This is a genomic window from Seminibacterium arietis (genome assembly GCF_042675725.1).
GTDB classification, from domain to species: domain Bacteria; phylum Pseudomonadota; class Gammaproteobacteria; order Enterobacterales; family Pasteurellaceae; genus Seminibacterium; species Seminibacterium arietis.
The window spans coordinates 1-115,343 of sequence record NZ_JBHTJN010000004.1 but is presented as its reverse complement, the minus strand read 5'-3'; the positions used below and the strand labels follow the sequence as shown (position 1 = coordinate 115,343).

Sequence of the window (115,343 nt, the reverse complement as noted above, 5' to 3'; positions counted from 1 at the left end):
ATCCCGATAATTGGGAATATTAAAAAATAAATCAATACACATATAAATCACATTACTGTCATTTAAGATATTGCTTCTATTAATCTAAAGAATCGTAAAGATCGATAATCTAATTATAACTATAAGATTTTAGCTATATAGCTAGTATCTTATAGTTATTATTACGAAACAGATTTAAGCTGTTCTGATTAAATACTGCGTTGGCTGATAGATTATAAATCTTATCGTTTTTTATCAAAAATCAAAAAATATGTTTAATATCAATTTGTTATTTATTCATTAAATATTCTCGTAATTTAGTAAAATCATTATCCATTTCATCAGATAATAATGGTAAACGATTATGTTTGTCTAAAGCTGTAGGTAAAGCTAATTCAATATTTAAAATGCGTTCAACACTTTCTTTAAATTTTGCAGGATGTGCTGTGCAAAGGAAAATTCCTGTTTCTCCTAGTTGTAAGTCTTGAGTTAGCGTGCGGTAAGCGATTGCACCATGTGGCTCACATAAATAACCCTTAGTATTCATTTCATTTAACGTTAGTTCAGTTTGAGCGTCACTTACTGCTGATGAATGTAGATCTGATAATGGCCAACCATTACGCTTGAATAGCTCTTCTACACGTGGCCAGTTATTTGGACGACTTACATCCATCGCATTAGAAAGAGTAGATACTGTTGCATTTGGTAACCAATTTCCAGTCGCTAAGTAACGAGGCACTGTATCGTTAGAATTAGTTGAAGCGATGAAACGCTTAATTGGCAAGCCAAGACTTTTAGCGATTAAGCCCGCTGTTAAGTTACCAAAATTACCACTTGGTACAGAAACTACGACCTCTCTGCGTTTTTCTACTAGCAGTTGTGCTATAGCTTCAAAATAATAACAAACTTGAGCTAATAACCGACTAATATTAATGGAGTTAGCAGAGTTTAAGCCAATAGTTTGACGTAATTCGGCATCATCAAAGGCTTTTTTTACAAGGGATTGACAAGCATCAAAATCGGCATTGATTGCTACTGTACGAATATTGCATCCTAAAGTACAGAACAATTTTTCTTGCAATGGACTAATTTTACCTTTTGGATATAGAATGACTACATTGATATTTTCTAATCCATAAAAGGCATGAGCCACAGCTGCTCCAGTATCCCCTGAAGTCGCGGTTAGAATAGTGATCTTATTATTGTCACGTACAGCAGCTAAAGTTTGAGCCATGAAACGACCGCCAAAATCTTTAAACGCTAGAGTTGGACCATGAAAAAGTTCGAGTGCATAGATATTATCCTCCACTTTGACTATTGGTGCAGGAAATGTAAACGCATTTTTTACTAGCTGATTCAGTTTACTTTGTTCCAATTCCTCACCAATAAGTGCGGTTAAAATTTGTTGACTTCTTTCTACTAAAGGTAATGCTAGAAGCTCATCAATATTGCTAAGTTGAGGAATTATTTGAGGGAAAAATAGTCCCTGATCTTTACCTAAACCTTGTCGTACTGCTTGGGCAAAATTAACTTGTTCTTCAGGATGTTTAATATTATATAAATTCATTGTTAACCTTTTGTTTTTAATCAGATTATTAAGAATATAGTGGAAACGGAAAATTACCGTGATTTTTGTTATGTAATCTGTCTAGCGCCTTGATTGTCTACTTTACAAATACGTACAAAGCCTTCATTATTTTGTAAATAATGATTTTCTAAATAGTTTGCTACTTTATTGGCGACGATCAGATCTGAGACAATAGCAAACATTGTTGGACCAGAACCAGATATACCCGAAGCTAATGCACCAAAATCACATACGGCTTGTTTTACTTCAGCAAAATGTGGTAACAGTGAAGCTCGATAAGGCTCAGCTATCACATCTTTCATCATATAAGCTGCTAAAGAATCCTGGTGAGTATGGCAAGCATGGACAAAGCTAGCTAAATGGCGACCGTGAGTGATTGTATCTTGTCTTGTATAACTTTTAGGTAAAATAGCACGAGCTTCCGCAGTAGAAACTTCAATGCCAGGGTAAGCTAAAATCCAGTACCAATTATCAAAAAATGGTAGCTGCTGACAAATATTACCTAGAGATTGCACCATTAATTGCACCCCGCCTAAATAACAAGGTGCAACATTGTCATAATGCACAGAACCAGAAATCCGCCCTTCTAGTTCTCCCATCATTTCTAGTAATTCCATTTTAGAAAAAGGTTCATCATGAAATTGGTTGAGAGCCACTAGCGTGGCGACAATAGAGCAAGCACTTGAACCCAAACCAGAGCCAATGGGCATATTTTTTTCTAACGTTAGACAAAGTAACCGCACTTTTTGTCCACGTAATTTTAACCGTTCACTAAATAACACATAGGCTTGATAGACAATATTTTTTTGCGGTTCTTTCGGTAATTTCCGCACAAAATAACCTGCATTTTCTAAACGGAATCCTTGTTTAGAGTCTTCAATCTGTACTACATCGCCCAATAAGGAACCATCAATTGGTGATACCGCTGCACCTAGACTATCAAAACCAACACTAATATTTGCACTAGATGCTGGGGCATAAATTCGCAACATATACTCTCCATTAATTATGTAAAGTTCTTAAAATATCAGCAAAAATTCCAGCCGCTGTGACAGCATTACCAGCTCCATAACCTCTTAACAATAATGGGATTGGGTGATAATAGCGAGTATAAAAAGTCAATGCATTTTCACCATTTTTTACTTTGTAAAGAGGGTTATCAGCATCAACCTCTATAATTGATACTTTGCATTTATTTTTTTCAATCTGTCCTACATAGCGTAGCACTTTGCCCTGTTCGTTAGCTTTTTTAGTACGGATAGAAAATTTTTGATCTAATTGAGGTAATATTTCCATAAATTGTTCTACAGATTTACCTTCTGAAAAATTTTCGGGTAAAACTGACTCAATTTCTACATCATCGAGTTCTAAACTTAAGCCTATTTCACGAGCTAGAATGAGTAATTTACGTGCAACATCTTTTCCTGAAAGATCATCTCTTGGATCAGGCTCAGTAAATCCTTTTTCTCGAGCAAGTGCGGTAGCTTGTGAAAAAGTTAATCCTTCTTCTAATTTTCCAAAAATAAAAGATAAAGAACCAGATAAAATTCCTTGAAAACAATTAACTTCATCTCCTGCTGCTAATAAATTTTGTAAATTTTCGATCACAGGTAACCCTGCACCTACATTAGTATCATATAAAAATTTACGTTGATTTTTGCGAGCATTCTCACGCAATAAATTATAATATGCCATGTCTCTTGTGTTAGCTTTTTTATTTGGAGTCACTACATGGAAACCTTCATTTAAAGCCCTCGCATACAAATCTGGTACACTTTGAGAAGAAGTGCAATCGACAAATACAGGATTAACTACATGATGTAGTTTTATAAAAGATAGCAATACATCAAAATCAGACGGTTGAGTTGCATTTTCAAGATCCTCTTGCCAATTATCTAAATTCAGCCCATTTTCGTTTAGTAACATTTTAGTCGAGTTTGCTAAAGCACAAATACGGATCTCAATGTCCTTTTTCTCCAAATATGCTTTTTGGCTTTTAACTTGTTCAATTAGCTGACCGCCAACACCTCCAACGCCGACTAAAAACATATCTACTATTTTTTTCTTATTAAACAGGGCTTGATGAGTAGCTTTCACTGCTTCAATAGCTTTATTTTGAGCGACTACCGCAGAAATAGACCGTTCGGACGAGCCTTGAGCAATTGCTACAATACTAATGTTTGCTTGAGCTAAAGCTGAAAAGAAACGTGCAGCAATTCCTTTAGCTTGTTGCATTCCATCACCAACTACAGAGATAATTGACAGATCTTTAATTACTCCTATTGGTTCTAAAGCTTGAGATTTCAGTTCTTGTTCGAATTCTGTTTCTAATGCCTTTTTTGCAGTCTCTATCGCTTTAACTGGGACACAAAAGCTGATACTGTATTCAGAAGAAGACTGTGTAATTAAAATCACTGATACTCCCGCTTTTGACATTGCTGAAAAGATGCGAGAAGCCATACCAACTACACCTTGCAATCCTGGACCCGATACATTAAACATTGCTAAATTATCTAAATTAGCGATACCTTTGACTTGTAGTTCTTTACTTTCAGATGCTTTATTGCCATCAATAATCGTGCCAAGTGCGGTCGGGTTTCCTGTATTTTTAATCAAGCAAGGAATGTTAGATTGCACTAAAGGACCGATAGTACGAGGATGAATGACTTTTGCTCCGAAATAAGAAAGCTCCATCGCCTCGCGATAAGATAAACTAGGTAATAGCACTGCATCGGGTACTAGACGAGGATCACAAGTGTAAACTCCATCTACATCAGTCCAGATTTCACAGACACTCGCTTTTAAACATGCGGCTAAACAGGCTGCAGAATAATCTGAACCATTACGCCCTAATAATACTAATTCACCTTTATCATTGCCCGCAGTAAAACCAGCCATTAATACTACATTTTTCTTTGGAATGGAATTTGCATCAATTCGTTTAGTAGATTCTTCAATATTAACAGAAGATTCTAAATAATTGCCTTGAGCCAATAATTTTTCTACAGGATTGATCTGAGTTACTGTATAACCACGAGCTTCAAACCAAGCTCTCATCATTGCGATAGAGAGTTTTTCACCACGTGAATCAATGGTCGCTTTGATTTTATCTTCCACTTTACCACTTTGACGAATATCTTCTAACAAACTTTGAATTTGAGCAAACTCTGTATCAATAAAGGTTTTTACACCATCAAAATCAAATTTATCATTTTCTTTATATAATCCATCAATAATATTATAGAAAATGTCAAGGGCTTCGTTGAAATGAGAGTCAGTTGGTTGATTTAAAGCTGCTTTTTCAGATAATGCGACTAAATGATTAGTAATTTTTGCAGGAGCAGATAGTACACCAGCAGCTTGTTCTTCCAAATGGGCTTGTTCTATTAATCTTGCAGCTTGAGAAAAGCGTTCTGGATTGGCAAGAGAAGTGCCTCCAAATTTTAATACTCTCATGATAATCTCCTGATGTTGTGAATTGTAGTGTTGTTTAAAAACATGTATAAAAAAACCCGCAATTTTGCGGGTTTTAAAAATTATTTTTACGCACTAACCCGCACTATTCGAACTAATAATGGTCATAATAATGGTGGTAATCATAGTTGTGCGTTTATTCATTTAATACTCATAGAATAACTAAAAATATTTGTCATAGAAATACCGAATTTTTATTTAATTGTCAAATTAAAATTATATAATTTATGAAATTTTTGGAAATGGTTATTAAATTCATAAAAATCCTGTAAAATAATTCGCAAGTTTGTCAATATTGAATACATATAGAGAATAAAATGACTGATATTCAAAATAATTTAGTGCAGGTAAAAAAGAAGATTTGTCAATGCTGCGAGAAATCGTTTCGTGGAGAAAATGAAGTAAGATTATTAGCAGTCAGTAAAACCAAACCTGTAGAGGATATTATTGTCGCCTATAATAGTGGACAGCTTGCATTTGGTGAAAATTACGTACAGGAAGGAATTGAGAAAATCCGTTATTTTGAAAATCAGCATATTCATTTAGAATGGCATTTTATTGGTCCTTTACAATCTAATAAAACGCGTTTAGTTGCAGAAAATTTTGATTGGATTCAGACAGTTGATCGTATTAAAATTGCGGATCGTTTAAATGAACAACGACCACACTTTAAATTACCTTTAAATGTTTTGATTCAAATAAACATTAGCAATGAACAAAGTAAATCAGGTATTCATCCAAGTGAAATGTTAGGGTTAGCAAAACACATAGGAAATCTACCGCACTTAAAATTACGTGGACTAATGGCGATACCTGAACCGACAGAAGATATTACGCAACAAGAACTAGCTTTTGCGAAAATGAACGATTTATTTACTCAGCTACGTGAAGCATTTCCGCAATTACAGATAGATACTCTTTCCATGGGTATGACGGACGATATGTCTTCAGCCATTAAGCATGGTTCAACTATGGTTAGAATTGGTACAGCAATATTTGGTAGAAGAGACTATTCTAACTAAAATAAAACGGTTTTAATTTGAAACCGCTTTATTTCTATGTAAAGACAAATATTAAATCATAAGTCATCAATCACAATATAAATTTTTGTGGTTGGTCCATGTACGCCAACGACTTTAACAAGTTCAATATCAGCAGTAGAGCTTGGACCTGATATGATGTTAATACAAGAAGGCATTCGTTCACCTGATTTCACTTTTTCGTGCAATATTTGTGCAAGTTGTGCTACTCTTGGGAGTATAGTACTTTTTCTGACAATTACGATAGATTTTTCAGGTAATAAACTTACAGAACGTCCTCTATTTTTGTCAGAATAGAGGACAATGCCCCCAGACTCGGCTAGACCATATTCGGCATAAACAATACCAATATTAGCTTTTTCTGCAAATTCTATGTTTTTGTTAGCTTTTTCTGTTGCCCAAATGTGACTATTAAAGCAATGTTGAATAGCTTTTGTAATACCTAGATCGTCAAGACGATAATCTTGATTCAGAATAATTTTATCTCCACCATATTTGTTACAGACATCAATTAATACATTTACTACCGCACTTTCATTCGTCTCTATTACATCAACCATCATTACTTTGGCAAAATCAACAAATTCTTGACAAAGTTGTTGCTGATTCAAATCTATTAATCTCGTTGTCGCATGATTATTAAGAGGAGTTGGTATTGGCTCTGGTATAAAACTACGTGGTCTCCCCATTTTTTCTGATAATTTATTTAGAAAATACTCTCGATTTTGTAAATACATTTTGTTCCTCTTATTTTACATTTTGTTTACTGTGGCGATTAAACCAGCTACGAAAACTCTCACCTTCTGGTTGCGGTAAATTGCGGGCTTTTGTCCACTCAGCTAATGCACCTATTTGAATTGGGGCTTTACCATTTTTAATGAATTTACTAGTAACTTTTGCCCCTAAATTTACTCCTATACGCCATAAATTAGGATGAGAGTTAGCAAAATTAAAGCCTAAAATAGAAAAGCGTTCTAAAGTTGGTGTCATGCCAGTTTGAGTCATATGTTCACGATGTTTTAAGATGAGTTGAGATAGTGGAATTTTTACGGGACAAACAGAATTACAGCCACTACATAACGAGCAAGCATAAGGTAAGTGTTTAAATTCTTTATAGCCACCTAATAATGGTGAAATTACTGAGCCAATAGGTCCTGGATAAATTGAACCGTATCCATGACCACCAATTTGACGATAAGCAGGACAAGTATTTAGACAAGCACCGCAGCGAATGCAACGTAATACTTCTTTAAATTCACTAGCAAGAATTTTTGAACGACCGTTATCTACAATAACTAAATGAAATTCTTCTGGACCATCAGTTTCACCACTTAGGCGAGGTCCTGTTAACCAAGTGTTATAGCCCGTTAGTTTTGCCCCTACAGCGCTCCTAGCAAGCATTGTAATTAATACATCAACTTCTTTAAACGTTGGTGCAATGCGTTCCATACCCATTACCGCAATATGCGTTTTAGGTACAGTAGTAGTTAATCGTAAATTTCCTTCATTAGTGACTAAGCATATACTACCTGTTTCAGCTACAGCAAAATTGCAACCACTGATTCCAATATCAGCTTCTAAGAAATCTGCTCTAATTTTTTCACGAATAAATAAAGTCATTTCTTCAGGGTTTTCTGTCCCTTGATAACCTAATTTTTCATGTAATACTTTGCGAATTTGATAACGGTCTTTGTGAATTGCTGGCACAACAATATGTGAGGGTTTATCATCTGCTAACTGTAGAATATATTCGCCGAGATCGGTTTCTATCACTTTAATACCTTCAGCTTCTAAACAGTGATTCATGCCAATTTCTTCAGTTACCATTGATTTAGATTTCACTATTTTTTTTGCATTTTTGGCTAAAGCAACTTGACGAATATAGTTTGTTGCCTCTTCTGCTGTTTCAGCAAAAAAAACTTTCCCACCATTTTCTATTACTTTCTCACTTAGTTGATATAAATAAGCATCTAAATTTGCTAGTACATGGTTACGAATTTGTTTCGCGTGATCACGCCATTCTTCCCAATTCCCCAATTCGTCAACCATTTTTTGACGATTTGCACCAATTCGTTCTTGAGCCATAATCACAGCATTACGCATAATGCTATTGTGAATCTGATTTTTCAACCGCACTTTAAATGTTAGATCACTAGTTTTTAAAGTCATTTAGTTTTCTCCTTGCATTAGTACTTCAGCAATGTGCATTACTTTGATTGGTTTTCCCTCACGATGTAAACGCCCACCAATATTCAGTAAGCAACTAACATCTGCACCAATTAAGTAATCAGGGTTAGACTCATTAATGTGCTTTACTTTTTCAATAACCATTTCCCCTGAGATTTCAGCCATTTTTACAGAAAATGTACCGCCAAACCCACAACAAGTTTGTTGATTATGAATAGGAAGTAATTTTAAACCTTTGACATTTTGCAACAATGTTAAAGGTTCATTGATGACACCTAATTTACGAGAAAGACTACAAGACGGGTGATAAACAGCTTTTCCTTGAAGAGTTGCACCAACATTGGTTATACCAAGTTTATTTACAATAAAATCGGTTAAATCATAAAAGCGATCTGCAACTTTTTTAGCACGATTTGCCCAATCTTTTTCATTGAAACGCTGAAAAATTTCTGCATAATTTTTAATTGCATAAACGCAAGAACCAGCAGGAGCAACAATAGGGTAATCATTAGCTTCAAAAGTGCGGATCAAATTTTGCATCCCATTCAGAGCTTGTTTTGTATAACCACTATTTAGTGCAGGTTGTCCACAACAACCTTGCTTTTCTAAAAATATGACGTTACAACCTAATTTTTCCAATAGTAACACTGTATTTTTCGCCACCCCAGCTTTTACTACATCAGCTATGCAAGTGACGTAAAAATTTACGTTCATAGATACTCCAACAATTTACTAAAATAACAAAAATTAATAATCAGGTAAGAAAATCCTACCTGATTTAAAAATAAAAAACTAAATGTTAAACATTAAAGAAAATAGGTATAATCAATACAGCAACTAGAGCGGCAATAACACCATATACAATCATAGGAACGACTGTTCTTTTGATAATAGTGCCTTCTTGATTTTGGATATTTAGTACTGAACTAACAGCTACAATGTTGTTAATACAAACCATATTACCCATTGCTCCACCAACAGATTGTAATGCAAGTACTAATGTTGCAGACAGCCCTGTGATTTCAGCAGTAGAAACTTGCACACTACCAAAAGTAAGGTTAGATACCGTATTTGAACCAGAGAAAAATGCACCTACAGCACCCAGATAAGAAGCAAAATATGTCCAATATTCACCAGTTGCGTGAGCAAAACTTTTACCGATAATTTTCACCATAGATTGATCTCCACCAACAAGCATTAAATTCACCATAATTAATGCACCTACTAAGGCTAAAAATGGGTTTTTAGTCTGCTTTAAACTTCCCATAAAAATATCTTTAGTTTTTGTTGTGGTTAATGCAAAAACAGGAATAGAAATTAAAACTGCTACTACAAATGGAATTAATGCTGGCACATAAAGTAATTTATAGCTTGCACTTACTGGCGTACCAAAAATATTTTTTAAGCTAAATATTAGTCCTTGGCTCACTTCAAATAAACCGAGTGAACCTAATTGAACATTAAACCAAGTTGTAGCATCGTTCATTAATGCTTTAAATGGTAATTGGTGAATGCGGGTAATGATTAATAAACCAATTAATAAACCTGTTGGGAATAGTGCTTTAACTAATTCCGATTTTGATACTCCGCTATTATCTAGAGTATTTTCCACTTTTGATAAACCAATGCCTTTATTTGCCGCTAGTACAGAAATTAACAAACCAATAGCACCACCAAGTAATGCAGGAAACTCATAGTTAACTTGTGCAAGTAATAGATAAGGTATAACGCAAGCAAATATACTAATATAAATAAATATTAAATTTTTACGGATTTCAGTCCAACTCACAATTAAACGCATTGCCATTAATGGGATTACTAAAGCTGCTATTGTATGGATTAAGGCAGTCATAGAACCTATTTCTAAAATTTGACTGTCAGATAAGTGCAATGGTCCAAAACCAAACCAAGTTGGTGTTCCTACCGCACCAAAAGATACGGGAACAGAGTTCATCACTAAGGCTAACATTGCAACTTTTAATGGTGGAAATCCTAGACCAACTAAAATAGGTGCCGCAATTGCTGCTGGAGTACCAAAACCACTTGCTCCTTCAATCATAAATGCAAATGCCCAACCAATTATCATAATTTGTGCTATAGGATTAGGATTAATACTGCCTAACCATCTACGTAACACGTCAGTTGCTCCAGACACTTCGGAAAAACGATTGAATAAAATTGCTCCAAAAATAACTGTAATAGGTGTTTGCACCGCAACTAATGCAGAAGTAACGTTTGCACTCACTATAGAAATATCGGTTCCAAAGAAAACAAATTGAATAATTAACACAACTACAGCAATCCAAGGTAGTGCCACATAAGATGGCAACGCATTACGTTTTACCATTAAATAAATCAGTAGGACGATGGGAAAAATACTAACAAAAAGAGCCATATAAAATACTCCGTAAAAATATAAAAATTAACGATTTCCTATTCCATTAAATAATACTTAAGGAGCGTGCATTTTATTATGTTTTTAGGTTTAATGTAAAATTAGAGTTAAAATTTTATGACATAGATCACAAAAATTATAAAAATTACGTTAACATTAGAAACAAAATAACTCATTTTTCATTGGTTATAAAATTCGATATAATAGGACTTTTAAAAATTTGTATTTTTTACCGCACTTTTTATTCATGCACATGCAAAGAGGTTTTTATGACAACGCCTGTAGTTGCCCTAGTAGGTCGCCCTAATGTAGGGAAATCGACACTTTTTAACCGTTTAACTCGAACTAGAGATGCCTTAGTCGCCGATTTCCCAGGGTTGACAAGAGATCGCAAATACGGTCAAGCTAACATATCAGGTTATGACTTTATTGTGATTGATACGGGTGGAATTGATGGTACAGAAGAAGGCGTAGAAGAAAAAATGGCGGAGCAATCTTTACTTGCGATTGAAGAAGCCGATATTGTGCTGTTTTTAGTAGATGCTAGAGCAGGGTTAACTTCAGCAGATATTGGCATTGCCCATTATTTACGTCAACGCCAAGAGAAGACCACTGTTTTGGTAGCAAATAAGACGGATGGTATTGATGCTGACTCTCATTGTGCTGAATTTTATCAACTTGGTTTAGGGGAAATTGTACAAATAGCCGCTTCACAAGGTCGTGGCGTTACTTTGTTAATGGAGCAAGTATTAGCTCCTTTTGCACAGCAAGTAAACAATATTAATGAAAATGGAATGATTCAGAATGTTGCAACTAACAACTCTGAAGCTGAAGCTGATGTTGTACAAAATACGAGTCAACAACGAGATGAGTGGGATACTGAATTTGATTTTTATAATGAAGAAGATACCGCACTTTTAGATGATGTTTTGGAAGATGAATTAGATAGTGAGCAAATTGCGAAAAAGAATATTAAAATTGCTATTGTTGGTCGTCCAAATGTGGGTAAATCTACGTTGACTAACCGTATTCTGGGAGAAGAGAGAGTAGTAGTATATGATTTACCTGGAACTACTCGTGATAGTATTTATATTCCTATGGAACGTGATGGTCAAGCATATACTATTATTGATACGGCAGGAGTACGAAAAAGAGGGAAAGTTAATTTAGCAGTAGAAAAATTTTCAGTTATCAAAACATTACAAGCGATTCAGGATGCCAATGTAGTTTTACTTACTATTGATGCAAGAGAAAATATTTCTGATCAAGACTTATCTTTACTTGGTTTTATTTTAAATGCAGGAAAATCACTAGTAATAGTAGTAAATAAATGGGATGGTTTAGATCAAGAAATAAAAGAGCAAGTGAAATCTGAGTTAGATCGCCGTTTAGATTTTATTGATTTTGCTCGTGTGCATTTTATTTCTGCCTTACATGGTTCTGGTGTTGGTAATTTATTCGAGTCAATTCAAGAGGCTTATGCTTGTGCTACACAAAAAATGACCACATCAATACTCACACGCATTTTACAAATGGCAACAGATGAACATCAACCACCAATGATGAGTGGACGGCGAATTAAATTAAAATATGCTCATCCAGGTGGTTATAACCCACCAATTATTGTAGTCCACGGTAATCAAATTGAACGACTACCAGATAGTTATAAACGATATTTATCTAATTATTATCGCCGTAGTTTAAAAATTGTGGGGACACCAATTCGCTTACAATTTCAAGAAGGTAGTAATCCTTTTGCAGGTAAGCGTAATAAACTTACACCTAACCAACTACGTAAACGTAAGCGTTTAATCAAATTTATTAAAAAATCAAAACGTTAGCTATTAATTTTGCAAATTGATATTCCCACTTAAAATAGTGGGAAGTTGTAGCATAGCGGAATAAACCTGTATCTAAATATAGCATATCAACAGATATTCAGGTAAAATCTGGCGACTAAATATTGCTAAAAATTAATAATAAATTTATTTCTATAATATGAAGAATATCCGAAACTTTTCAATTATTGCTCATATCGATCATGGTAAATCAACCTTATCAGATCGCTTAATTCAAACTTGTGGTGGCTTGTCTGATCGTGAAATGGCAGAACAAGTATTAGATTCGATGGAATTAGAACGTGAGCGTGGAATCACCATTAAAGCTCAGAGTGTTACTTTAAATTATAAAGCTAAAGATGGCGAAACATATCAATTAAATTTTATTGACACACCAGGTCATGTGGATTTTTCCTATGAAGTATCTCGTTCACTTGCGGCTTGTGAAGGCGCTCTATTAGTTGTGGATGCAGGTCAAGGCGTAGAAGCACAGACTCTAGCAAATTGTTACACAGCGATTGAAATGAACTTAGAAGTTGTACCAATTCTCAATAAAATTGACTTACCAGCAGCAGAACCAGAACGTGTTGCAGAAGAAATTGAAGATATTGTCGGTATTGATGCTATAGATGCTGTTCGTTGCTCTGCGAAGACAGGCGTTGGAATTGAAGACGTTTTAGAAGATATTGTGCAGAAGATCCCTGCTCCAGAGGGTGATCCTCAGGCTCCGCTACAGGCGTTGATTATTGATTCATGGTTTGATAATTATCTTGGGGTAGTTTCCTTAGTGCGAATTAAAAATGGTACGCTACGTAAAGGAGACAAAATTAAAGTGATGTCTACAGGGCAGTCTTATAACGTAGATCGTCTAGGAATTTTCACTCCAAAACAATTAGATACTGCAGTATTAAATTGTGGCGAGGTTGGTTGGGTAGTTTGTGCTATTAAAGATATTTTAGGGGCTCCTGTTGGAGATACCTTAACTTTGCATAATAACCCTGCCGCTTCTGTGTTACCTGGATTTAAGAAAGTTAAGCCTCAAGTTTACGCGGGGTTGTTTCCTATTAGCTCTGACGATTATGAAAGTTTTCGTGATGCTTTGGGTAAATTAAGTTTGAATGATGCCTCTTTGTTCTATGAACCTGAAAATTCTACCGCACTTGGTTTTGGATTCCGCTGTGGATTCTTGGGCTTGTTACATATGGAAATTATTCAAGAGCGATTAGAACGAGAATATGATTTAGATTTAATAACAACTGCACCAACAGTAGTTTATGAAGTGGAACAAACTAACGGTGAAGTTGTCTATGTAGATAGTCCATCGAAATTACCGCCATTAAATAATATTGCTGAAATTCGTGAACCTATTGCAGAATGCAATATGCTGTTACCACAAGCTTATTTAGGCAACGTAATTACGCTTTGCGTAGAAAAACGAGGAGTTCAAACTAACATGGTATATCATGGCAATCAAGTTGCTTTGACTTACGAAATACCAATGGGGGAAGTAGTGTTAGACTTCTTTGATCGTTTGAAATCAACTTCTAGAGGTTATGCTTCTCTAGATTATGGATTTAAGCGTTTTCAAGCTGCGGATATGGTTCGTGTAGATATAATGATTAACGGTGAACGAGTTGATGCGTTAGCTTTAATTGTACACAAAGATAATGCACCTTATCGTGGGCGTGAACTAGTAGAAAAAATGCGAGAGTTGATTCCACGTCAACAATTTGACATTGCGATTCAAGCTGCCATAGGTAATCATGTTATCGCTCGTTCAACAGTGAAACAATTGAGAAAAAATGTATTAGCAAAATGTTATGGTGGTGATGTTAGCCGTAAGAAAAAATTATTGCAGAAACAGAAAGAAGGGAAGAAACGAATGAAATCGTTAGGTAATGTTGAAGTGCCTCAGGAAGCATTTTTAGCAATTTTACATGTAGGTAAAGATAAATAAGGAAAATTATGTCTAAGTTAAATATCTTTTTTATTATTTTAATTGTAGTAGCTTATGCTGTTTGGAAATTACTTGATTATTGGGCGTTACCAAATACGTTTACTATTTTACTGATTTTATTGACCGCACTTTGTGGGGCATTATGGTGTTATTATCGCTTTGCTGTTTTTCCGAAGCGGAAAAGACAAATTGCACGACTAGAACAACGAAGCGGTAAAACTTTAAGCGATGAAGAGAAAGCTAAAATTGAGCCGATTTCGGAAAGTGGAGAGTTCTTATCTTCTCTTTTCCCTGTGCTTGCTTTTATTTTGATTCTACGTTCTTTTATTTTTGAACCATTTCAAATTCCATCTGGTTCGATGGAACCTACTTTACGAGTGGGAGATTTTCTATTAGTAGAAAAATATGCCTATGGTATTAAAGATCCCGTGTTTCAAAATACGATTATTGAAACAGGTAAACCACAGCGGGGTGATATTATTGTATTCAAAGCACCGCTAGAGCCAAATGTTGATTACATTAAGCGAGTTGTTGGTTTGCCAGGCGACAAAATTCAGTATAACGAAGCAAATCGCCATATTACAATTACTTATGCTAAAGATGGCAGAGAATGCACAGAAAATTGTTTAACTAAAGAATTTGATTATGGAACACCGCAAGAGGATCTTGAGTTTAATATCATCGTTGGGCAAGATCGTAACGGAATGCCTGTGTATAGCAGTGATCATCCATTAAAATTAGTAGAAAAAGGTGATGTAGAACATCAAATTCATTGGGATCCTCAGCCACCAAATGCGACTTATATGTACAATAATTATCGTTTACAAGATAATTATGTAACAGAATGGGTTGTACCTGAAGGTGAATATTTTGTGATGGGAGATAACCGAAATCATAGTGCTGATAGTCGTTTTTGGGGATTTGTACCTGAGAAAAATATTGTAGGTAAAGCCTCTTATATCTGGCTTAGCTTAGATAAAAAACAAAATGAATTTCCAACGGGAATTAGATTTAACCGTATGTTCAGTAAAATTCAATAACACTATGCAAGATTTACAACGATTGCAACGTAAAATAGGTTATAAATTTGATGATGTTTCATTGCTGATACAAGCATTGACTCATCGGAGTGCAGATAAAAAGCATAATGAACGTCTAGAATTTTTAGGCGATTCAATTTTAAATCATTGCATAGCTGAGGCGTTATATCATCAATTCCCCCAATGCAATGAGGGGGAATTAAGTCGAATGCGTGCGACCCTAGTAAGAGAGCCAACCCTTGCAGAGTTAGCACGTAAATTTGAGTTAGGTGATTATCTTGCGTTAGGTGCTGGTGAATTAAAGAGCGGTGGTTTTCGTCGGGAATCCATTCTGTCGGATTGTGTTGAAGCTATTATTGGTGCGATTTCTCTAGATAAAGATTTAATGACGGCGATTTCAACTATTCAAGTTTGGTATCAATCTTACTTAGCAAATATCACTCCAGGAGAAAATCAAAAAGATCCCAAAACAAGATTGCAGGAGTTTTTGCAAGGCAATCGTCAGCCGTTACCTGAATATAAAGTCATCAAAACGGAAGGTGAACAACATCGTCAAGTATTTACTGTAGAATGTAAAGTGAAAAATATTGACCGCACTTTTATTGGTAAAGGATCAAGTCGTCGTAGAGCAGAACAGTCTGCAGCTGAACAAATTTTACATGAATTGGAAATAAAAAATGGATAGTCAACCAAATTTTACTAATCAAAACACAGAAACTTATTGCGGATTTATTGCTATTGTTGGACGTCCAAATGTAGGAAAGTCAACATTGCTCAATAAAATTTTAGGGCAAAAAATATCCATTACTTCACGTAAAGCACAAACTACACGTCATCGTATAGTAGGTATCCATACAGAGGGACCGTACCAAGCAGTATATGTCGATACGCCAGGTTTACACATTGAAGAAAAAAGAGCGATCAACCGCTTGATGAATCGGGCTGCAAGTAGCTCTATTGGTGATGTGGATTTAATTATTTTTGTTGTTGATGGAACGCATTGGAATCAAGATGATGAAATGGTGCTGAATAAATTACGACAAGCTAAAGCACCTGTAGTATTAGCTATCAACAAAATTGATAATGTAAAAAATAAAGATGAACTTTTACCTTTTATTGCCGAGCTTAGTAGCAAGTTGAATTTTAAAGAAATTATTCCTATTTCTGCTGAAAAGGGTGATAATCTGCAGAATTTACAAAAAATTGTCCGCACTTCTTTACGCAAAGGAGTACATCATTTCCCCGAAGATTATGTGACTGACCGTTCTCAACGTTTTATGGCTTCAGAAATTATTCGAGAAAAACTTATGCGGTTTACAGGTGAAGAATTGCCTTATTCTGTCACTGTAGAAATTGAGCAATTTAAAGTGAATGAGCGTGGCATTTATGAAGTAAATGGCTTGATTTTAGTGGAACGTGAAGGTCAGAAAAAAATGGTGATAGGTAATAAAGGGCAAAAAATTAAAGTTATTGGGACTGAAGCTAGAGCCGATATGGAAAGATTATTTGATAACAAAGTTCACCTTGAACTTTGGGTTAAAGTGAAATCGGGGTGGGCTGATGATGAACGAGCACTACGTAGCTTTGGTTATATAGATGACTAATTCTGAGCTATTGACTTTATTAAAAGAGCGGTTAGTTTTTAATTTTTTATAAAAACCGCTCTGCTACTCTACGAATAAACATATCATTTCATTAGAAAATAAAATCATTTCTATTTAAAAATAAGTGAAAAATTTAAAATAAATTTTACTTTTTTGTTTATCAATTATTGTTATTTTTAATAAGTTTTAAATTTCTTTTATTTTTATTTAGTTTTGATTTTACCTAGTACCTAAAATGTGGTATATATTCACAACTATTTTAATTGATTCATTCAATTGATTTAATTCAATAAACTAATTGATAATTTTAAACACTATTTAACTATTTAAAGTAGCAAACTTACATCTTATTATTTTGGAGCAAAAGTATGTCGATAAAGAGACTCTCCTTTAGGGAAAAACTATCTTATGGTATGGGTGATCTAGGAAACGGTTTTATGTTTGATATGGGGCAACTCTATCTTTTATTTTTTTACACTAACTATATGAAAATTTCTCCTGTTATTGCTGGTTCTGTTTTCTTAGTAGCAAAAATCGCTGATGCCTTTATTGATACAGCTGTAGGTGCATTTGTAGATACTCGTGTACCAGGCAAATTAGGCAAATTTAGACCCTTTATTTTATTTGGTAGCTTTCCTTTAGCTATTTTAACTACTATTTGCTTTGTGGTACCAAATTTTGGAGAAACAGGGCGAGTTGTTTGGGCTTTTGCAACTTATATTTTATTTAATGCAGCTTATTCTATTGTTAATATTCCTTATGGCTCAATGTCTGCTGTAATGACTGTTGATGGTGTAGAAAGAACAAAATTAGCAAATTTCCGTTCTTTAGGCTCACAGGCAGCTCTATTTTTTTCTGGTATTTTCGTTTATCCTGTAGTGGATTTTATTCATCATCATTCAAAAAATGATAATTTATCTTGGGCAGTTGCTATTGGTTCAATGACTCTATTAGGCATGATTTTTCACTTCTTATGTTTTAAAGGCTGTAAAGAAAGATACGTTGCTAAACCTAAACCGAAAACAGAAATAATTAGTCGTAAGGATTCAGAATTAAATGCTTTCATGTTTTTATGTAAAAATAAGCCTTTTATTGTATTTGTATTATTCACATTATTAACAATAGCAACGACTTATATTATACAACAATCCCAATTATACTATTTTGAATATCAGTTTAATGCTGGAAAAGAAATGATGAAAACTATTTCTACTTTAAATATGATCGCATTTTTTCCTATATTTTTTACTATAGCAGTGATTGTAAAAAAAATTGGGAAAAAAGCAGCAATGGCAATAGGTGCTATTGGATTTGGTATTGTTCAAACTTTAAACTATTTTTTATTTGCTGAAAATCAAATTGCATTTTTAACTTGTATGTTCCTATCACAAATACTTATTATGATTCCAAATAGTGTTTGTTGGGCGATTGTGGCAGATATTGTAGAGTGGGGCGAGTTTATTTCAGGGAAAAGAACGGAAGGTATTATTTATTCTTCCTATTCTTTTACTCGCAAGGTATGTCAAGCTATCGCAGGATTTATTCCAGGCTTAATTTTAAGTATTGTTGGTTTTGATCCTGATTTAGCTACTCAGCCTGAAGGAGTTTTAGCGGGAATTAAATTTACTTATATCGCTTTGCCCGCTATGCTAACTATCATTGCAGGTATTATGTTTATTTTCTTCTATCCATTAACGGAGGCTAAACATAGAGAAATTGTGGAGCATCTAGGATTAGAGAAATTAAATACTCAAAATTCTTAATTTAATAAAATTTAATGTAGGACACTTTATTTAGTGTCCTCTTTTGATCTTTAGCTAATTGATTGCATTAAAAGTTGTTCTAGTTTTTTTGCGAATTCAAAAGAATTTTCTTGATGAGAATTATGACCAGCGTTAGAAATTAACGAAAGATGTAGTTTTTCGTCAGTTGCTATTTGACGAAATTTGTAATCTAATTCACCACAGAAGTAATAAATAGGATAGCGAGTTGATTGCATTTTTGCTCGCAGATCTGGTTGTTTTGCTAGTGATGTAGCACGTATCATGTTCGCTATATTTTCCCCAACATTATTTTTTCTCAATTGAATCAGATCGTTACGTTGTTTTTCTGTTAAGCTAGAAAATACAGCTTGTTGATACCAATCAATTAAAACGTGTTCTAATTTTTCCTCAGTAAAACGATCAATCCAATATTCATCTTGTTGCCAGCGTTGTATTCTTTCGATTTTTTTTGATAATCCAAGATTAGCTCCCTCTAATATTAAACCTTGTAAATTGTATTTCTCACAATTAGATTGTAACGCATAGTACAGACTGAGGCGACCGCCGAGAGAATAACCAATTAAAAAATAAGGTTTATCCTTTACTTTATTTTTAATTTGGCTAGATAAATATTGTGCTGTTTGCTCAAAATTTTTTACAACAACTTGCTTTGCTTTTCCATGAAAAGGTAAATCAAGAGCGATACATTGAAAGTGCGGTAGTTTTTTAATAACTTTTTGCCAATCAGATTTTGAACCTAATAGTCCATGTAAAAAAACAAGCACAGGTTTGATATTATTATGTGCTGATAACTGCATGACTGATTTGTTCAACTAAACGTTTATAAATATTGCTAGCGTCTGTTGCTCCCACTTTGATTTCTATTAATGTTGTTTCACGACGTGAATAAGCTTGTTTTAGTACAGAACTTAAATCAGCCCAAGTGTAAGGTCTAGCATACTTGAGTTCAAACATTGACGCTATTTGAGAAAATTCTGTATGGTGTGGCATACGATAAAATTGGTCTTTCACTTCATTGTCCACTGGCAACATATCAAAGATAGCCCCGCCGTTGTTATTGATCACAAAAATAATAGTTGGTTGAGTAACTTTCTTAAATAACGCTAATGAATTGAGATCATACAGTGCCGATATATCGCCAATCATCGCAATTAAAGGTTGATTTGAACCCACAGAAATTCCCGCAGCAGTAGCGAATAAGCCATCAATCCCGCTTGCACCTCGATTAGTGTAAATAGGATAGCCTTCTGGTAATTTAGTCAATGCATCAATCAAACGCACTAATAAGCTATTACCTAAAAATAAAATGCCATTATTTGGTAAAACACGCTCAAGATGATGAGCGAGAGAAGCCTCGTTTAGATTTCCCCCTACTTGTTGTTCAATAAAAGAAGCACAGAATTTTGCTAATGCTAAAGGTTCTAATAACCAAGGTTTTTGTCGTAGTGGTGGATGAGCTCGTAGCCAATGATGAATTTTTGCATGAAATCGAGTATGGCAATGATGATAAGGATCGACTGCATTATCTGTATTCTCTACAATCCAATATTCACCTTTAAATTCAGTCAAAAATTGATTAATTCTTTTACTAATAAAACGATGACCTAGCTGAATAACAATATCTGCTTCTAATAATTTTTGTTTAACTGTTTGATTAGAAAGCCAAATATCAGCATAAGGCAAAGCTGCCTCGACGCCAGATTGAATATCCGTTAATAAAATCCAGCCCATTGTATCTGCCCATGAACGAATCCCCATAGACTGTTCTAATGGCATACTACCAGCAACAATAACGCCTCGTTTTGTTCTCCATTGATCCCAGTGTTTATGCATTAGCACATCTTGCTGTAGGGGTTGATGATCTCCCCATGATTTATAGTGGGAAAACCATTTTTGTATATTAACTAACCAAGGATGTAAATCAATTTCATCATCTTGTGCATCATAGAGCGGTTCTGAAAAAGGAATATTGATGTGTACAACACCTTTATTTTGTTTTTGTCGGTAACAAGCTTGCTCTAATACAGAAATCAGCCAATCAGCAGAATAATCTTGTGTAGGGCGGGGTAAATTGATTTGAGCTACAGGATAATCTGCAAACATATTTTGTTGTAGAATCGCTTGATTTGCACCACATTCTAACAATTCAGGCGGACGATCCGCTGTTAGAACGATCAAATCGACTCCACTCTGACGAGCTTCAATAATCGCAGGGTATAAATTGGCGGCAGCAGTTCCTGAAGTCACAATAATAGCAACAGCCGTGTTAGTTACTTTTGCCAACCCGAGTGCAAAAAAACCTAATCCTCTTTCATCAAAATGAGTGTGGCAATTTACACGGTTGTTTTGCTGTAATCTTGCCGCTTCTAAAGTTAAAGGTGTCGAACGAGAACCTGGTGCGATACAAAAAGCAGTAACACCTTGACGAACAAGAGTTTCTAGTATTACTCTCGCCCAACAACGATTAAAAACACTTACTGACATATTTGGTTCTCCTCTTTTTATTGTTCTTCTTGTAGTAACGAAATTAAGCCCAACGCTTTACGTTCAATCTCCTGCCATTCTAGCAGGGGGATTGACCCCTCAACAATACCCGCACCAGCAAAAACGCGAATTTTATTATTTTCAATAAATGCACAGCGAATAGTAACACAAAATTCTGCTTGAGATTTCTCCATTATTCCTAGTGTTCCAGCATAATGGCAACGATCAAAATTCTCTGTTTTTTGTAAAAATTCTACCGCACTTTGCTTTGGTAAGCCTGCAACCGCTGCAGTTGGATGAATTGTTTGTAAACAAAGATCATCACGACAGTCTGGTACTAGTTGAACAAAAATATTCCGCTTTAAATGTTGGACTAAACGCAAGGGTTTAAGTTCAGGTTCTGACAATCTAATGCTAGTAGCATAAGGTGCTAAGCTTTGTTTGAGTCCTTCTGCTACTAACTGATTTTCATATGTATTTTTTTCATCATGCAGTAGCCAATCTGACTGTGAACGGTTGAAATGCTCATCTTCAGATCTCAATGCAGTACCAGCTAAGGCCTCGGTATGAAGCTGTTGCCCTTGTCGATGATATAAGCGTTCTGGCGTTGAACCAACAAATATTTTCTGTTGGTCTTCAGCAAATAAAAAATGATAGCACCCAAAATTAGCATGTTCACTTTCTGCTAAAAAATCTACAGCGTTTAAATTTTTTTCTGCTTCAAATAATGTTTCATTAGCAAGCACTACTTTACTCAAAATACCTTGTCGAATTGCTACTAATGCTGACTCAACCCAATCACACCACTGCTGTTGGTCTGCTTTTTTCCCTAGTAAGCGAATCGATTGATTAATTGGCTCAAGTGCGGTAGTTTTTGTAAAAGTATTTAATATATTTAATAATTGACAGATTTCTTCTGATAATGAATTAGCTTGATCGACAAACAATTGTATTGTTAATTTATTGGCTTGTTCAGTCAACAAGATACGAGGAAGAAAGAACTCTGCTTGTGAATAAAAAGTTAAACCACCAAGTAGGGGAACATTTGAATGTTGTAAGAAATTTTGAGCAGCAGTTAACGACGAAAAGGTTCGCACTTTGCCTAGTGCGACAATTTTTTGCATTTTATCACGAAAATTCAAATAAAATTGTGGATAGCTTTGCTGTGCCTTTAGCCAAGCTAGTAGTTCAAACGATTTTTCAGTGTGATAAGTTAGAACGATAATTTCCGTTTGATTTGTGGAATGACTTTCAATACCTTGAATAAGTTCAAGAAGTTGATTTTTAATTAATTGCAAAGTATCCATTTAAAAAATAATTGTTTTTATCAAAAAAATAAGTTAAAAAGGAGCGTTAATTTTACCGCACTTTAAGGGAATTTATTACAAAATCTTTTTGTCTTATGAAAATAAACGCAAAGTGCAAATTTATCAAAATAAATTTATGATGATACTGTCTTCAGTTCTCCATTAAAACAAGGATAAAAAATGACTGTTTTCCCAAAATCAGATAAGTTAGAACACGTTTGTTACGATATTCGTGGTCCAGTTCATAAAGAGGCAATTCGTCTCGAAGAAGAAGGTAATAAAATTTTAAAACTCAATATTGGTAATCCTGCACCTTTTGGGTTTGAAGCTCCAGATGAAATTTTAGTCGATATTTTACGTAATATGCATTCCGCACAAGGGTATTGTGATTCAAAAGGTTTATATTCGGCACGTAAAGCAATTGTACAATATTACCAATCGAAAGGAATTCATGGAGCAACAGTTAACGATGTGTATATTGGTAATGGTGTTTCTGAACTGATTTTAATGTCAATGCAAGCATTGCTAAATAATAATGATGAAGTTTTAATCCCAATGCCTGATTACCCTCTCTGGACTGCGGCAGCTACTCTTGCAGGTGGTAAACCAGTACATTATTTTTGTGATGAAGAAGCCAGCTGGTTTCCTGATATTGCAGATATTAAAAGCAAAATTACTTCTCGTACGAAAGCTATTGTAATCATTAATCCGAATAATCCAACAGGTGCGGTATATAGTGAAAATTTATTAAAAGAAATAGTAGAATTAGCTCGCCGTCATAATTTAATCATCTTTGCAGATGAAATTTACGATAAAATTTTATACGATGATGCGGTTCATCATCATATAGCCGCCCTTGCTCCTGATTTGTTGACGGTGACGTTTAACGGTTTATCGAAAGCCTATCGTGTAGCTGGGTTTCGTCAAGGCTGGATGATGTTCAATGGTCCAAAAGAGAATGCAAAAGGCTACATTGAAGGAATTGAGATGCTTGCTTCAATGCGTTTATGTGCTAATCATCCAATGCAGCATGCCATTCAAACAGCACTTGGTGGTTATCAAAGTATTAACGAATTTATTTTACCTGGTGGACGATTACTTGAACAACGTAATAAAGCTTACGAATTACTTAACCAGATACCAGGAATTAGCTGTGTTAAGGCACAAGGTGCCTTGTACATGTTCCCTAAAATTGATGTCAAAAAATTCAATATTTATGATGATGAAAAAATGGTGTTAGATTTATTAAAGCAGGAAAAAGTGTTACTAGTACATGGTCGAGGATTTAATTGGCATAAACCCGATCACTTCCGTATTGTGACTCTGCCTTATGTTAATCAGCTTGAAGATGCAATTACTCGTCTTGCAAAATTCTTAGATCATTATCGGCAATAAGCATTACATTAAAATTAAAAAGCTCCGCTTAGATTACTATTGCGGAGCTTTTATGTTGGGTTTAATTTTCGATTTTATTTCGTAAAATAATTTTTAGCTAAAGTCTTCTGGTAAATGGTGCAAAATAGCTTTCCAAATATTACCACTGTGTTCACGATTTTGGTTTAAACATTCTATCGCATTTTTTACATCACCTAACTTACAACTCTCATACAGGTTTTGATAAAACGTTAATGTGATTTTTCGAGATTCTTCTTCCGAAAAAAACAGTGAGGCAACTTGGTGATAGAGTTTTTTGAAACTATTTAAAATTAAAGCATAAACAGGTTTATTTGCAATGAAGGTAAAGTTGCGATACAAATTATAATCAAATTCCGCATAAGCTTGTGGCGTTTCATCTAAGTGCGGTAGGTTTTCAAATAATTTTGCCGAAGCTTGTGAGTCAATATGGATTGCTTCAGGAATATAATGTTCTCCCATTTTTGTTCTTAATGATACAACATTTGTGATAATAGTGGGCAAAATAGATTTATCCAATTGGATAAGGGTGCTAATAATATTTGGACCAGCAGTTTGCCAAATATCATTAACTTTTGTAGGTTTGCCGTGCTGAATATTTAACCAGCCATCGCGAGCTAGTCGCTGCAATACTTCACGTAAAGTTGTGCGAGTGACGCCTATTTTATCTGCTAATTCACGCTCAGCAGGAAGATCAGAACCAGCAGGAAAATAATTACTATAAATGCTTTTAACAATGTATTCTTCTGCTAAACCAGCAGGGCTTTGGGCTTTTAAAATATAATTGTTACTCATACAAATATTCTATAAATATTGCTATTCTCCATAGCATAGATGACAAAATTAATATTTGCTATTATCCTTGAAACTCATATATATTACAATTGCAAACATATTTTAAATTTTAAAATTAAACTCTAAGGAAAATCTCTTATGAATTACTCTCAAGCATTCCTAAAAAACTTTCTTGGGACAAGCCCAGATTGGTATAAGTTATCGATTATCGGATTTCTAATCATTAATCCCATTTTATTTTTTTTAATCAGCCCTTTTATTGCTGGTTGGGTGTTAGTCGCTGAATTTATTTTTACGCTAGCAATGGCACTAAAATGCTATCCATTACAACCAGGTGGATTACTTGCTATTGAGGCTATTATCATAGGAATGACTCACCCTGAACATGTTAAAGCTGAAATAATGGCAAATTTTGAAGTGATATTGTTGCTAGTTTTTATGGTTGCTGGTATTTATTTTATGAAGCAACTTCTTTTATTTGTATTCACTAAACTACTTTTGCAAATTCGCTCTAAAATTGTTTTATCGCTTGCTTTTTGTTTAAGTGCGGCTTTTTTATCCGCTTTTTTGGACGCTTTAACAGTTGTTGCTGTAATTATTAGCGTTGGAGTTGGATTTTATGGCGTGTACCATAAAGTTGCATCAGGCAAACATTTTGAAGATTCTGATGACATTAGTGATGATAAGTACGTTAGTCAACATAAAAAAACCTTAGAAGAATTTCGTTCTTTTTTGCGTAGCTTAATGATGCATTCAGGTGTGGGAACTGCTCTAGGTGGTGTATTAACAATGGTAGGAGAACCACAGAATTTGATTATTGCAGAGCAAGCTCAATGGGGATTTGGTGAATTCTTTATTAGAATGAGTCCAGTTACAATTCCTACTCTGATTTTTGGTATATTAACTTGTGTTATCGTAGAAAAATTCCATATTTTCGGCTATGGGGCAAAATTACCACGTAAGGTATGGTGTGTACTTGCAAAATATGATGCTAACCGTGAAATGAAAATGACTAAACAAGACCGTATTAAGCTAGGTATTCAAGCGTTAATTGGTGTTTGGTTAGTTTTTGGTTTAGCATTCCATTTAGCTGCTGTAGGTATTATTGGATTAAGTGTAATAATTTTATGTACTTCTTTTTGTGGCATTACTGATGAACATGCAATTGGCAAAGCGTTCCAAGAATCTTTACCTTTTACTGCACTTTTAGTCGTGTTTTTTTCTATTGTTGCGGTTATTATTGACCAACAACTCTTTGCACCAATTATTCACTATGTGCTATCAGCCTCAGAAAGCTCCCAATTAGTGCTGTTCTATATTTTTAATGGATTATTATCCGCTATTTCAGACAATGTGTTTGTTGCAACCGTTTATATTAATGAAGCAAAAGCCGCATTACAAGCGGGTATTATTACGCTCAATCAGTTTGAATTGTTAGCAGTAGCGATTAATACAGGTACTAATTTACCTTCTGTAGCGACTCCGAATGGTCAAGCAGCATTTTTATTTTTATTGACTTCATCTCTAGCACCTTTAATTCGTTTATCTTATGGTAAAATGGTTTATATGGCATTGCCTTATACAATTGTTTTGTCAGTAACTGGATTAATTGCAGTGAAGTATATACTTCCAATTGGCACGATGATTCTCACTCAATTTGGTCTAATCACGTTACCGCACTAATAAAAATTAAAAGGAAAAATAATGCTAAATTACTTCAAAGGATTATCAACACATAGGGGTGGCTGGATACTGCTACTAATCTCAGGATTAGTTTTAGAGAGTGTTGCACTTTTCTTCCAATATGGCATGAACTTGTCACCTTGTGTCATGTGTGTTTATGAACGTGTTGCATTATTTGGCATTATTTTATCTGCTATTGTTGGTTTGATAGAACCGAAGTGCTTTATTACTCGTACACTAGCATTAATTATTGGCATAATTAGTGCTGTCAAAGGAGTATTATTATCAGTTAAGCATGTCGACTATCAGCTAAATCCTGCACCATGGAATCAGTGTTCTTATATGGCAGAGTTTCCACAAGTCTTACCTCTAGATAAATGGTTTCCATTAATATTTAAGCCATACGGCATTTGTTCTGAAATAAGTTGGACATTTTTAGGATTTTCCATGCCTCAGTGGCTTATTATTGTTTTTACCTCATACTGTTTAGTGTTTATTTTGCTAATTATTAGTCAGTTTAAACATAAAAAAATAGATCGTTTGATTTTGACAACAGGGCTATAGGGAAAATGCGGTATTTCTCTAAAGTTCTGTTAATTTAGCCTATTTTACTGTATTCTATATTGCGTTTTTTCAATTAAACTTTCAGCCGACTTTTAAGTTATCGAAGTAAAAAGTGCGGTGTTTTTTGAACAATTTTTTTAATTAAAGGTACTATTATGCAACAGCAATATCGCCCTGATCTTATTGAAGCGGAAGTGCAAAAATATTGGCATGAAAATAAAACATTTAAAGCTATTAAAGATAATTCCAAAGAAAAATATTATTGTCTTTCAATGTTACCGTATCCATCTGGGCGTTTGCATATGGGACACGTTCGTAACTACACTATTGGTGATGTAATTTCTCGTTACCAACGTATGATTGGAAAAAACGTATTACAGCCAATGGGATGGGACGCTTTTGGGTTGCCTGCTGAAGGAGCTGCCGTAAAAAACAACACAGCACCTGCTAAATGGACTTATGAAAATATTGAATATATGAAAAACCAATTGAAAATATTGGGTTTTTCTTATGATTGGGATCGTGAAGTCACGACTTGCCGACCTGAATACTATAAGTGGGAACAATGGTTTTTTACAGAATTGTATAAAAAAGGTTTAGTGTATAAAAAAACCTCAACAGTAAACTGGTGTCCTAACGATGAAACGGTATTAGCAAATGAACAAGTTCATGAAGGCTGTTGTTGGCGATGTGATAGCCCTGTAGAGCAACGTGAGATCCCACAATGGTTTATTAAAATTACTGATTATGCAGAACAATTACTAGGTGGGTTGGATCAGCTACCACAATGGCCAGATACTGTAAAAACAATGCAAAAAAACTGGATTGGTCGTTCAGAAGGCGTTGAAATTACTTTTAATATTGAGAATTCCAATGAAACTGTAAGCGTTTATACGACTCGCCCTGACACTTTTTACGGTGTTTCCTATATGGCAGTGGCAGCAGGGCATCCATTAGCAGAGTATGCTGCAAAAAGTAATCCTGACTTAGCGAAATTTATTCAAGAGTGCAAAAATACTAAAGTTGCTGAAGCAGAGTTGGCAACTATGGAGAAAAAAGGCATGCCAACGGGTATTAATGCCGTTCATCCGATCACAGGTAAATTGATTCCTATTTGGGTTGCTAATTTTGTGTTGATGCATTACGGAACGGGTGCAGTAATGGCTGTGCCTGCTCATGACCAACGTGATTATGAATTTGCTACTAAATATGGACTTCCGATCAATCCTGTGATCACGCCAGCGGATGGCTCGTCTTTAGATATTTCAGAAAAAGCTTATACCGAATATGGACTGAATATTAATTCAGATGAATTCAATGGCTTAGATTTTACAGCAGCTTTTAACGGCATTGCCGATAAATTAGAAAAGATGGGAGTAGGAAAACGCCAAGTAAATTACCGTTTGCGTGATTGGGGCGTTTCTCGTCAACGTTACTGGGGAGCACCAATTCCAATGCTGACCCTTGAAAATGGAGATGTTGTACCTGTTCCAATGGAAGATTTACCTGTTGTATTACCTGAAAATGTTGTGATGGATGGTGTCAAAAGCCCGATTAAAGCAGATCCAAACTGGGCAAAAACTCTTTACAAGGGTGAGCCTGCCTTAAAAGAAACAGATACTTTTGATACCTTTATGGAATCTTCTTGGTATTATGCTCGTTATACTTGTCCACAATATCAAGATGGCATGTTAGATAGCGATGAAGCGAATTATTGGTTACCTGTAGATCAATATATTGGTGGTATTGAACATGCTACGATGCACTTATTATATTTCCGTTTCTTCCATAAATTATTGCGTGATGCAGGCATTTTGAATTCTGATGAGCCAGCTACTAGATTACTTTGTCAAGGTATGGTGCTAGCCGATGCATTTTATTACACCAGCCCAAGCAATGAACGCATTTGGGTTTCTCCAACAAAGGTCACATTAGAACGTGATGAAAAAGGTCGTATCATAAAAGCCGTTGACGATCAAGGAAATGAGCTAGTGCATAGCGGCATGACTAAAATGTCAAAATCGAAAAATAACGGTATTGATCCGCAAGAAATGGTACAAAAATATGGTGCAGATACTGTGCGATTATTCATGATGTTTGCATCTCCAGCAGAAATGACTTTGGAATGGCAAGAATCAGGCGTTGAAGGTGCTAATCGTTTCTTAAGACGTTTATGGAATTTAGTATTTGAATATGTACAAAATCCAGCTCAAAGTGCGGTAGATCCTACTTCACTTTCTACCAATCAAAAATCGTTACGCCGTGATATACACAAAACCATAGCAAAAGTAACTGATGATATTGGGCGTCGCCAAACTTTTAACACCGCTATCGCTGCAATAATGGAATTAATGAATAAGCTAACTAAAGCACCATTAGCGGAAGAGCAAGATCGTGCTGTTATGGCTGAGGCACTAAGTGCGGTAGTCAGAATGCTTTATCCAATCACACCACATATTTGTTTTAAATTATGGCAAGTATTAGGTAACGATAACATTATTGATTTTGCTCCTTGGGTAGAAGCCGATGAAAAAGCAATGATTGATGATGAAAAATTAGTCGTAATACAAGTAAATGGAAAAGTCAGAGCGAAAATTACTGTACCAGCAAATATGACAGAAGAGCAAATTAAACAAGTTGCTTTAGCTGATAACAACGTAGCGAAGTTTTTAGAAAACTTAACGGTGCAGAAAGTGATTTATGTACCAGGTAAATTGTTGAGTTTTGTCGCTAAATAACGAAATCAACGCAGATGTAAACTATCTGCGTTGATTTTTACTATATTTTCAGATCGTTGGGAGATTTTATGCTAAATACAATAAAAATGATCTTAATTTCTACCGCACTTTTTTTAGTGGTAGGCTGTGGTTTTCATTTTCAACATGGAGAATTGATCCCGTCTCAACTAAAAAGGTTACATTTAGAAAGCCAAGATACTTACAGTCCAATAGTGACGGCGATGCGTAAACAATTGCAAGAAAATGGCGTGAAGTTAGTTGAAGATAGTCAAACTATACCAGTGTTGCGTATCAATAAAACTATAACAAATGATCAAGTAGCTTCTATTTTTAAAAGTGGAAGGGAAGCTGAAAAAATATTAATTATCGAAGTTGAAGCTACACTCAAGCTATCTGATCAAAAAGTATACCCAATTAAAGCAGCGGTAAACCGCACTTTTTTTGATAACTCTCGAGCAGCATTAGCAAAATCGACAGAAAAAGAGGTCATTTGGCATGACATGTATGAACAAGCCGCTCGTCAACTAATCACGAAAATGATTAGTTTTAATCGTGAGTTGGTTAAATAATGAACCGTATTTTTACGGAGCAATTGCCTCAATCCCTTAGTAATAGCTTAGCAAAACTCTATTATTTGCTGGGAGGCGACCACTTATTACTGATTGAAAGTAAAGATCTGATTTGCCATACGGCTATGCGACAGGGATTTGATGAAAAATTCGAAATCGATATTGATAATTCAACTAACTGGAATGATTTATTTGAGAGATTACAGTCTTTCGGACTCTTTTCTCGTCGCCAAATCATTATTTTAAATTTACCCGAAAATCTCACCGCACTTATACAAAAAAGTCTATGTGAACTTATTAAATACTTACATGATGATATTCTATTGATTTTACAAATTCCTAAATTGACTAAAACAATAGAAAACCAAGATTGGTTTATTGAAGCAAAATATTATGAGCCAAGATTAGTTAGTGTAAATTGCCAAACGCCTACAATTGAACAATTGCCTCGATGGATTTTGAATCGAGCAAAATCGATGAATTTAAATATTGAAGAAGATGCAGTCAAGCTACTTTGTTATAACTATGAAAATAATTTACTTGCGTTGAAACAGACTTTACAGCAGCTTTCATTACTGTATCCTGATAATAAATTAACATTTAATCGAGTTAAAAAAAATATTGAACAGTCTTCAATATTTACCGTATTTCAATGGATTGATGCAATATTAGAGGGAAAAACGCACCGAGTACAACACATTATAAATGGCTTGCGAGCGGACGAAATACAACCGATTATTTTGTTACGAACTCTACAACGTGAGTTATTGATTATATTAAAATTGACTCAGCCACAACGAATCACAAACATTGATTCTTTATTATTGACAACGGATCTTCGCCAGCGGTTTGATCAATTAAAGATCTGGCAAAATCGTCGTAGTTTGTATACTCAGGCTATCCGACGCATGAGTTTTCGTCAACTTTACCAATATATTCAACAAATGGCGGAAATTGAACGCCTCATCAAACAAGAATTTATCACTGATATTTGGCAACATCTCACGGAACTATCAGTTAAAATTAGTGAGCAATCGATAGAACCCAATAGATAAAAGTGTGTCAAGTTTTACACTGTTTGGGGTTATAAACTGAAAAATAAAATCTATAAAATACTATGTAATATTTGCTTCAAACCTCATATCCCCAAATAATTAATAATTTTTTTACCGCACTTTCTAATTCTGTTTCAGTTAAATCGCCAAAGCCTAATACAAATAAATGTCGGCTTGAATATTCTATAGGGTAAACTTGAATGTCATTTTGTAATGCGATTTGACTTAATTCTGTAGAAGTTCGATGTTCATCTAAGAGTTCAATTAATAAATAAACGCCCGAATGTTCACCATAGTAACTAATCTCATTTTTATAGGGGTGTAGTAAACTACAAAGTAGCTCCATTTTTCGCCGATAAGCGGTACGCATTCGGTGAATGTGCCTTTCAAATTCCCCTTGTTGCATAAAATTAGCTAATCGTTGTTGCTCAAAGCGGGAAACCGTTGAATGAGAAAAATTGCAGTATTTTTCATATTGTTGCAATAAATTTTCAGGTAAGACCATAAAACTTGTCCTTAAAACAGGCATAATTAATTTAGAAAAAGAACCAAAATAAATGACACGTTCATGGAAATCTAAACTTTGTAGTGAGGGAATTGGCTTACCTTTGTAGCGAAATTCACTATCATAATCATCTTCTATAATATATCGATTTGGAGCTGCGTTTGCCCATTCGAGTAATTGGTGACGTTGGCTAATTGACATTACTTGCCCAAATGGATATAAATGTGAGGGTGTTAGATAGGCAACATTCACTCGTTGTTGTTCTAAAAAAGCTAAATTTATTCCTTGCTCAGAGGAATTGATTGGAAGTTTTACTACGGGTTTATCATGTAAATGTAATAACTTTTCTACTTTTTCATAACCTAAACTTTCCATTGCATAGATAAAATGCTGTTTAGGATCAATTTGATTAAATAGTAAAATCAACTGCTGTAAGCAACTTTCTACTCCTGCTGCAATAATAATTTGTTCAGCGACACAATTGACCCCTCTAGAGGCGGAGAGATAATTTGCAATTTCAAGACGCAAATTTAAATCTCCTTTTGGATCACCTAAATGTAATAGTTCTCGCTTTGAAGAATTATAGCAAAGCCGACCGCACTTTTTCCAAGCTTGAAAAGGAAATCGACGGCTATCTATTTTGTGAGGATTTAAATCAAATTTAATAGATTTATTAGAAAGTAAGTGCGGTAGTTTTTTTACTTTTTTATGTAATTGAATATGCTGATCAATTTTAAAACAGACAAAAAAACCTTTTCGAGGCTTAGATTGAATGTATCCTTCAGCACTTAGTTGATTATAAGCACCTTCTACCGTATTGCGACTAATTTTTAAGTAATCTTTTAATTTATTTTTTGATGGTAGAGCCTCACCATAGATTAGTTTTTGTTGACAAATTGCTAGTTTAATTTGCTGATAGAGTTGTAGATAAAGAGGAGTTTGTATGTTTTTATCTAAATGATAATTCAATTTCTTCATTCTGACCCCATTAATATTATCAATTTTGACACTTTTAATCATGCTTAAAATAGCACAAAATGACCGCCGAATAAATAATTGACCAACAAAGGAGGAAAAAATGAGTAAATTATTGGGTTCAGATGTGGTAAAACGTGGTATGGCTCAAATGCAAAAAGGCGGAGTTATTATGGATGTTGTTAATGCAGAGCAGGCTCGTGTTGCTGAAGCAGCAGGTGCTGTTGCAGTGATGGCATTAGAGCGTGTTCCATCAGATATTCGAGCAGCTGGTGGCGTTGCTCGAATGGCAAATCCTAAATTAGTCAAAGAGATAATGAATGCAGTATCCATTCCTGTAATGGGTAAAGTACGCATTGGTCATATTACGGAAGCTCGAGTATTGGAATCAATGGGAGTAGATTATATAGATGAAAGTGAGGTGTTAACTCCTGCCGATGAAGAATTTCATTTATTAAAAAGTGATTTCACCGTTCCTTTTGTTTGTGGTTGTCGAGATTTAGGTGAAGCATTACGTCGTATTGGCGAAGGGGCATCAATGTTACGTACTAAAGGTGAGCCTGGTACTGGTAATATTGTAGAAGCGGTTCGACATATGCGGAAAGTAAATGCTCAATTACGTAAAATTGTTGCAATGACAAATGATGAATTAATGACTGAAGCTAAAAATCTTGCCGCACCTTTTGAACTATTGAGACAAATTAAATTATTAGGCAAATTACCTGTAGTAAATTTTGCCGCTGGTGGCGTTGCAACACCTGCGGATGCTGCATTAATGATGGAACTTGGGGCTGATGGTGTGTTTGTTGGTTCAGGTATTTTTAAAGCGGAGAATCCAGAAAAATTTGCTAAAGCTATTGTGCAAGCTACTACTCATTATCAAGATTATGATCTTATTGCTCGTTTATCAGAAGAGCTAGGAGAACCAATGAAAGGGTTGGACATTAATTTATTAACTCCAGCAGATAGAATGCAAGAGCGTGGTTGGTAATATGCAAGATTATTCTTCTTATAAAATAGGCGTATTAGCTCTACAAGGTGCTGTAACTGAACATTTGCAACAAATTGCACAGTTAGGAGCGAGGGGAGTTGCTGTAAAGAAAACTTCCCAATTGTCTGAATTAGATGCTTTAATTTTACCAGGAGGGGAAAGTACAGCAATAGGTCATTTAATGCGACAATGTGGTTTTATTGAAGCAATTCGTGATTTTTCTTCTCAGCAAAAACCTATTTTGGGTACTTGTGCAGGTATGATTTTATTAGCAAAAGAGTTAGCTGGAGCAGAACAACCTCATTTACAACTAATGGATATTCGCGTGCAACGTAATGCTTTTGGGCGACAAGTTGAAAGTTTTCAGGTCGATTTGAAAATTAAGGGATTGATTGATTCTTTCCCTGCGATATTTATTCGAGCACCTATAATTGAAAAGGTTAATTTAAGTACAGAGCAGAAAAGCGAAGTGGAGGTATTAGCTGAATTTAATGGAAATGTAGTATTAGCAAAACAAAAAAATTTAGTTGCTTGTTCATTTCATCCTGAATTGACCGATAATACAGCAGTGATGAGGTTATTTTTGGATTTAATTAAAAAATCTAACTAATCTTTTATTTTTAAGGGTTGGCTATGTGTTTTCGTTCCGTTATTATGCGGTTTTTCATAAATTTATTTTTAATAAATTCAATATGTTAAAAAATGGTTTCGGAACGAAAACGTGATGTTATTTCTTTGAATTTCCCTATAATTTCAAACCGCACTTTTCCCCTGTTATCAATGACTATATTACAACAATGGCCACCAAAGAACAGATAGATATTTCACTACCATGATTAAGATACCAAGTAGAAGAGAAGATTTTAATGTGATTTTTAATTTCTTTTCGAACAGGAAAAAGTACGCAATCGCTCCGTAAACAAGAGTGAATCCTATAGCCTCAACTAAACGAAAAGCAAAATAAAATGACATTAGATACTCCTTAAGTAAGGTATAACCGAAATAAGAAAGCAAATAATATGAGTATATTTGGTATTATAAGTACCGCACCAGCAAGGAAAGATGATAAAAGAGTCATTTCGAAATTCTTTCTAAAAAGGAAAAAATAAGCAACTAATGCATAGATCATCACCGTGCTTATTATTTCTATAAAATGAATAATAAAAAATAAACTCATGTATGTCTCATATAGTTACAATTTTCTTGTTTTTATCATTTTTTAATTAAATTGTCTAACTATTTATAAGTAATAACGCTTAGTTTTTTTGGTGAATTAAATTTTTTATTTCAACTCTACATATTTTTATTTCCTAACTGTATGGTTTATTTTCTTTTTCTTGCGGAAAAAAAGGTTTTACACTATCATCAATCAGGTTTTGATTAATTAAGAAAATAATAATTATTAAATCGTTATTTAGATTTTGGGTGTAAATATTGATGGAGAATGCTATGGCGAGAGAATTTAAACGTGCAGATCGTGTCGCACAAGAATTACAAAAAGAAATAGCAATCATTTTGCAGCGAGAAGTGAAAGACCCTCGCATTGGTATGGTGACTGTGTCTGATGTAGAAGTATCAAAAGATTTAGCTTATGCTAAAGTGTTTGTCACATTTTTGTTCGATCATGATGAAAGTGCTGTTAAAAGTGGTATGGAAGGACTACATAAAGCTTCCCCTTATATTCGTTCTTTGTTGGCAAAAAGTATGCGATTGCGTATCGTTCCTGAATTGCGTTTTATTTATGATCAATCTTTGATTGAAGGAATGCGTATGTCAAATCTAGTTACTAACGTTGTACGTGAAGATGAAAAACATCACATAGAAGATTAACTATGAGTAAACCACGTAAAAAAGGTCGAGACATTCACGGTGTATTTTTGTTGGATAAACCGCAAGGGGTTAGTTCTAACGCAGTAATGCAACAAGTTAAACGTATATTTCAAGCAAATAAAGCAGGGCATACAGGAGCATTAGACCCTCTTGCTACAGGAATGCTACCGATATGTTTGGGAGAGGCAACGAAATTTTCACAATTTTTGTTAGATTCTGATAAGCGATATTTAGTAACAGCTAAATTAGGGGAAAGAACGGACACATCAGATGCTGATGGACAAGTAGTCGATGAACGAGACGTAAAAGTAGAAATTCCGCAAATTATGACCGCACTTGAGTCTTTTCGTGGCGATATTCTACAAGTGCCAACCATGTTTTCCGCATTAAAATATCAAGGTAAACCCCTTTACGAATACGCTCGAGCAGGTATTGTAGTCGAGCGACAAGCTCGTCCTATTTCTATTTATGAATTAAAATTTATTCATTATCAAGCTCCTTACTTAACGCTTGAAGTTCATTGTTCAAAAGGAACATATATTCGTACATTAATTGATGATTTAGGTGAAATATTAGGCTGTGGGGGACATGTTACTATGCTACGAAGAATAGCCGTAGCAAATTATCCGACTACAGCAATGGTAAGTCTTGCTGATTTGCAACAATTGGCGGAACAAAATGATCTAGAACTGCTAGATAACTTACTGTTACCTATAGATAGTGCGGTCAAAATTTTACCTAAATTGCAGCTAACTTCTGCACAGACTAAAGCAGTAGGATTTGGACAGCGAGTTAAATTTGAAAATATGACTGCACTACAAGGACAAGTTAGATTGTTTTCTGAACAAAATTTATTTCTTGGCGTAGCGATAATTGAACAAAATCTTATTCGTCCTCAAAGAATGGTTGTTTATTAATCTGTTATAGATAAGTTGAGTTTCTTTAAGCTGAATTTAAAAGGAAAAACGTAATGATCACAGTTTATGGGATTAAAAATTGCGATAGTGTTAAAAAAGCATTGAAATGGTTAGAAGATCATCGAATTTGTTGTCAGTTACATGATTTTCGCATCGATAGTTTAGATGATTGCTGGTTATTATTAGCTGAATCTGTTTTTGGCTGGGAAAAGTTGGTCAACAAACGTAGTACTACTTGGCGTAATTTAGATATTGAAACAAAAGAAAATTTATCAAAATCTACCGCACTTTCACTACTTAAAACTCACCCAACACTAATTAAACGACCAATTATTTTACAAGACAATATAGCATTGATTGGTTTTGATGAGGAAGATTATAAAAAAGTATTTGTCAAGTAACATCTTTTGTTTATAAGTAGAATGATAAAGAGCATACAATTTTTTCAGAGTGTACACTCTGTGTTATTTCCCTTGACAGGGAAATAACAATCCTATCTGATAATTAAAATAACATATTTCTAGGAGAAAATTGTGCGTAGATCGAGATTAAATTATTTTGGTTATAGCTTATTAACGTTTTTTTTAATGAACATTTCTTTGACAATGATAAGTAAGGCAATTGAAAGTAGCACTCATTATTATTATGATGATGGATATTATACTGCAATAACGTTATTTACATTTACAATAGTCTTCTTAGTTTTACACGTTTCTATCATGATGTATCTTACTCGTGGTCGTTTAAGAGATATAGGTAAAAGTCCTAATTGGTGTTGGACTGTTCTAATTCCTTTTGCATGGCTTTATTTTGTGTTTGCTAAACCAACAGAAGGTGATAATCAATATGGTAAATCACCTAAAGACATTAAAGCAGAAGAAAAAGCTAAAATAACTGAGCAGAAAGCACGAGCTAATCCAAAGATTGATTTGGTTTTACAATATATAAAGCAATATAGCACGCCCAATGTAGGACGAGTTAAAAGTATCGATTTTCGACTAAATGAAGAAAATGAACGCTATTTTTATGCAATTTCGCCTGTAGAAGTAGAGCAATTGCGTCGGTGTTTAGAAATCTTAGCTAAAAAATTGGAAGATGATGAAAATTGTTATGGTTATTTGTATGCTAAAAGATGTTTTTATATAGGGGATAGATTGATATTTTCTTGGTCATCTTAATGAAATCATGGTATAAAAAAAGAAGCACTGTAAACAGTGCTTCTTTTTTTATACGATTTTATCAGTCGATATATTATTTCTCTGGTTCAATAATCTCAATTTTTGCTTGACTATGTAAACCCCTTGGTAATGTTGTACCTTTACGTCCTCGTTCTGCTCGGAATTTTTGTAAATTTTCAGGTTTTAGCGTGATTTTTCGCTTGCCTACATGGAATACTAAACTAGCATTTTCACTAATTAGCATTAATTTTGTTAATAATTCCAACCGCTCTTTAGCATTTGTTGTAGGAATATTAATAATTTTATTACCTTTACCTTTAGAAAGTTCTGGTAGATCTTGTACTGGAAATATGAGCATTCGTCCTGCAGAAGTTAAGGCAACTAAAAGTTTAGATGTTTCAATTACTAATGGCGGTAGTACTTGAGCATTTTCAGGTAATGAGATTAATGTTTTACCTGCTTTGTTGCGAGTAATCAAATCACTAAATTTGCAAATAAATCCGTATCCTGCATCTGATGCCATTAGTAAAAGTTGATCTTCTGTTTGCATTAACAGTTGTGTTATTGTGGCACCTGCTGGTAAAGTCAATTTCCCTGTAAGTGGTTCACCTTGCGAACGAGCTGATGGTAAAGAAGTTGGGTCAAGGGCATAACTCCGTCCCGTGCTATCGATAAATACCGCTGGTTGATTACTTTTTCCACAAGCATGAGTTAGATATTTATCTCCCGATTTGTAATTTAGCCCTTTTGGATCAATATCATGTCCTTTAGCACAGCGTACCCAACCCATCTCTGATAAAATTACTGTAACAGGCTCAACTGGGATCATTTCGCTTTCAGAAATTGCTTTAGCTTCGCTACGTTCAATAATCGGTGATAAGCGTGGTGAACTATAAGTTTTAGCATCTTGTTGAATTTCTTTTTTAATTAGATTATTTAAACGGCGATCAGAGTTAAGTAAATTTTCAAGTTGTTGGCGTTCTTGTTCTAATTGATTTTGTTCTGCTTGTAATTCATGCTCTTCTAATTTTGCTAGTTGACGTAAACGTAAATTCAAGATGGTTTCAGCTTGTTCGTCTGTTAAGTTAAAACGAGAAATCAGCTCAGCTTTTGGTTTATCTTCATGGCGAATGATCATGATGACTTCGTCAATATTTAAAAAAGCGATCATCAAGCCTTGTAAAATATGCAATCGGTTTAATACCTTATCTAAACGATAACGCAAACGGCGAATGACAGTATTTCGACGGAAAGTCAGCCATTCTGTCAAAATCTGTATTAAACCTTTAACTGCTGGTTTGTTATCTAAGCCAATCATATTCATATTCACTCGATAACTTTTTTCTAAATCAGTTGTGGCGAATAAATGCCCCATTAAAGTATCAATATCAACTCGATTAGAACGAGGAGTGATGACAATTCGTACAGGGTTTTGATGATCTGCCTCATCACGTACATCGTCTACTATAGGTAGTTTTTTAGCAGTCATTTGATCTGCAATTTGCTGCACGATTTTAGATGGTGAAGATTGATGAGGTACAGCAGTAATGATAATTTCGCCATCTTCTTTTTTCCATGCGGCTCGCATCTTGATTGAGCCACGTCCTTGCTGATAAATTTTTTGAATATCAGTTTTTGATGAAATGATCTCTGCTTCTGTTGGATAGTCAGGTCCTTGCACGACAGTCATTAACTCATCAAGAGTTGCTTGAGGGTTATCCAATAGCATTATTGCAGCTTGAGCAACTTCATTTAAATTATGTGGAGGAATATCAGTAGCCATTCCAACGGCAATTCCCGTTGTACCATTGAGCAAAATATGTGGTAATCGAGCTGGCAAATATTGAGGCTCTGATAATGTACCATCGAAATTTGGTTGGAAATTTACTGTACCTGCCCCTAGTTCTGCTAGTAAAAGTTCAGAAAATTTTGACAAGCGTGATTCTGTATAACGCATTGCCGCAAAAGATTTTGGATCATCTGTTGCCCCCCAGTTTCCTTGACCATCGATCAATGGATAACGGTAAGAAAAAGGTTGAGCCATTAGTACCATAGCCTCATAGCACGCAGTATCTCCATGAGGGTGAAATTTCCCCAATACATCTCCAACAGTACGAGCAGATTTTTTGTATTTTGCTGTTGCATTTAAACCTAATTCAGACATTGAATAAATAATTCGTCTTTGTACAGGTTTTAAGCCATCACCAATAAAAGGCAAGGCACGATCCATGATGACATACATGGAATAATTTAAGTAGGCATTTTCTGTAAATTGTCGCAGTGGCATTTGTTCAATGCCTTCATAATTAATTCGATTATTCATGTTATGTTAATTTATTTTTTATTGATTTTATGAAGTAAAATTTTAAAAAAATTGACCGCACTTTTAGTATATCTATACTGCAAGATTTGCGTGATTACCATTTGCTTGTAACCAATTTTTACGATCTTCTGAACGTTTTTTTGCTAATAACATATCCATTAATTCTAATGTATTTTGATTGTCTTCATCACTAGAGCGATAAGTTAATTGCACTAAACGGCGAGTATTGGGATCCATTGTCGTTTCTCGCAACTGACTTGGATTCATTTCACCTAATCCTTTAAAACGTTGAACGTTGATTTTGCCTTTTTTATTTTTTAATCGATCTAAAATGCCTTGCTTTTCACCTTCATCAAGAGCATAAAATACATCATTACCTAGATCAATACGATAGAGCGGAGGCATAGCCACATACACATGTCCTTTTTGTACCAATATTGGAAAATGACGTAAAAATAAAGCACATAGTAAAGTTGCGATATGCAAGCCGTCTGAATCTGCATCGGCAAGAATACATACTTTACCGTAACGCAGTTGGGATAAATCATTGCTATCAGGATCGATGCCTAACGCAACGGCTATATTATGTACTTCTTCTGAGGCTAATACTTGATCAGAAGATACTTCCCAGGTGTTTAAAATTTTTCCCCGTAGAGGTAGAATGGCTTGGTATTCTCGATCTCTAGCTTGTTTAGCAGAGCCTCCAGCAGAGTCCCCTTCTACTAGGAATAGTTCAGTTCGCGTTAGATCTTGTTGGCTGCAATCGGCTAATTTACCAGGTAAAGCTGGACCGTTGACTAATTTTTTTCTAACGACTTTCTTTGCAGCTCGTAAACGGCGTTCTGCAGAACTGATAGCTAACTTTGCTAAATCCTCAGCTTCTTGTATGTTGTGGTTAAGCCATAAGCTGAAGGCATCTTTGATTACTCCTCCTACAAATACCGCACTTTGTCGTGAAGATAAACGTTCTTTAGTTTGTCCTGCAAATTGAGGATCCTGCATTTTTATCGAAAGAACATAAGCACAATGATCCCAAATATCTTCCGCTGCTAGTTTTATTCCACGAGGTAATAAATTGCGAAATTCACAAAATTCTCGCATAGCATCTAATAGCCCTTGCCGTAAGCCATTAACGTGTGTACCACCTTGTATAGTTGGAATTAAATTTACGTAACTCTCACCGAGTAATTCACCTCCTTCTGGTAGCCACAAAATTGCCCAACTAGCGGTTTCTTTTTCTGTTTTAATATCACCAACAAATGGTTTTGTTGGTAAAGTTGTGTAGCCTTGTACTGCTTCTGTTAAATAATCAGATAAACCGTCTTGATATAACCAAGTTTCTTCATTATTGTTAATTTTATCAATGAACTTAATTTCTAATCCTGAACATAATACAGCTTTAGCTCGTAATAAATGACGTAAACGACTGATAGAAAAATTGCTACTATCAAAATATTTTTTATTTGGTTTAAAACGAACTGTTGTCCCCGTATTACGTCGTCCACATGTACCAATTACTTCGAGTTCCTTTACTTTTATTCCATTTTCAAAAGCTATATAATGAATTTCACCATTGCGTTTAATTGTGACATCAACCCGTTCAGATAAGGCATTTACTACGGAGATTCCTACACCATGTAGTCCACCTGCAAATTCATAATTTTTGTTAGAAAATTTACCTCCAGCATGGAGTTTAGTTAAGATGACTTCTACACCTGAAATTTTTTCTATTGGATGAATATCTACAGGCATACCTCGTCCATCATCAATGACTTCTAAGGATTGATCTTGATGTAAAATCACTTGAATTTTATTAGCAAATCCTGCGAGAGCTTCATCTACACTATTATCGATCACTTCTTGTCCTAAATGGTTTGGGCGAGTTGTATCAGTGTACATGCCAGGGCGTAGTTGAACAGGTTCTAAATCTTTTAAAACAGTTATTTCATGAGCAGAATAATTATTGGTCATAATGTAAAGTGATTGATTATTTAAGTAAAATTTTTGCTCAAGTTTAGCAAAAAAAACAAGAAATTGCACATGACAACAATTTAATTTTATATTACCTAACTAGACAGACGGGCTATCTATTTTAAGTTAGGTAATATAAAGAGCGGTCTATTTTTTATAATTTTTTGCTTTCAGTTGCATTATTTAGCACACCAGAATTCCAACTCTCAGCTTCATTAGGACGCTTTATTTGCAGTAGGAAGCGTTGGTGTGCTTTTGCTATAGGTTGGATTACTTTACTTGATGGAGTTGAAAAACTAATCCCTCCTTTTAGTAGTTGTTGCATTGTCCCTGTATTAATAGATACGCCACTAAATCCTACTTCCATACCATAGCCTGAAGAAATCCAGAATTCGGAATTTTGTCGAACAAGATTTTTGTATTGTTGGTCTATTAAAATATGGATAAGAACACGATCACCTAATTTGTTTAATTCTAATTTTTTAATTGTACCCACTTCTAGACCTCGATATAACACAGGAGCATTCTCACTGATATTCATCGCATTAGTGGCTTCCAATATTAATGGAAAACCATCGGCATATCGAGTAGCTGTTGCAAGCTGTTGTTCAAGTTTGAAATTATGCGTAGGCTTTCCATTACCAATGTTAATGTCAATATAGGGTTGTAGTAGAGTATCTAAATGTTCAATACTTCCCGCAGAGACTTGTGGCGAGATCACGGAGAATTTGCTCCCTTCTCTAGCAATTGTCGTGATATATTTAGGATCAATGATAGCTTTAATGCTAATTCCATTTTTATTTGAAAGTTTGATGTTACTTACTTCACCTATTTTTAGTCCCTTGTATCTAAGTGGCATTCCTTCACTTAAATTGACCGCACTTTTAGCTTCTAACATAATGACTTGTTTAGCAGATTTGGCTAAAAATTGATTAGGATACAGATTATGATCATTACCTGAGCCACTATTATCAAAACTGATTGCACCTTTTAGTACTCTTGAAAGTGGCGATGCTTCGAGATTCACACCTTGTGAATTGATGTTAACTTTAGTGGCACTCTCTAACCAAAACAAACTTTTATTAGTTAACAGATGACGGTATTTAGGGTAGACAAATACGTCAACTTCAAAAATATTATGTTTTGGACGAATATCTAAAATCTTACCAACCTCATATTGGTGATAAAGCAAGGTTGAATTTTTACTAATACCACTTAGTTGCGTTGCTTTTAGAGTAATACTAGGTATGTTTTGAACTTGGGTTATACCCGCTTCCGCATTACTTAAATTACTATAAAGAGGATAACTCGTTAATGGTTTTCCTGATCTGTAGCCAGAAATTACACGAATTCCGCCTAATAGCCATTTTTCAGGCGTAGCAGCTTCAAAATTTAATCCTTCAGCAGTAAGGTTTACTTCGAAATTAGAGGCTGCGATGAAAAGCGTATCAGGACGAATTAAGTGACGAAAAGGAGCAGCAATAGCAATTTTAAATCGCACGTCATTTGGTTCTTCTATTTTAGTAATAATATCGCCAATAACTAAATTGTTGTAATAGATTTGTTGTCCCTCAGTAATACCATAACTTTCAGGTGCGGTTAATTCTAACACCATAGTATTAGGCTGTTTGAGCAATATTTCATTTTCTTTAATCACGTTAAAATGATTCGTTTTATCCCCTGTTCCTGGTAATATATCAAAATATTTTCCTCGCAAGATTTTTTGAATATCAGAGAGATCGCCTAAATTAGGTTTTTTATTGCGTAATACTATATTCGTATTAGCTTTAAACAGCTCAGCTGCATCAGAATTTACTAACAAAGTACCTTGAAATAGATTTTCTTTATTTTGTACAGGTTTTAAAGATGACAAGACGCCAATCTGATTATCATGGACATAAACGGCAGTTTTTCCTGCATTAAGCCCCGTTATATCAGTAAGTGTGATAGCAATTTCTGTGTTTCGTTTTGCTGAGTCTAAATCAGCATAAAGTTTATAACGAGCTTTTTCTTCGGCAGGTAAACTGTTTTCTGGTGAATCAAAAGCGACAGCTCCTTGTACAATTGCACCTAAACTAGCAATATCAACATTTATGCCAGATAATCCAATGTCTGCACTAATACCACTAATATTCCAAAAGCGACTATCTTGTTTAACAAATTGAGCGTAGGCTTTATCTATCACTACATCAATTTCGATTTTATTTTTTTCATTGCTGAGATGATAATCATAGATTTTTCCAACGGGGATTTCTTTAAAATAAATAGAAGAACCGATCACAATTGAACCAAGTTCATCAGCAACTAAATGAATTAGTAAATCACCTTCATTAACTTTAGTGATTGGACTTTTATCTTCTCCGACAAATGTGTCCTCTATTTCTCCATCACCAGGTTGTAATGTAATATAATTACCTGACACCAGCGTATCAAGTCCAGAAATACCTGCGATAGAGGCACTTGGACGAACGATCCAAAATTTTGTATTTTTATGTAATATTTTTTTTGCTTCAGGATAAATATTTGCTTCTACATTAACTTTTTTTAAATCGTCAGTGAAACTCACTTTTTTTACAACGCCAATTTGTAGACCTTGGTAACGAATTTGAGTTTTCCCAGCAACTAAGCCGTCACCGTTATTAAATGTGATTTTAATATTAGTACCTTGCTCTTGTATAATTTGAAAAAACAATACCGCACTAATGCAAAGTGAAATAAAAGGTAACAGCCAAAAAGGTGAAATCTTCTTATTGAGGCGAGTTATTGCAGTTATATTTTGGTATTTTTTCTTAATAGAATTATTGTTAGTGTTTGTCATAAATTTTCCAAAGTAAACGACTATCAAATAGTGATGTTGAAATCATGCTTAAAAATACAGCTGCACCAAAGTAAAAAGCGGCAGGACCTACAGAAAAATCAATAAGTTGTCCTCTTGTTACTAAAGACATCATTAAGGCAAGAACAAAAAGATCTAACATAGACCATCGACCAACAAAATGAATGAAATGTAATAATTTCATTTGTCTCTTAATTGAATGTGTCCATTTGAAATGGATGCAACATAGTAAATACAGTAGCACTGCAATCTTACAGATCGGGATAAAAATGCTCGCCATAAACACAATAAAGGCGATAGCATAACTTTTCGCATCTATAAAGGCAAGTACGCCAGACATTAATGTATCGGCAGTAGCAACGCCGTTAAAATAAACTATTGACATTGGTAGTATATTTGCAGGGATAAGCATGAACATAGCAGTAATTAATGTAGCCCAAGTACGCTGAAGACTTATTTTAGAAGAAGTAACTCGACTATAACAGCGAGGGCAATAGATATATCCTTTATTATCTTGTATTGGTTCAGAAAAACTATATTGGCACGCAGTGCATACTTGTAGTTGTACTTTCGACGATATTGGAAAAAATGAAGTATGTTCAGGATAGAAATCTTCCCATAATGCATCTACGTTTATTTTGATAAACAGTAGCGTAGTCAAAAGTGCGGTAAAGATAAAAGCAATTAAATAAATATCTAATTGTAAAGAGGCATATTCTCTAATCTTAAACATAGTTACAGCAAGAGCAACTAAGTATACGTCAAACATTACCCACGGTTTGATGTAGCTAAGTGAAAGTAAGAGATTGCCTGGTTTTATATTTAATATTTGAGAAAAATGTAGCAAGATCACCAAAATAGAGAAAGCAATCGGCATAAATACAGCACACAGAAAAATTAAAAATGCAGTATAGGAGTAGCCTTGAGTTGCCATCTTCCATATGCCTTGCCAAACAGAAGCATTGATTTCTACACCCAATAAATTAATACTTAATAAAGGATAATTTAAAGCAAACGGTAGTAAGATCAAAATAGAATATGCAATCATAGCACATCGATGTAGTTCCCATCGTTCACTAGAAGCAAGTGTATGGTTGCAACGAGGGCAGTCAGCATGTTGATTATTGTTTAAGTAAGGAATAATTACCTTTGCATTACAAGAAACACAACAAGTCATTTTACTGTGGGCTGGCGAACAGCATTTTTTTTTGACATATTTATTATTAGATGATTTAAAGATATATTGTGAGTGGATAATTTGTTTTTTAACACTCTAATTATAATAAAGTATTTTGTTGTAAATAGCGAAAAAATTTTAAACTTACAAGCTTGTTATCATGATTAAACGATTGTCATTTTTAGCCGATTTGATATAGAATACCAGTCATTTTTATTATTTAACTATCTTTTTATCTTTGAATGATGTTCATATAGGATTAATGATGACAGCAGAATCTCAAAAATTAACAAATAATAAGGACGTAATTGCCTATTTAGTTGAAAAGTTTCCTCTTTGTTTTTCTTTAGAAGGAGAAGCAAAACCTTTGAAAATAGGTTTATTTCAGGAGCTAGCAGACGCTTTATCAGGTGATGAAAAAGTTAGCAAAACTCAATTACGTCAAGCATTACGTCAATACACTTTGAGTTGGCGTTATTTACGTTGCTGTAAAGCGGGCGTGCAACGAGTAGATTTACAAGGTAATCCTTGCGGAGAATTAACAGAAGAACATGCTCAGCATGCACTTACTCAACTATCCGAAGCAAAAGCTAAACTTGCAGAACGTAAGGCTATAGAAAAAAAGCAAAAAGAGAAACGAAGTAAAGATGCTTCACACCATTCAAAAGATAAATCTCTAAAAGATAGTAATAGTAAACAGCATGATAAATCTTATAAGAATAACCGAAAAAAAGGTGGACACGGTACGAAACTGCGTTTAAAACCTCTTGATCTTTCTACATTACAAAGAGGAAATAAAGTTAATGTAAGAATGGGAGGGGCAGCAAAAAATGCTGTGGTATTAGAAGTGCAAAAAGAAACTGTTCGTGTTGAATTAGAAAATGGGTTAGTTGTTTCTGTAGCTGCAGAACATTTATTTGCATAACTTATGTTTATATATTGATGCAGTTTTGGTAACTGAATTTATATTGTTGATGACGGTATTTTCTTTTAGTCAGGAAATTTTTACATGAAATTTTATAAAATAAAAAGCTATTTGATTAGTTTTATATTGATAGCATTGGTTTTTGCATCAAATGCTATTGCTGTTTCACCTAAATTAAAGCTAGTGGACATTGTCATTCCTCAACCAACAGAAGCACATAAGTTAGCAACAAAACGGGTGACCACTCGACTGACTCAATCTCATTACCGTAAATTTCAATTAGACGATGCATTTTCAGAAAAGATATTTGATCGATATTTAAAAGGATTGGATTTTAGCCGTAATCTATTTTTACAGTCTGATATTGATGATATGAGAATGAAATATGCTCATGATATTGATGATCAACTTAATGAAGGTAAGTTAGACATTGCATTTGCCATGTATGAATTGATGATGAAAAAACGTTATCAACGGTATCAATATGCTTTATCCCTATTAGATAAAGAACCCGATTTAACTGGTGATGATCAAATTGAAATTGATCGTGAAAAATCGCCTTGGGCTACTACTGAGGACGAAGTTGCCAAATTGTGGCAACAGCGAGTAAAAAATGACGTTATCAATCTGAAGTTAAAAGGGAAAAAGTGGAGTGAAATCAAAAAGAAATTAACTAAACGTTATAACTTAGTTATTCGACGTCTAACTCAAACTAGAGCAGATGATATTGTTCAAATGTATTTAAATGCTTTTGCACGTGAGATTGATCCTCATACTAGTTATTTAGCACCTAGAACAGCAAAGGGCTTTAACGAAAGTATGAATTTATCATTGGAAGGAATTGGAGCAACTCTGCAATCGGAAGATGATGAAATTATAATTAAGTCCTTAGTTCCTGGTGCTCCAGCAGAACGCAGTAAAAAGATTAAAGCTGGAGATAAAATCATTGGTGTTGGGCAGGCAACGGGCGAAATAGAAGATGTTATTGGTTGGCGTTTAGAAGATGCTGTTGATAAGATTAAAGGGAAAAAAGGCACAAAAGTTCGTTTAGAAATTGAACCCGCTAATGGTGGTAAATCTCGTATTATCACATTAAAACGAGATAAAGTGCGGTTAGAAGATCAGGCTGCTAAATTAACCGTAGAAAAAATAAATGGTGAGCAAGTTGCAGTAATTAAAATCCCTAGTTTTTATTTAGGGCTGACAGAAGATGTTAAAAAACTAATCACCGAGATGAAGCAGAAAAAAGTCGGTGCATTAATTATTGATTTACGTGAGAATGGTGGTGGAGCGTTAACGGAAGCTGTTGATTTAAGTGGCTTATTTATTACTGATGGTCCGATTGTCCAAGTGCGAGATGCTTATCAGAGAATTAGAGTTCATGAGGATACTGAAACTGAGCAAGTATATAGTGGTCATTTATTAGTAATGATCGATCGTTTCAGTGCTTCTGCATCAGAAATTTTTGCAGCAGCTATGCAAGATTACAATCGAGGAATTATTATTGGTCAAAATACTTTTGGTAAAGGAACTGTTCAACAAAGTCGCTCATTGAATTTTGTTTATGATTCAGATCAAACCCCGATGGGGTTGATTCAATACACGATTCAGAAATTTTATCGTATTAATGGCGGAAGTACTCAATTGAAAGGCGTTGCTCCAGATATTCATTTTCCTGAGATCATAGATGCCAAAGAATATGGTGAAGAAAAAGAAGATAATGCACTTCCATGGGATAAAATTGTACCTGCAGCTTATGTTGAAGTAGGAAATGCGAGAAAATCAGTAGATTTTCTAACAGAAAAACATCTGGCTCGCATTACTAAAGATCCTGAATTTATTGTATTGAATGAAGATCTAAAAATCCGAGAGGCACGTAGAGAGCGGAAGTATTTATCCCTTAACTTTGCTAAACGTAAAGCAGAAAACGATAAAGATGATGAAAAAAAATTAAAAGATCTTAATGCTCGTTTTAAACGTGAGGGTAAAAAGCCATTGAAAGATTTAGATAAGTTGCCTAAAGATTATGAAGGACCAGATTTTTATCTAAAAGAAGCAGAGAAAATGGCAGCAGATTTGATTAAATTTGAAAAAAAGCAAGAGATGCAAGCTAAAACAGAATCTAACTGATAATTTTTACCGCACTTTTTCAAAAGTGCGGTCTTTTTTGTTTATATTAATGAGGAGCTGAATCATGTTGAAGATAATTTCATCTAAGTTAGCTATGATAGTTTTGTTGGTTTATTTCACAGGAATTAGTGTCGCTATTGCAGATCAGAACATGGTGCAATCAAACCTACCAACTATGATAGAAAATGAAATTACTTTAACAGATCAACAACTTAACCTTGAGCAAAAAATTATAGATGAACAGCTCGCAGTAGAATATCGTGAAAAAGAGCAACAGTTAGTTGAAGAATTGCAACGACAGGCTGAACAACGGTTATCAGAAATAGTTGGTGATGAGTCTTTGCAGTTTAAGTCAATAGTAGCAACTATTTATGCACAAAGAGATTATTTGTTACTATGGGAAAATCCAAAATTTAAAAGCATATTTTTACGACAATATGCTGCATTAGTAGCAAGCGGTATCAATAAGAAATTTTCAAAAATATTAGCAGAAATCGACCGCACTTCAGAAAATGGTGGGTTGCTACATGATATTTTATTAACAGACGCTTTTTTAGAGTATGTGTATTATGTGGATAATGTAGCTAAATTTGCTCAAAAATGGCTTTATTTTCCAAACACATATAAAATGGGCTCACCTTCACAACATTATATTGATGATTGGTTAACTGCAGTAAAAAACAATAATATTTTATTTTTCATTGATAGTTTATCTGCTAAAAATTTATTACATGAACAAACAATTCAACAATTAGAAAAGCTAATTTCTACAGAACAAATCAATAAAGCGACACTTAATCAAATTTATAAATTGGCAATAAATGCTCAAAGATTACGCATTATTCCAGCCTTTAATAATGGTATATTTGTTAATATACCAAGTTATCGTTTGCAGTATTATCGTGATGGGCAACTAGTTCTAGATTCTAAAGTTATTGTAGGGAGAAAAGAACGCAAGACACCAGTTATGTATAGCAAGTTGAGTAATGTTGTTGTCAATCCACCTTGGATCCCTACTGCACGCTTAATTAATGAGGATATTGTGCCTAAAATCAAACGTGATCCAGATTATGTTGCTCGTCATGGCTATAGTATATTGGATAACAGAGGAGCGGTAGTTGATCCTTACCTTATTGATTGGGAGAATATAGGAGCGAAGTTTCCTTATCGGATTAAACAAGCACCAGGAGATAGTGCGTTAGGGAGCTATAAATTTAATATGCCTAGCTCTGATGCTATTTACTTGCATGATACTCCTAATCGAAGTTTATTTAATAAAAAAAATAGAGCCTTGAGTTCTGGTTGTATAAGGATAGAGAAATCTGATCAATTAGCTACTATCTTGTTAAAAGAAGCTGGTTGGTCTGAGGAAAAAAAACGTAGAGTACTAGACAGCAAGAAAACTGCATCAGCAATGATCCAATCAGATAATCCAGTTTATCTATATTATGTGACAGCATGGGCAGATGAAGGGCAAATTCATAGTTTACCTGATATTTATGGTTATGATATTATGCCTAACTTTAATGATATTAATTGGGCTGTTGTAAAAAAATATTTAGTAGATCATTAAATTAATGAATAAATTCTAAGCTTTGTCGAAATAATAGTAAAAGATTAGTTAATATTTTGTTCTTTTATTGAACTTATGATAACAATGTGTGTCAGAAAATAGAAATTAGTTATTTGTAGAATAAAAAATAAACATTATGAGTGAAGTTAATCAGCAAAAACGTAAGTGGTTATCACTTGGGGGTGCTATTTTAGGTATTTCTTTATTACCTAATTCGGTATTAGCCGCAATTTCAACCCCTAAGCCACGAATTTTAAGTTTCAGAAATATTAATACTGGTGATAAGCTAAGTTCTGAATTTCATTTTGGAAAAGGAATTTCTACGACAAATTTAAAGAAGTTGGATTATTTATTGCGTGATAGACGCAGTAATCAAATTCACCCTATGGATCCGAAATTGTTCACTAAATTTTATCAAATTCAAAATAGTTTAGGAATTCGGAATGCGGAGATTCAGATTATTTGTGGGTATCGTTCACCAGCTACTAATGCTGCAATGCGTCGTCGTAGCCGTGGAGTGGCAACTAACAGTTATCATATGCGTGGGCAAGCCATAGATTTTCGTATTGATGGAGTACCTTTGGCTAAAATTAGACAAGCTGCAGAAAATTTAAAAAGTGGTGGAGTAGGCTATTATCCGAAAAGTAATTTTATACATGTAGACACAGGACCTATCCGAACATGGCGAGGCAGTTGATCGCTATTTAAAACAAAGTTGTTTAAGTAAGTTTTCTAGTAGAAAAAATCTAAAGATAATACAGATACAATTCATTTTATTGAGTTGTATCTTTTTCTATTAAAAATAAGGCATTCTTAATATTCAAAGAAGCAAGTATGAAATAATTGTGTAGGAAAAATAAAATGAACATTGAAATTATACCAGTGACTTCTTTTCGACAAAATTGTTCTTTAGTGTGGGATGATAATAAAAGTGCGGTTGCTATTGATCCTGGTGGAGATAGTCAGAAATTAATTCGTCGTATTGAAGAGCTAGGTTTGGATTTAAAATTAATTTTACTTACGCATGGACATTTAGATCATGTGGGAGCAGCACCGCAATTAAAGCAATATTTTGATGTGAAAGTTTGGGGTAGCAATCAAGCAGATCAATATTGGTTTGAGGCATTGCCAGAACAATCGAAGAAATTTGGATTATTCGAAATTCCTGCATTTTTACCTGATCGTTGGCTAAATGAAAATGGCGAAAAAATCCGAATTGGTGAATTAGAGTTTGAAGTTCTTCAATTACCAGGACACACTCCAGGTCATGTTGGATTTATTGATCATAAAAACAAAGTTGCTTTTACTGGAGATGTACTTTTTAAACAATGTATAGGGCGGACTGACTTTATTGGTGGCGATCATCAAACCCTATTAAATTCTATTAAAGAAAGGATGTATGTTTTACCTGATGATACGATTGTAATTGCAGGTCATGGATCTTATACAACTATCGGACAAGAAAAACGCACCAACCCTTTTGTGAAAGTAGAATCATAATGTTGAACGTGATTTTTGTTGAATTGAATAATTTATTTATGAAGAACGAGAACAGTATAAATTAAGTTTTAGTCTTTGTTATCTATGTATAAAAGATCCCTACAATATCATTCACAGTTGTAGGGATTTATATTGCACATATCACTTGAGGTAAAGCTAATTCTTTGTTTGATTAACTATTTTAGAATTAATATAGGCTTGTTACCATAGCGAGCAACTTTTACTGTATTGCTACTTAATCCTTTGGCATCAGGTTTGCTACTAGCTAACATAACAATTAGGTCTACACTCTTTTCATCAGCGATGCGATTAATTTCTTCATATATAGTGCCATACATTACAATATGTTGTACTTTAGCATCAACTGGAAAATGAGTTTTAGTAAATTCATGTAAAGCTATGTTCGCTTCTTCTAGCACTGATTTATCGAAGTTTTTTGGCAAGAAAGCAGAAATAAAACTATCGTCAATAGGTTCAATAATAGTCACTACTCGATAAACTGCATTAGGATTATTATTAGTGATTTGCAATGCTGTATCGACAACATATTTCGCACTTTCTAAATTATTTAAATCAATAGCAATTAACAATTTGTTATACATAGTATTTCCTTTTTTTTAAATTACCGCACTTTTGTTATGAATCTAATTAAAGTGCGGTAGTTTTCTTTATAATTTTTTTACTCTGCGACGTTGATTCAAGCCGATTGTAAAAATTAATAATAAAGCAGGGATAAATAACCATTCTTTATTGAGCGATTGCACTGGAACCTTAACTTCTAGAATAGTTTGATCCCAGTTTAATCCTACTTTAGCAGCTGGAGAGTCAGGTTCAACTAAATCAATAATGATTTTGTTAGTCATTCTATTGTTAAGTTGTATTTGATCACCAGTGTCTAATAAGGTTAAACCTAAAGCTTTTAATCGCTCCTCGCCTGTATTTCCAGCAGGCAAAGCTAACTGAGCATAAAACTCAATTTGTTTACCATAAGGATTAATTCCTGATACTTTTAACATGAATTTTTTACCGACAGTACCTTTTTCCATATCTTGTACTAAGTTGACAGGTTCGATATATCTATAACTTGGAGAAAGATATTCCATAAAGAAGCCTGGTCTGAAAATGATGAAGGCCGCGACAATCAGTACGACAGTTTCCCACCATTTATTTTTAGTTATAAAGAAGTTCATTGTTGCCGCAGTAAAAGCAAGTATAGCAATCGTAGATACAATAGCAACTAGTATACCCTTGGCTAAACTAACGTCGATTAGTAATAAATCTGTATTAAAGATAAACAGGAAAGGTAAAATGACTGTTCTTAAACTATAGAAAAATGCCACAATTCCCGTTTTTATAGGATTACCGCCAGATATAGCAGCTGCTGCGAAAGAAGCTAGCCCCACGGGCGGAGTGACATCAGCCATAATACCGAAATAGAACACAAATAAATGCACGGCAATTAGAGGAACGATTAAACCATTTTGTTTACCTACTTCTACAATCACTAATGCCATTAGAGATGATACAACAATATAATTAGCTGTAGTTGGCAATCCCATACCCAAAATCAAGCTAAAAATAGCGACTAAAATGAGCATTAAGAAAATATTACCCATAGAAAGCGATTCAATAATGCCAGATAATTGTACACCGAAGCCTGTAAGGGAAACGACACCGACAATAATTCCTGCAGTAGCTGTAGCAATACCAATACCTATCATATTTTTTGCACCAGTTTCTAGTCCATTGATAAGATTTTTAATGCTCGCAGTAAAAAGTTGCTTATTAATAGGTTGGTTGCGGAAATAATTTAACAATGGTTGCTGTGTCAATAAAATAACAACTAGAGTTACTGTTCCCCAAAATGCTGATAAGCCAGGTGAAAACATTTCAACCATTAAGCACCAAATTAAAATCACTACAGGAATAAGATAGTGCAATCCTGCATTTACAGTTGGTTTTGCTGAAGGAAGTTTTAACACTGGTGAATTGGGATCATCAACTTCTAAATCAGGAAATTGAGCAACACGGCGGATTAAAACAATATAAATTAAGGCAAGTACAGCACAAATGATGAAGAAAGCGAAATCACCCGAAACATTTTTTATCCAGCCTAATCCATATTTTATGGCAAATGCTAAGATAATTATAGTTAAAAGACTGCTTATAATTTTTAAGAAGAAAACTAGCAGTTTGCTCGGGGGATCTGTTCTTGGCAAACCTTGTAAGTTCATTTTCATTGCTTCTAAGTGTACAATATACACTAGAGCAATATAGGACATTAATGCAGGCATAGCAGCATGAGTAATCAGTTGGCTGTAAGGCATGTTAACATATTCGATCATTAAAAATGCTGCGGCTCCCATAACAGGAGGCATAATTTGTCCATTTACTGAAGAAGTGACTTCCACAGCACCTGCTTTTTCTGATGAGAAACCGACTCGTTTCATCATTGGAATAGTGAATGTGCCTGTAGTTACAACATTAGCAATAGATGATCCTGAGATTAATCCAGTTAAACCAGATGATACTACGGCAGCTTTTGCTGGTCCTCCACGCAAATGCCCTAGGTACGCAAAAGCAGTTTTAATGAAATAATTTCCAGCTCCAGCTTTGTCTAGTAATGCACCAAATAATACAAATAAAAATACATATTTTGTAGATACTCCTAATGCCACACCAAATACGCCTTCAGTCGTCACCCATTGTTGATTAATAATTTGTGAAAGTGAACCAGAACGATGACTGATAATCCAATCTGCAGGTAAAAATTGACCAAAAAAATTATAAAGTAAGAATACAGCAGCAATGATTACTAATGGTAAACCAAGACAGCGACGACAAGCTTCGAGTAGTAATAGAATACCCAAACATCCAGCTATAATATCAGCAGTGTTAGGTGCACCAAAACGTGTAATTAGACTCTCGTAAAAAAAAATGTAATATGCTCCCAAAAATGCACCGATAACCGCAAAGAACCAGTCTTGGTAAGGAATATGGTGTTTTGGTGATGATGCAAAAGCAGGAAAAGATAAAAATGCTAGAAATAATGCAAACGCTAAATGAATTGAACGTGCCTTAGTGTCATCAACAACAACATTAAGATCCCAGTTCCAGTTACGGAGTATTTCTTGTAACCAAAAAGGTACTGGTGACGTATAATAAAGTTGAAATAACGACCATAAAACTGCGGTACAAATTATTAATTTTTTTGAAAAACCATAAGGATTTCGTCCGCCAGAATCATTAGAAGCGATCATATCCTGTAAGTCATCATAATCAACAGTATTAGGACTCGACATATAAACTCCCAAAAAACAACAAAATATTGTATTGGCTAAAGGTGAAAAGGCAGGAATTATCCTGCCTAAATGAAATAAGTTAATTTATTTTATCCAACCGCGTTCTTTATAATAACGCACTGCACCTTCGTGTAATGGTGCTGAAAGTGCATTTGTAATCATATCTTGTTCTTTTAGATTCGCAAATGCAGGATGTAAACGCTTGAAGCGTTCAAAATTATCGAATACAGCTTTCACTACAGTATAAACTCTGTCTGCATCAACATCAGCAGAACTTACTAGGGTGGCATAAACACCAAAAGTATCTATAGGATTATCTGAACCTTTATACAAACCACCTGGAATGGTTGCTTTTGCATAGTAAGCATTATCAGCAACTAGCTTATCAATTGCAGGACCTGTGATAGGAACCAAATGAGCATTACAAGATGCTGCTGCTTCTTTTAAAACTCCGTTAGGATGTCCTACATTATAAGTGATCGCATCTAAGTTATTGTCACACATAACAGACGCCATTTCAGCAGGTTTTAGTTCAGAAGCTACTTTAAATTCTTTATCTGTCCAGCCTTTTGCTTGTAAAATGACATTCAAAGTTGCTCGTGTACCAGAACCAGGATCGCCGACATTTACTCGTTTTCCTTTAAGATCATCAAAAGTATTAATACCAGAATCATCACGAGCCATTAAAGTAAAAGGTTCAGGGTGAATAGAAAATACAGCACGTAATTTATCATTTTTTTTATCTTTAAACGTACTTGTTCCATTATAAGAGTGATATTGCCAGTCAGATTGAACAATACCCATTTCCATTTCTTGAGCCGCAATAGCATTCAAATTTGCAACAGATGCTCCCGTTGATGGGGCATTACATTTTATATGCGTTTTTGCCGTATCACGATTAACTAATTGACAGATAGATTGTCCTACAACGTAATAAACCCCTGTTTGTCCACCCGTTCCAATCGTTACAAATCTATCTTCTACCGCCTGAACAGAAAATGTTGCAACTGCGAGACCTGTAGCGATAGAAAGCTTTAATAATTTTTTCATAGTAGCTCCTTATATAGTTAAGAAATAATAAATAATGATGCTGTTTCGGCATTGCACCGATGCTTAAAGCTTAAAGATATATAAGATTTAGTCCTGTTTCAATCTCTTTTTTACAGAAAAAGTGAGAGAACTCCCAAAATACGATAAAGTTCACTAGATTTATAAGAAATTGTAAAAAAATTACCGCACTTATTTAAAAAGTGCGGTGATTTTTATCATTATTTCTTTTTATCCATTGGCATAAATGGACGCTCAGTTTGACCAATGTAGAGTTGACGAGGTCTCACGATCTTCATATTCCCAGGCTTAAACATTTCTCTCCAGTGAGAAATCCATCCGACTGTTCTTGCTAGAGCAAACATTACAGTGAACATCGAAGTTGGGATACCAATCGCTTTTAGGATAATTCCAGAATAGAAATCCACGTTTGGATAAAGTTTATGATCAATAAAATACTGATCACTTAAAGCAATACGCTCTAATTCCATCGCAACTTCAAATAGTGGATGATCAATATTTAGCTCTTTTAATACTTCATGACAAGTTTGACGCATGACTTTTGCTCGAGGATCATAGTTTTTATACACACGATGACCAAATCCCATAAGACGGAATGGATCGTTGCGGTCTTTAGCTTTGGCGATATATTCTGGAATGCGATCTACTGTGCCGATTTCCTCTAACATATTGATACAGGCTTCATTCGCTCCTCCGTGAGCAGGTCCCCAGAGTGAAGCAATACCAGCAGCAATACAAGCAAATGGATTGGCTCCTGATGACGCAGCAGTACGTACTGTAGATGTTGAAGCATTTTGTTCGTGATCTGCATGCAAAATGAAAATTTTATCTATTGCCCGTTCTAATACTGGATTTACTATATAAGGTTCGCAAGGTGTCGCAAACATCATATGTAAGAAATTACCAGAATAGGAAAGGTGATTTTGTGGAAACATGAAAGGCTGACCAATAGAATATTTATAACACATTGCTGCTAGTGTTGGCATTTTAGCTAATAAACGGACCGCGGTCATGTCTCTATGTTCTTCATCACTAATATCTAAAGAATCATGATAGAAAGCCGCTAATGCACCGCTTACGCCGCACATGATTGCCATTGGGTGAGAGTCACGGCGGAAACCGTGAAAGAAACGTGAAATTTGTTCATGTACTAAAGTGTGACGTTTTACTAATTGGATAAAATCTGTATATTGTTCAAGAGTGGGGCGTTCACCAAATAGCAGTAAGTAGGACACTTCAAGATAATCTGCATGTTTTGCAAGATCAGCAATAGGATATCCTCGATGCAATAAAATTCCGTTATCACCATCGATATAGGTAATTTCAGAGACACATGAGGCAGTAGACATAAATCCAGGATCGAAAGTAAATAATTTATTTTTTACCAAAGATTGCACATCAACAGTATCATAACCTAATGTACCTTGACAAATAGGCAGTTTATATTCACGCCCATCGCTGATAGAAAGTTTTGCTGTTAATTCAGCCATAAGATACTCCTTGTGTTAAGCTTGTGTTTGGGTATTATATTTTGCACTTTTTTACTACATTCACAACATAACACGTAATTTTTGTTTTGTCTTTATAAAATTATGAAAATAAAATGTTAAAAATTTGTTTAATTTTAAAAGTGTGATATAGATCAAAAAAATAAAAATTGTTAAGCTATTGTTAATTGTTTGTGTTGATTATTAATTTGATTTGTTTTTTAATTAAAAGATGATTGCTGAATTTAAAACGTAGCCGTTTTATAATTTGGACTATCTGATGGATTAATATAATCTTTCCATCAAAGTAGAATGAAATTAGGTGGTATCGATGAAACAAAACAGCACTATTAGTGAATGGCTAGCCTCCAGTTCTTTAGGCGGTAGCAATCAATCTTATATTGAAGAAATTTACGAAAATTTTCTCAAAGATCCGACTTCAGTTGATGAAAGTTGGCAACAAATTTTCGATTCTTTGCCAAAATCTACCGCAGTTGAACAATCTCACTCTCAAGTCAGAAATTATTTTAAACGTTTAGCGAAGGATAAATCAAAAAATGCAGCCTGTGTAAGTGTCGTCGATCCGAATGTAAGTGCAAAATTAGTAAACGCATTGCAATGGATTAATGCTCATCGTAATCGTGGACATTTACACGCAGATCTTGACCCATTAAAGTTGTGGCAACGTATGGATGCTCCTACGCTAGATCATAAATTTTATGGTTTCAGTGATAGTGATTTGGATACCGAATTTGATGTTAGTAGCTATGTGCTAAATAGACAAAAAGCAAGCTTACGTGATTTAAAAAATACATTAAAACAAACCTATTGCAGTACTATTGGTTTGGAGTTCATGCACGTTAATGACTTAGAAGCTCGTAGTTGGTTACAAAGCAAGATGGAAGATCGCTTAAATGCACCGCTCTTTAATAAAGCAGAAAAGCTTAAATTTCTTGAAGAGCTAACTGCAGCAGATGGTCTTGAACGTTATCTTGGTGCAAAATTTCCTGGTGCAAAACGTTTTTCTCTAGAGGGAAGTGATGCCTTTATTTTATTAATGAAAGAAATTATTCGGCACAGTGGGCGAAATGGCGTTCAAGATATTTTTATGGGGATGGCTCATCGAGGGCGTTTGAATTTATTAGTTAATGTATTGGGTAAAAAGCCCGCAGAATTATTTGATGAGTTTGCTGGTAAACATTATGGCAATGGTACTGGTGATGTTAAATATCACCAAGGATTTTCCTCAAATTTTGCCGTTGATAATAAATTAGTACATTTGTCTTTAGCATTTAATCCATCACACTTAGAAATTGTTAATCCTGTCGTGTTAGGATCAGTGCGAGCGAAACAAGCTAAATTAAAAGATAAAACAGGCACTAAAGTATTACCGATAACCGTACATGGAGATTCTGCATTAGCTGGGCAAGGAGTTGTACAAGAGACACTAAATATGTCAGCTACTCGAGGTTATTCTGTTGGTGGCACAATTCGTATTGTAATTAACAATCAAATTGGTTTTACTACATCAAATAAACATGATACTCGTTCCACAGAGTATTGTACTGATATTGCAAAAATGATAGAGTCCCCTGTAATTCATGTTAATGGTGATGATGCAGAAGCCGTAGCTTACGCTGCACGTATGGCGGTGGAATATCGTACTAAATTTAAACGTGATATTTTTATTGATTTAGTTTCTTATCGGCGTCATGGACATAATGAAGCGGACGAACCGTCAGTCACGCAGCCGTTAATGTATGATCGCATTAAACGACATCCAACACCTAGAAAAGTGTATGCTGATAAATTAGTAGCAGAACAGGTTATTGATGAAAGTACAGCGACAGAATTAATTAATCAATACCGCGATGCTTTAGACAATGGTGATTGTGTTGTAAATGAATGGAGAGAAATGGATCCAGAAGCTATGGATTGGCGATCATTTTTGACTCAAGAATGGTCAGAATATGAAAGTAAGTTTGATGCACAGCGATTCACAGACTTAGCAGAAAAAGTTACTCATTATCCAGTAGGACACAAGTTGCATAATCGCGTAAAAAAAATTTATGATGACCGCACTTTAATGGCACAAGGTCAAAAGTTATTCGATTGGGGAATGGCGGAAACGATGGCATATGCAACTTTGCTTGATGAAGGTTACAATGTTCGTTTATCGGGTGAAGATGCAGGGCGTGGTACATTTTTTCATCGTCATTCAGTATTACATAGCCAAAATGATGCAACTTTATATATTCCACTGACTCAATTGCATAGCTGTCAAGGAGAGTTTGAAGTATGGGACTCTGTACTTTCAGAGGAAGCCGTTTTGGCTTATGAATATGGATATGCAACCACAACGCCAAGAACATTGACAATTTGGGAAGCTCAATTTGGTGATTTTGCTAACGTGGCACAAGTGGTAGTTGATCAATTTATCAGCTCAGGTGAACAAAAATGGGGGAGAATGTGTGGATTAGTTATGTTACTGCCACACGGATATGAAGGACAAGGTCCAGAACACTCTTCTGCTCGTTTAGAAAGGTATTTACAACTTTGTGCCCAACAGAATATGCAGGTATGTGTTCCGTCAACACCCGCTCAAATTTATCATTTGTTGCGTCGTCAAATGTTACGTAAAGTACGACGACCTTTAATAGTAATAACGCCGAAATCTTTACTGCGTCATCCATTAGCAGTATCTAATAAAGATGAATTAATCAATGGTAAATATCAAAATGTGATTGGTGAAATTGATAATCTTGAATCCCAAAAAATCAGACGAGTTGTGCTTTGTGCGGGTAAGGTATATTACGATTTACTTGAGCAACGTCGGAAAAATAATCAAACTGATGTGGCTATTATTCGCATAGAGCAACTCTATCCTTACCCACATGAAGAAATGAAGCTAATACTAGCCCCTTACAGTCATGTGACGGATTATGTATGGTGTCAGGAAGAACCTCTAAATCAAGGAGCCTGGTATTGTAGTCAACATAATTTTGTTACATCTTTACCTGAAAATGTTAAATTACGCTATGTAGGTCGACCAGCATCAGCATCACCTGCAGTAGGTTATATGTCACTACATAATGAGCAACAACGAGCTTTGGTAACAGAAGCTTTAGCATAGTGATAGCAAAGTGCGGTCAATTTTTACCGCACTTCGTTACAATTAAAATGATAAGAAGGAAGAAAAAATGAGTGATTTTGAGATTATTACCCCTGATTTACCAGAATCTGTTGCTGATGCGACTGTAGTAACTTGGCATAAAAAAGTAGGTGATACCGTTACACGTGATGAAGTGTTAGTAGAAATTGAAACTGATAAAGTAGTATTAGAAGTCCCCGCTTTGAATGATGGCGTATTAGCATCTATCTTGGAAGTAGAAGGATCGACAGTTGTAAGCAAACAATTGCTTGGAAAAGTAACAGCATTTGCTACAGCTGGGACCGTTACTAAAGCGACACTGCAAGTAGTAGAGCAAACACCAGCGGATCGCCAATCGGCAAATTTGAATCCAGAAGCAAACACTAATGATGCGATTAGTCCTGGTGTTCGTCGTTTGCTTGCAGAAAAAGATATTAAAGCGGAAGATGTTCAAGGTACTGGAGTAGGAGGGCGTATTACGCGTGAGGATGTTGAACGTGTAGTTGCTCAAAAAGTGTTTACTACTGTGGCAGAACCTAATTCAAAAGCACCGTTTACAGTAGCAGAAAGGGGAGAAAAACGAGTACCTATGACTCGTTTGCGTAAGCGTATTGCAGAACGTTTGCTTGAAGCCAAAAATACCACAGCAATGTTGACAACTTTCAATGAAGTTGATATGCAACCGATCATGCAATTGCGTAAAACTTATAGTGAAAAATTTGAAAAACAGCATGGTGTTCGTTTAGGTTTTATGTCGTTTTATATCAAGGCTGTAGTCGAAGCCCTAAAACGCTATCCAGAAATTAACGCTTCTATTGATGGAGATGATATAGTTTATCATAACTACTTTGATATTAGCATTGCAGTATCTACACCGAGAGGCTTAGTTACACCCGTCTTACGTAATTGTGATACGTTGAGTATGGCAGATATTGAGAAAGAAATTAAAGTACTAGCGGAAAAAGGACGCGATGGTAAATTAACGGTTGAAGATCTTACAGGTGGGAATTTTACTATAACAAATGGAGGTGTATTTGGTTCATTAATGTCCACTCCAATTATTAATCCGCCACAAAGTGCAATTTTAGGTATGCATGCGATTAAAGATCGTCCAGTAGCACTGAATGGTCAGGTAGTAATTCGCCCAATGATGTATTTGGCATTATCTTACGATCATAGATTAATTGATGGTCGTGAAAGTGTAGGTTTTTTAGTGACTATTAAGGAATTATTAGAAGATCCTACACGTTTGTTGTTAGAAATTTAAATAGTCATTAACTTTGCATCGCACTTTTCACTTTTAGTGCTAATTTAATAAGCAAAAAAGAGTAAAGTGCGGTATCCAATTAATTCAGAATATTATTTTAAATAAATTTTATGTTGCAATAGCATAATTATGGGAGACAAAAATCAAGATGAACTTACATGAATATCAGAGTAAACAACTTTTTGCTCAATATGGTTTGCCTGTGAGTGAAGGCTATGCTTGTGAAAATGTAGAACAAGCACTAAGTGCGGTAGGAAAATTGGGAGGTTCTCAATGGGTAGCTAAATGTCAGGTTCATGCAGGAGGACGTGGTAAAGCGGGTGGTGTTAAATTAGTTAAAACAGATCGAGAAATTTGTTCCTATTTTGATAAATTTTTAGGTAAACGCTTAGTTACATTTCAAACGGATACTCATGGTCAACCTATTAATTGCATTTATATGACTTCTGCTATCAGTTTTAAAAAAGAGCTATATTTAAGTGCAGTTGTTGATCGTTCTAGTCAGCGGGTTGTATTTATGGCATCAACGGAAGGTGGTGTGGATATTGAAAAAGTAGCGGAAGAAACACCGCACTTATTACACAAAACATCTATTGATCCTTTAGTTGGAGCTATGCCTTATCAAGGTCGAGAATTAGCATTTAAATTAGGCTTAACGGGAAAACAGATTAAACAATTTACAGATATTTTCTGTAATTTAAGTCGTTTATTTATAGAAAAAGATTTAGCTTTATTAGAAATTAATCCATTAGTAATTTTAGAAAATGATGATTTACTTTGTCTTGATGCGAAAGTTGTCGTGGATGGAAACGCACTATATCGTCATCCAGATTTGCTCGCTATGCGAGATCTAAGTCAAGAAGACCCTCGTGAAGCGGAGGCTGAAAAGTGGAATCTAAACTATGTAGCATTGGAAGGTAATATTGGCTGTATGGTTAATGGTGCTGGATTAGCTATGGGAACAATGGATATTGTTAAGCTTTATGGCGGAAAACCTGCCAATTTTCTTGATGTAGGCGGTGGAGCAACTAAAGAACGAGTAGCTGAAGCTTTTAAAATTATTTTGACAGATAAATCAGTAAAAGCGATTTTAGTGAATATTTTTGGCGGTATTGTACGTTGTGATTTAATCGCAGAAGGTGTGATTGCAGCAGTGAACGAAGTTGGTGTAGATGTGCCTGTAGTAGTGCGTCTAGAAGGCACAAATGCTGAATTAGGTCGTGATATTTTAGCTAAAAGTAGTTTAAATATTATTGCAGCAGATAGTTTACAAAGTGCTGCTTTACAAGTAGTTAATGCTGCGAGGGGGTAGTTATGTCAATTTTGATTAATAAAAATACAAAAGTAATTTGTCAGGGATTTACGGGGAGTCAGGGAACATTTCACTCTGAACAAGCATTAGCTTATGGTACGCGGTTAGTCGGTGGGGTATCACCTGGTAAAGGTGGCACCACTCACTTAGGACTACCAGTATTTGATACGGTACGTCAAGCAGTACAGGCTACAGGAGCGACTGCCACAGTAATCTATGTACCAGCTCCATTTTGTAAAGATGCGGTTTTAGAAGCGATTGATGCTGGTATAAAATTGATTGTATGTATTACTGAAGGAATTCCAACTTTGGATATGCTGCAAGTTAAGAAAAAACTCAGTGAAACAGATGTAATAATGATAGGTCCAAATTGTCCAGGTATTATTACTCCTGATGAATGTAAAATTGGTATTATGCCAGGATATATTCATAAGAAAGGTAAAGTGGGAATTGTTTCTCGCTCAGGTACATTAACTTATGAAGCCGTAAAACAAACTACAGATCAGGGGTTAGGTCAATCTACTTGTATAGGAATTGGAGGTGATCCAATTCCAGGTTCAAATTTTATTGATATTTTAGCTTATTTTCAGAACGATCCCGAGACAGAAGCTATTGTAATGATCGGTGAAATTGGTGGTTCGGCGGAAGAAGAAGCTGCCGAATTTATCAAAACTCATGTTACTAAACCTGTAGTAGCTTATATAGCAGGAGTTACAGCACCAAAAGGAAAACGTATGGGACATGCTGGTGCAATTATTAGTGGTGGTAAAGGAACGGCGAAAGAAAAAATTAATGCACTTCAAGCAGCTGGTGTAAAAACTGTGATTAATTTAGCTGAAATTGGTAATGCTTTAAAAGAGGTAATTAAAAATTAAAGTATAGCGAAAGTTTAGATTATCATGCGACAGCTGTACGACATTTAACGACTATTTTAATTACATAAACATTTTTATGCCCTTAACCTAATAAATTAAGTTAAGGGCTTTTTGACTAGTTTTTAATCACAAAGGTTATAATATTTACTATCGTTACTCATCATCATCTCGTGACAGTAGCGTAAGATAAAAAAGAATTAACTACTGCCAATCCTTTTTACAGTAAAAAAACAGACGAGATGATGAAGTAGAAGAATATTTAGTAATTAGTTTTTATTTTCAAAAAATTTTGTTATTAGACTTGAAATTTAATTTTCTAATCATATTTAGAGTTTCAAGGGAAATTAGTTTGCTATCAAGGTTTCACAATTTTTTCAAAAAGTTCAAAAAATTTATTGAATACATCTTGAAATTAAGAAATATAGCCCAATTTTAGATAGCAATAGCGAGTTTAACTAACGAATTTAATAGGAGAAATCGAAATGGGAAAAATTATCGGTATTGACTTAGGAACAACTAACTCTTGTGTAGCCATTATGGATGGCGATAAACCACGTGTAATTGAAAATGCGGAGGGTGATAGAACTACACCTTCTATCATTGCTTATACTAATGATAACGAAACTTTAGTTGGTCAACCTGCAAAACGTCAAGCAGTAACCAATCCAAAAAATACATTATTTGCTATTAAACGTTTGATTGGTCGCCGTTTTGAAGATCAGGAAGTGCAACGTGATGTAAATATTATGCCTTTTGAGATTACGAAAGCTGATAATGGGGATGCTTGGGTTTCAGTAAAAGGTGAAAAAATGGCTCCGCCACAAATTTCAGCAGAAGTGTTGAAAAAAATGAAAAAAACTGCTGAGGACTTTTTAGGTGAAACTGTAACTGAAGCAGTGATTACTGTGCCAGCATACTTTAATGATGCTCAACGTCAAGCTACAAAAGATGCGGGTCGAATTGCAGGACTTGAAGTTAAACGTATTATTAATGAACCAACAGCTGCAGCGTTAGCTTATGGCTTAGATAAAGGTAAAGGCAATCAAACTATTGCCGTATATGATTTGGGTGGTGGTACATTTGATTTGTCAATTATCGAAATTGATGAAGTTGGTGGTGAGAAAACTTTTGAAGTATTAGCAACTAATGGGGATACTCATTTAGGTGGTGAAGATTTTGATAATCGTGTCATTAATTATTTAGTAGATGAATTTAAAAAAGAACAAGGTATCGATTTACGCAATGATCCTCTTGCGATGCAACGTTTGAAAGAAGCGGGTGAAAAAGCAAAAATAGAGTTATCTTCTGCACAACAAACAGATGTGAATTTACCTTATATTACAGCAGATGCAACAGGTCCTAAACATTTAAATATTAAGTTAACTAGAGCTAAATTAGAGTCACTTGTAGAAGATCTAGTTACTCGTTCAATGGAACCTGTGAAAGTTGCTCTTAATGATGCGGGGTTAAGTGTTTCTGAAATCAATGATGTGATTTTAGTTGGTGGTCAAACTCGTATGCCTTTAGTTCAACAAAAAGTAGCAGAATTCTTTGGTAAAGAACCACGTAAAGATGTTAACCCTGATGAAGCGGTAGCTATTGGTGCTGCAGTACAAGGTGGGGTTTTAGCTGGAGATGTGACTGATGTTTTATTGTTAGATGTTACGCCACTTTCGTTAGGTATTGAAACTATGGGTGGAGTAATGACTACTTTAATTGAGAAAAATACTACGATTCCAACTAAAAAATCGCAAGTTTTTTCTACTGCGGAAGATAACCAAAGTGCGGTAACAATTCATGTACTTCAAGGTGAGCGTAAACAAGCATCAGCTAATAAATCTTTAGGACAATTTAACTTAGAAGGTATTAATCCAGCTCCTCGTGGAATGCCACAAATTGAAGTAACGTTTGATATTGACGCAGATGGTATTATCCATGTTTCAGCGAAAGATAAAGGTACTGGTAAAGAGCAAAAAATTACTATTAAAGCTTCTTCAGGTTTAAGTGATGAAGAAATTCAGCAAATGGTGCGTGATGCTGAAGCTAATGCAGAAGCTGATCGTAAATTTGAAGAGCTAGTTCAGACTCGTAACCAAGCAGATCACTTAGTACATAGCACTCGTAAACAGTTGAGTGAAGTCGGTGATAAACTTTCAGCAGAAGACAAAGCTCCAATTGAAAGTGCGTTAAATGATCTTGAAGCGGTAGCAAAAGGTGAGGATAAATCAGCAATTGAGCAAAAAATCCAAGCTTTAGTTCAAGTATCAGAAAAATTAATTCAAGCTGGTCAACAGCAAGCACAACAAGATGCACAACAACCACAGACAGCAAAAGATGATGGTGTTGTTGATGCGGAATTTGAAGAAGTTAAGGACAATAAATAGTCTTTTTAACCTGATTCAGGGGCGTTTTATGCGCCCCTTTAGTGTTAGAAAATAATGTAATTTGAGGACATTTGTCAGATAGCTGTTTTTCTTAAGAAAAAATCGCTATCTGACAAATGACAATAGAAGCAGATTAAATGTAAAGCGATAAAATTATGGCAAAACGAGATTATTACGAAGTATTAGGTATTCAAAAAAGTGCGGACGAAAAAGAAATTAAGCGTGCTTATAAACGCCTTGCGATGAAGTATCACCCAGACCGAACTAAAGGTGATAAAACTAGTGAGGAAAAATTTAAAGAAGTCAATGAAGCCTATGAAATTCTATCGGATAAGGAGAAGCGAGCTGCTTATGACCAATATGGTCACCAAGCCTTTGAGCAGGGTGGATTTGGTAGTGCTGGCGGATTTAGTGGTGGATTTGGCGATATTTTTGGTGACATGTTTGGTGATATTTTTGGTTCTGGTCGTGGTCAAGCTCGTCAGCATGTAGTTCGTGGTGAAAATTTAAGATATGACATTGAAATTACGCTTGAAGAGGCTGTAAAAGGAGTTAAAAAGGATATTCAAATTCAGACTCTTGTTGCATGTGATAGTTGCCACGGTTCAGGTGCTGAAAGTGGTTCTAAAGTAGAAACTTGCCCTACTTGTCATGGTTCTGGTCGAATTCGTCGTCAGCAAAGTTTTTTTGTTACTGAACAAACTTGTCCTCATTGTCACGGTAGCGGTAAAAAAATTGAGAGATCTTGCAAAAAATGTCATGGCGAAGGAAGAGTTCATAAAGTAGAAAGTCTTTCAGTCACTATTCCAGCTGGAGTTGATACAGGTAATCAATTGCGGTTATCTGGTAAAGGTGCTGCGGGTGAAAATGGAGCTCCACCAGGAGATTTATACGTTTTTATTCATGTTAAACCTCACCATATTTTTGAACGAGATGGTAATAATTTATATTGTGAAGTACCAGTTAGCTTTACAATGGCAGCACTAGGAGGGGAAATCGAAGTTCCGACTTTAGATGGTCGTTTAAAAGTTAAAATCCCAGCTGAAACTCAAACAGGGAAGTTGTTGCGATTGCGTGGTAAAGGAATAACTACGAGTAGAACGGGCTATTCTGGAGATTTAATTTGTAGAATTATTGTAGAAACACCTATAAATCTGAGTGAGGAACAAAAAGATTTATTGCGTAAACTGGAAGAAAGTTTACAGGAGAAACAAAAACACAGTCCAAAATCGTCAAGCTTTCTCGATGGTGTAAAAAAATTCTTTGATAATCTTGGAAAATAAAGGACTAAAATACAAAAGTGCGGTAGAATTTACCGCACTTTTTCTTTAGGGTAAATAAAAATGGCTTGGTTTTCTCAAATTACTAATAAGTGCGGTCGGATTTTGCGTAATTATTATAATAAGCAACATTTAAAAAATCATGGGATGTCCGTCATTTCTAGTAACTGTACAGGAGCGGTGATGCTACATGATCTTAATCAGCCATTTAATTCGCCTTTTGTTAATTTGTATTTAACTCCTACTGATTTTGTCCGTTATTTACAACACATTGATAAGTATCAGTTTGCACCATTGCAATTTATTGAGACGAAATGCTCTTATCCTGTAGCAAAGCTTTTAGACTTAACTATTTATTTTGTACATTATAATTCACAACAACAAGCTGAAGAAAAATGGAAACAACGTAGTAAGCGATTAGATTTTAACAACTTATTTGTGATTATGTCAGAACGTGATGGCTGTACTTATCAAGATTTATTGAATTTTGATGCTTTACCTTTTACTCATAAAATTGTATTCACTCATCAACACTATCCTGAAATTCAGTCCGCATTTTATATTCAAGGATTTGAGCAGCAGAATCAAGTTGGAGAGTTGATTTATTATTGTGGGCAGTTTGGTAAACGCTATTATGACCAATTCGATTATGTAGGTTGGTTTAATCAAAAAACTTGAAAAAATACACCGCACTTCTTGATAGAAATAAGTGCGATGTATTATTGTATATTTATTAACTGAATTTAGTACTAGCTAATTTGTCTAGTAACTTTTCATGAATACCACCAAAACTACCATTAGACATGATGAGAATATGATCTTTAGGTTTTGCTTCAGCAACAATCATATCTACTAGCTTATCAATATTAGATGACCAGTTAACAGGCTGTACACATTCAGCCGCAATATCCACTACATTCCAAGGAATGCTTTCAGGTTGTAATAAAAAAATATGGTCTGCACGAGCTAGTGCTGGTGCGAGTTGATCCTTATGAACGCCCATTTTCATCGTATTAGAACGAGGTTCAAGTACGGCTAATATTCGTACACCTCCGCCAATCTTATCACGAAGTGCGGTTAATGTAGCGAGAATTTCTGCGGGGTGATGAGCAAAATCATCGTAGACTTTAATATTTTGAATATCACTTTTTAGTTCCAATCGTCGTTTTACATTAACAAAATCCGACAAGGCATTTGCTGCATTTTGTACACTAATTCCTACATGGTGGGCAGCAGCAATTGCCATTAGTGCATTATGCATGTTGTGTTTACCTACGATATTCCATTTTACTTGAGCAATTTTTTCTCCACGATAATATATTTCAAATTCCGTACAGTCATTCGTAAGACGTTCAGCATGCCAATCTTTATCTTTACCCAGAAATTGTTTATTTGACCAGCATCCCATTTCAAGTGTTTGATTAACACTTTTTTCTTCTGCAAAAGATAATACCAAGCCACTTGCGGGCATAGTTCGAATCATGTGATGGAACTGTTTTTGAATATCAGATAACTCATCAAAAATATCTGCATGATCAAAACCAATATTGTTAATAATTAAAGTCTTTGGATTGTAGTGAATGAATTTTGAACGCTTATCAAAAAATGCGGTATCGTATTCGTCTGCTTCAATCACAAAATATGGGCTTTTACCCAAGCGAGCTGATGTACCGAAATTTCTTGCAATACCTCCAATTAAAAAACCAGGATGTAAGTTATTTTTTTCAAGAATCCAACTTAGAATTGCTGTTGTTGTTGTTTTTCCGTGCGTTCCTGATACAGCAAGTACCCATCGTTCACGTAATAAATTATCATGCAACCATTGCGGACCTGAAGTATAAGGTAAATTATTTTCTAGTATATATTCCACGCAAGGATTACCACGTTTCATGGCATTACCTATGATGATTAAATCAGGTACGGGTTGTAGTTGTGTAATTTCGTAATGGGGTATTACTTCAATTTGATTTTCTTGCAAAAAAGTACTCATTGGTGGATATATATTGAGATCTGAACCAGTTACTTTATATCCCATCTGTTTAGCTAAAATTGCTAATCCACCCATGAATGTGCCACAAATTCCCAAAATATGAATATGTTTGTTTATCATATCACTCCTTTTTTATTGCAAAGCTAGCTAAAAATATATTGAACATCATAAATTAAAAATCTGTTTCAATTTTTAAACTAAAGGTTGTTATAATAAAGCAAGTCTGAAATAGAGTAAAATCATTAATTAAATAGGATTAAATTATGAAGACCTTAGGTCAATTTATAGTCGAAAAGCAAGCTGAATACCCGAATGCTAAAGGTGAATTATCTGGTATTCTTTCTTCAATCCGCTTAGTTGCGAAAGTAATTCATCGTGATATTAATAAAGCTGGGTTGAATAATAATATTATTGGGAACTCTGGTATTGAAAATGTACAGGGTGAAGCTCAGATGAAATTGGATTTATTTGCTCACAATACAATGAAGCAAGCTTTAATTACTCGTGAAGAAGTGGCTGGCTTTGCTTCGGAAGAGGAAGAAAACTTTGTTGCTTTCGATACTGAGCGAGCTAGAAACGCGAAATATGTGATTTTAACAGATCCTTTGGACGGTTCATCAAATATTGATGTTAATGTGGCTGTTGGAACTATCTTTTCTATTTACCGACGAGTTTCTCCAATTGGAAGTCCAATTACTTTGGAAGATTTTTTGCAACCAGGTAATCGACAAGTGGCTGCTGGTTACATTGTATATGGTTCTTCTACGATGTTAGTTTATACTACAGGGCATGGTGTAAATGGGTTTACTTATGATCCTTCTCTTGGAGTATTTTGCCTTTCTCATGAAAATATTAAAATTCCACAGTCAGGTAAAATTTATTCTATTAATGAAGGGCAATATTTGAAATTTCCTATGGGAGTAAAGAAATATATTAAATATTGTCAAGAAGAAGACAAGGCGAGTCAACGTCCTTACACATCTCGTTATATTGGTTCTTTAGTTTCTGATTTTCACCGTAATTTACTGAAAGGTGGCATTTATATTTATCCAAGTGCAACTACTTATCCAAATGGTAAGCTTCGATTACTTTATGAAGCAAATCCTATGGCATTTTTAGTTGAGCAAGCTGGTGGTATTGCAAGCGATGGTTATCGACGCATTTTGGATATTCAACCGACAGAACTTCATCAACGTATACCACTTTTTATTGGTTCAAAGGAAATGGTTGAAAAATCGCAAGAATTTATGCGGGAGTTTAGCTAATTACGCCAATAAAGAAATCGCTTTATTTCAAAATGTAGAATACTGTTACAACTTATCAATTACGGTAGTGTTGAGTTATAAGCGTTTAGTATTAATAGTGTGTTGTAAGGAAATATGAAAGTATTATTACAAAAACTTGAAGATCGTATTTTAGATAATGTGAAGCAAGAAGTTGTTCCTGCATTGGGCTGTACAGAGCCAATTTCTCTTGCTTTAGCTTGTGCGGTAGCTCGCTTTCACTTGGGAGTTGAACCTTCAAAAATTGAAGGGAAAGTTTCTGCTAATTTGATGAAAAATGGTATGGGAGTCACAGTACCTGGAACGGGAACGTTAGGTTTGCCGATGGCAGCAGCTATAGGGGCAATCGGTGGAGATCCTGATGGTGGTTTAGAAGTATTGAAACAGATTACTGCATTGCAAGTAGAAAAAGCGAAACAGTTTTTACAACAAGACAGAGTACGAGTTAGTATCGCTCAATGTGATCATTTACTTTATTCTGAGGCTAATCTGTATGCTGGATTGGACTCGGTAAAAGTGTGTATTGAACATCATCATACCAACATAGTACACATTGAAAAAAATGGTAGAGTTTTATTTCACAAAGACAGTAAAAGTGCGGTAGAAAATTCGCAAGATTTTTTCAGCCAACTTAGTAGTCGAGATGTTTTTGATTTTGCATTACAAGTAGAATTAGAAAAGATTGAGTTTATAACTCAAGCAGCTAAATTAAATTCTGCCCTCTCTCAAGAAGGACTGCGGAAAGATTATGGCTTACACATTGGTCGAACTTTACAAAGACAAATTGAACGGAAATTATTAAGCGATGATTTGCTCCAACGCATTGTGATTGAGACTACAGCTGCTTCTGATGCTCGTATGGGAGGAGCTGCATTACCAGCGATGAGTAATTCAGGCTCAGGAAATCAGGGTATCACAGCGACTATCCCAGTGGTAGTTGTCGCTAGACATTTACAAGTTGAGCATGAAAAATTAGTGCGGGCTTTATTTTTATCACATTTGATGGCTATTTTTATTCACAGTAAATTACCAAAACTATCCGCTCTTTGTGCTGTAAGTACTGCAGCGATGGGAAGTTGTGCAGGGATTGCGTGGTTATTAACAGGAGAGTTTCGAACAGTGAGTATGGCAATTAGTAGTATGATTGGTGATATAAGTGGTTTAATTTGCGATGGTGCAGCAAATAGTTGTGCAATGAAAGTATCTACCAGTGTAAATTCCAGTTATAAATCTATTTTAATGGCAATGGACGGTTGTTGTGTAACTGGTCATGAAGGTATTGTAGAACACGATATTGATCGCTCAATCAATAACTTATGTGATCTTGCTAATCGTAGTATGCAATTTACTGATAAGCAAGTGATTGAAATTATGGTAGCGAAACCGAAATGATAATAGGTTTTGAACTATAAATTGTGATAGTGCAGAATAATGCCACTGATATTAGTTGCTTTTTCTTTTAATTGCCTTTAAAATCCACACTCCTGTCTTCGCTGGATTAGAGATCGGCGTAAGATGAATATTAACTACCTTAGTAAGAGGAATTAAATATGTCTCTAAGTACAGAAAAAAAAGCAGCTATTGTTGCTGAATTTGGTCGTGATGCAAAAGATACTGGTTCTTCAGAAGTTCAAATCGCATTACTAACAGCACAAATTAACCATTTACAAGGACACTTTGCGGTTCACAAGAAAGATCATCATGGTCGCCGTGGCTTGTTACGTATGGTTTCTCGTCGTCGTAAATTATTAGATTACTTGAAACGCACTAATCTTGAACTTTACATGACAACTATCAGCCGTCTAGGTTTACGTCGCTAATTATTTATTAGTAATAAAATGCCTGAAATAATCAATTTCAGGCATTTTATTTGAGTTGTTATAAGGTTACCTTAATTTTATTCCACTTTTTTACAAAATTTTTGTTTTTTTGGATAAAAGCACATAGAATAAAGCATATCATCAGTTTTAAAATTTCAGTGTCTTTTTTAATATGTTATGTATAGAATGACGTTAAATTAAAGCTAAATCAGTCTATTATTTCCTCTTTTTGAGAAAAAACTAAATTCCTGTCTACTATAGTTGATTTAATTTATGACAAAGTATAAGTCTCCTCTTTCAGTTCTTGTATTAATTTATCATCAAATTAGTGGTAAAGTTTTAATGCTACAACGCAATGATGATCAAGAATTTTGGCAGTCAGTAACAGGATCCTTAGAAGAGGGGGAAACACCCTATCAAGCTGCAATACGAGAAGTAAAAGAGGAAACGGGACTTGATATTTTAGTAGAAAATTTACCACTCTTTAATTGTAATGAAGCAGTAGTATTTGAAATTTTTCCACAATTCCGTTATAAATATGCACCCAATGTAACAACAGTGACAGAACATTGGTTTTTGCTTGCTGTTCCGAATCTGTATGAACCAAAATTAATAGAGCATCAAGCTTACCAATGGTTATCAGCAAAGCAAGCAGCAGAACTAACTAAATCATGGAATAATAAATTAATCATTGAAAAATATTTAATCCGTGATAAATTTTTGTAGTAATAAAATCAACTTAGATTAAAAAGGGAAAAAAGATGGCAGGACATAGTAAGTGGGCTAATATTAAACACCGCAAAGCTGCACAAGATGCTCAACGTGGTAAGATATTTACTAAATTAATTCGAGAATTAGTGACCGCAGCTAAGCTTGGTGGAGGAGATGTTAGTGCGAATCCTCGTTTACGTGCGGCAGTAGATAAAGCCCTTTCTAGCAACATGACTCGTGATACTATTAACCGAGCAATAGAACGCGGTGTTGGCGGTGGTGATGATACTAACATGGAAACTCGAGTTTATGAAGGTTATGGTCCTGGTGGCGCAGCGGTTATGGTAGAGTGTTTAAGCGATAATGCAAACCGTACTATATCTCAAGTTCGTCCAAGTTTTACTAAATGCGGTGGTAATTTGGGTACAGAAGGATCTGTTGGTTATTTGTTCAGTAAAAAAGGATTAATTTTGATTTTAAATGCTGATGAAGATAGCTTAACAGAAGCTGCAATTGATGCTGGTGCTGAGGACATTCAACCTCAAGAAGACGGTTGCTTTGAAATCTATACTGCTTGGGAAGATTTAGGTGCTGTGCGTGACGCAATTGAAGCAGCTGGATTTAAAATTGAAAATGCTGAAGTAACGATGATTCCTTCAACAACAGTCTCTCTTGATGCAGAAACAGCACCTAAATTATTAAAATTAATTGATATGCTAGAAGATTGTGATGACGTTCAAAATGTCTATCACAATGGTGAAATTAGTGATGAAGTAGCGGCATTGCTGTAATGTTTAATTTATGGAAAAACGGACAATATGTCCGTTTTTGATAATTATGACGATTATTTTAGGCATTGATCCTGGTTCTCGAGTAACAGGGTATGGTGTTGTTCAGCAGAAAAATCGAGAACTGATTTATTTGGGAAGCGGTGCAATTCGTACTCAAGCTGAGGATCTTCCAACTCGTTTAAAGCGGATTTATGCAGGCGTTACAGAAATTATTACTCAGTTTTGTCCTGATGTATTTGCGATTGAGGAAGTATTTTTGGCAAAAAATGCTAATTCAGCCTTGAAGCTAGGACAAGCTAGAGGAACTGCTATTGTCGCAGCAGTCAATCACGATTTACCTGTATTTGAATATGCGGCACGTTTAGCAAAAAAAACAGTTGTAGGAACGGGGGCGGCGGATAAATGTCAAGTGCAAGAAATGGTTACACGTATTTTAAAATTATCGTCAATGCCACAATCTGATGCTGCTGATGCTCTGGCTATTGCAATAACGCATGCTCATTCTCTTCATCATTCTTTGCAAGTTTCAAATCATATTAGTAATATTAATCGAAATAATACCGCACTTATATATTCTAAATATAGTCGTGGGAGATTCAGATTAAAAATTTGAAAAAGTTTATTTAACTTTATTATCTTGTATCATTCCATTTAATTTTGCTAGTCATGATATCAAATATAGCTATTTTAAAATTCTGTATCTTTTTTAATATAGCATGTGTAGAATAACCCGATTGATAGATAGTATTACTGAAAAGTAGTTATTTCCGTTATGATAGCGACTATAAAAGTTGAATCATTTAACGCTAAAAATCACGCTATAGTAAATTTTATTTGAAAGTAATAAGGCAAAATTATGATTGGTCGTTTAAAGGGTATCTTAATAGAAAAGCAGCCTCCAGAAATTTTACTTGATGTGCAAGGGGTTGGTTATGAATTATTATTGCCAATGACTAGTTTTTATAATTTACCTGAGATTGGTCAAGAAGCTATATTATTTACTCATCTCGTTGTGCGTGAAGATGCTCATTTGTTATTTGGATTTTATCAAAAACAAGACCGCACTTTATTTCGAGAGTTAATTAAAACTAATGGTGTTGGTCCTAAACTTGCGTTAGCAATCTTATCTGCTATGTCAGTAACAGAATTTGCGTATGCTATTGAGCGTGAAGAGCTATCTAAATTAGTGAAAATTCCAGGTGTTGGTAAGAAGACTGCTGAACGCTTGTTAGTAGAACTAAAAGGCAAATTTAAGTCATTACAACAAACAGACTTTTTCATAGAAAGTACTCAGTTACCATCAATGGAAAGAAATATAACAAGTACAGATACCCAAGTTGATGATGCAGTTGCTGCACTAGTGGCATTAGGTTATAAACAACTAGATGCAGAAAAGATGGTGAAAAAAGTTGCTAAATCTGATTTAAATAGTGAGCAATTGATTCGTGAAGCCTTAAAAGCCGCATTATAAATGCTAAGACAAAAATATGATTGAAGCAGACAGAATAATTAGTGCAACCGTGAAATCCGATGAAGAGTATTTTGATCGAGCTATTCGTCCCAAATTACTGAATGATTATGTGGGGCAACCCCAAGTTCGTGAGCAGATGGATATTTTTATTAAGGCTGCGAAACTACGACAAGATGCATTGGATCACTTGCTTATTTTTGGACCTCCTGGACTAGGAAAAACTACTTTAGCTAACATTGTAGCAAACGAAATGGGGGTAAATATTCGCACAACATCAGGACCAGTATTAGAAAAAGCGGGAGATTTAGCCGCTATGTTGACTAATCTAGAACCTCATGATGTCTTGTTTATTGATGAAATTCACCGTCTATCTCCCGCCATTGAAGAAGTGCTATATCCTGCAATGGAAGATTATCAATTAGATATTATGATCGGTGAAGGACCAGCAGCCCGCTCTATTAAATTAGATTTACCGCCTTTTACTTTAATTGGAGCGACAACAAGAGCAGGCTCACTTACTTCGCCATTGCGTGATCGATTTGGTATTGTTCAACGTTTAGAATTTTATTCTGTTGAAGATCTTACTTCTATTGTTTCTCGTAGTGCAATTTGCTTAAAACTTCGCCTTGAAGACGCCGCAGCAAGAGAGATTGCTTGTCGTTCAAGGGGAACGCCTAGAATTGCAAATCGGTTATTACGTCGAGTACGAGATTATGCTGATGTTAAAAATAATGGCGTGATTTCAGTTAATATCGCAAAACAAGCATTATCTATGCTAGATGTAGATCAAGCAGGATTTGATTTTATGGATCGTAAGTTGTTACGAGCGATAATTGAACGTTTTGATGGTGGACCAGTAGGACTAGATAATTTGGCTGCTGCAATCGGTGAAGAACGGGACACTATTGAAGATGTTCTAGAACCTTATTTGATCCAACAGGGTTTTCTACAACGTACACCTAGAGGACGAGTGGCTACATCTAATACTTATCATCATTTTGGATTAGAAAAAACATCTTCAGTTGATGAATAAGTTTTTCCTTATTACAACCAATTATTTAATAAGTGTTTTTTGTAATTATTTGCTATGTACGATGCTTGTGATCTAATATAACACAGTTTTTTATGATTTTTTAGTAAAAGTAATAATGAAATAAAATGAAAGTTTAGAACCGAAAAAATACTGTAATCAAAGCTGAGAAAACGATAAAGTGGAGAATGATTAAAAATGGCAAAAATAAAGTCAGTTGAGCCTAATATAGCTGACCTTGTTAATGGTTGGCTAAAACAATATAAATTAGATTACAAACTTGAACAAGAAAGTTTAAATAATGAAATAGACAAAGCATTAAACGAATATGCCTCAAAAAGTGGGGGTAAGGGTGGTAATAGACCCGATGCTAAACTTTTACTTGAAACAAAAACATTAAAAAAATACCCTATACTTATAGAATATAAGGGCTATAAAGACAAACTAATAAAACTGGATAGCGACGGAAAAGTTGATAATATAACAACTAAAAGCGAGCCAAACTATAAAAATATAAAAGACTATGCCGTAAATGGTGCTGTACACTATGCAAATGCAATACTTCATTATACAAGCTATACTGATGTAATAGCTATTGGTGTTACAGGATATAAAAAAGAAAACGGACAAATAGAACACTCAATAGGTGTTTACTATGTTTCAAAAGATAACTTCGGTATAGGACAAGAAGTAGACAAATATACAGACCTATCTTTTTTAAAAAAAGAAAACTTTGATAATTTTATAAAAAAAGTAAAAGAGCTATCACTTACTTCTGAAGAATTAGAAAAACTCAAAGAAAAAAGAGAAAAAGAAATACAAGCAAGTCTTGTTAAGCTAAATAATGATATTTACAAAGAGGAAAAAGGACTAAGTGAAAGTGATAGAGTTCATTTAGTAGCAGCCTCAATAATGGCAACACTTGGAGTAGAGGGAAAAGTTGCACCACTTGAAAAAAGTGATTTAAAATCATTAAAAGAAGAAAACAACACAGACGGAGATATTGTAGTTAGAAAAATAGACAGCTTTTTAAAATGTAAAAATCTTCCACCTAAAAAGAAAGACCTTATACTTAGAACATTAAAAAACACCTTGCTATCCGATAATATAAATAAAGCTACAAATGGAGAAAGTCAACTAAAAAGAATATTTACAAAAATTGTTGATGATTTAGGTATATATTACAAAGTTGGACTTACAACCGACTTTACAGGAAAACTTTTCAACGAAATGTATTCTTGGCTTGGCTTTACACAAGATAAGTTAAATGATGTTGTCTTAACTCCTTCTTATGTAGCTAAACTACTTGTAAAACTTGCAAGAGTTGATAAAGATAGCTTTCTATGGGACTTCGCAACTGGTTCAGCCGGCCTTTTAGTAGCTGGTATGAACGAAATGATAATTGACGCAAAAGAAAAAATAAAATCACCAGAAGAATTAGAACAAAAGATTTTAAAAATAAAAGCAGAACAATTATTAGGTCTTGAAGTTTTGTCTAATATCTATATGTTAGCAATTTTAAATATGATACTAATGGGCGACGGAAGTTCAAATATTTTAAACAAAGACTCTTTACAAGACTTTGACGGTAAATACGGTTTTGGAAATACTGATGAAAACTTCCCAGCGACTGCCTTTGTCTTAAACCCACCTTATTCAGCCACAGGAAATGGTATGGTCTTTGTAGAAAGAGCCTTTTCAATGATGAAAAAAGGCTACGGAGCAATCATTATTCAAAATTCTGCGGGTAGTGGCAAAGCTAAAGAGATAAACAAAAATATCTTAAAAAATAACACCTTAATAGCAAGTATCAAAATGCCAATAGATATTTTTATAGGAAAATCAAGTGTACAAACTAATATCTATGTTTTTAAAGTTGGAGAAGCACATCATAACGATAATATCGTTAAATTTATAGACTTTTCTAACGACGGCTACACAAGAACAAACAGAAAAAAAGCAAGTAATAATTTAGTTGATACAGATAGAGCAAAAGAAAGATATCAAGAAGTTGTAGACCTTGTACGCTTTGGAAAGCATAAGCTAAACATCTTTACTGAAGAAGAATACTATGAGGGTTATATTGATGTAGAAAGTGGAACAGACTGGAATCAATCAGCACCGATTGATACAAGACCAACACTTGAAGATTTTAAAAAGACGGTTAGCGACTATCTAGCTTGGGAAGTGTCAAATCTTATGAAAAAAGAAAGCGAGGACGAAAGCTTAAAAAAATAGATGCCTCACTGAATGAAAAACTAGCCAAAGTTCAGTGGGGCGAATATAGAATTGGTGATTTGTTTGAAAGTCAAAATGGAGATTTTGATATACAAAAAAAACATATAAATAATAAGGGTGTAAATGTAATAACAGCAGGATTGACTGATAGTGGAATATTAGGAAAATCAGATATAAAAGCAAAAATTTTCAAAAAAAACACAATTACAATAGATATGTTTGGGAATGTCTTTTTTAGAAATTTTGAATATAAAATGGTTACTCACGCAAGAGTATTTTCATTGGAATTTAAATTTAATATAACTGAAAAATTGGGACTATTTATTTCAAATACATTTACTCATTTAAATAAAAACTTTGGATATGAAAATATGTGTTCTTGGAATAAAATTCAAGATAAATTTATCCAACTCCCAACAAAAAACGGACAAATAGACTTTGAATTTATGGAAAGCTTTGTCGCCGAGCTTGAGGCTCAGCGAGTCGCCGAGCTTGAGGCTCAGCGAGTCGCCGAGCTTGAGGCTTATCTAGTAGCTAGTGATTTAAAAGATTATACTTTAACAGATAAAGAAAAATATGCACTTAATAGCCTAGATGAGATTGAGTGGGGAGAATATAGAATTGGTGATTTGTTTGAAAAAATATCTACAAAAAAATTACCTTATAAAGCAAATGATTTACCTAAAGAACCTAAAGGAGAATATATCTTACCAGCCTTAACTTCTAGTTTTATGAATCAGGGATTAAACTATTATGTACCAATTAAAAATGCAACCATTTTAAAAAATGTTATTTCACTTCCTTCAAATAGTGATGTTTATAGAGCTTATTATCAGTCAAAAGAATTTACTGTTCTTTCAGATTCTTATGCTATTAAATGGCTAGGAGGTAATAAAGATTTACAACCTAAAGAATATTTATTTTTTGTACCTTGTATTAATCAAGTAACAGATTTAAAAATTTATTCTTATAAGAATAAATTAGGAGGTTGGAATAAGGTAAAAAATAAGACAATCAACCTCCCAACAAAAAACGGACAAATAGACTTTGAGTTTATGGAAACTTTTATAAAAGCCATTCAAAAACTTATTATAGCCGATGTAGTCAAATGGACAGATAAAAAGATCGCAAAGACAAAAGAGGTGATAGATACATCTTGCTCAGTGCAAGCTTGATAAGAGAAAGTATCATCTTTTAATGAGAACACACCGCTTAAAGTGCGGTGTGTTTTTTTTAAATTTAGACTATTTAATAAATTTACTATTGAGTATTTGTTTTCTACTTAATTAAAGAAACGGATTTAATTTGCACGTAGACATTTTGCTCGATTTGTAGTGCGAGTTGATGATAAGACCATTTACTAATACTCGCCCAGATAAGATTATGTTCAACCTTAATCTGCACGTTAACATGATTTTCTTTTTCACAAAGTGCAGTGATTTTACCAAATAAAATGTTACGAATGCTTGTTTTTTCAGGTGACGTTAAGGTAATTGAAACATCGGTCGCATAAATACAGACCCGTGTATATTCTCCTATATTTTTCTTAATTTCGGTTATCCAAATAGATTGCTCACCTAAAGCAAGTGCGGTCATTTTATAGCATTTATTGTGATGTTGTATTGGCAGCGAAAGTACAGTACTTTGACGATTATTAGATTTCCATAAATCAAATAAAGGCGTTTGCCATAAGTTTTCAAGGTGACCGTAAGCCTTTACTTTACCATTATCCATTAACACAACTTGATCTGCTAAATGAAGTAGCTCTTCTATACTATGAGTTACATACAAAATTGGTATATTGATGTTTTCAGCAAGCTTGTCTAAGTAGTTTAATAATTCTTGTTTACGAGGAATATCTAACGCAGAAAGAGGTTCATCCATTAGTAATATTTCAGGTTGAGTGAGCAAAGCTCGTCCTATTGAAACTCGCTGTTTCTCGCCTCCTGATAATGTAATCGGGTAGCGTTTTAATAAATGTTCAATGCCAAGTAATTGGACAATGTGATCAAATTGTTGTTGATTAGTATTTTTCATGCCGTAACATAAGTTGCCCTTCACTGTGTAATGAGGAAATAATCTAGCATCTTGGAATACATAACCTACATTGCGATGATTTGGTGGCAAATGAATTTGCTTAGTTGTATCTGTTAGAATTCGATTGTTCAATTGAATATTGCCGTGATCTGGTTTAGTTAAACCTGCCACTAAATTGATTAAAGTAGACTTTCCTGAGCCAGACAAACCAAATAAAACGGTAATGCCTTGATTTGGAATTTGTAAATTAGTAATAAATTGTATCTGACCTAATTTTTTTTCAACATTAATTTCTAACATTTGATTGACCTAATTTTTTTTGCGTATGTCGAGCAAGCCATTCTGAAATGAGCAATGAAATTAAAGAGATAATAATAGCAATTAAACATAGCCGAGCAGCAGAATGTTCTGCTCCTGGCGTTTCAATAAATGATGACATTGCAAGAGGTAGTGTTTGAGTTGCTTTTGGTATATTAGAAACAAAAGTAATAGTTGCACCAAATTCACCTAATGAGCGTGCGAAGCCTAAAATCAAACCCGATAATATACCTGGTAGAGAAAGCGGTAGCGTAATGGTGAAAAAAGTACGGATACTGGAGGCACCCAAAGTACGAGCTGCTTGTTCTAATTTAAAATCTACACTTTCTAGTGCTAAGCGTACAGAGCGTACAATTAATGGAAATGACACTATTGCTGATGCTAATGCAGCTCCATACCAATTAAAGCTAAAAGTAAAATCAAACCAATCAATTAAATAACGACCAATTAGACCGTTACGCCCCATCAAAATAAGCAATAAATAACCAATCACAACAGGAGGCAATACTAGAGGTAAGTGAACTATGCCATTGAGAACAGATTTTCCCCAAAACTCTTTGCGAGCCAACAGCCAAGCGATAAAAATTGAGAAAGGCAGGCTCGCAAAAATTGATATTAAAGCTACTTTGATGCTTAGTGAGATAGCATCAATTTCTTGTTGTGATAAAGTAAAATTGTCATTGATGATGCTCAACATAGCTTCTAACCTACAAGATGATGCAAAAGTGCGGTTTAAAAATAAATAATGTGGTGGAAATTCCACTACAAGATAAATTCAACTATTTATTGATGAAACCAAAGGTCGTAAAAATGCGTTTTGCTGGCTCAGTTTTTAAGAATTTAATGAATTCACGGCTATTTTCATTATCATGATTTTTTACTATTGCTGCTGGATATTCTACTGGCGGATGTGAACCGTCAGGGAATATGCTTACCACTTTTACTTTTTCACTTGCAGCCGCATCCGTAGCGTAAACAATACCTAATGGGGATTCACCTAACTCAACTAATGCTAGAGCTGCTCGTACATTTTTTGCTGGAGCAAGTTTATCTTTAACATCGTCCCATTGCTTGAGATAAGTCAGAGCCGCTTTTGCATATTTACCCGCTGGAACATGATTAGGATCACCAACAGCTAAAAAACTATTTTTGTCGCTTAACTTGTTTTGCCAGTCAGTTTTAGTTACATCAAACTCTTTAATTTTACTTTCTTTGGGTGCAATAATCACTAATTTATTGCCAACTAAATCAACACGGCTATTTGAATCTATAGCATTAGCTTCTGCTAAAAAATCCATCCATTTTTGATCCGCCGAAATAAAAATATCCGCGGGTGCCCCTTGTTTTATTTGTTTTGCTAACACGGAAGATGAAGCGAATGAAAAAATGATTTCTTCATTTGGCTTTTGTTTTAAATATTCTTTTTTAATTTCTTCTAGTACATTAGTCATCGATGCCGCTGCAAATACGGTGAGTTTTGCTTGGGCAGATAAGGAAATTGCTACGCATGCGATGATAGTTAAAAGTTTTTTGAATTTAAGCATAATGACTCCATAACTTGATATGTTTTAAGGTAATAATTGCCATGTAACTGATATGTATTTTATTATATAACGATTTTAAAAATAAAAGCTATATAAAAGTAAAACATTCTATTAAAATGTATAAAAGTCTTGTGGGAGAAAGTTATGTCTGAAACAGAAATTTTACTTTCAATCAAATTGCAACAACAACTTTTTGTTGATCCAAAGCGTATTCGTTTATTAAAAGAAATTGATAAGTGCGGTTCGATTAACCAAGCGGCAAAGAATGTAAAAGTAAGTTATAAAAGTGCATGGGATCATTTGGAAGCAATGAATAATATTAGCCCCAAGCCGTTGCTAAACCGTAATGTAGGTGGAAAAAATGGTGGCGGAACAGCATTGACGATATATGCTCAGAGATTATTGCAACTTTATGATTTATTAGAGCGAACACAGTCCAAAGCATTTGAGATTTTACAAGATGAGACGGTACCATTAGATAGTATACTCTCTGCAACAGCTCGTTTTTCTTTACAAAGTAGTGCTAGAAATCAATTCATTGGCAATATTATTGCTTTTGAAAATAAAGATATTCACTGTTATGTAGATATTCAGATTAATGGATTTCCTAACCCATTACGAGTTTCTATTACTGCTCAAAGTGCGGTACGTTTACAATTATTTTTAGGTAAGGAAGTCATGGTAATGATGAAAGCACCTTGGCTAAAAATATCTCATTCTAAACCAAATGTATCGCAAAACTGCTTTAGTGCAACAGTAGTTGACATTATAGATAATAATGTTTGTCAAGAAGTCATATTAAATATTGGTGGGGCTGTACAATGCTGTGCAACTACAAGTGGTGACCATAGAATTCAGGTTAGTGATGAACTTTATTGTTATATTGATCCTGAACAGATAGTAATTATTACGCTGTATTAAATTTAAATAAGGCTAAGTTAAATGGAAAAATTTTCTCTTTTAAGAACAAAAAGTTATATTAACGGTGAATATGTTGATGCTAAAAATGGAGCAACATTCGCAGTAATTAATCCTGCTAGTGGTAAAGAAATATGTCAAGTAGCAGATCTCGGTCTAGAAGAAATTCAACAAGCAATTGAAGCTGCAAAGCAAGCTCAATATTTATGGAAACATGAACTTCCAAAGCAAAGAGCTACAGTTTTACGTCGTTGGTTTGATTTAGTATTAGAAAATCAAGAAGAGTTAGCTCAAATTTTGAGTTTAGAGCAAGGTAAACCAATAGCTGAAAGTCGAGGTGAAATTCTATATGGAGCAAGCTTTATTGAATGGTTCGCAGAAGAAGCTAAGCGTATTTGTGGAGATGTGTTGCCATCTGATAAAAATAATCATCGTTTAATGGTATTAAAGCAACCCATTGGCGTAGTTGGAGCTATCACGCCTTGGAATTTCCCTCATGCGATGATTACTCGTAAAGCTGCTCCAGCACTGGCTGCAGGCTGTGCTATTGTATTGAAACCAGCACAAGAAACACCGCTTTCTGCCTTAGCTTTGGCAGAATTAGCACAACAAGCGGGATTACCAAAAGGACTATTTAATATTGTTACTAGTTCAGATGCGGTAGGTGTCGGTAGAGTTTTAACCGAAAGTGCGGTCATTCGCAAAGTGAGTTTTACTGGATCAACTCGTGTAGGTAAGCTATTAATGGCACAATCAGCACATACAGTTAAAAAACTAGCATTAGAATTAGGTGGAAATGCACCAGCAATAGTATTTGATGATGCAGATTTAGATAATGCAGTAGAAGCCGTATTTGCTTCAAAATTTCGTAATAGTGGACAAACTTGTATTTGTACTAATCGAATTTACGTGCAATCTGGTGTTTATAATACTTTTTTAGAAAAATTTGCGGCAAAAATGGAGCAAATTAAACTAGGTGCTGCTAATGAACAAGGTGTTGATATGGGACCTTTGATCAGCGAAAGTGCGGTGCAAAAAATACAAACTCATATTCAAGATGCAGTTCAAAAAGGAGCCACTTTATTGCTTGGTGGGGAAAGACATCATCTTGGCGGTACATTTTTTCAGCCAACTTTATTGAAAGACGTTAATGAAGAAATGAAAGTAGCAAAAGAGGAAACTTTTGCACCACTTGCTCCAGTATTCAAATTTGATACAGAAGAACAAGTAATTCAAATGGCAAATAATACAGAATTTGGGCTGGCATCTTATATTTTTACGCAAAATATTAGTCGAATTTGGCGAGTAGCAGAAGCTTTAGAATATGGTTTAGTTGGTATTAATGAGGGGTTAATTACTAATGAATTTGCTCCATTCGGAGGAGTGAAAGAATCAGGACTTGGTCGTGAAGGTTCGAAATATGGTCTAGATGAATTTTTAGAACTAAAATATTTGTGTGTGAAAATTTAATTTTGCGATCTTAACCGCAAAAACTATTTCATATGATTGCCTGATTTTATAAAATTTTTCATAGTGGTGAGAAAATTTCGACATCACTATGAAAAAATTAATTCTCAACTTTCAACGTATTTCTTTTATTGATCCAGATTTTTTTGCACTGATTATTTTTATAAGTGCATTGAGTTTACTTTATTTCCCTGTTTTTTTATTGTTACCATTAGAAATTACATTCATTTTATCAACACTTTTATTTTTATTGTGGTTAATTTTTACTTACTTTCAATTTCACTTGCTAAAGAAAATAATAGGTAGCTTATTGTTAATTATTATTTGTATGGGATACTTCCACCACCAAGCTTTAGATTTATATCGTCTATCTAGCGAAATAAAACTCTTGCCTAAAAAAGTTAATGTAGAATTTCAAATTATTGATATTTTACATCAAGGAAATTATCAAACTGCAATCATTAAAACAGTATTGCCTAATGAAAAAGAATATCGGCGAATCTACATTAATTGGCAGCAGAAAGAGCGGTTAAATTTAGGGGAGGTTTGGCGAGGTGAGTTGCGACTCCGGGCGGTATCATCACGTTTAAATTTTGGTGGATTTGACCGACAAAAATGGTTATTAGCAAAGGGTATTTCTGCTTATGCTAATGTTAAAAGTGCGGTAAAAATTACTCAAAATTTGGATTGGCGACAAAAACGTTTGCAGCAAGCGTTGATTCAAACTAAACCTCTATCCGCTCAAGGTTTGCTGATAGCTTTAGGTTTTGGTGAGCGAGCTTGGTTGAAGTCAGATACATGGTTAGTTTATCAACAAACTAATACGGCACATTTAATCGCTATTTCAGGGTTACATATTAGTTTAGCTATGTTGATTGTTTTTTGGTTAGCTAGATTATTTCAATTCTCATTACCTACTAAATGGATTACACCAAATTTTCCGTTAGTCATAGGAGCGTTAGTTGCATGGATCTATGCAGCATTAGCAGGGTTTAGTATTCCTACTTTTCGGGCTATTATTGCATTACTCGTTCTCATTATTTTTCGTTTATGTCGTGCATATTGTACACCATGGCGAGCGTTGATCAGAGTAATTGCATTACTAGTTATTTTTGATCCTTTTATGTTGCTTTCGGTTAGTTTTTGGCTTTCTGTTGGTGCTGTAAGTTGTTTGATTTTATGGTATCAATTGGTGCCTTTGCGATTAATTCAATGGCAAGGAAAATCATTAGAACAATCGCCATTAAAGTATCTACGCTATATTTTAGGATTATTTCACTTACAATTAGGATTGTTTTTGTTATTTACTCCTTTGCAACTATATTTTTTTCATGGCTTTTCTATTACGGGATTAACGGCAAATTTAATTTCAGTTCCATTTTTTAGTTTGATCTTAATACCATTGATTTTATTTGCTGTCTTTACTAATGGCAGTTTTTCGAGTTGGTATTGGGCAAATCAATTGGCAGAGTGGATCACGCAGTCGATTTCATGGCAGAGTGGTAATTGGGTTGATATTTCAACTAAAAATTCAGTGATAATTACCGCACTTTTGGCATTATTATATTTAATGTACTTATATTGGCTTTACTTACAACATCAAATTAAGTCTAAAAAGTCATCGTTACTATTGCGTAAACCGTCGGGATTGAATTTCAATCGAGAAGTCTTACCGTCTCTTTTAATCATTCGAAATTCAATGAAAGCGAGTTGGATATTAATAATTGGCTGTGTAATTTTTTATTGTGATTCTCTTTTTTCACAGCCTAAGTGGAAATTAGAGACCCTTGATGTGGGGCAGGGATTAGCAACGCTAATTGTAAAAAATAATCGTGCTATTTTGTATGATACAGGGGCGGCATGGCGTAATGGAAGTATGGCAGAGTTAGAAATAATACCTTATTTACAACGGCAAGGAATTCAACTTGACTGGTTGATTTTAAGTCACGACGATAATGATCATTCAGGTGGAGCAAAAGCAATTTTGAAAGCCTATCCGAATGTCAATTTAATGATGCCATCGTGGCAAAATTATGGGAAAACTGATCGCATGTTTTGTCAAAAAGGAAGTCAATTAAAGTGGCAAGGATTAACATTTAGTGTACTATCTCCCCCACGCCCTGTGCAACGAGCTAATAACCCAGATTCTTGTATTTTGTTAGTCAATGATGGAATTAATAGAGTTTTATTAACAGGTGATGCAGATGTAGGAACAGAAAATCAAATTTTAGCTGAACTTGATCAAATTGATGTATTACAAGTCGGGCATCATGGAAGTAAAACTTCTACGAGTGAGCGTTTTGTCAACAAAATTAAGCCTAAAATCGCTTTAATTTCTAGTGGAAGATGGAATGCCTGGGGATTTCCTCACCATTTAGTAACTGAAAGGTTAACAAAAGTAGAAAGTGATATTTACAATACCGCTCTTTTAGGGCAAATAAGCTTACATTTTGATAATAATATCATTAAAATTTATACAGCTAGAGATGATTTTTCCCCTTGGTATCAGGGAATAATTGGATTGTAGAGAAAATAAAGGTACAATTGAGCAGTTTTATGTTATCAAGAAAATGAATTATGCAGGATAAAGATCTATCAACTACTCAAACATTTAAACGTCTATGGCCTATTATCTCGCCTTTTAAAATAGGACTTATCGTATCAGGGATTACTTTGATTTTTAATGCGTTAACTGATGCAGCCTTAATTCAAATGTTGAAGCCTTTATTAGACGATGGCTTTGGTAAAGCAGATGTTTCTTTTTTACGTATGATGTCTATTATTGTGGTGCTGTTGATTATTTTACGTGGGGTTACTAGCTTTATTTCTACTTATTGTTTAGCTTGGGTATCAGGTAAAGTAGTGATGACGATGCGTCGTCGACTATTCCGTCATCTAATGTATATGCCAGTTTCTTTTTTCGATCAAAATTCTGCAGGAAAGTTATTATCTCGTATTACTTATGATAGTGAAATGGTAGCAAGTTCTTCATCAGGTTCGCTTGTTACTATTGTGCGGGAAGGTGCCTATATTATGGCCTTACTTGCAGTGATGATCTATACCAGTTGGCAACTTTCTTTAGTATTATTTGTAATAGGTCCAATTATTGCGATTTTGGTGCGAATTGTGTCGAAAATTTTCCGCAATTTAGGCAAAAATATGCAAAATTCTATGGGGGAATTAACTTCTACTGCAGAACAAATGTTAAAAGGGCATAAAGTTGTATTGTCTTTTGGGGGGCAAAAAGTAGAAGAAGAACGTTTTAATCATGTGAGTAATGATATGCGTCGCAAGGGAATGAAAGTGATGATGGCGGATGCCATTTCTGACCCTATTGTGCAGATTATCGCTTCTTTCGCACTTTCTGCAGTGCTTTATTTGGCAACAATTCCATCTATTATGGACCAAAATTTAACAGCTGGTTCATTTACCGTAGTTTTTTCATCAATGCTTGCGATGATGCGACCACTAAAATCTTTAACGAATGTTAATGCTCAATTTCAACGTGGAATGGCAGCCTGTCAAACGCTATTTGCTTTATTAGAAATGGAAACAGAAAAAGATAATGGTAAGTATGAAACGAAAGCTAAAGGTGATGTGAGTTTTAAAAATGTAACTTTTACTTATGAAGGTAGAGATACACCTGCTTTAAACAATATTTCTTTTGATATTCCACGAGGAAAAACAGTAGCATTAGTAGGTCGATCAGGTTCAGGAAAATCTACTATTGCTAATTTATTAACTCGTTTTTATGATGTTGATCAAGGCGAAATTACTCTTGATGGCATCAATATTGAAGATTATACTCTGCTTAATTTGCGTGAAAATTGCTCAGTCGTTTCCCAACAAGTTCATTTATTTAATGATACAGTCGCTAATAATATTGCTTATGCTTCTGCCGATAAATACAGTCGTGAAGAAATTATTCGGGCAGCTACAGCTGCACACGCAATGGAGTTTATTGAAAATCTTGAATATGGATTAGATACGGTCATTGGTGAAAATGGAGCAAGTTTATCTGGTGGTCAACGGCAACGTTTAGCGATTGCACGTGCATTATTGCGTAATTCTCCAGTATTAATTTTAGATGAAGCCACTTCTGCGTTAGATACAGAGTCTGAGCGAGCAATTCAAGCAGCTTTAGAAGAATTACAAAAAAATCGCACAGTATTAGTTATCGCTCATCGTTTATCTACTATTGAAAAGGCAGATGAAATTTTAGTGATTGAACATGGAGAAATTAAAGAACGTGGTAATCATCAACAACTGTTGGCATTAAATGGATCATATAAACAATTACATAGTATGCAATTTAGTCAATAATTTATAGGATTCAAAATGAAATTTTGGTATGAAAGTGATCTTAAAGCAGTCTTATTTAAATGGTTGCTTTCTCCTTTTTCTTTGCTATTTTGGGGCGTTTCAATTCTCCGTCATCAATTATATCAACGAAAAATTTTGGATTCTTACCGCTCTTCTGTACCTGTCATTATTGTCGGTAACTTATCTGTTGGTGGAAATGGCAAAACACCAGTCGTAATTTGGTTAATTCAACAATTACGCCAACAAGGTATAAAAGTTGGTGTCATTTCGAGAGGCTATGGTAGTCAGTCTAGTTATTACCCTCGTTTAGTTCGTCATGATGATAACCCTGTGGATTGTGGTGATGAACCTGTTTTAATTGCGAAACGTACAGGAGTACCTGTATGTATTTCGCCTAATCGCCAACATGCCATTGAAAAATTAATTGCAAATTTTCCTTGTGATGTGATTATTTCAGATGATGGGCTACAACATTATAAATTACAACGAGATATAGAAATTGTCGTAATAGATGCTGATCGTGGTTTTGGTAATGGCTTTTTGTTACCTGCGGGTCCATTACGCGAATTACCATCTCGATTAGAAACAGTGAATTTAATTATTGCCAATGGTGGTGAAAATGCTAATGCTGATGCCGTGATGTTTCTGCAACCGCAGTTCGCTATTAATTTATTGACTAACGAGTACTGTGCTTTAAGTGATTTTTCACAGCGAGAAATAGTAGCTATTGCGGGTATTGGTAACCCACAACGTTTTTTTACAATGTTGAGAAATTTTAATTTTAAGCTAGTCAAAACGTATGAATTTGCAGATCATGAAAAATTTGAAGCAAGTGCTTTTACACAATTTCCAAAAAATCGACCGCTCTTTATGACAGAAAAAGATGCGGTTAAATGTATTGAATTTGCTCAGTCAAATTGGTGGTATGTTCCCGTAGAAACTGAAATTTTGGGACAATCGGCAATAGAATTAGTAAATAAAATAACGCAGAAAATTCAGAAGGTAAAAAATGGATAATCGATTATTAGAAATTGTTGCTTGTCCTCTTTGTCAAGGGCGATTAAAATATAATAAAGAAAATCAACAACTTATTTGCACTTACGACAAAGTAGCATATCCTATTTCACAAGGTATTCCCGTTTTATTAGCTGATGAAGCAATAGCGGTTAATGAAACTGAAAAGGAAAGTTAAATGACAGAATTTACTGTAATTATTCCAGCACGTTTTGCTTCAAGTCGCTTGCATGGTAAACCTCTAGCAGATATTGCAGGGAAACCAATGATTGTTCATGTTTGGGAAAAGGCTAAACAATCAGGAGCTAAGCGAGTTATTGTTGCGACAGATGATGTAAAAGTTGCTGAAGTTGTCCGCAGTTTTGGAGGCGAAGTGTGTATGACTTCAGAGCAGCATAATTCAGGTACAGAAAGACTTGCAGAGGTTGTAGAAAAACTAGCTTTACCAGACGATGAAATAATAGTCAATGTTCAGGGAGATGAGCCACTTATTCCGCCAGTCATTATTTCACAAGTGGCAAAAAATCTAGTGAAATATCAAGTTAATATGTCTACGCTTGCAGTAAACATTGAGGATTTGCAAGAGTTATTTAATCCAAATGTCGTAAAAGTATTAACAGATAAAAATGGCTATGTTCTATATTTTTCTCGAGCAGTAATTCCTTGGGATCGAGACCAATTTGTTCATTTACGACAAGGAGAAGTTTTAAATCAAAATATCAATTTAGCTTGTTGCTATTTGCGTCATATTGGGATTTATGCATACCGCTCAGGATTCATCAAACAGTATGTCCAATGGCAGCCTACTTTACTTGAACAAATTGAAAAATTAGAGCAGTTACGAGTATTATGGCATGGCGAAAAAATTCATGTTGAACTCGCTCATGAAGTTCCTCAAGTTGGCGTTGATACTGCGGATGACTTGGAAAAAGTGCGGTTGATTTTAGGACATTATTTATAGATAAATAGAATTTATGACCTTCAATGCAAAAAAATTTCTTGCAGACGTTAGTGATCATGCAGGTGTTTATTTAATGTATGATGCTAAAGAGCAAGTAATTTATGTAGGTAAGGCGAAAAATTTAAAAAAACGCTTGGCGAGCTATTTTCGCACTAATATAGTGAGTAAAAAAACAATTGCACTAGTAGCCAGCATTCGCCGTATTGAAACTATTATTACTACATCAGAAACAGAAGCTCTTTTGTTAGAACATAATTATATTAAGGAATATCAACCTCGCTATAATGTACTATTGCGTGATGATAAATCTTATCCGTATATTTTACTAACCAAAGAGCAGCATCCTAGAATTACTTCTCACCGAGGTCCCAAAAAATGGGCTGGAGAATATTTTGGTCCTTATCCCCATGTGAGTGCAGTTCGTGAGACTCTCTCTTTACTACAAAAGCTTTTTCCTGTACGACAATGTGAAAATTCTGTTTACAACAATCGTTCTAGACCTTGTTTACAGTATCAAATTGATCGTTGTCTTGCTCCTTGTGTAGCTGGTTATGTAAGTGATGAAGACTATAATCAGCAAGTGGATTTTGCTCGCTTATTCTTACAAGGAAAAGATCAGCAAGTACTTGATCATTTAATTAAAAAAATGGAGCTGGCTGTTGCTAGATTAGATTTTGAACAAGCTGCGTTCATTAGAGATCAGATCCAAGCAGTACGTTCTGTAGTAGAAAAACAATTTGTGAGTAATGATCGTCTAGATGATTTAGATATTATTGCTATTATTTATCAACTTGGTATTGCTTGTGTGCAAGTATTATTTATTCGGCAGGGCAAAGTGCTGGGGAATCGTAGTTATTTTCCTAAAGTGCCAGTAAATACAGATTTAAGTGAGTTGACAGAAACTTTTGTAGGGCAATTCTATTTACAAGGTCATCAAGGAAGATCAATTCCCAATAATATTATTGTTGATCAAAAATTACTCGAAAAAGAAAGCTTAGAGATATTATTATCAGAACAAGCGGGAAGAAAAGTAAGTATTCAAGATAAAACAAAAGGTAGTAAAAGCAAATACTTGCAGCTTGCCCAGATGAATGCAAAAGCAGCATTAACAGCACAGTCAAAACAAACTACATTGATACAAGAACGTTATATAGCTTTACAAAAATTGCTTAATTTACCAACAATTAAACGAATGGAATGTTTTGATATTAGTCATACACAAGGACAACAGACAGTTGCATCTTGTGTAGTGTTTAATCAAGATGGTCCGCTGAAATCTAATTATCGCCGTTTTAATATTACAGATATTAAGGGAGGAGATGATTATGCAGCAATGGAGCAAGCACTGCTTAAAAGATATGATCGATCTTTAGCAGAAGAAAATATTCCTGACGTTATTTTTATTGATGGGGGAAAAGGACAATTAAACCGAGCGTTGCAAGTATTTCAAAATCTTAATGTAGAATGGGACAAACAACGACCTCAATTGATTGGTGTAGCGAAAGGGATTGATCGTCGAGCAGGATTGGAAACATTAATTATTAGTAAGCAAAATAAAATTATAAATCTTCCATCAGATAGTCCTGCACTACATTTAATTCAGCATATTCGAGATGAAAGCCATAATTATGCGATAGGCGGGCATCGTAAAAAACGGCAAAAAGCTTTTACTCAAAGTGGATTAGAATCTATTGAAGGTGTGGGCGTAAAACGTCGCCAATCATTATTAAAATATTTAGGTGGTATGCAAGGATTGAAAAATGCAACAGTGGATGAAATTGCCTCAGTACCGAATATTTCTACAGCGTTAGCTGAACGTATTTTCGACGCATTACACCATTAGAAATCCATTATAATAAGATGAGAATGCGGTAGAAACTTTTCAAAAATCTACCGCACTTTGAGCAATTAATTTTTTATAGCAAAATGCTACCGATGAGTGCTAAACCAAACCCAACAAAACCAATAAACGTTTCCTGCACTGTCCATGTTCTTAGCGTAGTTTTAGTATCCATTCCTAAGAATCTGCTAACTAGCCAAAATCCACTATCGTTTACATGAGAAAATACAGTTGCCCCTGACGCAATAGCTATAACGATAAAGCAAAGGTCAAATTGAGTTAATCCTGTTGCTGATGCGACTGTTGGTGCAATTAACGCTGAAGTTGTGGTGAGAGCAACAGTAGCAGATCCTTGTGCAATACGTAATGCAGTAGCAATCATAAAAGCTGCAATGATAATAGGCATACCTGTATTCGATAACATTTCAGCCAAAACATCGCCAATTCCACTCGCTCGAAGTACACCACCAAACATACCCCCTGCACCTGTTACTAAAATGATACCACAAATAGGGGCTAAAGCATGGTCACAAATTTTTTCTATTTGTTCATAGCTACGCTGCTCCTTAAGTAAGAAAATAGCAGTAATAAGTGTAATTAACAATGCAACTGGAGTCTTACCGATTAATCGTAGACTTTCTACCCAAAGTTGTGAACCATCAATTATTTTACTCACAGATAATGTGTTTAAACCAGTGTCAAATAATATCAGTATTAAAGGAAGTAGTAAGATAGCCAATACTTTAGTAAAACTAGGTGGATTTTGTACCGCAGTTTCGTTAATTGCTGCGTTATTTAATACGTTTTTAGGTAATTCAAGAAATATTTTTTTTGCTAAATAGTTACTAAAAACATAACAACTTATATACCAAGTAGGGATTGCTAAAATGATTCCAATCATAACTAATAGCCCTATATTCGCTCCAAGTAGATCTCCCGAAGCAACAGGACCTGGGTGCGGAGGAGCAAACGCATGCATAACAGCAAAAGCACCAGCAGCAGGAAAAGCATAGCGAATAACAGAGCCACCAAAGCGTTTTGCAACACTGAAAATAATTGGTAGCATAACTACTAGACCTGCGTCAAAGAAAATTGGGAAACCAAATAATAAGGATGCAAGTCCTAATGCCAGAGGTGCTTTTTTTTCGCCGAATTTACTAATTAAAGTATCAGCTAATACTTTTGCTCCCCCTGTAATTTCTAATAATTGTCCGATCATCGCACCTAATCCAACTAATAACGCCACGGAAGCAAGAGTATTACCAAACCCATTTAATAACGTTGGTAAAATTTTATTGATTGGAATTCCTGTAGCAAGTGCGGTTAATAGGCTGACAATAATTAATGCGACAAAAGCATGTACACGAAATTTGATAATTAGAAGTAAGAGCAATAAGACAGAAGCGATTAAGATAAAAATTAGCATATTCCCTCCATCAGAGAATTATAATATTATTTTAGTTACCAGTAACATATATGTTATTGTAGATAAGGTAAAGTAGAATTTACATTTTTCCTTTGATTTTGTGATGAGGTTCAAATTTTTAATGTTTTTATATTTTGTTTTGGCTAAAAACATTTATTTTTATGATTTTTATTGCAAAATAAATGTTTTCGGTAACTTTTATAGAATTGATATAAAAATAGGGGATTTTTATGAAAAAAATAGCAACAAACTGCATTATTTTTATGGGAGTATCTGGGGTGGGGAAAACTTCTTTAGGAAAAGAAGTTGCACATCGTTTAGGGTTAAAATTCATTGATGGTGATGACTTACATCCTAAAGCAAACATAATAAAAATGGGGCAAGGTCAGCCTTTAAGTGATCAAGATCGTAAACCTTGGTTGGAACGAGTTCGTGATGCAGCGTTCAGCTTAAATCATAAAAATGAAGTAGGCATTATTGCTTGTTCGGCTTTGAAAAAAAGCTATCGAGATATGATTCGTGATGGTAATGAAAATATTTGTTTTTTATTTTTAAATAGTTCTTTTGAACTGATTAAATCTCGGATGCAACTACGAAAAGGTCATTTTATGAAAACAGAAATGCTTAAAAGTCAATTTGAAACTTTAGAAATTCCACTGACTTCGGAACAAGATGTTATTTTTATTGATATCTCAGATACTTTTGAGCAAGTAGTGGAGCGTTGTATTGAAGCATTGAAACCAATTTTATAGTTTGATAACAAAAAATTAAAGTTAAGTTGTTTTGAGCTGAAAAAGAAGAGTAAAACTGATAAAATCAGCAAAAAGTTTACTTTTCCAACATATTTTAAGGACTTATAGTGGCATTAATCAGTTTAACCGATGCGTATCTTTCTTTTAGTGATCATCCCTTATTAGATCATACTGATTTACACATTGAAACAGGTGAAAGATTGTGTTTAGTGGGACGTAATGGTGCAGGGAAATCAACATTATTGAAGATTTTGTCTGGAGATACTGCACTTGATGATGGGCGTTTGCAACTTGCTCAAGGAGTGATTATTTCTCGTTTAGAGCAAGATCCACCTCGTCATGAGAAGGGTAATGTGTTTGATTATGTGGCTGAAGGCATTGGACACTTAGCGGAATTATTAAAAGACTATCATCGTATTTCTCTATCTTTAGAGCAAGATTATAGCGAACAAAAATTGAATCAATTAGCGAGTGTTCAAAGTAAACTTGAGCATTTAGGAGGATGGCGATTTGAAAATAAAATTAAAGAAATTTTATTAAAATTAGAGTTAAATCCCAATATGCCCCTAGCCCAATTATCTGGTGGCTGGTTACGAAAGGCAGCTTTGGCTAGAGCATTAGTCTGTGAACCTGACGTATTATTATTAGATGAACCAACTAATCATTTAGATATTGAAGTAATTGATTGGTTAGAAAATCTTTTACAAGATTTTAGTGGCAGTATTGTTTTTATTTCTCATGATCGTGCATTTATCCGTAAAATTGCGACGAGAATTGTTGATCTTGATCGAGGTAAATTAGTTTCTTATCCTGGAGATTATGATCTTTATCTAGCAACCAAAGAAGAGAATTTACGTGTCGAAACATTGCAAAATGAGCTATTTGATAAAAAATTGGCACAGGAGGAAATTTGGATTCGACAAGGTATTAAGGCTCGTCGCACTAGAAATGAAGGGCGAGTTAGAGCATTGAAAGCTTTGCGAGAAGCTCGGCGTCAACGTCGTGATGTAATGGGAACGGCGAAATTACAAATAGATAACATTAATCGTTCGGGTAAAATCATATTTGATCTACAAAATGTAACCTATGAAATAGCTGGTAAAACATTGTTAAAAAACTTTAGCACTACTATATTAAGAGGCGATAAAATTGCATTAGTTGGTCCAAATGGTTGTGGAAAAACTACTTTTATCAAACTGTTATTAGGAGAATTGCAACCCTGTTCTGGTAGTATTAAATGTGGTACAAAATTGGATATTGCTTATTTTGATCAATACCGTGCAGAACTAGATCTAGAAAAAACGGTAATGGACAATGTAGCTGATGGCAAACAGGATATTGAAGTTAATGGTGTAAAACGTCATGTATTAGGTTATCTACAGGATTTCTTATTTCCACCAAGACGGGCAATGACTCCAGTTAAAGCGTTATCTGGCGGTGAACGCAATCGTCTATTATTAGCGAAATTGCTCCTTAAACCTAATAATTTATTGATTTTAGATGAACCTACTAATGATTTAGATGTTGAAACCTTAGAATTATTAGAAGATTTATTAACAGATTATCAAGGAACATTATTAATTGTTAGTCATGATCGTCAATTTATTGATAATACTGCTACTGAATGCTATTTTTTTGAAGGTGAAGGTACACTAGGAAAATACGTTGGCGGTTTTTATGATGCACGTCAGCAGCAAGAAAATAGCCTAGCAACGAAAGTTAAATCTCAGCTGAAAGTGAAAAATGTATCACCACAAAGTGCGGTACAATCTGATAACGAATTGAATCAGGTACCCAAAAAGCGTCAGCAGAAATTGTCTTATAAAGAACAACGAGAATTGGAGCAGTTGCCTTTATTACTAGAACAATTAGAACAAAAAATCATTATATTTCAGAATGAAATAGCTGATCCCGCATTTTTTCAACAATCGTATGAACAAACGACAGTTAAATTACAGAAACTTGCAGAAGCAGAGCAGGAATTTGAATTAGCATTTAGCCGATGGGAATATTTAGAAGGAATACAAAGCAAACAAAAATAATAGTAAAGCCTGAGATAAGCTCAGGCTTTATAGTTAGATTAAGTTGCTAATAAAGATAACTAAAATAATGAGTGGAACAACAAACTTAACATAATTGAACCAAATGGTACTAAACAGCGAATTTGGTGTTGAAGATAATTCTTGCTTAGCTTCTTCTTTCAATACAAAACCAACGAAAATAGCACATCCAAGTGCGGTCAATAAAAATAAGATATTACCACTGACATAGTCAAATGTATCAAAAATGCTTTTACCAAAAAATGTAATATCTTTTAATGAATTATCCCCTAAAATTGAGGGAATATTACCCAATAAGAAAATACCGCCCAAAGTTACAATAATTGCTTTGCTACGGCGAAATTTGAGTTTTTCTTGTAGTGCGGTAATGATAACCTCATAAATAGTGATTGATGTGGTTAGTGCCGCGATTAGTAGTAGACCAAAGAAAATCACAGCAAAGAAGCGTCCTGCCCATAAGTGTGAAAATACAATTGGTAAACTTTGGAATACTAAAGTTGGTCCTGCATTAGGTTCAATGCCGAAGCTAAAGAGAGAAGGAAAAATCATAAATCCAGCTAATACTGCAATAACAGTGTTAGTAAAACCTGTGATAATAGCAGTTTGAACTAAATTTTCTGTTTTGCTTAAATAGCTAGATAAAGTAATCAATACACCGAATCCCAAACTTAATGCAAAGAAAACTTGTCCTAAAACCATAATAAATAAGTGCGGTGTAATTTTAGAGAAATCAGGTTTTAAGTAATAAATAATTCCTTCCATTGCACCAGGTAAAGTTATATTACGGATTACCATGCCGATAAGAAATAAAAACAATAATGGCATTAAATATTTTACTGCTCTTTCAATTCCTGCAATGATTCCTTTAATTAAAATAATATAGTTAATGAACACAAAAATAAAAGTGTATAGAATGATTTGTAAAGGACTTCCAGCGATACTAGTATCATAGAATTGTTTAGCTTGCTCTTTGGTGATGACCGATGAAATATCTAAACTACCGCTAATTAAGCTGATGATATAGTTGATAACCCAACCGCCTAACACCATGTAATATGCCATGATACCGAATGCACCAAGTAACCCCATATAGCCGATTATTTTCCAGTACTTAGAAATAGAGCGATTTTTAGTGTTAAAGGCATCAATCGAATTAACATGTAGACGTCTTCCTATTACATTTTCTACTAAAATCATGGGAATACCAATGAGTATCATAGCTACACAAAAAAGAAGTACGTAGGCCCCACCACCATTTTCCCCAACTAAATAAGGAAACCGCCAAGTAGCACCAAAACCCACTGTTGCTCCTGCAACAGTAAGTACATAAGTTAATCGATTTGTCCAAGTTTGTCTTTCTGGTTTTGTCATTATAATTTACCTCATATCTGGGTTACTGGGATTGGTATTTAACTTTCTGTTTTGTCTTTGTATTCGCATAGATCTTCAATAATACAAGAGCCACAACGAGGCTTCCTTGCTATACAAGTATAGCGACCATGTAAAATTAGCCAATGATGAACATCAACTTTAAACTCTGCTGGTACAACACTGAGTAGCTTTTCTTCTACTTTCAATACGTTCTTACCCGATGCAAAACCTGTTCGATTACAGACTCGAAATATATGTGTATCAACAGCAATTGTTGGGTGACCAAATGCAGTATTTAAAACTACGTTAGCTGTTTTTCGTCCTACGCCAGCAAGACTTTCTAATTCTTCACGACTCTCTGGTACTTGACTATCATATTTTTCAATTAAATCGCGGCAAGTTTTGATAATATTTTCTGCTTTACTGTTATAAAGTCCTATCGTTTTTATATAGCTCTTTAGCCCATCTATGCCAAGATCAAATATCTGTTGCGGTGTATTTGCAATGGGAAAAAGCTTAGCCGTAGCTTTATTAACACCTTTATCAGTTGCTTGTGCAGATAAAATTACAGCAATTAATAACTCAAAAGGCGAAGTATAATTTAATTCAGTTGTTGGTGTCGGATTATGATTACGTAAACGGGTTAATATCTCAATACGTTTTTGCTTATTCATACTATTTTATTTTCTGATCTACAAAATTTTTAAGTGCAAGTAAGAAGCCTAAAGTTAAGAATGCTCCTGGCGGTAAAATAGCTAACAGAAAATTATTGTGAAGTGGAAATATTTCCACATGCAATACAGCTGCCCAGTTACCCAATAAATTTTCAATCCCAGTGAAAAGTTTTCCTGTACCTATAACTTCTCGAATTGAACCGAGTAATAACAAACTAAAAGTCATTCCTAATCCCATAGAAAAACCATCAAATAAAGAATGAAGTATTGTATTTTTAGAGGCAAATGCTTCTGCACGACCGATAACAATACAATTAGTAACAATGAGCGGAATAAAAATGCCAAGTGATTGATAGAGTGTATAAGTGTAGGCATTCATCATTAATTGCACTAATGTCACCGTAGTGGCGATAATCATAACATAAATAGGAATACGAATTTCATAAGCAATTTTATAGCGAAACAATGAAATTACTGTATTGGTGCAAACTAGTACAATAATGGTAGCAAAGCCTAAACCCAGAGCATTTGTTGCAGTAGAAGACACGGCAAGAAGAGGACAAAGTCCTAATAATTGTACTAAAGTAGGGTTATTATGCCACACCCCTTGTTTTAACAGCGTTGCCCATATAGTACTTTTAGTCTCTTTTTTTACTGTATGTTGTTTTGTCATTGTATTTTACTCTATATCTTCTTGATTTTGAGTTTGATTTTTCTCAAAATCCAAGCTAGTGCGGTGTGTTTTTTTTAGATTTTGCATTATCTTCATTTTGTTCGTTGTTTAGTTGAGCGTAATTAATAAATTGCAATATAGCTAAAGCCGATTGTTTTACTTGATTAACAACTGCACGAGGTGTAATAGTAGCTCCTGTAAATTGATCAAATTTTCCTCCATCTTTTTTTACTGCCCAGCTTCCTAAATTGTTAGGATCAATTTGTTGATCATTAAAAGATAAAATCCAGTCAGAAATACGCAATTCTATTTTATCCCCTAAACCTGGCGTTTCGTTATGATTCGTCACTCTTACACCAAGAATTTTTCCTTCTAGCGTGATGCCAACGATGAGTCGAATATTACCAGAGTAGCCATCAGTTGCAACTGTTTCGTAAATATAAGCAGTGTTTAGATGATTCTTTTGTGCAGTACATATTTTATCAATTCGAGTTTGTTTTAATATCTCTATATCAAATGTAGTGCAGCTTGCTAGTAGATCATTATCATAGTATTTTGAGGGAATAATTTGAGAAAGTAGCTCTTGCTGCTGTGTAGCGATTGCTCGTTGGATTCTGTCTTGAGTCAGAAAATAAAAACCAACAGAAAGTGCGGTACAAATTAAAGCAGTGATACCAAGAGTGACACCATAGCGAAAACTGACATTAAGTGTTTTCATTATTTTATCTCCCTTTTCTGATGCCCATTGATTATTGGACGAGTGTAGTGATCGATTAAAGGAACACAAATATTTGCTAATAAAATAGCGAATGCAGTACCATCGGGATAGCCACCTTTAAAACGGATTAAACAAATTAACGCACCTACAATAGCACCAAATATCAGTTTACCTCTAGGTGTGATTGATGCTGTGACAGGATCGGTGGCGATGAAAAAGGCGGCAAACATAGTTGATCCACTGAAGAGCTGCCATAAAGGTTGAGGTACTGTATCAGAAAAGAAAAAATGAATTGTTGAAATAGTAAACATAGTAGTTAACAGTGCAACTGGGATATGCCAGTGAATAATTTTTTTCCAAAGTAAAAATAGACCACCAACTAAGAAAAGGATGTTGATTTGAGCCCAACCTAGTCCTAGTGATATTTGATCGATATTATCAGAAAGAAAAGATTGAAAAATTGGTGAAGAATTTAGTTGTGAAATATGCTCTATTCCCGATTTTATATGTGTTTTAACTGCATCTAAAGGTGTTGCTTGTGTAATTCCGTCAATTGCAGAAGTTAGCTGATGTAAGCTAAAACCATCGCTAGTGAATCCATTAAATATTAGTGAATAGGAATCATAGAATGTTGGCGGTTCATTTAATAATCGTATTGGAGGTAACCAGGTAGTCATTTGTAATGGAAAGGAAATAAGTAAAATTACATAACCAACCATCGCTGGGTTAAATAAGTTTTGACCTAATCCTCCATAAACATGTTTACCTAAAATAACTGCACAAAAAGTTCCAATTAAGATTACCCAGTAGGGGGAATAAGAAGGAATAGCTACTGCTAAAATTAATGCAGTTAATACGATACTGAAATCACCAATATAAAAGTATATTGGTTTTTTACGTAAAATAGTGACGATAAGCTCCAATAGCAAAGCAAAACAAATAGCAAGGCAAGACTGAATTAGTACACCAAAACCAAAATAATAAATTTGCCCTGCAATTGCTGGGAGCATAGCAACGATAACCCATAACATAATATGAGCTGTACGTTTACCTGAATGAGTGTGGGGTGAACTTTTCATTTTAAACATTAGTTGTTCTCTCGTTGGTGTTGTTGTGCTGTTTTTCTTGCTTTTGCTCTTGCAATTGCGGCGGCGATAGCAGCTTTTTTAGGATCGCTTGGTTCAAGAGCGGTTTCAAGCTTTCTTTGCGTAGTAGTATCAGCTTTATTTTCTTCTGTTTGTCTGCTTAAGCGACGAGCTTTGCGTAAAGCCGTAATATCTCTATTGTCAGGTAAAAGTTCACCTTTTTCATTGGTTAAGGTTTTCACTTCTTTGACTTGCAATGTATTAGTTGTCTCTAGCTTTTTAGCTTTTAACCGAGCTAATGCGGCTTGTACTGGATCAATACCTTGTTGCTGTGCTAATTCTTCACGACGTAGTTCTGCCGCACGTTGAGTTCGGGCTTTACGAGCTTGTTCCTCTTGATTTAAGCGAGCCTGTCGGTTTTCAAAACGAATTTTAGCTTCTTCAGATTTTTTCTCCTGTTGTTTAATTTGCCAAAGTTTCGCTTTTTCTTGACGAAAATATTGAATTAACGGAATATTACTTGGGCAAACATATGCACATAATCCGCATTCTATACAATCAGTTAGTGAATATTCTTGAGTTTTTTCATGATCTTCAGAGCGAGCATACCAATAAAGTTGTTGTGGCATTAATTTTACAGGACAAACATCGGAACAAGCACAACAACGAATGCAAGATTGCTCTGCAATTGGTGGGGAATATTCAAAATGATCTGGAGCAAGCAAGCAGTTAGTCGTTTTAGTGACAGGGACGTTTAAATTAGGCAAAATAAATCCCATCATTGGTCCCCCCATGAAAACAGGAAAACGGTTGTCATAGTTATAATCAACTTGCTGTAGTAAATGATGAACTGGAGTACCTAAGCGAACCCATCTATTTCCTTTATTAAGAATTTTATCACCTGTTAACGTAACAACTCGTTCAATTAAAGGTTCATCATTTATTACCGCTCTTTTGATAGCAAATGCAGTTCCCACATTATGCATAAGTATGCCAACAGAAGAAGAACGTTGACCACTTTGAATTTCTATTCCCGTTAAAATCTGAATTAATTGCTTTGCTCCACCTGAGGGATATTTTGTTGGAATAACTCTAATTTCAATATCATTTGCACCATGCAATGCTTGTTTTAATGTATTCACCGCTTCAAGTTTGTTATCTTCTATTGCGATAACAACTTTTTCGGGGCGTAAAATATAACGTAAAATCCGAATACCCTCGATAATATCTTGCGGATAATCTCGCATTAGACGATCGTCACAAGTAATATAAGGTTCGCATTCTGCACCATTAATAATCAGTAACTTTGTTGATTTTTCCGCAGTTTTAATTTTAGCAGCACTGGGGAATACAGCTCCACCTAATCCTGCTATTCCAGCAAGATAAATCCGTTCAATTAATTGTTCAGGAGTTTGACTGAGAAAATTTTCAATTGGAAATTGCTCTCTCCACTGATCCAAGCCATCTGCTTGAATCTCTATAGTTAATTCTGATAAGCCTGAAGGGTGGGCTGCTACATAAGGAGCGATACTAATTACTTTACCTGAAGTTGGAGCATGAACAGGTAAACTTCTTAATTCTTGTCCTTGAGTTAACGGTTGACCTTTTAAGACATAGTCTCCGATGTTGACAATAATATTGCCTGCAACACCACTGTGCTGTTTCACTGGAACATAAAAAGTGCGGGGTAAATTTATTGATTTTATTGGTTTTTGATTTGATTGAGATTTCATCTCAGGGGGATGAAATCCACCATGGAAATCCCATAATTTTCCTGAATTAAATGCCGTTAATACGTCTTTCATTATTTCCCCACAATCATGTTTTACTCGATGCTGATGAAATTTCCACTACAGGAATAATTAAATTTGGATTAAATTTCCAATCCCAATTATCAATGGTCTCAGTTACGTTAATTATTGAAATACAGTCTGTAGGACAAGGTGCAATACAAAGTTCACAGCCAGTGCAGAGATCTGCGATAACAGTGTGTAATGCTCGATTTGTACCAATAATTGCGTCGACAGGGCAAGCTTGAATACATTTTGTACATCCTATACACATTTCTTCATTAATTAGTGCTACTTTAGCTTTATCGTCTTCAGCAAATTCAGTTGTCGGGGTATCTACACCTAATAAATCGGCAATTTTTTCTACTAATGGTTGTCCACCTGGAATACATTTTGTGATCAAATCTCCATTAGCGATGGCTTCAGCATAGGGTTTACAACCAGCATAACCGCATTGCCCACACTGGCTTTGTGGTAGTAAAGCATCGATTTTCTCTACAATAGGATCAGCTTCTACTTTAAAGTGAATAGATGCAACGCCTAATACAATGCCAAAGAGCAGTGCCAATATAGCCACTGAGATTAAGATATAATATATCATAGCCATATTATGTTCTCACTAACCCTGTGAAACCCATAAATGCAAGGGACATTAAGCCCGCAGTGATTAAAGCGATAGAAGCTCCACGGAAAGGTTTTGGAACATCTGCCGCAGCTAGCCGTTCTCTCAGTGAGGCAAATAATATTAGAACTAAGGCAAAGCCGAGCGAGGCACTGAAACCATAAATAACCGATTGAGTTAAGTTATGAGCAAGATTGACATTTAGCAATGCTACACCTAACACTGCACAATTAGTTGTAATTAAAGGGAGAAAAATACCAAGTAAACGATAAAGAGTTGGGCTAGTTTTTTTTATCATCATTTCAGTAAACTGAACGACCACTGCAATGACTAAAATAAAAACTAATGTACGTAAAAATGTCCCTTCTAAAGGAATTAACAAATAATGATCGATTAAGTAAGCACACAACGACGCAACGGTGAGAACAAACATAGTTGCTAAGCCCATTCCCATTGCAGTTTCGATTTTTTTTGATACACCCATTAACGGACAAAGCCCCAAAAACTTGACTAATACAAAGTTGTTAATGAGTGCGGTGCTAATAATTACTAAAATATAATCGGTCATAAGTTTTTTTGCCAATTTGAACAAACTCCATATTATCTCTATTTCTGCTAATCAGGACAATAAAAAATTTTTACACAGAAAAATTTTTGTATAAATTGACCGCACTTCTGTGTCTATCTCTATCTAACTAATAAGAATTATGCTAATTTAACTAAAGTTTCTTTACAGGATAAAAAGGAAAAATAATGAAAAAAACAACTGTAATTGCGGTGATTATTGCTTCAATAGGCGTTTACACAGGAGGGAGCTGGTATATTGGTAAGCAGCTAGAAAACGGATTTCAGCAACGTGTTGAACAAGTGAATAAATTATTATCTTCATCCTTCACGCCTATGTTCGATCTTGAATTAACGAATGCTAATATTGAACGTGGGATATTTAGTTCAGAAATAAAATATAATTTGCATATTAATATTGATGGTGAAAGTCAATCTTATGATATTCCTTTTACAGGAAAAGTTTATCATGGTCCTATTACTTTAAATAATTTTTCCTTTAATTTATTAAGCGGTACGACTTATGTGGCAGAAAATGAACAAACTAAAAAATGGTTTAAAAATGAAAAAAATAATCCACTAAAAATGGACTTTAGTGTTTGTTATTTACAAAATATGCAAGGGAAAATAGAGTCTGATTTTGTTGCTAAGTTAGAGCAAATTGAAGGAGAGTTTAATTTTATTCAACATTTTGAAATTGATAAAAATAACGTTGCAAAATTTGAAATTGATATGCCATTAGCAAAATTAACATTTAAACAAAATTCAAATGGAAATGAGCATGTTATTCCTAATTATGATATGACGTTAGTAAATACTAAAGGTAAGAGTTCATTTTCATTTAATCAAAATTTGAGTCATACTTGGTTGAATGAAGCCTATGTAAAAACAGAATATGGTTCTCTGATTAGCGGCAATTCAATTATTGAGTATGAAAATCATGATTTGCATTTTATCGCCAAAGAGAATGAACAAGAAAAAGACTTTATTGATATTATAATAGATAACTATGTTGATGAAGTTAATCTAAATAATTTAGATTTAGGCAAAGTAAAAATTAAATTGGGGTTAAAGCATTTAGATGGTGAAAGTGTCAATCAGCTTGTTGCAGAATACAAAAAGTATGGAAAAAATCAGATTGATAATCAAGTTGTAAAATATGCAGTAGAAAAAATCTTGCAAAATACACCGCACTTTGTATTACAACCCTTAGTAGTAGAGAATGGAAAGGGTATGTTAGAATCAAATATAAGTGCTGAATTGTTGAAAGATTTTTTAAAATTACCCAATATTCAACACAATCTGTTTCAGATTTTTACGCATTTTAACTTTGATTTGCAACTAGATCACGAAGCTTTAGTTGAGTTTTTAACTGCATATGAAGTAAGCAAAGGAAAATCTCGTGAAAAAGCAAATGCTCAAGTGCGGAAAAATTTAGCAATGTATCAAACAAGTATTGGTATTTTCGATAAAGAGCGAAATAAATACCAAATTAATCTAAAATTTGAAAATAACCAGTTGTATTTTAATCAGCAAAGAATTAGTAATGAAGATATAAAAATGGGTGTGTTTTTATTGGGAATGTTGCTAAGTAGTTATCACTGAAGTGAACATTGATAGCAAATGCGAATAAAAAATAGACAACATAAATCGGCTACTCATTTGATTGTGTAGCCGATTTTTTGTATAGCTAGTTAGTAATTATCAAACATTTCTTGAATAACAAGCGGATCTTTTGTTTTAGTTAAAGCCAACTGTAACAATATACGTGATTTTTGTGGGTTTAATGTACCTGAGGCAACAAATCCATATTTATTATCATCTAGTTCTGCATTGCGAGTTGTAAATCCTTTTCCAACACGAGATGATCGAACAACAGCAATACCTTTTTTAGCTGCTTGCTCTAGTATTGCTAAATTTTCAGCATTTAAATTACCATTTCCCACGCCCGCTACAACAATTCCTTGATAACCTGCATCAAGTAGAGCATGGAGAGGTTCAGTTGGCATGTTAGAGTAGGCATAGATAATTCCAACTTTAGGTAATTCTTTTATATTGTCTACATTAAACTCACTATTTACAGTATGTTTAGTTTCGCTAGAGTGGTCATAGTTGACTTTGTCATTATAGACAACGCCTAAAGGACCAAAATTTGCAGCAACGAAGGATTGAATTGCTGTTGTGCTGATTTTAGTTACATCACGAGCACCTAAAATCTCATTATTCATTGTCACTAACACTCCTCTGTTATGAGATTTTTGGTCTTTTGCAACTAAGACAGCATTATATAGATTTAGTGGACCGTCAGCTGATTTTTCTGTAGCTGGACGCATTGCACCCACTAAAACAATAGGTTTTTTACATTTTGCTGTTATGTTTAAAAAATAGGCTGTTTCTTCCATAGTATCAGTTCCGTGAGTAATCACAAAACCGTCAGTGTTTTTACATTGATTATTAATGTCTTTTGCTAAAGTCAACCAAACTTGATCGTTCATATCTTGTGAACCGATGTTAACAATTTGTTTTCCTGTAATGTTAGCGATTGCTTTCATTTCAGGTACAGCTTCGATTAAGGCATCAACTGCTAATACTCCAGCGGTATAATGAGCTTTTGCAGTAGTTTCTGTGCTACCAGCAATCGTCCCACCAGTGGCTAAAATAGTGATATTTGGTAATTGTTCTGCTTGAGCGGTTATTGAACCGAAAGTCAATAATGCAAGTGAAGCGATTTTTGTTAATTTCATAATAACTCCTAAAATATATTGATATTTTTGAAAGCATCAAATTTTGATATGAAAAGCTCGATTTTAAAATGAGATATTGTAGTAATATTCGGCAATTTCGTTTCTTTTTAAATGTCCCCCTTTTTAATATTGTAAAACATTAATGGGTTTTGAATGGAAGTGATCGCACTTTATAAAGTAATAAAATGCGATCTGAATTTTTATCAATTATTTTTCAATATGTAATGTAAAAGGTAGTTTTTTTTCTACGACAGCCTCTTTTAATTGTTTATAAATAGTTTTAGGATCGGTTGTCAAACTGCCTGTTGCATTAACAGAAAGCTTATTAGTAGTTTCTGGGGCTTTTGGATTAATTCCTCCATGAGTTAATGTATTACCACGTTTTAGTGCTACAGTGAAATCTGCTTTACCTAAAACACCAGCAATTGTACCGTTATCCCAGTCTTTTTTCGCATTTTCTTTCCAGTTTTCTGGCGTGTAAGCATTAATAATCCCACTACCATTAGCGGATATTTTTGCGGTTGTCTCACTGACTTTATCAGTTACATCCACAATATGCGTTATCCCTTTAATGTTGTTAGTAAGTTTCTCACTATCAACGCTAGCACCTTGCATTATTGCATTGCCATTAACATTAAGTTCAGTGTTTTTAGCATGAAGTTCTGTAGTTGCATGATTTTGATTTCGCACTATTTCTAAATTCGCCCCCGCAGAACCTCCTTTTACTAACCACATCGCTGATGATAAGCCACCGTTGAGTGATAGATTCGCACCAATATTAGTCTTATTTGTTTGGTTTTGCGGTGAAAGCAATTCCACAGCTCCGTGTTTAACATTCAATGTTAACTTGTTACTTTCAGATTTTACGCCAGAAAGCACCGCACTTTGATCGCCACTAAGAGTAACTTGATTACCTTTAATATTCACTTTATCGTGTTGAACACTATCTTCATGTTTTACATTGAAATCTATATTCGGAGCTAGATCAGAGGCTTTTGCTCCGACTTTAACGGCTACACCACCACCGATCTCTAATGCTTTACTGTGGTTTTCTGTAGCTGTAATAGAGAGTTGTTTTGCAGATACACCAACATTATTTTTAGCAGCAATATTGGTACCTTGTAGTGCTAGTTTATTTTCTATTTTTATAGTAACATCACCACCTTTTAATGTAGAACTTACCGCTTGAGTATTTTTGCTTTGACCTCCATTTGCTTTAGCTTTTACACTTACTGATGGGATAGCAACAGTTGCACTAGGTACAACAATAGCACCCACACCAACACCAAGTTCAAATCCACCAGATGTTTTAGATTCAGAATCAGTAGACTGAATAAATTTAGCATTTTTTGCTTTAACATTTAGACTTTTTTCTGCTGTAATATCTGCTTGGCTACGTAAATCTTTGGTATGGATTTTAATGTTATTACCTTTGATGTTGGTTTTTTCAGATTTAACCGAATTTGAACTAGCTTTTTGTAGATTAGCTTTAGTGTCTACATTGATATTAACAGTAGTAAAATCTGCGGTGTTTGCACTGACATTAACTTCTGCTCCTGCTGTTAACTTATCTTTCTGTACTGTATTTTGAGCAGATTTTGCATCATATTTTTCAGCCGTAACAACAATATCTTTATTTGATTGATATTTTGTCCCTTCATCAGATAGTACTTTACTATTACTTATAATTCCATTTTTTGCAGTAATATGACTGACAACAGATTTTTCTTCTACGGTGTTGTCGTATCCACCATTAGATTTTATTGCAATATTGCTGTTCACAGCTTTAGCAGTATTAATTCCAGCACCTACACTTACTTCTGTATTAACATTCTGTACGTTAGTAGTAACGCTATTTTTAGCTGCACTATGATTTATTTCTTTAACATTTTCTACTAGTTGGTTACCAGCTTCAAGATTGGAACCTTTGACATTCAATTTATCAGCATTGATATGAATATTGTTACCAGCCTTAATTTGACTGCGTTGAGCTGTACTTGTGTTTGTATTGGAATTGGTATAGTTTACTCCTATGCCAACTTTGCCAGAGACAGCGTCTGGTTTAACCTCTATATCTAATGTTAAATTAGCTTTGGTGTTAGCTTCTGTATTGCGAGCTTTATCATATTGTGCTAACTCATCAACTTTTTTAGCATCAACTTTTACATTATTTGTGGCATTAATTTTGCTACCACTAACGGTTACAGTATCAGCTTTTAAGTGGATATTTTTTCCATTTAGAGTTGATGCAGAGTGAGTAGTTGATTGTGTTTCTTCTTGATTGTCATGGATATGTAATCCAACACCTGCTTTACCCGAAATTGATACATTCTTTTTGACGTTGTCAAAAACAGCAGTACCAACGCCTTTGCCATCAAGTTTACCATCAACTAGCTTAGAAATAGTATCAACGGCACTACCAATTAAAGCTTCTTTATTCACTTTAATATCTGGTTTTTCTGCTTTGGCACTGAAATTAAAACTATAAGAAGAGGATTTGTGAGTTTCTGTGTTTTCTGCTCCTAAAAGGTTTATTTTGCCGTTTTTTAGCGAAACTACATCCAATAATCCAGCTGTTTTAAGAGAACTACCAATAACATTAATATCCTTATCTACTGTTAATTTTAAGTTAGATTCTGAATGAAGAGTTGAACCTTGAGCGGTTAGTTTTTGACTAAATTTTTCTGAGCGTGCTTTAGTAATATTAAAAATAGTGCCTTGACGATTATTTTCTATGGTTTTATTTTCTACATTTACCGCATCAATATTTAAATTGCCATTTACCGCTTTCACAATAGCCTCTTTTCCTGAAATTACTCGGCTACCTGAAATTTGCACACCTTTATCTGATTCAATGTAAGTTTTTCCTGCTATAGTAAAATCAGAACCATTTTGCATGCCTAAGTCGTCTTCAGAGAATTGTTGATTAGAACCACCTAATCCTCCCCAGTATTTTAGATCACCATCAACTTTGTGGTGATTAAAACTTTTTTCTGCAGTGAATGTGGTTTTATCATCAGCTTTAATCACTAGATCTCCATCAATTTGCCCTTTTACTCCTTTTAACTCTACTGATTGACCATTTATGACTAATTGCTGATCAGCTTTTAATTCAGTGGCAATGTAAGTTTGCACAGACTTTTCTTGTTTAGTTTGTCCAGTTTTGAGTGTGGCTGTCTCATTTTTTATATCTGCACTTATATTATTTATTGCAGTTTCTGTTGCTCCCTTCAAAGAAACACCATTTTTGCCCTGTAAACCGATATTTTTTCCTTCTAATTTTACAGCTTCACCAGTCAATTTTCCTTCAGTCGCAATGACTTTAACTGTATCTGCCGTAATTTCGGTTCGATGTAAATTTTCTTTGCTGGTGTTAAAGGTTTCATTGCGATGCCACAGACCTTTAGATTGATTGTTTTTGATAGAATAGTTATTAGTTGTTTTTTCTGCTCCAACGTGAGTCTGTTTGCCTACCAGTTTTGCTTCGGTGTTTGCCTTAATGTCTGTTGCAGTAACGTTAAGTTTATTTTTCGCACTGACAAATACGTTATCTGCTTCAATTAGCGTTTTTTGATATTGTTGAGTAGTTTTTTCTTTAATTTGATGTGAGGTGACGTTTTTTATGTTCGATTTATTTTCAGTTTTTTCATTTGATTGGTTCGAAGCTATACCAGTTAAAGTAGTATTGCCTGCGGTGACATTAACTTCTTTTGCTTTTAGATGACTACCAGCAACAGACAAAGTAGCTCGCTCATCAGTAGAATGAATTCTAATTCGCCCAGCTTGAATACTACCTGCTATTTTCCCATCTAACACTTGTCCTTCTTGTCTGACAACTTTAATTTTTAATTGACCTTGAGCATCTCGTTCGATTTTATTACGTCCTTCGATGATGTTAATATCATGTTCAGATTTGATATCACCACTGACCTGAATCTGAGGTGCAATTAGATCTAAGTTTTGTGATCCAGTTATTGTTCCTTTAGTAACTAATTTATTATTACCTTTTACATCATAGCCATTTAAATTGCCATCTTTTACTTGTACTTGACCGACGACTAGAGATTCTTTAGTTGTATTGATAAAACCACATCCATCACAAGTAATTCCATTTGGATTAGCTAATACGTAATCAGCTTTTTGTCCAAATACTTCTTGTTTACCTGCTAAAGTTGAAGGATTGCGACTAACGACTTCATTTAAAATTATATTGGCAGCTTGATTTCCAAAATTAGGATTTTTGTTTACATCGCCGGCGAGTTGAGACTTACCGTTTTGCAACGCATTATTTAAAACAGCTCCTGTATTTTCAACATTATAGTTGTGATATTGATTGTGAGATAATCCAGAATTGCTTGGTTTAGCAATATTGATTACTTCTACATTATTTTGTTTAGAAACTTGAGTATTTGGGTTAGCTGGTTGGATGTCTGCATGACTGATTTGAACGTATAATATAGAGGATAGTGCGATAGCAATTTTGGATAACGTGAGCGGCTTATTCATAATAATATTCCTTTTTATTAAATCATTAAATACACAGAATTAATCAAATTCAGTGTTAATATCTTTAAATTTTTTCTCCTTCGATAGGGAGCTTTAACATACTAATATTGTTATATAAAAAAGCCACAGATTTATTTTAAAATGTGATCTTAGTCACTAAAAAAGATAGTTTGTTTGTAAATTAATACTACTCTCGTGTGAGTTTAGTCCATTAGGTTGTATTAATTTTCCATTTGCCCATTCAAAGTTAAGTGTCAATTTTTCAGTGAAATTAACTTTCAATCCAGCACCTAGTGCAAATGCTTTATAAGTACTACTTTGCCCACTAGAAGCTTTTGAGAGACCTATATCCATTAAAATGTATGGTTCAAATTGCCATTTTGCATCAGTGTAAATAATGCTAATTTCATTTTGTAAGACCGCACTTTTTTCTGCTGAAATTGATAGTTTTTTAAATCCTCTTATCGCATTCCGTCCTAGCAGTTCGAATTGCTTTACTCCTACTAGATTGTCTGAGCTATATTGTAGGAGTAAACGTTGTTTTTGATGAAAGAGATGATCTAACCAGTTATAGTAGTAATTGAATTGTAATTCCCCATTCCATTTATTGAATTTACCTTGCAATAAGTGCGGTTGATTTTTATGACGTTTTTCAATATCTAATTGAGTTAAGCCTTTTTCGTAATTTAAATCAAAGGATAAAGATCCTCGTGGAAATAATTGAGCATGATTGATACCTAAAAGTACAGTGTTTAATTTCGGACTTTGTAATTCGATCATTGCATCAAGAAAATAATTTTTTGCACTATAATGTTCAAATTGTGTATAAATTGTAGAAATGTGATTTTCACCTCGATGAAAAGTGTAATCAACTTTTAATCCTATTTGCCAACTGCTACCGCGCTGTTCGGCACGATGATATTGTAGTGGAACTTGAGTGTTAAATTTAGACAGAGTACCATAAGAATTGAGAGTCCAGTAACCATAAGGAATTGAATGAAAAAAAGTTGCTGAACGATTAAAATTAGTATTAACTGACTTTAATGTATGAGATAAGCTCAAAAATAAAGTATCAGATAAGCCTAAAGGATTATCAACATTAAAACCACTCCTAATTTGCCAATATTTATGACGATGGGAGGCAAAGTTATCGAATCCTAGATAGCCGTTGATTTTCGATTTCTCTTGATTAACGAAGCTAAGGTGGATCTCTCCTGTTTTTTGAGGTAAAACATCAACAGTAACGTGACTTCCTTTCATTTTGTTCGCTTGATCGAGTGATTGATCTAAATCTTTTATATTAAGCGGCTTATTGATCATGTGCGGTGCTAAAGTTGTAAAATTCAACCTACTACTAGTAGAACTAAGTGCGGTTACTTTTCCTTCAATAACATGTAAAATCAGGTTACCATTAGAATCTTCTTCAAATTGAAATGAGTGATGGATATAACCTTTTTTCAAATAAAGTTGAGTGATTTTTTTGCTGATTTCATTTAATTTACTCTCACTTATACAGTCATTTTTAGTAAGGTGTAGAGAGGAAACATCAACTAGAGTAATACCTATAAAATCTAATCCATTATAGGGTAAGCAATATTGAGATAAAGATGAAGAAGGAGAGCGCTCTTCTTTTTGTTGATATTGATGTTGATTAATCCATATTTGTTCACTTTGTTGTCGTAGTTGGTTTAAATTTTGTTGTGATTGTTGTTGGAAACGAGTGAATTCATTATCAATATGACCAATTTCTATTGCGTCTCCTGCATGTACTATAGATATATTAGATACTATTGTTAGTAAACCCAAATAATAGATAAATTTCATAGGCATTCCAAATAGTTAATAGTTTAGAAATGATAGTATAAAATTTTATTTAATGATAGAAAAGCATAACATTTCTATGAAATAAAAAGACTTAAATAATAACAAGGTAAAGAGCGGTCAGTTTTGAGAGAATTTTGTTCTTTGAGTAGATTTTTATGTTGTGAGAGGGATGGTCATAAAATGGTAATGAAATAGTTATTTTGATGTTATTTTGGTCAATTGGTAATTTTTTTTGGAAAAAAGTAAAAAAGTAGTTGCATAGGATTAAGAATTGACTATAATGGGGGGCACACAACGACACGGCGTTGTAAGTAGATGACCGTGTCG

General features: G+C 34.5%; 89 protein-coding genes and 1 pseudogene (1 of these 90 running past the window's edge). 53 read left to right on the top strand and 37 right to left on the bottom strand.

From position 1 onward, the window contains the following. On the top strand, nt 1–23 hold the end of the coding sequence (metJ, locus tag ACFQ02_RS01520; protein ID WP_380818421.1) for a met regulon transcriptional regulator MetJ. The gene continues 295 nt to the left of window position 1, outside the view; the window shows 23 of its 318 coding nt (coding positions 296–318); the start codon falls outside the window, past its left edge; the stop codon is at nt 21–23. 245 nt (nt 24–268) lie between these two features. Here the strand turns inward: metJ and thrC are convergent, their stop codons facing one another. The 3 genes from thrC to thrA form a co-directional block, all read right to left on the bottom strand. Further along, nucleotides 269–1,546 carry a threonine synthase gene (gene thrC / locus ACFQ02_RS01515; RefSeq protein WP_380818418.1) on the bottom strand — a complete coding sequence of 426 codons (1,278 nt, stop codon included), beginning with the start codon at nt 1,544–1,546 and terminating at the stop codon, nt 269–271. Between the two features lie 68 nt (nt 1,547–1,614). Continuing rightward, nucleotides 1,615–2,559 (bottom strand): homoserine kinase, encoded by a 945-nt coding sequence (gene thrB, locus ACFQ02_RS01510; RefSeq protein WP_380818415.1) that lies wholly within the window; start codon nt 2,557–2,559, stop codon nt 1,615–1,617. Between the two features lie 10 nt (nt 2,560–2,569). Continuing rightward, nucleotides 2,570–5,023, bottom strand: coding sequence for a bifunctional aspartate kinase/homoserine dehydrogenase I (gene thrA, locus ACFQ02_RS01505; protein WP_380818412.1), 2,454 nt, complete (start codon nt 5,021–5,023; stop codon nt 2,570–2,572). Between the two features lie 335 nt (nt 5,024–5,358). Between thrA and ACFQ02_RS01500 the strand changes: the two genes are divergently transcribed. After that, nucleotides 5,359–6,063, top strand: a complete 705-nt coding sequence (locus ACFQ02_RS01500) for a YggS family pyridoxal phosphate-dependent enzyme (protein ID WP_380818409.1) — start codon at nt 5,359–5,361, stop codon at nt 6,061–6,063. A gap of 56 nt (nt 6,064–6,119) precedes the next feature. Here the strand turns inward: ACFQ02_RS01500 and ACFQ02_RS01495 are convergent, their stop codons facing one another. The 4 genes from ACFQ02_RS01495 to ACFQ02_RS01480 all read right to left on the bottom strand — a co-directional run bounded on the left by ACFQ02_RS01495 (nt 6,120) and on the right by ACFQ02_RS01480 (nt 10,663). Continuing rightward, the gene (locus ACFQ02_RS01495) at nt 6,120–6,818 is read right to left on the bottom strand and encodes a LutC/YkgG family protein (protein WP_380818406.1); all 699 of its coding nucleotides are present in this window, start codon (nt 6,816–6,818) and stop codon (nt 6,120–6,122) included. A gap of 10 nt (nt 6,819–6,828) precedes the next feature. Continuing rightward, nucleotides 6,829–8,250 (bottom strand): LutB/LldF family L-lactate oxidation iron-sulfur protein, encoded by a 1,422-nt coding sequence (locus ACFQ02_RS01490; RefSeq protein ID WP_380818403.1) that lies wholly within the window; start codon nt 8,248–8,250, stop codon nt 6,829–6,831. Continuing rightward, complete coding sequence (locus ACFQ02_RS01485; RefSeq protein WP_380818400.1) at nt 8,251–8,982, bottom strand: (Fe-S)-binding protein; 732 nt, start codon at nt 8,980–8,982, stop codon at nt 8,251–8,253. Between the two features lie 85 nt (nt 8,983–9,067). Beyond that, the gene (locus ACFQ02_RS01480) at nt 9,068–10,663 is read right to left on the bottom strand and encodes a lactate permease LctP family transporter (RefSeq protein WP_380818397.1); all 1,596 of its coding nucleotides are present in this window, start codon (nt 10,661–10,663) and stop codon (nt 9,068–9,070) included. Between the two features lie 269 nt (nt 10,664–10,932). Between ACFQ02_RS01480 and der the strand changes: the two genes are divergently transcribed. The 6 genes from der (at nt 10,933) to ACFQ02_RS01450 (ending at nt 18,865) form a co-directional block, all read left to right on the top strand. Further along, nucleotides 10,933–12,504, top strand: a complete 1,572-nt coding sequence (der, locus tag ACFQ02_RS01475) for a ribosome biogenesis GTPase Der (RefSeq protein ID WP_380818394.1) — start codon at nt 10,933–10,935, stop codon at nt 12,502–12,504. Nucleotides 12,505–12,661: 157 nt separating this feature from the next. Continuing rightward, nucleotides 12,662–14,458 (top strand): translation elongation factor 4, encoded by a 1,797-nt coding sequence (gene lepA, locus ACFQ02_RS01470; RefSeq protein WP_380818391.1) that lies wholly within the window; start codon nt 12,662–12,664, stop codon nt 14,456–14,458. Nucleotides 14,459–14,466: 8 nt separating this feature from the next. Next, on the top strand, nt 14,467–15,498 hold the full coding sequence (gene lepB / locus ACFQ02_RS01465) for a signal peptidase I (RefSeq protein ID WP_380818388.1): 1,032 nt from the start codon (nt 14,467–14,469) through the stop codon (nt 15,496–15,498). 4 nt (nt 15,499–15,502) lie between these two features. Beyond that, the gene (rnc, locus tag ACFQ02_RS01460; RefSeq protein WP_380818907.1) at nt 15,503–16,183 is read left to right on the top strand and encodes a ribonuclease III; all 681 of its coding nucleotides are present in this window, start codon (nt 15,503–15,505) and stop codon (nt 16,181–16,183) included. Next, nucleotides 16,176–17,102, top strand: coding sequence for a GTPase Era (gene era, locus ACFQ02_RS01455; RefSeq protein WP_380818385.1), 927 nt, complete (start codon nt 16,176–16,178; stop codon nt 17,100–17,102). Before rnc ends, era begins: the two co-directional genes overlap by 8 nt. A gap of 368 nt (nt 17,103–17,470) precedes the next feature. Next, nucleotides 17,471–18,865: an MFS transporter gene (locus tag ACFQ02_RS01450; RefSeq protein WP_380818382.1), complete on the top strand. Its 1,395-nt coding sequence runs from the start codon at nt 17,471–17,473 to the stop codon at nt 18,863–18,865. Nucleotides 18,866–18,915: 50 nt separating this feature from the next. On the opposite strand, the gene menH is transcribed toward ACFQ02_RS01450, so the two are convergent. The 3 genes from menH to ACFQ02_RS01435 are packed head-to-tail and all read right to left on the bottom strand — an operon-like array spanning nt 18,916 to nt 22,677. Beyond that, entirely contained in the window at nt 18,916–19,683 is a 768-nt protein-coding gene (gene menH / locus ACFQ02_RS01445; RefSeq protein WP_380818379.1) for a 2-succinyl-6-hydroxy-2,4-cyclohexadiene-1-carboxylate synthase, read from the bottom strand. Beyond that, nucleotides 19,664–21,370, bottom strand: a complete 1,707-nt coding sequence (menD, locus tag ACFQ02_RS01440) for a 2-succinyl-5-enolpyruvyl-6-hydroxy-3-cyclohexene-1-carboxylic-acid synthase (protein WP_380818377.1) — start codon at nt 21,368–21,370, stop codon at nt 19,664–19,666. Before menD ends, menH begins: the two co-directional genes overlap by 20 nt. A gap of 17 nt (nt 21,371–21,387) precedes the next feature. Continuing rightward, the gene (locus ACFQ02_RS01435) at nt 21,388–22,677 is read right to left on the bottom strand and encodes an isochorismate synthase (protein ID WP_380818374.1); all 1,290 of its coding nucleotides are present in this window, start codon (nt 22,675–22,677) and stop codon (nt 21,388–21,390) included. Between the two features lie 180 nt (nt 22,678–22,857). On the opposite strand from ACFQ02_RS01435, the gene ACFQ02_RS01430 reads away from it, so the two are divergent. Continuing rightward, nucleotides 22,858–24,072, top strand: a complete 1,215-nt coding sequence (locus ACFQ02_RS01430; RefSeq protein ID WP_380818371.1) for a pyridoxal phosphate-dependent aminotransferase — start codon at nt 22,858–22,860, stop codon at nt 24,070–24,072. 93 nt (nt 24,073–24,165) lie between these two features. Here the strand turns inward: ACFQ02_RS01430 and fadR are convergent, their stop codons facing one another. Beyond that, entirely contained in the window at nt 24,166–24,885 is a 720-nt protein-coding gene (gene fadR / locus ACFQ02_RS01425; protein ID WP_380818368.1) for a fatty acid metabolism transcriptional regulator FadR, read from the bottom strand. 138 nt (nt 24,886–25,023) lie between these two features. On the opposite strand from fadR, the gene nhaB reads away from it, so the two are divergent. The 5 genes from nhaB (at nt 25,024) to holA (ending at nt 31,494) form a co-directional block, all read left to right on the top strand. Continuing rightward, a complete protein-coding gene (gene nhaB, locus ACFQ02_RS01420) occupies nt 25,024–26,568 on the top strand; it encodes a Na(+)/H(+) antiporter NhaB (protein WP_380818365.1) in 1,545 nt (514 codons plus the stop codon). Between the two features lie 21 nt (nt 26,569–26,589). Continuing rightward, nucleotides 26,590–27,132 carry a disulfide bond formation protein DsbB gene (dsbB, locus tag ACFQ02_RS01415; RefSeq protein ID WP_380818361.1) on the top strand — a complete coding sequence of 181 codons (543 nt, stop codon included), beginning with the start codon at nt 26,590–26,592 and terminating at the stop codon, nt 27,130–27,132. Nucleotides 27,133–27,287: 155 nt separating this feature from the next. Beyond that, on the top strand, nt 27,288–29,870 hold the full coding sequence (gene leuS / locus ACFQ02_RS01410; protein WP_380818358.1) for a leucine--tRNA ligase: 2,583 nt from the start codon (nt 27,288–27,290) through the stop codon (nt 29,868–29,870). Between the two features lie 68 nt (nt 29,871–29,938). Continuing rightward, on the top strand, nt 29,939–30,439 hold the full coding sequence (locus ACFQ02_RS01405; RefSeq protein WP_380818357.1) for an LPS-assembly lipoprotein LptE: 501 nt from the start codon (nt 29,939–29,941) through the stop codon (nt 30,437–30,439). Then, the gene (gene holA, locus ACFQ02_RS01400; RefSeq protein ID WP_380818354.1) at nt 30,439–31,494 is read left to right on the top strand and encodes a DNA polymerase III subunit delta; all 1,056 of its coding nucleotides are present in this window, start codon (nt 30,439–30,441) and stop codon (nt 31,492–31,494) included. The genes ACFQ02_RS01405 and holA overlap by 1 nt, the downstream gene beginning before the upstream one ends. Nucleotides 31,495–31,570: 76 nt before the next feature. On the opposite strand, the gene pdxR is transcribed toward holA, so the two are convergent. Further along, nucleotides 31,571–32,977, bottom strand: coding sequence for a MocR-like pyridoxine biosynthesis transcription factor PdxR (pdxR, locus tag ACFQ02_RS01395; RefSeq protein ID WP_380818351.1), 1,407 nt, complete (start codon nt 32,975–32,977; stop codon nt 31,571–31,573). A gap of 100 nt (nt 32,978–33,077) precedes the next feature. Here pdxR and pdxS point away from each other — a divergent pair, with 100 nt between their 5' ends. Together pdxS and pdxT are read left to right on the top strand one after the other, a co-directional pair. Then, nucleotides 33,078–33,965: a pyridoxal 5'-phosphate synthase lyase subunit PdxS gene (pdxS, locus tag ACFQ02_RS01390; protein WP_380818349.1), complete on the top strand. Its 888-nt coding sequence runs from the start codon at nt 33,078–33,080 to the stop codon at nt 33,963–33,965. Nucleotide 33,966: 1 nt separating this feature from the next. Then, complete coding sequence (pdxT, locus tag ACFQ02_RS01385) at nt 33,967–34,575, top strand: pyridoxal 5'-phosphate synthase glutaminase subunit PdxT (RefSeq protein WP_380818346.1); 609 nt, start codon at nt 33,967–33,969, stop codon at nt 34,573–34,575. 179 nt (nt 34,576–34,754) lie between these two features. Here pdxT and ACFQ02_RS01380 read toward each other — a convergent pair whose 3' ends face one another. Next, nucleotides 34,755–34,937, bottom strand: coding sequence for a hypothetical protein (locus ACFQ02_RS01380; RefSeq protein WP_380818343.1), 183 nt, complete (start codon nt 34,935–34,937; stop codon nt 34,755–34,757). Between the two features lie 477 nt (nt 34,938–35,414). Here ACFQ02_RS01380 and rbfA point away from each other — a divergent pair, with 477 nt between their 5' ends. The 4 genes from rbfA to ACFQ02_RS01360 all read left to right on the top strand — a co-directional run bounded on the left by rbfA (nt 35,415) and on the right by ACFQ02_RS01360 (nt 37,890). Continuing rightward, a complete protein-coding gene (gene rbfA, locus ACFQ02_RS01375) occupies nt 35,415–35,795 on the top strand; it encodes a 30S ribosome-binding factor RbfA (RefSeq protein WP_380818340.1) in 381 nt (126 codons plus the stop codon). Nucleotides 35,796–35,797: 2 nt separating this feature from the next. Then, the gene (gene truB / locus ACFQ02_RS01370) at nt 35,798–36,712 is read left to right on the top strand and encodes a tRNA pseudouridine(55) synthase TruB (protein WP_380818338.1); all 915 of its coding nucleotides are present in this window, start codon (nt 35,798–35,800) and stop codon (nt 36,710–36,712) included. 53 nt (nt 36,713–36,765) lie between these two features. Next, nucleotides 36,766–37,113, top strand: a complete 348-nt coding sequence (locus tag ACFQ02_RS01365) for a Spx/MgsR family RNA polymerase-binding regulatory protein (protein WP_380818335.1) — start codon at nt 36,766–36,768, stop codon at nt 37,111–37,113. Nucleotides 37,114–37,245: 132 nt separating this feature from the next. Beyond that, nucleotides 37,246–37,890 carry a DUF805 domain-containing protein gene (locus ACFQ02_RS01360; protein ID WP_380818334.1) on the top strand — a complete coding sequence of 215 codons (645 nt, stop codon included), beginning with the start codon at nt 37,246–37,248 and terminating at the stop codon, nt 37,888–37,890. Nucleotides 37,891–37,963: 73 nt separating this feature from the next. On the opposite strand, the gene parC is transcribed toward ACFQ02_RS01360, so the two are convergent. The 4 genes from parC to ACFQ02_RS01340 form a co-directional block, all read right to left on the bottom strand. Then, nucleotides 37,964–40,213: a DNA topoisomerase IV subunit A gene (parC, locus tag ACFQ02_RS01355; protein WP_380818332.1), complete on the bottom strand. Its 2,250-nt coding sequence runs from the start codon at nt 40,211–40,213 to the stop codon at nt 37,964–37,966. 72 nt (nt 40,214–40,285) lie between these two features. Next, nucleotides 40,286–42,184, bottom strand: a complete 1,899-nt coding sequence (gene parE / locus ACFQ02_RS01350) for a DNA topoisomerase IV subunit B (RefSeq protein ID WP_380818330.1) — start codon at nt 42,182–42,184, stop codon at nt 40,286–40,288. 154 nt (nt 42,185–42,338) lie between these two features. Continuing rightward, nucleotides 42,339–45,002, bottom strand: coding sequence for an MlaD family protein (locus ACFQ02_RS01345; protein ID WP_380818328.1), 2,664 nt, complete (start codon nt 45,000–45,002; stop codon nt 42,339–42,341). Continuing rightward, on the bottom strand, nt 44,989–46,260 hold the full coding sequence (locus ACFQ02_RS01340; protein ID WP_380818904.1) for a PqiA/YebS family transporter subunit: 1,272 nt from the start codon (nt 46,258–46,260) through the stop codon (nt 44,989–44,991). The genes ACFQ02_RS01345 and ACFQ02_RS01340 overlap by 14 nt, the downstream gene beginning before the upstream one ends. Nucleotides 46,261–46,462: 202 nt before the next feature. On the opposite strand from ACFQ02_RS01340, the gene proQ reads away from it, so the two are divergent. From proQ to ACFQ02_RS01315, 5 genes are all read left to right on the top strand, one after another. Next, complete coding sequence (proQ, locus tag ACFQ02_RS01335; protein WP_380818325.1) at nt 46,463–47,122, top strand: RNA chaperone ProQ; 660 nt, start codon at nt 46,463–46,465, stop codon at nt 47,120–47,122. 84 nt (nt 47,123–47,206) lie between these two features. After that, nucleotides 47,207–49,252, top strand: a complete 2,046-nt coding sequence (prc, locus tag ACFQ02_RS01330) for a carboxy terminal-processing peptidase (protein WP_380818323.1) — start codon at nt 47,207–47,209, stop codon at nt 49,250–49,252. 64 nt (nt 49,253–49,316) lie between these two features. Continuing rightward, nucleotides 49,317–50,825 (top strand): L,D-transpeptidase family protein, encoded by a 1,509-nt coding sequence (locus tag ACFQ02_RS01325; RefSeq protein ID WP_380818320.1) that lies wholly within the window; start codon nt 49,317–49,319, stop codon nt 50,823–50,825. 136 nt (nt 50,826–50,961) lie between these two features. Continuing rightward, nucleotides 50,962–51,522: a DUF882 domain-containing protein gene (locus ACFQ02_RS01320; protein ID WP_380818318.1), complete on the top strand. Its 561-nt coding sequence runs from the start codon at nt 50,962–50,964 to the stop codon at nt 51,520–51,522. A gap of 164 nt (nt 51,523–51,686) precedes the next feature. Continuing rightward, entirely contained in the window at nt 51,687–52,325 is a 639-nt protein-coding gene (locus ACFQ02_RS01315; RefSeq protein WP_380818317.1) for an MBL fold metallo-hydrolase, read from the top strand. A gap of 176 nt (nt 52,326–52,501) precedes the next feature. Here the strand turns inward: ACFQ02_RS01315 and ACFQ02_RS01310 are convergent, their stop codons facing one another. From ACFQ02_RS01310 to ACFQ02_RS01295, 4 genes are all read right to left on the bottom strand, one after another. Next, on the bottom strand, nt 52,502–52,927 hold the full coding sequence (locus ACFQ02_RS01310; protein WP_380818315.1) for a universal stress protein: 426 nt from the start codon (nt 52,925–52,927) through the stop codon (nt 52,502–52,504). Nucleotides 52,928–52,993: 66 nt separating this feature from the next. After that, a complete protein-coding gene (locus tag ACFQ02_RS01305; RefSeq protein ID WP_380818313.1) occupies nt 52,994–55,627 on the bottom strand; it encodes a TRAP transporter permease in 2,634 nt (877 codons plus the stop codon). Between the two features lie 84 nt (nt 55,628–55,711). Then, nucleotides 55,712–56,677, bottom strand: coding sequence for a TAXI family TRAP transporter solute-binding subunit (locus tag ACFQ02_RS01300; RefSeq protein ID WP_380818311.1), 966 nt, complete (start codon nt 56,675–56,677; stop codon nt 55,712–55,714). A gap of 218 nt (nt 56,678–56,895) precedes the next feature. After that, nucleotides 56,896–58,185 carry a citrate synthase gene (locus ACFQ02_RS01295; protein WP_380818309.1) on the bottom strand — a complete coding sequence of 430 codons (1,290 nt, stop codon included), beginning with the start codon at nt 58,183–58,185 and terminating at the stop codon, nt 56,896–56,898. A gap of 328 nt (nt 58,186–58,513) precedes the next feature. On the opposite strand from ACFQ02_RS01295, the gene sucA reads away from it, so the two are divergent. The 7 genes from sucA (at nt 58,514) to ACFQ02_RS01260 (ending at nt 69,129) form a co-directional block, all read left to right on the top strand. Further along, nucleotides 58,514–61,315, top strand: coding sequence for a 2-oxoglutarate dehydrogenase E1 component (gene sucA, locus ACFQ02_RS01290; RefSeq protein ID WP_380818307.1), 2,802 nt, complete (start codon nt 58,514–58,516; stop codon nt 61,313–61,315). Between the two features lie 67 nt (nt 61,316–61,382). Then, on the top strand, nt 61,383–62,600 hold the full coding sequence (gene odhB / locus ACFQ02_RS01285) for a 2-oxoglutarate dehydrogenase complex dihydrolipoyllysine-residue succinyltransferase (RefSeq protein WP_380818306.1): 1,218 nt from the start codon (nt 61,383–61,385) through the stop codon (nt 62,598–62,600). Between the two features lie 148 nt (nt 62,601–62,748). Then, nucleotides 62,749–63,912: an ADP-forming succinate--CoA ligase subunit beta gene (sucC, locus tag ACFQ02_RS01280; RefSeq protein WP_380818304.1), complete on the top strand. Its 1,164-nt coding sequence runs from the start codon at nt 62,749–62,751 to the stop codon at nt 63,910–63,912. Nucleotides 63,913–63,914: 2 nt separating this feature from the next. Beyond that, a complete protein-coding gene (gene sucD / locus ACFQ02_RS01275; protein WP_380818302.1) occupies nt 63,915–64,787 on the top strand; it encodes a succinate--CoA ligase subunit alpha in 873 nt (290 codons plus the stop codon). Between the two features lie 482 nt (nt 64,788–65,269). Then, nucleotides 65,270–67,171, top strand: a complete 1,902-nt coding sequence (dnaK, locus tag ACFQ02_RS01270; protein ID WP_380818299.1) for a molecular chaperone DnaK — start codon at nt 65,270–65,272, stop codon at nt 67,169–67,171. 155 nt (nt 67,172–67,326) lie between these two features. Beyond that, entirely contained in the window at nt 67,327–68,454 is a 1,128-nt protein-coding gene (dnaJ, locus tag ACFQ02_RS01265; protein ID WP_380818297.1) for a molecular chaperone DnaJ, read from the top strand. A 60-nt stretch (nt 68,455–68,514) separates the two neighbouring features. Further along, complete coding sequence (locus ACFQ02_RS01260; protein ID WP_380818295.1) at nt 68,515–69,129, top strand: DUF1919 domain-containing protein; 615 nt, start codon at nt 68,515–68,517, stop codon at nt 69,127–69,129. 55 nt (nt 69,130–69,184) lie between these two features. Here the strand turns inward: ACFQ02_RS01260 and mpl are convergent, their stop codons facing one another. Further along, nucleotides 69,185–70,561 (bottom strand): UDP-N-acetylmuramate:L-alanyl-gamma-D-glutamyl-meso-diaminopimelate ligase, encoded by a 1,377-nt coding sequence (gene mpl, locus ACFQ02_RS01255; RefSeq protein WP_380818294.1) that lies wholly within the window; start codon nt 70,559–70,561, stop codon nt 69,185–69,187. 143 nt (nt 70,562–70,704) lie between these two features. On the opposite strand from mpl, the gene fbp reads away from it, so the two are divergent. From fbp to ACFQ02_RS01205, 10 genes are all read left to right on the top strand, one after another. Next, nucleotides 70,705–71,706 carry a class 1 fructose-bisphosphatase gene (gene fbp / locus ACFQ02_RS01250; protein ID WP_380818292.1) on the top strand — a complete coding sequence of 334 codons (1,002 nt, stop codon included), beginning with the start codon at nt 70,705–70,707 and terminating at the stop codon, nt 71,704–71,706. A gap of 114 nt (nt 71,707–71,820) precedes the next feature. Continuing rightward, nucleotides 71,821–73,116, top strand: coding sequence for an L-cysteine desulfidase family protein (locus ACFQ02_RS01245; protein WP_380818290.1), 1,296 nt, complete (start codon nt 71,821–71,823; stop codon nt 73,114–73,116). 158 nt (nt 73,117–73,274) lie between these two features. Continuing rightward, complete coding sequence (gene rpsO / locus ACFQ02_RS01240) at nt 73,275–73,544, top strand: 30S ribosomal protein S15 (protein ID WP_380818287.1); 270 nt, start codon at nt 73,275–73,277, stop codon at nt 73,542–73,544. Between the two features lie 273 nt (nt 73,545–73,817). Beyond that, nucleotides 73,818–74,270, top strand: a complete 453-nt coding sequence (gene nudB / locus ACFQ02_RS01235; RefSeq protein WP_380818286.1) for a dihydroneopterin triphosphate diphosphatase — start codon at nt 73,818–73,820, stop codon at nt 74,268–74,270. Between the two features lie 35 nt (nt 74,271–74,305). Beyond that, nucleotides 74,306–75,046 (top strand): YebC/PmpR family DNA-binding transcriptional regulator, encoded by a 741-nt coding sequence (locus tag ACFQ02_RS01230; protein ID WP_380818284.1) that lies wholly within the window; start codon nt 74,306–74,308, stop codon nt 75,044–75,046. 46 nt (nt 75,047–75,092) lie between these two features. Beyond that, nucleotides 75,093–75,659, top strand: a complete 567-nt coding sequence (ruvC, locus tag ACFQ02_RS01225) for a crossover junction endodeoxyribonuclease RuvC (protein WP_380818283.1) — start codon at nt 75,093–75,095, stop codon at nt 75,657–75,659. Between the two features lie 243 nt (nt 75,660–75,902). Continuing rightward, complete coding sequence (ruvA, locus tag ACFQ02_RS01220; protein WP_380818280.1) at nt 75,903–76,517, top strand: Holliday junction branch migration protein RuvA; 615 nt, start codon at nt 75,903–75,905, stop codon at nt 76,515–76,517. A gap of 16 nt (nt 76,518–76,533) precedes the next feature. Further along, nucleotides 76,534–77,550 (top strand): Holliday junction branch migration DNA helicase RuvB, encoded by a 1,017-nt coding sequence (gene ruvB, locus ACFQ02_RS01215; RefSeq protein WP_380818278.1) that lies wholly within the window; start codon nt 76,534–76,536, stop codon nt 77,548–77,550. Between the two features lie 195 nt (nt 77,551–77,745). Beyond that, on the top strand, nt 77,746–79,785 hold the full coding sequence (locus ACFQ02_RS01210) for an HsdM family class I SAM-dependent methyltransferase (protein WP_380818276.1): 2,040 nt from the start codon (nt 77,746–77,748) through the stop codon (nt 79,783–79,785). Then, entirely contained in the window at nt 79,728–80,960 is a 1,233-nt protein-coding gene (locus tag ACFQ02_RS01205) for a restriction endonuclease subunit S (protein WP_380818272.1), read from the top strand. The genes ACFQ02_RS01210 and ACFQ02_RS01205 overlap by 58 nt, the downstream gene beginning before the upstream one ends. Nucleotides 80,961–81,063: 103 nt before the next feature. Here ACFQ02_RS01205 and modC read toward each other — a convergent pair whose 3' ends face one another. From modC to modA, 3 genes are all read right to left on the bottom strand, one after another. Next, nucleotides 81,064–82,122: a molybdenum ABC transporter ATP-binding protein ModC gene (modC, locus tag ACFQ02_RS01200; RefSeq protein ID WP_380818270.1), complete on the bottom strand. Its 1,059-nt coding sequence runs from the start codon at nt 82,120–82,122 to the stop codon at nt 81,064–81,066. Next, nucleotides 82,109–82,837, bottom strand: a complete 729-nt coding sequence (modB, locus tag ACFQ02_RS01195; protein ID WP_380818268.1) for a molybdate ABC transporter permease subunit — start codon at nt 82,835–82,837, stop codon at nt 82,109–82,111. The genes modC and modB overlap by 14 nt, the downstream gene beginning before the upstream one ends. An 82-nt stretch (nt 82,838–82,919) precedes the next feature. Continuing rightward, nucleotides 82,920–83,684, bottom strand: coding sequence for a molybdate ABC transporter substrate-binding protein (gene modA, locus ACFQ02_RS01190; protein ID WP_380818266.1), 765 nt, complete (start codon nt 83,682–83,684; stop codon nt 82,920–82,922). A gap of 144 nt (nt 83,685–83,828) precedes the next feature. Between modA and ACFQ02_RS01185 the strand changes: the two genes are divergently transcribed. The 8 genes from ACFQ02_RS01185 (at nt 83,829) to uvrC (ending at nt 94,210) form a co-directional block, all read left to right on the top strand. Then, the gene (locus ACFQ02_RS01185) at nt 83,829–84,605 is read left to right on the top strand and encodes a TOBE domain-containing protein (RefSeq protein ID WP_380818264.1); all 777 of its coding nucleotides are present in this window, start codon (nt 83,829–83,831) and stop codon (nt 84,603–84,605) included. Between the two features lie 21 nt (nt 84,606–84,626). Beyond that, complete coding sequence (locus ACFQ02_RS01180) at nt 84,627–86,072, top strand: NAD-dependent succinate-semialdehyde dehydrogenase (protein ID WP_380818262.1); 1,446 nt, start codon at nt 84,627–84,629, stop codon at nt 86,070–86,072. A gap of 88 nt (nt 86,073–86,160) precedes the next feature. Further along, nucleotides 86,161–88,596, top strand: a complete 2,436-nt coding sequence (locus tag ACFQ02_RS01175) for a DNA internalization-related competence protein ComEC/Rec2 (RefSeq protein WP_380818260.1) — start codon at nt 86,161–86,163, stop codon at nt 88,594–88,596. A 50-nt stretch (nt 88,597–88,646) separates the two neighbouring features. Next, entirely contained in the window at nt 88,647–90,392 is a 1,746-nt protein-coding gene (gene msbA, locus ACFQ02_RS01170; protein WP_380818259.1) for a lipid A ABC transporter ATP-binding protein/permease MsbA, read from the top strand. 15 nt (nt 90,393–90,407) lie between these two features. Next, nucleotides 90,408–91,409, top strand: a complete 1,002-nt coding sequence (lpxK, locus tag ACFQ02_RS01165; protein WP_380818257.1) for a tetraacyldisaccharide 4'-kinase — start codon at nt 90,408–90,410, stop codon at nt 91,407–91,409. Further along, the gene (locus ACFQ02_RS01160) at nt 91,402–91,584 is read left to right on the top strand and encodes a Trm112 family protein (protein WP_380818255.1); all 183 of its coding nucleotides are present in this window, start codon (nt 91,402–91,404) and stop codon (nt 91,582–91,584) included. Before lpxK ends, ACFQ02_RS01160 begins: the two co-directional genes overlap by 8 nt. After that, nucleotides 91,585–92,367: a 3-deoxy-manno-octulosonate cytidylyltransferase gene (gene kdsB, locus ACFQ02_RS01155; RefSeq protein WP_380818253.1), complete on the top strand. Its 783-nt coding sequence runs from the start codon at nt 91,585–91,587 to the stop codon at nt 92,365–92,367. 13 nt (nt 92,368–92,380) lie between these two features. After that, nucleotides 92,381–94,210 carry an excinuclease ABC subunit UvrC gene (gene uvrC / locus ACFQ02_RS01150; RefSeq protein WP_380818251.1) on the top strand — a complete coding sequence of 610 codons (1,830 nt, stop codon included), beginning with the start codon at nt 92,381–92,383 and terminating at the stop codon, nt 94,208–94,210. A 73-nt stretch (nt 94,211–94,283) separates the two neighbouring features. Here the strand turns inward: uvrC and ACFQ02_RS01145 are convergent, their stop codons facing one another. After that, complete coding sequence (locus ACFQ02_RS01145) at nt 94,284–95,633, bottom strand: GntP family permease (RefSeq protein WP_380818249.1); 1,350 nt, start codon at nt 95,631–95,633, stop codon at nt 94,284–94,286. Between the two features lie 230 nt (nt 95,634–95,863). On the opposite strand from ACFQ02_RS01145, the gene ACFQ02_RS01140 reads away from it, so the two are divergent. Further along, nucleotides 95,864–96,385 (top strand): gluconokinase, encoded by a 522-nt coding sequence (locus tag ACFQ02_RS01140; RefSeq protein ID WP_380818246.1) that lies wholly within the window; start codon nt 95,864–95,866, stop codon nt 96,383–96,385. A 107-nt stretch (nt 96,386–96,492) separates the two neighbouring features. Then, entirely contained in the window at nt 96,493–98,427 is a 1,935-nt protein-coding gene (locus ACFQ02_RS01135; RefSeq protein WP_380818244.1) for an ABC transporter ATP-binding protein, read from the top strand. A 33-nt stretch (nt 98,428–98,460) separates the two neighbouring features. Here the strand turns inward: ACFQ02_RS01135 and ACFQ02_RS01130 are convergent, their stop codons facing one another. The 8 genes and pseudogenes from ACFQ02_RS01130 to rsxA all read right to left on the bottom strand — a co-directional run bounded on the left by ACFQ02_RS01130 (nt 98,461) and on the right by rsxA (nt 105,946). Beyond that, nucleotides 98,461–99,822: a sodium-dependent transporter gene (locus ACFQ02_RS01130; RefSeq protein WP_380818901.1), complete on the bottom strand. Its 1,362-nt coding sequence runs from the start codon at nt 99,820–99,822 to the stop codon at nt 98,461–98,463. A 32-nt stretch (nt 99,823–99,854) separates the two neighbouring features. Next, entirely contained in the window at nt 99,855–100,490 is a 636-nt protein-coding gene (gene nth / locus ACFQ02_RS01125) for an endonuclease III (RefSeq protein ID WP_380818242.1), read from the bottom strand. A gap of 1 nt (nt 100,491) precedes the next feature. Continuing rightward, nucleotides 100,492–101,163: an electron transport complex subunit E gene (locus ACFQ02_RS01120; RefSeq protein ID WP_380818239.1), complete on the bottom strand. Its 672-nt coding sequence runs from the start codon at nt 101,161–101,163 to the stop codon at nt 100,492–100,494. Nucleotides 101,164–101,218: 55 nt separating this feature from the next. Next, the gene (gene rsxG / locus ACFQ02_RS01115) at nt 101,219–101,881 is read right to left on the bottom strand and encodes an electron transport complex subunit RsxG (protein WP_380818237.1); all 663 of its coding nucleotides are present in this window, start codon (nt 101,879–101,881) and stop codon (nt 101,219–101,221) included. After that, nucleotides 101,881–102,969 (bottom strand): electron transport complex subunit RsxD, encoded by a 1,089-nt coding sequence (gene rsxD / locus ACFQ02_RS01110; RefSeq protein WP_380818235.1) that lies wholly within the window; start codon nt 102,967–102,969, stop codon nt 101,881–101,883. Before rsxD ends, rsxG begins: the two co-directional genes overlap by 1 nt. Continuing rightward, on the bottom strand, nt 102,969–104,771 hold the full coding sequence (gene rsxC / locus ACFQ02_RS01105; protein ID WP_380818233.1) for an electron transport complex subunit RsxC: 1,803 nt from the start codon (nt 104,769–104,771) through the stop codon (nt 102,969–102,971). The genes rsxD and rsxC overlap by 1 nt, the downstream gene beginning before the upstream one ends. Continuing rightward, nucleotides 104,771–105,363: pseudogene (gene rsxB / locus ACFQ02_RS01100) on the bottom strand (electron transport complex subunit RsxB). Before rsxB ends, rsxC begins: the two are co-directional and overlap by 1 nt. Before the next feature lies 1 nt (nt 105,364). After that, nucleotides 105,365–105,946 carry an electron transport complex subunit RsxA gene (gene rsxA, locus ACFQ02_RS01095; RefSeq protein WP_380818898.1) on the bottom strand — a complete coding sequence of 194 codons (582 nt, stop codon included), beginning with the start codon at nt 105,944–105,946 and terminating at the stop codon, nt 105,365–105,367. A gap of 185 nt (nt 105,947–106,131) precedes the next feature. Here rsxA and ACFQ02_RS01090 point away from each other — a divergent pair, with 185 nt between their 5' ends. Further along, entirely contained in the window at nt 106,132–107,547 is a 1,416-nt protein-coding gene (locus ACFQ02_RS01090; protein WP_380818229.1) for a DUF945 family protein, read from the top strand. 89 nt (nt 107,548–107,636) lie between these two features. On the opposite strand, the gene ansB is transcribed toward ACFQ02_RS01090, so the two are convergent. The 3 genes from ansB to ACFQ02_RS01075 all read right to left on the bottom strand — a co-directional run bounded on the left by ansB (nt 107,637) and on the right by ACFQ02_RS01075 (nt 115,016). Beyond that, nucleotides 107,637–108,686, bottom strand: a complete 1,050-nt coding sequence (gene ansB / locus ACFQ02_RS01085) for an L-asparaginase 2 (RefSeq protein ID WP_380818226.1) — start codon at nt 108,684–108,686, stop codon at nt 107,637–107,639. 207 nt (nt 108,687–108,893) lie between these two features. Next, the gene (locus ACFQ02_RS01080; protein ID WP_380818223.1) at nt 108,894–113,192 is read right to left on the bottom strand and encodes a two-partner secretion domain-containing protein; all 4,299 of its coding nucleotides are present in this window, start codon (nt 113,190–113,192) and stop codon (nt 108,894–108,896) included. 156 nt (nt 113,193–113,348) lie between these two features. Beyond that, on the bottom strand, nt 113,349–115,016 hold the full coding sequence (locus tag ACFQ02_RS01075) for a ShlB/FhaC/HecB family hemolysin secretion/activation protein (protein ID WP_380818220.1): 1,668 nt from the start codon (nt 115,014–115,016) through the stop codon (nt 113,349–113,351). Nucleotides 115,017–115,343: the final 327 nt, after the last annotated feature.

Bases quoted from the DNA above. Each gene is read 5' to 3' on its own strand.
- thrC (WP_380818418.1), bottom strand. From the start codon at position 1,546: ATGAATTTATATAATATTAAACATCCTGAAGAACAAGTTAATTTTGCC.
- thrB (WP_380818415.1), bottom strand. From the start codon at position 2,559: ATGTTGCGAATTTATGCCCCAGCATCTAGTGCAAATATTAGTGTTGGT.
- thrA (WP_380818412.1), bottom strand. From the start codon at position 5,023: ATGAGAGTATTAAAATTTGGAGGCACTTCTCTTGCCAATCCAGAACGC.
- ACFQ02_RS01500 (WP_380818409.1), top strand. From the start codon at position 5,359: ATGACTGATATTCAAAATAATTTAGTGCAGGTAAAAAAGAAGATTTGT.
- ACFQ02_RS01495 (WP_380818406.1), bottom strand. From the start codon at position 6,818: ATGTATTTACAAAATCGAGAGTATTTTCTAAATAAATTATCAGAAAAA.
- ACFQ02_RS01490 (WP_380818403.1), bottom strand. From the start codon at position 8,250: ATGACTTTAAAAACTAGTGATCTAACATTTAAAGTGCGGTTGAAAAAT.
- ACFQ02_RS01485 (WP_380818400.1), bottom strand. From the start codon at position 8,982: ATGAACGTAAATTTTTACGTCACTTGCATAGCTGATGTAGTAAAAGCT.
- ACFQ02_RS01480 (WP_380818397.1), bottom strand. From the start codon at position 10,663: ATGGCTCTTTTTGTTAGTATTTTTCCCATCGTCCTACTGATTTATTTA.
- der (WP_380818394.1), top strand. From the start codon at position 10,933: ATGACAACGCCTGTAGTTGCCCTAGTAGGTCGCCCTAATGTAGGGAAA.
- lepA (WP_380818391.1), top strand. From the start codon at position 12,662: ATGAAGAATATCCGAAACTTTTCAATTATTGCTCATATCGATCATGGT.
- lepB (WP_380818388.1), top strand. From the start codon at position 14,467: ATGTCTAAGTTAAATATCTTTTTTATTATTTTAATTGTAGTAGCTTAT.
- rnc (WP_380818907.1), top strand. From the start codon at position 15,503: ATGCAAGATTTACAACGATTGCAACGTAAAATAGGTTATAAATTTGAT.
- era (WP_380818385.1), top strand. From the start codon at position 16,176: ATGGATAGTCAACCAAATTTTACTAATCAAAACACAGAAACTTATTGC.
- ACFQ02_RS01450 (WP_380818382.1), top strand. From the start codon at position 17,471: ATGTCGATAAAGAGACTCTCCTTTAGGGAAAAACTATCTTATGGTATG.
- menH (WP_380818379.1), bottom strand. From the start codon at position 19,683: ATGCAGTTATCAGCACATAATAATATCAAACCTGTGCTTGTTTTTTTA.
- menD (WP_380818377.1), bottom strand. From the start codon at position 21,370: ATGTCAGTAAGTGTTTTTAATCGTTGTTGGGCGAGAGTAATACTAGAA.
- ACFQ02_RS01435 (WP_380818374.1), bottom strand. From the start codon at position 22,677: ATGGATACTTTGCAATTAATTAAAAATCAACTTCTTGAACTTATTCAA.
- ACFQ02_RS01430 (WP_380818371.1), top strand. From the start codon at position 22,858: ATGACTGTTTTCCCAAAATCAGATAAGTTAGAACACGTTTGTTACGAT.
- fadR (WP_380818368.1), bottom strand. From the start codon at position 24,885: ATGAGTAACAATTATATTTTAAAAGCCCAAAGCCCTGCTGGTTTAGCA.
- nhaB (WP_380818365.1), top strand. From the start codon at position 25,024: ATGAATTACTCTCAAGCATTCCTAAAAAACTTTCTTGGGACAAGCCCA.
- dsbB (WP_380818361.1), top strand. From the start codon at position 26,590: ATGCTAAATTACTTCAAAGGATTATCAACACATAGGGGTGGCTGGATA.
- leuS (WP_380818358.1), top strand. From the start codon at position 27,288: ATGCAACAGCAATATCGCCCTGATCTTATTGAAGCGGAAGTGCAAAAA.
- ACFQ02_RS01405 (WP_380818357.1), top strand. From the start codon at position 29,939: ATGCTAAATACAATAAAAATGATCTTAATTTCTACCGCACTTTTTTTA.
- holA (WP_380818354.1), top strand. From the start codon at position 30,439: ATGAACCGTATTTTTACGGAGCAATTGCCTCAATCCCTTAGTAATAGC.
- pdxR (WP_380818351.1), bottom strand. From the start codon at position 32,977: ATGAAGAAATTGAATTATCATTTAGATAAAAACATACAAACTCCTCTT.
- pdxS (WP_380818349.1), top strand. From the start codon at position 33,078: ATGAGTAAATTATTGGGTTCAGATGTGGTAAAACGTGGTATGGCTCAA.
- pdxT (WP_380818346.1), top strand. From the start codon at position 33,967: ATGCAAGATTATTCTTCTTATAAAATAGGCGTATTAGCTCTACAAGGT.
- ACFQ02_RS01380 (WP_380818343.1), bottom strand. From the start codon at position 34,937: ATGTCATTTTATTTTGCTTTTCGTTTAGTTGAGGCTATAGGATTCACT.
- rbfA (WP_380818340.1), top strand. From the start codon at position 35,415: ATGGCGAGAGAATTTAAACGTGCAGATCGTGTCGCACAAGAATTACAA.
- truB (WP_380818338.1), top strand. From the start codon at position 35,798: ATGAGTAAACCACGTAAAAAAGGTCGAGACATTCACGGTGTATTTTTG.
- ACFQ02_RS01365 (WP_380818335.1), top strand. From the start codon at position 36,766: ATGATCACAGTTTATGGGATTAAAAATTGCGATAGTGTTAAAAAAGCA.
- parC (WP_380818332.1), bottom strand. From the start codon at position 40,213: ATGAATAATCGAATTAATTATGAAGGCATTGAACAAATGCCACTGCGA.
- parE (WP_380818330.1), bottom strand. From the start codon at position 42,184: ATGACCAATAATTATTCTGCTCATGAAATAACTGTTTTAAAAGATTTA.
- ACFQ02_RS01345 (WP_380818328.1), bottom strand. From the start codon at position 45,002: ATGACAAACACTAACAATAATTCTATTAAGAAAAAATACCAAAATATA.
- proQ (WP_380818325.1), top strand. From the start codon at position 46,463: ATGACAGCAGAATCTCAAAAATTAACAAATAATAAGGACGTAATTGCC.
- prc (WP_380818323.1), top strand. From the start codon at position 47,207: ATGAAATTTTATAAAATAAAAAGCTATTTGATTAGTTTTATATTGATA.
- ACFQ02_RS01325 (WP_380818320.1), top strand. From the start codon at position 49,317: ATGTTGAAGATAATTTCATCTAAGTTAGCTATGATAGTTTTGTTGGTT.
- ACFQ02_RS01320 (WP_380818318.1), top strand. From the start codon at position 50,962: ATGAGTGAAGTTAATCAGCAAAAACGTAAGTGGTTATCACTTGGGGGT.
- ACFQ02_RS01315 (WP_380818317.1), top strand. From the start codon at position 51,687: ATGAACATTGAAATTATACCAGTGACTTCTTTTCGACAAAATTGTTCT.
- ACFQ02_RS01310 (WP_380818315.1), bottom strand. From the start codon at position 52,927: ATGTATAACAAATTGTTAATTGCTATTGATTTAAATAATTTAGAAAGT.
- ACFQ02_RS01305 (WP_380818313.1), bottom strand. From the start codon at position 55,627: ATGTCGAGTCCTAATACTGTTGATTATGATGACTTACAGGATATGATC.
- ACFQ02_RS01300 (WP_380818311.1), bottom strand. From the start codon at position 56,677: ATGAAAAAATTATTAAAGCTTTCTATCGCTACAGGTCTCGCAGTTGCA.
- ACFQ02_RS01295 (WP_380818309.1), bottom strand. From the start codon at position 58,185: ATGGCTGAATTAACAGCAAAACTTTCTATCAGCGATGGGCGTGAATAT.
- sucA (WP_380818307.1), top strand. From the start codon at position 58,514: ATGAAACAAAACAGCACTATTAGTGAATGGCTAGCCTCCAGTTCTTTA.
- odhB (WP_380818306.1), top strand. From the start codon at position 61,383: ATGAGTGATTTTGAGATTATTACCCCTGATTTACCAGAATCTGTTGCT.
- sucC (WP_380818304.1), top strand. From the start codon at position 62,749: ATGAACTTACATGAATATCAGAGTAAACAACTTTTTGCTCAATATGGT.
- sucD (WP_380818302.1), top strand. From the start codon at position 63,915: ATGTCAATTTTGATTAATAAAAATACAAAAGTAATTTGTCAGGGATTT.
- dnaK (WP_380818299.1), top strand. From the start codon at position 65,270: ATGGGAAAAATTATCGGTATTGACTTAGGAACAACTAACTCTTGTGTA.
- dnaJ (WP_380818297.1), top strand. From the start codon at position 67,327: ATGGCAAAACGAGATTATTACGAAGTATTAGGTATTCAAAAAAGTGCG.
- ACFQ02_RS01260 (WP_380818295.1), top strand. From the start codon at position 68,515: ATGGCTTGGTTTTCTCAAATTACTAATAAGTGCGGTCGGATTTTGCGT.
- mpl (WP_380818294.1), bottom strand. From the start codon at position 70,561: ATGATAAACAAACATATTCATATTTTGGGAATTTGTGGCACATTCATG.
- fbp (WP_380818292.1), top strand. From the start codon at position 70,705: ATGAAGACCTTAGGTCAATTTATAGTCGAAAAGCAAGCTGAATACCCG.
- ACFQ02_RS01245 (WP_380818290.1), top strand. From the start codon at position 71,821: ATGAAAGTATTATTACAAAAACTTGAAGATCGTATTTTAGATAATGTG.
- rpsO (WP_380818287.1), top strand. From the start codon at position 73,275: ATGTCTCTAAGTACAGAAAAAAAAGCAGCTATTGTTGCTGAATTTGGT.
- nudB (WP_380818286.1), top strand. From the start codon at position 73,818: ATGACAAAGTATAAGTCTCCTCTTTCAGTTCTTGTATTAATTTATCAT.
- ACFQ02_RS01230 (WP_380818284.1), top strand. From the start codon at position 74,306: ATGGCAGGACATAGTAAGTGGGCTAATATTAAACACCGCAAAGCTGCA.
- ruvC (WP_380818283.1), top strand. From the start codon at position 75,093: ATGACGATTATTTTAGGCATTGATCCTGGTTCTCGAGTAACAGGGTAT.
- ruvA (WP_380818280.1), top strand. From the start codon at position 75,903: ATGATTGGTCGTTTAAAGGGTATCTTAATAGAAAAGCAGCCTCCAGAA.
- ruvB (WP_380818278.1), top strand. From the start codon at position 76,534: ATGATTGAAGCAGACAGAATAATTAGTGCAACCGTGAAATCCGATGAA.
- ACFQ02_RS01210 (WP_380818276.1), top strand. From the start codon at position 77,746: ATGGCAAAAATAAAGTCAGTTGAGCCTAATATAGCTGACCTTGTTAAT.
- modC (WP_380818270.1), bottom strand. From the start codon at position 82,122: ATGTTAGAAATTAATGTTGAAAAAAAATTAGGTCAGATACAATTTATT.
- modB (WP_380818268.1), bottom strand. From the start codon at position 82,837: ATGTTGAGCATCATCAATGACAATTTTACTTTATCACAACAAGAAATT.
- modA (WP_380818266.1), bottom strand. From the start codon at position 83,684: ATGCTTAAATTCAAAAAACTTTTAACTATCATCGCATGCGTAGCAATT.
- ACFQ02_RS01185 (WP_380818264.1), top strand. From the start codon at position 83,829: ATGTCTGAAACAGAAATTTTACTTTCAATCAAATTGCAACAACAACTT.
- ACFQ02_RS01180 (WP_380818262.1), top strand. From the start codon at position 84,627: ATGGAAAAATTTTCTCTTTTAAGAACAAAAAGTTATATTAACGGTGAA.
- ACFQ02_RS01175 (WP_380818260.1), top strand. From the start codon at position 86,161: ATGAAAAAATTAATTCTCAACTTTCAACGTATTTCTTTTATTGATCCA.
- msbA (WP_380818259.1), top strand. From the start codon at position 88,647: ATGCAGGATAAAGATCTATCAACTACTCAAACATTTAAACGTCTATGG.
- lpxK (WP_380818257.1), top strand. From the start codon at position 90,408: ATGAAATTTTGGTATGAAAGTGATCTTAAAGCAGTCTTATTTAAATGG.
- ACFQ02_RS01160 (WP_380818255.1), top strand. From the start codon at position 91,402: ATGGATAATCGATTATTAGAAATTGTTGCTTGTCCTCTTTGTCAAGGG.
- kdsB (WP_380818253.1), top strand. From the start codon at position 91,585: ATGACAGAATTTACTGTAATTATTCCAGCACGTTTTGCTTCAAGTCGC.
- uvrC (WP_380818251.1), top strand. From the start codon at position 92,381: ATGACCTTCAATGCAAAAAAATTTCTTGCAGACGTTAGTGATCATGCA.
- ACFQ02_RS01145 (WP_380818249.1), bottom strand. From the start codon at position 95,633: ATGCTAATTTTTATCTTAATCGCTTCTGTCTTATTGCTCTTACTTCTA.
- ACFQ02_RS01140 (WP_380818246.1), top strand. From the start codon at position 95,864: ATGAAAAAAATAGCAACAAACTGCATTATTTTTATGGGAGTATCTGGG.
- nth (WP_380818242.1), bottom strand. From the start codon at position 100,490: ATGAATAAGCAAAAACGTATTGAGATATTAACCCGTTTACGTAATCAT.
- ACFQ02_RS01120 (WP_380818239.1), bottom strand. From the start codon at position 101,163: ATGACAAAACAACATACAGTAAAAAAAGAGACTAAAAGTACTATATGG.
- rsxG (WP_380818237.1), bottom strand. From the start codon at position 101,881: ATGAAAACACTTAATGTCAGTTTTCGCTATGGTGTCACTCTTGGTATC.
- rsxD (WP_380818235.1), bottom strand. From the start codon at position 102,969: ATGTTTAAAATGAAAAGTTCACCCCACACTCATTCAGGTAAACGTACA.
- rsxC (WP_380818233.1), bottom strand. From the start codon at position 104,771: ATGAAAGACGTATTAACGGCATTTAATTCAGGAAAATTATGGGATTTC.
- rsxA (WP_380818898.1), bottom strand. From the start codon at position 105,946: ATGACCGATTATATTTTAGTAATTATTAGCACCGCACTCATTAACAAC.
- ACFQ02_RS01090 (WP_380818229.1), top strand. From the start codon at position 106,132: ATGAAAAAAACAACTGTAATTGCGGTGATTATTGCTTCAATAGGCGTT.
- ansB (WP_380818226.1), bottom strand. From the start codon at position 108,686: ATGAAATTAACAAAAATCGCTTCACTTGCATTATTGACTTTCGGTTCA.
- ACFQ02_RS01080 (WP_380818223.1), bottom strand. From the start codon at position 113,192: ATGAATAAGCCGCTCACGTTATCCAAAATTGCTATCGCACTATCCTCT.
- ACFQ02_RS01075 (WP_380818220.1), bottom strand. From the start codon at position 115,016: ATGAAATTTATCTATTATTTGGGTTTACTAACAATAGTATCTAATATA.